The organism is Acidovorax sp. GW101-3H11 (assembly GCF_001633105.1).
Classification (GTDB): domain Bacteria; phylum Pseudomonadota; class Gammaproteobacteria; order Burkholderiales; family Burkholderiaceae_C; genus Acidovorax.
The window spans coordinates 1,059,887-1,171,024 of record NZ_LUKZ01000009.1 but is presented as its reverse complement, the minus strand read 5'-3'; the positions used below and the strand labels follow the sequence as shown (position 1 = coordinate 1,171,024).

Annotated in this window: 111 protein-coding genes and 1 tRNA gene (2 of these 112 only partly in view); 50 read left to right on the top strand and 62 right to left on the bottom strand. The window is 64.7% G+C overall.

From position 1 onward, the window contains the following. The 3 genes from typA to A1D30_RS11390 form a co-directional block, all read left to right on the top strand. Positions 1-1,772, top strand: partial view of a translational GTPase TypA gene (typA, locus tag A1D30_RS11400; protein WP_063460727.1) — the 3' portion only. The gene continues 52 nt to the left of window position 1, outside the view; only the last 1,772 of its 1,824 coding nucleotides appear in the window; its start codon lies beyond the left edge, outside the window; its stop codon occupies positions 1,770-1,772. A gap of 69 nt (positions 1,773-1,841) precedes the next feature. Further along, entirely contained in the window at positions 1,842-2,720 is an 879-nt protein-coding gene (locus A1D30_RS11395; protein ID WP_063460726.1) for a DMT family transporter, read from the top strand. Further along, positions 2,717-3,823, top strand: coding sequence for an enoyl-CoA hydratase/isomerase family protein (locus tag A1D30_RS11390; protein ID WP_199865953.1), 1,107 nt, complete (start codon positions 2,717-2,719; stop codon positions 3,821-3,823). The genes A1D30_RS11395 and A1D30_RS11390 overlap by 4 nt, the downstream gene beginning before the upstream one ends. A 158-nt stretch (positions 3,824-3,981) precedes the next feature. On the opposite strand, the gene smpB is transcribed toward A1D30_RS11390, so the two are convergent. Beyond that, positions 3,982-4,455, bottom strand: a complete 474-nt coding sequence (gene smpB, locus A1D30_RS11385) for an SsrA-binding protein SmpB (protein WP_063460725.1) — start codon at positions 4,453-4,455, stop codon at positions 3,982-3,984. A gap of 117 nt (positions 4,456-4,572) precedes the next feature. On the opposite strand from smpB, the gene A1D30_RS11380 reads away from it, so the two are divergent. Then, the gene (locus A1D30_RS11380) at positions 4,573-5,013 is read left to right on the top strand and encodes a type II toxin-antitoxin system RatA family toxin (protein WP_063460724.1); all 441 of its coding nucleotides are present in this window, start codon (positions 4,573-4,575) and stop codon (positions 5,011-5,013) included. Beyond that, entirely contained in the window at positions 5,006-5,398 is a 393-nt protein-coding gene (locus A1D30_RS11375) for an RnfH family protein (RefSeq protein ID WP_063460723.1), read from the top strand. Before A1D30_RS11380 ends, A1D30_RS11375 begins: the two co-directional genes overlap by 8 nt. A 25-nt stretch (positions 5,399-5,423) precedes the next feature. Here A1D30_RS11375 and A1D30_RS11370 read toward each other — a convergent pair whose 3' ends face one another. After that, entirely contained in the window at positions 5,424-5,966 is a 543-nt protein-coding gene (locus A1D30_RS11370; RefSeq protein WP_063460722.1) for a DUF4124 domain-containing protein, read from the bottom strand. Between the two features lie 210 nt (positions 5,967-6,176). Between A1D30_RS11370 and guaB the strand changes: the two genes are divergently transcribed. The 4 genes from guaB to guaA all read left to right on the top strand — a co-directional run bounded on the left by guaB (position 6,177) and on the right by guaA (position 10,229). Then, positions 6,177-7,652: an IMP dehydrogenase gene (guaB, locus tag A1D30_RS11365; RefSeq protein WP_010458065.1), complete on the top strand. Its 1,476-nt coding sequence runs from the start codon at positions 6,177-6,179 to the stop codon at positions 7,650-7,652. A 262-nt stretch (positions 7,653-7,914) separates the two neighbouring features. Then, complete coding sequence (locus A1D30_RS11360; RefSeq protein ID WP_063460721.1) at positions 7,915-8,169, top strand: type II toxin-antitoxin system prevent-host-death family antitoxin; 255 nt, start codon at positions 7,915-7,917, stop codon at positions 8,167-8,169. Further along, positions 8,166-8,600, top strand: a complete 435-nt coding sequence (locus tag A1D30_RS11355) for a type II toxin-antitoxin system VapC family toxin (protein WP_063460720.1) — start codon at positions 8,166-8,168, stop codon at positions 8,598-8,600. The genes A1D30_RS11360 and A1D30_RS11355 overlap by 4 nt, the downstream gene beginning before the upstream one ends. Positions 8,601-8,612: 12 nt before the next feature. Next, complete coding sequence (guaA, locus tag A1D30_RS11350; protein WP_063460719.1) at positions 8,613-10,229, top strand: glutamine-hydrolyzing GMP synthase; 1,617 nt, start codon at positions 8,613-8,615, stop codon at positions 10,227-10,229. Positions 10,230-10,387: 158 nt separating this feature from the next. Here guaA and A1D30_RS11345 read toward each other — a convergent pair whose 3' ends face one another. Further along, a complete protein-coding gene (locus tag A1D30_RS11345) occupies positions 10,388-11,296 on the bottom strand; it encodes a hypothetical protein (RefSeq protein ID WP_131798448.1) in 909 nt (302 codons plus the stop codon). A gap of 407 nt (positions 11,297-11,703) precedes the next feature. On the opposite strand from A1D30_RS11345, the gene A1D30_RS11340 reads away from it, so the two are divergent. Then, the gene (locus tag A1D30_RS11340; protein WP_063460717.1) at positions 11,704-12,777 is read left to right on the top strand and encodes a DUF6352 family protein; all 1,074 of its coding nucleotides are present in this window, start codon (positions 11,704-11,706) and stop codon (positions 12,775-12,777) included. Positions 12,778-12,879: 102 nt separating this feature from the next. On the opposite strand, the gene putA is transcribed toward A1D30_RS11340, so the two are convergent. Continuing rightward, complete coding sequence (putA, locus tag A1D30_RS11335; RefSeq protein ID WP_063460716.1) at positions 12,880-16,665, bottom strand: trifunctional transcriptional regulator/proline dehydrogenase/L-glutamate gamma-semialdehyde dehydrogenase; 3,786 nt, start codon at positions 16,663-16,665, stop codon at positions 12,880-12,882. Between the two features lie 138 nt (positions 16,666-16,803). Here putA and A1D30_RS11330 point away from each other — a divergent pair, with 138 nt between their 5' ends. From A1D30_RS11330 to rlmD, 3 genes are all read left to right on the top strand, one after another. Next, positions 16,804-17,277 (top strand): Lrp/AsnC ligand binding domain-containing protein, encoded by a 474-nt coding sequence (locus A1D30_RS11330; RefSeq protein WP_055398143.1) that lies wholly within the window; start codon positions 16,804-16,806, stop codon positions 17,275-17,277. Positions 17,278-17,378: 101 nt separating this feature from the next. After that, positions 17,379-17,675: a hypothetical protein gene (locus tag A1D30_RS11325; RefSeq protein ID WP_063460714.1), complete on the top strand. Its 297-nt coding sequence runs from the start codon at positions 17,379-17,381 to the stop codon at positions 17,673-17,675. A gap of 40 nt (positions 17,676-17,715) precedes the next feature. Then, positions 17,716-19,176, top strand: a complete 1,461-nt coding sequence (gene rlmD / locus A1D30_RS11320) for a 23S rRNA (uracil(1939)-C(5))-methyltransferase RlmD (protein WP_063460713.1) — start codon at positions 17,716-17,718, stop codon at positions 19,174-19,176. A gap of 124 nt (positions 19,177-19,300) precedes the next feature. Here rlmD and A1D30_RS11315 read toward each other — a convergent pair whose 3' ends face one another. After that, the gene (locus A1D30_RS11315; RefSeq protein ID WP_063460712.1) at positions 19,301-19,690 is read right to left on the bottom strand and encodes a hypothetical protein; all 390 of its coding nucleotides are present in this window, start codon (positions 19,688-19,690) and stop codon (positions 19,301-19,303) included. Positions 19,691-19,815: 125 nt separating this feature from the next. Continuing rightward, positions 19,816-20,511, bottom strand: coding sequence for a Bax inhibitor-1/YccA family protein (locus tag A1D30_RS11310; RefSeq protein ID WP_063460938.1), 696 nt, complete (start codon positions 20,509-20,511; stop codon positions 19,816-19,818). Between the two features lie 242 nt (positions 20,512-20,753). On the opposite strand from A1D30_RS11310, the gene A1D30_RS11305 reads away from it, so the two are divergent. Beyond that, positions 20,754-21,161: a heme-binding protein gene (locus A1D30_RS11305; RefSeq protein WP_063460711.1), complete on the top strand. Its 408-nt coding sequence runs from the start codon at positions 20,754-20,756 to the stop codon at positions 21,159-21,161. A gap of 288 nt (positions 21,162-21,449) precedes the next feature. On the opposite strand, the gene A1D30_RS11300 is transcribed toward A1D30_RS11305, so the two are convergent. The 9 genes from A1D30_RS11300 to A1D30_RS11260 all read right to left on the bottom strand — a co-directional run bounded on the left by A1D30_RS11300 (position 21,450) and on the right by A1D30_RS11260 (position 29,188). Continuing rightward, complete coding sequence (locus A1D30_RS11300; protein ID WP_063460937.1) at positions 21,450-21,671, bottom strand: hemin uptake protein HemP; 222 nt, start codon at positions 21,669-21,671, stop codon at positions 21,450-21,452. Positions 21,672-21,951: 280 nt separating this feature from the next. Beyond that, entirely contained in the window at positions 21,952-22,359 is a 408-nt protein-coding gene (locus A1D30_RS11295) for a biopolymer transporter ExbD (RefSeq protein WP_063460710.1), read from the bottom strand. A gap of 3 nt (positions 22,360-22,362) precedes the next feature. Further along, positions 22,363-23,082: a MotA/TolQ/ExbB proton channel family protein gene (locus A1D30_RS11290; protein ID WP_063460709.1), complete on the bottom strand. Its 720-nt coding sequence runs from the start codon at positions 23,080-23,082 to the stop codon at positions 22,363-22,365. A gap of 41 nt (positions 23,083-23,123) precedes the next feature. Next, positions 23,124-23,810 (bottom strand): energy transducer TonB, encoded by a 687-nt coding sequence (locus A1D30_RS11285; RefSeq protein ID WP_063460708.1) that lies wholly within the window; start codon positions 23,808-23,810, stop codon positions 23,124-23,126. 98 nt (positions 23,811-23,908) lie between these two features. Then, positions 23,909-24,181, bottom strand: a complete 273-nt coding sequence (locus A1D30_RS11280; RefSeq protein WP_063460707.1) for a (2Fe-2S)-binding protein — start codon at positions 24,179-24,181, stop codon at positions 23,909-23,911. Positions 24,182-24,336: 155 nt separating this feature from the next. After that, the gene (locus tag A1D30_RS11275) at positions 24,337-25,482 is read right to left on the bottom strand and encodes an alpha-hydroxy acid oxidase (RefSeq protein WP_063460706.1); all 1,146 of its coding nucleotides are present in this window, start codon (positions 25,480-25,482) and stop codon (positions 24,337-24,339) included. A 127-nt stretch (positions 25,483-25,609) separates the two neighbouring features. After that, on the bottom strand, positions 25,610-26,302 hold the full coding sequence (locus tag A1D30_RS11270; RefSeq protein WP_063460705.1) for a Fe2+-dependent dioxygenase: 693 nt from the start codon (positions 26,300-26,302) through the stop codon (positions 25,610-25,612). 85 nt (positions 26,303-26,387) lie between these two features. After that, positions 26,388-28,511, bottom strand: a complete 2,124-nt coding sequence (locus tag A1D30_RS11265; protein WP_242421872.1) for a TonB-dependent siderophore receptor — start codon at positions 28,509-28,511, stop codon at positions 26,388-26,390. Positions 28,512-28,867: 356 nt separating this feature from the next. Further along, positions 28,868-29,188, bottom strand: coding sequence for an SWIB/MDM2 domain-containing protein (locus A1D30_RS11260; protein ID WP_015014555.1), 321 nt, complete (start codon positions 29,186-29,188; stop codon positions 28,868-28,870). 322 nt (positions 29,189-29,510) lie between these two features. On the opposite strand from A1D30_RS11260, the gene rraA reads away from it, so the two are divergent. Next, entirely contained in the window at positions 29,511-30,023 is a 513-nt protein-coding gene (rraA, locus tag A1D30_RS11255) for a ribonuclease E activity regulator RraA (protein ID WP_063460704.1), read from the top strand. Positions 30,024-30,038: 15 nt separating this feature from the next. On the opposite strand, the gene A1D30_RS11250 is transcribed toward rraA, so the two are convergent. Beyond that, entirely contained in the window at positions 30,039-31,001 is a 963-nt protein-coding gene (locus A1D30_RS11250) for a DMT family transporter (RefSeq protein WP_063460703.1), read from the bottom strand. Between the two features lie 121 nt (positions 31,002-31,122). Here A1D30_RS11250 and A1D30_RS11245 point away from each other — a divergent pair, with 121 nt between their 5' ends. From A1D30_RS11245 to A1D30_RS11195, 11 genes are all read left to right on the top strand, one after another. Continuing rightward, positions 31,123-31,542, top strand: a complete 420-nt coding sequence (locus A1D30_RS11245) for a gamma-glutamylcyclotransferase family protein (RefSeq protein ID WP_063460935.1) — start codon at positions 31,123-31,125, stop codon at positions 31,540-31,542. A 254-nt stretch (positions 31,543-31,796) separates the two neighbouring features. Further along, the gene (aceA, locus tag A1D30_RS11240; RefSeq protein ID WP_063460702.1) at positions 31,797-33,128 is read left to right on the top strand and encodes an isocitrate lyase; all 1,332 of its coding nucleotides are present in this window, start codon (positions 31,797-31,799) and stop codon (positions 33,126-33,128) included. Between the two features lie 316 nt (positions 33,129-33,444). Beyond that, positions 33,445-35,364 carry a threonine--tRNA ligase gene (gene thrS, locus A1D30_RS11235; protein ID WP_063460701.1) on the top strand — a complete coding sequence of 640 codons (1,920 nt, stop codon included), beginning with the start codon at positions 33,445-33,447 and terminating at the stop codon, positions 35,362-35,364. Positions 35,365-35,445: 81 nt separating this feature from the next. Further along, entirely contained in the window at positions 35,446-36,051 is a 606-nt protein-coding gene (infC, locus tag A1D30_RS11230) for a translation initiation factor IF-3 (RefSeq protein ID WP_082836404.1), read from the top strand. A gap of 181 nt (positions 36,052-36,232) precedes the next feature. Then, a complete protein-coding gene (gene rpmI / locus A1D30_RS11225) occupies positions 36,233-36,436 on the top strand; it encodes a 50S ribosomal protein L35 (protein WP_008904041.1) in 204 nt (67 codons plus the stop codon). Positions 36,437-36,462: 26 nt separating this feature from the next. Next, on the top strand, positions 36,463-36,822 hold the full coding sequence (gene rplT, locus A1D30_RS11220; protein ID WP_005795139.1) for a 50S ribosomal protein L20: 360 nt from the start codon (positions 36,463-36,465) through the stop codon (positions 36,820-36,822). A gap of 101 nt (positions 36,823-36,923) precedes the next feature. Beyond that, entirely contained in the window at positions 36,924-37,976 is a 1,053-nt protein-coding gene (pheS, locus tag A1D30_RS11215; protein WP_063460699.1) for a phenylalanine--tRNA ligase subunit alpha, read from the top strand. A 75-nt stretch (positions 37,977-38,051) separates the two neighbouring features. Beyond that, complete coding sequence (pheT, locus tag A1D30_RS11210) at positions 38,052-40,499, top strand: phenylalanine--tRNA ligase subunit beta (protein ID WP_063460698.1); 2,448 nt, start codon at positions 38,052-38,054, stop codon at positions 40,497-40,499. Between the two features lie 2 nt (positions 40,500-40,501). After that, the gene (locus A1D30_RS11205; RefSeq protein ID WP_242421871.1) at positions 40,502-40,849 is read left to right on the top strand and encodes an integration host factor subunit alpha; all 348 of its coding nucleotides are present in this window, start codon (positions 40,502-40,504) and stop codon (positions 40,847-40,849) included. Between the two features lie 97 nt (positions 40,850-40,946). Next, positions 40,947-41,381 (top strand): MerR family transcriptional regulator, encoded by a 435-nt coding sequence (locus A1D30_RS11200; RefSeq protein WP_063460696.1) that lies wholly within the window; start codon positions 40,947-40,949, stop codon positions 41,379-41,381. 30 nt (positions 41,382-41,411) lie between these two features. Further along, positions 41,412-41,488 (top strand) — tRNA-Pro (locus tag A1D30_RS11195). A 261-nt stretch (positions 41,489-41,749) separates the two neighbouring features. Here the strand turns inward: A1D30_RS11195 and A1D30_RS11190 are convergent. Next, positions 41,750-42,607, bottom strand: a complete 858-nt coding sequence (locus tag A1D30_RS11190; RefSeq protein ID WP_016448312.1) for a serine protease — start codon at positions 42,605-42,607, stop codon at positions 41,750-41,752. Further along, on the bottom strand, positions 42,576-43,685 hold the full coding sequence (locus tag A1D30_RS11185) for a hypothetical protein (protein WP_063460934.1): 1,110 nt from the start codon (positions 43,683-43,685) through the stop codon (positions 42,576-42,578). The genes A1D30_RS11190 and A1D30_RS11185 overlap by 32 nt, the downstream gene beginning before the upstream one ends. A gap of 485 nt (positions 43,686-44,170) precedes the next feature. Here A1D30_RS11185 and A1D30_RS11180 point away from each other — a divergent pair, with 485 nt between their 5' ends. Then, positions 44,171-44,503: a hypothetical protein gene (locus A1D30_RS11180; protein WP_063460695.1), complete on the top strand. Its 333-nt coding sequence runs from the start codon at positions 44,171-44,173 to the stop codon at positions 44,501-44,503. A gap of 4 nt (positions 44,504-44,507) precedes the next feature. On the opposite strand, the gene A1D30_RS11175 is transcribed toward A1D30_RS11180, so the two are convergent. The 23 genes from A1D30_RS11175 to A1D30_RS11065 form a co-directional block, all read right to left on the bottom strand. Next, positions 44,508-47,282 carry a conjugal transfer protein TraG N-terminal domain-containing protein gene (locus A1D30_RS11175; protein WP_063460694.1) on the bottom strand — a complete coding sequence of 925 codons (2,775 nt, stop codon included), beginning with the start codon at positions 47,280-47,282 and terminating at the stop codon, positions 44,508-44,510. Positions 47,283-47,303: 21 nt separating this feature from the next. Then, positions 47,304-48,752 carry a conjugal transfer protein TraH gene (locus tag A1D30_RS11170; protein ID WP_063460693.1) on the bottom strand — a complete coding sequence of 483 codons (1,449 nt, stop codon included), beginning with the start codon at positions 48,750-48,752 and terminating at the stop codon, positions 47,304-47,306. 9 nt (positions 48,753-48,761) lie between these two features. Further along, positions 48,762-49,640, bottom strand: a complete 879-nt coding sequence (gene traF / locus A1D30_RS11165; protein ID WP_063460692.1) for a conjugal transfer protein TraF — start codon at positions 49,638-49,640, stop codon at positions 48,762-48,764. 7 nt (positions 49,641-49,647) lie between these two features. Further along, on the bottom strand, positions 49,648-50,043 hold the full coding sequence (locus A1D30_RS11160; protein WP_016448308.1) for a hypothetical protein: 396 nt from the start codon (positions 50,041-50,043) through the stop codon (positions 49,648-49,650). Then, positions 50,040-52,457, bottom strand: a complete 2,418-nt coding sequence (gene traN / locus A1D30_RS11155; protein WP_063460691.1) for a type-F conjugative transfer system mating-pair stabilization protein TraN — start codon at positions 52,455-52,457, stop codon at positions 50,040-50,042. Before traN ends, A1D30_RS11160 begins: the two co-directional genes overlap by 4 nt. A 9-nt stretch (positions 52,458-52,466) precedes the next feature. Then, positions 52,467-53,219: a type-F conjugative transfer system pilin assembly protein TrbC gene (gene trbC, locus A1D30_RS11150; RefSeq protein WP_016448306.1), complete on the bottom strand. Its 753-nt coding sequence runs from the start codon at positions 53,217-53,219 to the stop codon at positions 52,467-52,469. Continuing rightward, positions 53,206-54,225 (bottom strand): TraU family protein, encoded by a 1,020-nt coding sequence (locus A1D30_RS11145; RefSeq protein WP_063460690.1) that lies wholly within the window; start codon positions 54,223-54,225, stop codon positions 53,206-53,208. Before A1D30_RS11145 ends, trbC begins: the two co-directional genes overlap by 14 nt. Continuing rightward, positions 54,222-54,851, bottom strand: a complete 630-nt coding sequence (gene traW, locus A1D30_RS11140; RefSeq protein WP_013722358.1) for a type-F conjugative transfer system protein TraW — start codon at positions 54,849-54,851, stop codon at positions 54,222-54,224. Before traW ends, A1D30_RS11145 begins: the two co-directional genes overlap by 4 nt. After that, a complete protein-coding gene (locus tag A1D30_RS11135; protein WP_013722357.1) occupies positions 54,848-55,255 on the bottom strand; it encodes a hypothetical protein in 408 nt (135 codons plus the stop codon). Before A1D30_RS11135 ends, traW begins: the two co-directional genes overlap by 4 nt. A gap of 11 nt (positions 55,256-55,266) precedes the next feature. Further along, positions 55,267-55,854, bottom strand: a complete 588-nt coding sequence (traF, locus tag A1D30_RS11130; RefSeq protein ID WP_013722356.1) for a conjugative transfer signal peptidase TraF — start codon at positions 55,852-55,854, stop codon at positions 55,267-55,269. Continuing rightward, positions 55,851-56,204 (bottom strand): hypothetical protein, encoded by a 354-nt coding sequence (locus A1D30_RS11125; protein WP_063460689.1) that lies wholly within the window; start codon positions 56,202-56,204, stop codon positions 55,851-55,853. The genes traF (A1D30_RS11130) and A1D30_RS11125 overlap by 4 nt, the downstream gene beginning before the upstream one ends. Then, entirely contained in the window at positions 56,201-58,783 is a 2,583-nt protein-coding gene (traC, locus tag A1D30_RS11120; RefSeq protein ID WP_013722354.1) for a type IV secretion system protein TraC, read from the bottom strand. The genes A1D30_RS11125 and traC overlap by 4 nt, the downstream gene beginning before the upstream one ends. Positions 58,784-58,790: 7 nt before the next feature. Continuing rightward, positions 58,791-59,441 (bottom strand): TraV family lipoprotein, encoded by a 651-nt coding sequence (locus tag A1D30_RS11115; protein WP_016448301.1) that lies wholly within the window; start codon positions 59,439-59,441, stop codon positions 58,791-58,793. Further along, positions 59,438-60,283 carry a DsbC family protein gene (locus tag A1D30_RS11110; protein ID WP_016448300.1) on the bottom strand — a complete coding sequence of 282 codons (846 nt, stop codon included), beginning with the start codon at positions 60,281-60,283 and terminating at the stop codon, positions 59,438-59,440. Before A1D30_RS11110 ends, A1D30_RS11115 begins: the two co-directional genes overlap by 4 nt. Further along, positions 60,267-61,673 (bottom strand): TraB/VirB10 family protein, encoded by a 1,407-nt coding sequence (locus A1D30_RS11105; protein WP_016448299.1) that lies wholly within the window; start codon positions 61,671-61,673, stop codon positions 60,267-60,269. Before A1D30_RS11105 ends, A1D30_RS11110 begins: the two co-directional genes overlap by 17 nt. Next, positions 61,670-62,563: a type-F conjugative transfer system secretin TraK gene (locus tag A1D30_RS11100; protein WP_227468466.1), complete on the bottom strand. Its 894-nt coding sequence runs from the start codon at positions 62,561-62,563 to the stop codon at positions 61,670-61,672. The genes A1D30_RS11105 and A1D30_RS11100 overlap by 4 nt, the downstream gene beginning before the upstream one ends. Before the next feature lie 85 nt (positions 62,564-62,648). Then, positions 62,649-63,215 (bottom strand): type IV conjugative transfer system protein TraE, encoded by a 567-nt coding sequence (gene traE, locus A1D30_RS11095; protein ID WP_013722349.1) that lies wholly within the window; start codon positions 63,213-63,215, stop codon positions 62,649-62,651. Between the two features lie 14 nt (positions 63,216-63,229). Further along, positions 63,230-63,529, bottom strand: coding sequence for a type IV conjugative transfer system protein TraL (gene traL / locus A1D30_RS11090; RefSeq protein WP_013722348.1), 300 nt, complete (start codon positions 63,527-63,529; stop codon positions 63,230-63,232). Positions 63,530-63,560: 31 nt separating this feature from the next. Continuing rightward, positions 63,561-63,923 carry a hypothetical protein gene (locus tag A1D30_RS11085; RefSeq protein WP_016448297.1) on the bottom strand — a complete coding sequence of 121 codons (363 nt, stop codon included), beginning with the start codon at positions 63,921-63,923 and terminating at the stop codon, positions 63,561-63,563. Positions 63,924-64,037: 114 nt separating this feature from the next. Continuing rightward, complete coding sequence (locus A1D30_RS11080) at positions 64,038-64,511, bottom strand: OmpA family protein (protein ID WP_227468465.1); 474 nt, start codon at positions 64,509-64,511, stop codon at positions 64,038-64,040. 227 nt (positions 64,512-64,738) lie between these two features. After that, positions 64,739-65,275 carry a lytic transglycosylase domain-containing protein gene (locus tag A1D30_RS11075; RefSeq protein ID WP_034399492.1) on the bottom strand — a complete coding sequence of 179 codons (537 nt, stop codon included), beginning with the start codon at positions 65,273-65,275 and terminating at the stop codon, positions 64,739-64,741. Positions 65,276-65,449: 174 nt separating this feature from the next. After that, positions 65,450-65,947: a hypothetical protein gene (locus tag A1D30_RS11070; protein WP_063460933.1), complete on the bottom strand. Its 498-nt coding sequence runs from the start codon at positions 65,945-65,947 to the stop codon at positions 65,450-65,452. Between the two features lie 194 nt (positions 65,948-66,141). After that, a complete protein-coding gene (locus tag A1D30_RS11065) occupies positions 66,142-66,450 on the bottom strand; it encodes a hypothetical protein (RefSeq protein ID WP_016448293.1) in 309 nt (102 codons plus the stop codon). A 122-nt stretch (positions 66,451-66,572) separates the two neighbouring features. Here A1D30_RS11065 and A1D30_RS11060 point away from each other — a divergent pair, with 122 nt between their 5' ends. After that, complete coding sequence (locus A1D30_RS11060; RefSeq protein WP_013722342.1) at positions 66,573-66,818, top strand: helix-turn-helix transcriptional regulator; 246 nt, start codon at positions 66,573-66,575, stop codon at positions 66,816-66,818. A 14-nt stretch (positions 66,819-66,832) separates the two neighbouring features. Here the strand turns inward: A1D30_RS11060 and A1D30_RS11055 are convergent, their stop codons facing one another. From A1D30_RS11055 to A1D30_RS11035, 5 genes are read right to left on the bottom strand one after another with little or no spacing between them, the layout of a single operon-like run. Continuing rightward, positions 66,833-67,456, bottom strand: a complete 624-nt coding sequence (locus A1D30_RS11055; protein WP_016448292.1) for a DUF4400 domain-containing protein — start codon at positions 67,454-67,456, stop codon at positions 66,833-66,835. Further along, entirely contained in the window at positions 67,453-69,360 is a 1,908-nt protein-coding gene (traD, locus tag A1D30_RS11050) for a conjugative transfer system coupling protein TraD (protein WP_063460688.1), read from the bottom strand. The genes A1D30_RS11055 and traD overlap by 4 nt, the downstream gene beginning before the upstream one ends. 1 nt (position 69,361) lies before the next feature. Further along, positions 69,362-71,125, bottom strand: a complete 1,764-nt coding sequence (gene mobH, locus A1D30_RS11045) for a MobH family relaxase (protein ID WP_063460687.1) — start codon at positions 71,123-71,125, stop codon at positions 69,362-69,364. 53 nt (positions 71,126-71,178) lie between these two features. Beyond that, positions 71,179-71,829 (bottom strand): FlhC family transcriptional regulator, encoded by a 651-nt coding sequence (locus tag A1D30_RS11040; RefSeq protein WP_016448289.1) that lies wholly within the window; start codon positions 71,827-71,829, stop codon positions 71,179-71,181. After that, a complete protein-coding gene (locus A1D30_RS11035; RefSeq protein ID WP_016448288.1) occupies positions 71,830-72,144 on the bottom strand; it encodes a hypothetical protein in 315 nt (104 codons plus the stop codon). Between the two features lie 311 nt (positions 72,145-72,455). On the opposite strand from A1D30_RS11035, the gene A1D30_RS11030 reads away from it, so the two are divergent. Continuing rightward, entirely contained in the window at positions 72,456-73,142 is a 687-nt protein-coding gene (locus A1D30_RS11030; protein WP_227468464.1) for a S24 family peptidase, read from the top strand. 68 nt (positions 73,143-73,210) lie between these two features. On the opposite strand, the gene A1D30_RS11025 is transcribed toward A1D30_RS11030, so the two are convergent. The 6 genes from A1D30_RS11025 to A1D30_RS11000 all read right to left on the bottom strand — a co-directional run bounded on the left by A1D30_RS11025 (position 73,211) and on the right by A1D30_RS11000 (position 77,038). Further along, a complete protein-coding gene (locus A1D30_RS11025; protein WP_016448286.1) occupies positions 73,211-74,275 on the bottom strand; it encodes a DUF932 domain-containing protein in 1,065 nt (354 codons plus the stop codon). A 261-nt stretch (positions 74,276-74,536) separates the two neighbouring features. Further along, positions 74,537-75,541 carry a toprim domain-containing protein gene (locus A1D30_RS11020; protein WP_016448285.1) on the bottom strand — a complete coding sequence of 335 codons (1,005 nt, stop codon included), beginning with the start codon at positions 75,539-75,541 and terminating at the stop codon, positions 74,537-74,539. Continuing rightward, positions 75,528-75,713, bottom strand: a complete 186-nt coding sequence (locus tag A1D30_RS11015; protein WP_016448284.1) for a hypothetical protein — start codon at positions 75,711-75,713, stop codon at positions 75,528-75,530. Before A1D30_RS11015 ends, A1D30_RS11020 begins: the two co-directional genes overlap by 14 nt. Positions 75,714-75,775: 62 nt before the next feature. Beyond that, a complete protein-coding gene (locus A1D30_RS11010; RefSeq protein WP_016448283.1) occupies positions 75,776-76,105 on the bottom strand; it encodes a hypothetical protein in 330 nt (109 codons plus the stop codon). Between the two features lie 11 nt (positions 76,106-76,116). Beyond that, complete coding sequence (locus tag A1D30_RS11005; protein WP_016448282.1) at positions 76,117-76,365, bottom strand: hypothetical protein; 249 nt, start codon at positions 76,363-76,365, stop codon at positions 76,117-76,119. A 70-nt stretch (positions 76,366-76,435) separates the two neighbouring features. Next, complete coding sequence (locus A1D30_RS11000) at positions 76,436-77,038, bottom strand: hypothetical protein (protein ID WP_016448281.1); 603 nt, start codon at positions 77,036-77,038, stop codon at positions 76,436-76,438. Positions 77,039-77,531: 493 nt separating this feature from the next. On the opposite strand from A1D30_RS11000, the gene A1D30_RS10995 reads away from it, so the two are divergent. From A1D30_RS10995 to A1D30_RS10980, 4 genes are all read left to right on the top strand, one after another. Then, on the top strand, positions 77,532-78,311 hold the full coding sequence (locus tag A1D30_RS10995; protein WP_016448280.1) for a hypothetical protein: 780 nt from the start codon (positions 77,532-77,534) through the stop codon (positions 78,309-78,311). A 389-nt stretch (positions 78,312-78,700) separates the two neighbouring features. Further along, the gene (locus A1D30_RS10990) at positions 78,701-78,937 is read left to right on the top strand and encodes an AlpA family phage regulatory protein (protein ID WP_016448279.1); all 237 of its coding nucleotides are present in this window, start codon (positions 78,701-78,703) and stop codon (positions 78,935-78,937) included. Between the two features lie 498 nt (positions 78,938-79,435). Beyond that, a complete protein-coding gene (gene panC / locus A1D30_RS10985) occupies positions 79,436-80,278 on the top strand; it encodes a pantoate--beta-alanine ligase (protein ID WP_063460686.1) in 843 nt (280 codons plus the stop codon). A gap of 128 nt (positions 80,279-80,406) precedes the next feature. Next, positions 80,407-80,928 carry an N-acetyltransferase gene (locus A1D30_RS10980; protein ID WP_016448277.1) on the top strand — a complete coding sequence of 174 codons (522 nt, stop codon included), beginning with the start codon at positions 80,407-80,409 and terminating at the stop codon, positions 80,926-80,928. 427 nt (positions 80,929-81,355) lie between these two features. On the opposite strand, the gene A1D30_RS10975 is transcribed toward A1D30_RS10980, so the two are convergent. Next, positions 81,356-82,297, bottom strand: coding sequence for a LysR substrate-binding domain-containing protein (locus A1D30_RS10975; protein WP_199865952.1), 942 nt, complete (start codon positions 82,295-82,297; stop codon positions 81,356-81,358). Between the two features lie 86 nt (positions 82,298-82,383). On the opposite strand from A1D30_RS10975, the gene A1D30_RS10970 reads away from it, so the two are divergent. The 3 genes from A1D30_RS10970 to A1D30_RS10960 are packed head-to-tail and all read left to right on the top strand — an operon-like array spanning position 82,384 to position 85,343. Continuing rightward, a complete protein-coding gene (locus A1D30_RS10970; RefSeq protein WP_063460685.1) occupies positions 82,384-83,193 on the top strand; it encodes a citryl-CoA lyase in 810 nt (269 codons plus the stop codon). Continuing rightward, a complete protein-coding gene (locus A1D30_RS10965; RefSeq protein WP_063460684.1) occupies positions 83,190-84,326 on the top strand; it encodes a CoA transferase in 1,137 nt (378 codons plus the stop codon). The genes A1D30_RS10970 and A1D30_RS10965 overlap by 4 nt, the downstream gene beginning before the upstream one ends. Positions 84,327-84,347: 21 nt before the next feature. Further along, positions 84,348-85,343 (top strand): tripartite tricarboxylate transporter substrate binding protein, encoded by a 996-nt coding sequence (locus A1D30_RS10960; RefSeq protein ID WP_063460683.1) that lies wholly within the window; start codon positions 84,348-84,350, stop codon positions 85,341-85,343. 237 nt (positions 85,344-85,580) lie between these two features. On the opposite strand, the gene A1D30_RS10955 is transcribed toward A1D30_RS10960, so the two are convergent. Next, positions 85,581-86,120 (bottom strand): TetR/AcrR family transcriptional regulator, encoded by a 540-nt coding sequence (locus A1D30_RS10955; protein WP_199865951.1) that lies wholly within the window; start codon positions 86,118-86,120, stop codon positions 85,581-85,583. 382 nt (positions 86,121-86,502) lie between these two features. Here A1D30_RS10955 and A1D30_RS10950 point away from each other — a divergent pair, with 382 nt between their 5' ends. From A1D30_RS10950 to A1D30_RS26730, 9 genes are all read left to right on the top strand, one after another. Further along, a complete protein-coding gene (locus tag A1D30_RS10950) occupies positions 86,503-88,248 on the top strand; it encodes a DUF1302 family protein (protein WP_063460682.1) in 1,746 nt (581 codons plus the stop codon). Between the two features lie 18 nt (positions 88,249-88,266). After that, complete coding sequence (locus tag A1D30_RS10945) at positions 88,267-89,631, top strand: DUF1329 domain-containing protein (protein WP_063460681.1); 1,365 nt, start codon at positions 88,267-88,269, stop codon at positions 89,629-89,631. A gap of 38 nt (positions 89,632-89,669) precedes the next feature. Beyond that, positions 89,670-90,767: a YCF48-related protein gene (locus A1D30_RS10940; RefSeq protein WP_063460680.1), complete on the top strand. Its 1,098-nt coding sequence runs from the start codon at positions 89,670-89,672 to the stop codon at positions 90,765-90,767. Positions 90,768-90,832: 65 nt separating this feature from the next. Continuing rightward, positions 90,833-93,244 (top strand): MMPL family transporter, encoded by a 2,412-nt coding sequence (locus A1D30_RS10935; RefSeq protein ID WP_242421856.1) that lies wholly within the window; start codon positions 90,833-90,835, stop codon positions 93,242-93,244. 27 nt (positions 93,245-93,271) lie between these two features. Then, positions 93,272-94,237 carry a hypothetical protein gene (locus A1D30_RS10930; protein ID WP_063460678.1) on the top strand — a complete coding sequence of 322 codons (966 nt, stop codon included), beginning with the start codon at positions 93,272-93,274 and terminating at the stop codon, positions 94,235-94,237. A 4-nt stretch (positions 94,238-94,241) separates the two neighbouring features. Then, the gene (locus A1D30_RS10925; RefSeq protein WP_242421855.1) at positions 94,242-95,081 is read left to right on the top strand and encodes an enoyl-CoA hydratase/isomerase family protein; all 840 of its coding nucleotides are present in this window, start codon (positions 94,242-94,244) and stop codon (positions 95,079-95,081) included. Positions 95,082-95,111: 30 nt separating this feature from the next. Continuing rightward, a complete protein-coding gene (locus tag A1D30_RS10920) occupies positions 95,112-95,942 on the top strand; it encodes an SDR family oxidoreductase (protein WP_063460677.1) in 831 nt (276 codons plus the stop codon). 34 nt (positions 95,943-95,976) lie between these two features. Beyond that, on the top strand, positions 95,977-96,477 hold the full coding sequence (locus A1D30_RS10915) for a DUF1993 domain-containing protein (protein WP_060986285.1): 501 nt from the start codon (positions 95,977-95,979) through the stop codon (positions 96,475-96,477). A 435-nt stretch (positions 96,478-96,912) separates the two neighbouring features. Further along, complete coding sequence (locus A1D30_RS26730) at positions 96,913-97,359, top strand: transposase (protein WP_082753449.1); 447 nt, start codon at positions 96,913-96,915, stop codon at positions 97,357-97,359. Positions 97,360-97,372: 13 nt separating this feature from the next. Here the strand turns inward: A1D30_RS26730 and A1D30_RS10910 are convergent, their stop codons facing one another. The 5 genes from A1D30_RS10910 to A1D30_RS10890 form a co-directional block, all read right to left on the bottom strand. After that, on the bottom strand, positions 97,373-99,007 hold the full coding sequence (locus tag A1D30_RS10910) for a methyl-accepting chemotaxis protein (protein WP_109790919.1): 1,635 nt from the start codon (positions 99,005-99,007) through the stop codon (positions 97,373-97,375). A 96-nt stretch (positions 99,008-99,103) separates the two neighbouring features. Continuing rightward, the gene (locus A1D30_RS10905; protein ID WP_063460675.1) at positions 99,104-100,342 is read right to left on the bottom strand and encodes an FAD-dependent oxidoreductase; all 1,239 of its coding nucleotides are present in this window, start codon (positions 100,340-100,342) and stop codon (positions 99,104-99,106) included. An 11-nt stretch (positions 100,343-100,353) separates the two neighbouring features. Beyond that, complete coding sequence (locus A1D30_RS10900) at positions 100,354-101,571, bottom strand: MFS transporter (RefSeq protein ID WP_242421854.1); 1,218 nt, start codon at positions 101,569-101,571, stop codon at positions 100,354-100,356. A gap of 132 nt (positions 101,572-101,703) precedes the next feature. Beyond that, a complete protein-coding gene (locus A1D30_RS10895) occupies positions 101,704-102,897 on the bottom strand; it encodes a thiolase family protein (protein WP_199865950.1) in 1,194 nt (397 codons plus the stop codon). Then, positions 102,894-103,292 carry a Zn-ribbon domain-containing OB-fold protein gene (locus A1D30_RS10890; protein WP_063460673.1) on the bottom strand — a complete coding sequence of 133 codons (399 nt, stop codon included), beginning with the start codon at positions 103,290-103,292 and terminating at the stop codon, positions 102,894-102,896. Before A1D30_RS10890 ends, A1D30_RS10895 begins: the two co-directional genes overlap by 4 nt. A gap of 138 nt (positions 103,293-103,430) precedes the next feature. On the opposite strand from A1D30_RS10890, the gene A1D30_RS10885 reads away from it, so the two are divergent. From A1D30_RS10885 to A1D30_RS10865, 5 genes are all read left to right on the top strand, one after another. After that, complete coding sequence (locus A1D30_RS10885; protein WP_060987190.1) at positions 103,431-104,126, top strand: SDR family NAD(P)-dependent oxidoreductase; 696 nt, start codon at positions 103,431-103,433, stop codon at positions 104,124-104,126. A 2-nt stretch (positions 104,127-104,128) separates the two neighbouring features. Then, positions 104,129-104,650: a hemerythrin domain-containing protein gene (locus A1D30_RS10880; protein WP_082836403.1), complete on the top strand. Its 522-nt coding sequence runs from the start codon at positions 104,129-104,131 to the stop codon at positions 104,648-104,650. Positions 104,651-104,674: 24 nt separating this feature from the next. Continuing rightward, positions 104,675-105,703, top strand: a complete 1,029-nt coding sequence (locus A1D30_RS10875; protein ID WP_242421853.1) for a fumarylacetoacetate hydrolase family protein — start codon at positions 104,675-104,677, stop codon at positions 105,701-105,703. Between the two features lie 124 nt (positions 105,704-105,827). Further along, entirely contained in the window at positions 105,828-107,459 is a 1,632-nt protein-coding gene (locus A1D30_RS10870; protein WP_060987188.1) for an AMP-binding protein, read from the top strand. Positions 107,460-107,471: 12 nt separating this feature from the next. After that, positions 107,472-108,239 carry an SDR family oxidoreductase gene (locus A1D30_RS10865; RefSeq protein WP_063460671.1) on the top strand — a complete coding sequence of 256 codons (768 nt, stop codon included), beginning with the start codon at positions 107,472-107,474 and terminating at the stop codon, positions 108,237-108,239. Positions 108,240-108,247: 8 nt separating this feature from the next. Here the strand turns inward: A1D30_RS10865 and A1D30_RS10860 are convergent, their stop codons facing one another. From A1D30_RS10860 to A1D30_RS10850, 3 genes are all read right to left on the bottom strand, one after another. After that, on the bottom strand, positions 108,248-109,885 hold the full coding sequence (locus A1D30_RS10860) for an AMP-binding protein (RefSeq protein WP_109790918.1): 1,638 nt from the start codon (positions 109,883-109,885) through the stop codon (positions 108,248-108,250). Positions 109,886-109,888: 3 nt separating this feature from the next. Continuing rightward, complete coding sequence (locus tag A1D30_RS10855) at positions 109,889-110,872, bottom strand: tripartite tricarboxylate transporter substrate binding protein (RefSeq protein ID WP_063460669.1); 984 nt, start codon at positions 110,870-110,872, stop codon at positions 109,889-109,891. A 133-nt stretch (positions 110,873-111,005) separates the two neighbouring features. Further along, a protein-coding gene (locus A1D30_RS10850) for an aldo/keto reductase (protein ID WP_063460668.1) crosses the window boundary here: on the bottom strand, positions 111,006-111,138 show its final stretch. It continues 980 nt past the right edge of the window; 133 of the gene's 1,113 nt are visible here — the last part of the coding sequence; its start codon lies beyond the right edge, outside the window; it ends in the stop codon at positions 111,006-111,008.

The following is a 111,138-nucleotide window of genomic DNA, read 5'->3' as shown; positions in this document are numbered from 1 at the left end:
AAACCACCATGGTGGACCAGCTGCTGCGCCAGTCCGGCACCTTCGCCGACCACGAAAAGGTCGTCGATACGGTGATGGACAACAACGCGATCGAAAAAGAGCGGGGCATCACCATCCTGGCCAAGAACTGCGCCGTGAGCTGGAAGGGCACGCACATCAACATCGTGGACACCCCCGGCCACGCGGACTTCGGCGGCGAAGTGGAACGTGCCCTGTCCATGGTGGACAGCGTGGTGCTGCTGATCGACGCGCAAGAAGGCCCCATGCCCCAGACGCGTTTCGTGACCAAGAAGGCCCTGGCCCTGGGCCTGCGCCCGATCCTGGTGGTGAACAAGGTGGACAAGCCCGGTGCCAACCCCGACAAGGTCGTGAACGCCGCGTTTGACCTGTTCGACAAGCTCGGTGCTACCGACGAACAGCTCGACTTCCCAGTCGTGTACGCCTCGGGCATCAATGGCTGGTCGTCGCTGGAAGAAGGCGCCCCGGGTGAGCAGTGGGGCCCCGACATGTCGGCCCTGTTCGACACCATCCTCTCGCACGTGCCACCGAACACGGGTGATGCCAATGCACCGTTGCAGCTGCAAATCTCGGCGCTGGACTTCTCCACCTTTGTGGGCCGCATCGGCGTGGGCCGCATCAGTCAAGGCACGCTGAAGCCCATGATGGACGTGGTCGTCATGGAAGGCCCCGATGGCAAGGCCGTCAAGGGCCGTGTGAACCAGGTGCTGACGTTCCAGGGCCTGGACCGCATGCAGACGCCGCTGGCCGGCCCCGGCGACATCGTACTGATCAACGGCATTGAAGACATCGGCATCGGCGTGACCGTGACCGACCCCGCCAACCCCGCACCGCTGCCCATGCTGAAGGTGGACGAGCCCACGCTGACCATGAACTTCTGCGTGAACACCTCGCCCCTGGCAGGCCGCGAAGGCAAGTTCGTGACCAGCCGCCAGATCTGGGACCGCCTGCAAAAGGAACTCCAGCACAACGTGGCCCTGCGCGTGAAGGAAACCGACGAAGAAGGTATCTTTGAAGTGATGGGCCGGGGTGAGTTGCACCTGACCATCCTGCTGGAAAACATGCGCCGCGAAGGCTACGAGCTGGCCGTGTCCAAGCCCCGCGTTGTGTTCAAGGACATCAAGGGCGAAAAACACGAGCCTATCGAGCTGGTGACGGCCGACATTGAAGAAGGCCACCAAGGCGGCGTGATGCAAGCCCTGGGCGAGCGCAAAGGCGAGCTGGTGAACATGGAGCCGGACGGCCGTGGTCGCGTGCGCCTGGAGTACCGCATCCCGGCCCGTGGCCTGATCGGTTTCACCAACGAATTCCTGAACCTGACGCGTGGTTCTGGCCTGATCTCCAACATCTTCGACAGCTACGAGCCGCACAAGGGCGACATCGGCGGCCGCAAGAACGGTGTGCTGATCTCCATGGATGCCGGTGAAATTTTCACCTACGCCCTGGGCAAGCTGGACGACCGTGGCCGCATGTTCGTGAAGGCGAACGATCCGGTGTACGAGGGCATGATCGTCGGTATCCACAGCCGCGACAACGACCTGATCGTGAACGCCACGCGCACCAAGCAGCTGACCAACTTCCGCGTGTCCGGCAAGGAAGACGCGATCAAGATCACTCCGCCCATCGACGCTACGCTGGAATACGCCGTGGAATTCATCGAGGACGACGAACTGGTCGAGATCACGCCCAAGTCGATCCGCATCCGCAAGCGCTTCCTGACCGAAAACGAGCGCAAGCGCGCAGGCCGCTCTTGATAGGCTGAGCGTTCCCGGAAGGGCCACTGCTGCGCAGTGGCCTTTTTTCTGCCTGCAACCCCCCGATCCATGCTGTTGAAACTCACGCATTCCCGCGCCGTGCTGCTGATGGTGGCGGTCACCCTGATGTGGTCGATTGCCGGGGTGGTCACGCGCCACCTGGAGCACGCCGCGAGTTTTGAGGTGACCTTCTGGCGCAGCTTCTTCACGCTGGTGTCGCTGCTGGTCCTGTTGCCGTTGCTGCAGGGGCGGGCGGTGTTTGTGGCCATGCGCAAGGGTGGCAGCGCGTTGTGGATCTCGGGCATCTGCTGGAGCGTGATGTTCACCGCCTTCATGGTGGCCCTGGTGCTCATGCCGGTGGCCAATGTGCTGGTGACCATGGCGGTGGGGCCGCTGCTCACCGCGCTGTTTGCGCGCGTCTTCATTGGCCACCACATTGCTGCGCGCACCTGGGGCGCGATTGCGGTGGCAGGCCTGGGCATTGGCTGGATGTATGGCTCGCAGATGGCGGGCCTGCCGCTGGCGGGCACGCTGGTGGCCTTGTGTGTGCCGGTGGCGGCGGCGATCAACTGGACGGTGGTGCAGCACTCACAGCGCCATGGCCACGCGGTGGATCTGGTGCCAGCCGTGCTGGTGGGGGCCGTGATCTCGTCCCTGGTCACGCTGCCCCTGGCCCTGCCGTTTCAGGCGTCGGGGCATGACCTGGCCCTGCTGGCGCTGCTGGGCGTGGTGCAATTGGCGATTCCTTGCGTGCTGGCCGTGCGCTGCGGCAGGGTGCTCAAGGCGCCCGAGATGGCGCTGCTGGGTTTGCTGGAAGTGATTTTTGGCATTTTGCTGGCATGGCTGGGCGCGGGCGAAAAGCCTGCCGCAGCGGTGCTGACGGGAGGCGCGCTGGTGATCGGTGCGCTGGTGTTCAATGAACTCTTAGGTTGGAAGGAACAAAAATGACGGAGACGGTTGTGTCGGAAGTAGTGAGCGATGTGCTGAGCGAAGTGCGTGGACAGGTGGGCTTCATCACCCTGAACCGCCCGCGTGCACTCAATGCCTTGTCGCTCTCCATGGTGCGTGACCTGATGGCCATCCTGCTGGCCTGGCAGAACGATGCACGCGTGCTGGCCGTGGCGATCCGGGGCAGCAACAAGGAAGGCCCGTTTGGCGCTTTCTGCGCGGGCGGCGACATCCGCTTTCTGCACCAGGCGGGCAGCCAGGGCAACCCGCAGCTCGAAGACTTCTTCACCGAGGAGTACGCGCTCAACCACCTCATTCACAACTACGCCAAGCCCTACATCGCCTTCATGGACGGCATCGTGATGGGCGGCGGCATGGGCATCAGCCAGGGCGCCGCGCTGCGCGTGGTGACCGAGCGCACCAAGATGGCCATGCCCGAAACGGCGATTGGCCTGTTCCCCGACGTGGGGGGCGGCTACTTCCTCAGCCGCTGCCCGGGCCGCGTGGGCGAATGGCTGGCGCTGACCGGCGACACCATCGGTGCCGGTGATGCCATCGACAGCCAGCTGGCAGACGGTTGCCTGCCCGCCGACCAGCAGGCCGCCGTGTGGGAGGCCCTGGCCACACAGACCTTTGCGAGCGGCGCTGCCGTCAAAGACTATGTTGCTTCAAAATTTATAGCTATTGAGCCAATGCTGTCAGGCGCAAAGGGCCAAATTGACCAATATTTTGCGCTGCCCACCGTGGGTGAGATCGTGTCAGCCCTGGAGTCCGCCGACAGCGACTGGGCGCGTGCCACGGCAGCCACCTTGCGCAAGCGCTCGCCGCTGATGCTGAACGTGGTGCTGGAGCAGATCCGCCGCGCGCGCGGCATGGGCCTGGCCGACGACCTGCGCATGGAGCGCGACATGGTGCGCCACTGCTTTTACCTGCGCCCCGGCCAGAGCGAAACGGTGGAGGGCATCCGCGCCCTGGCGGTGGACAAGGACCACGCGCCGAAGTGGAACCCCGCACGCATCGAAGACGTGACGCCCGAGATGGTAGCGCCGTTTTTTGCCAGCCCCTGGCCGGCACATTCCCACCCGCTGGCAGCGCTGGTCTGAGGGCCTGAGGGCTTGGTAGCCCTGAGGGGGCGCGGTTGCTGATGCCCTCAGAGCCGCTGCTTGCAACAGGGCGGCCAAGCCATGGCCACATGGCCGGGGGCGAGAGATGACGGGCTGATGCTGCCGCGCTCGGCTACAGACCCGCCACGCTGCGCGGGTTACCGGTTGTGGCTTTTCATCGCGCGCTCGACCTCGCGCTTGCCTTCGCGGTCCTTGATGGTGTCGCGTTTGTCGTGCTCTGCCTTGCCCTTGGCCAGCGCGATCTCGCATTTCACGAAACCGTTCTTCCAGTGCAGGTTCAGTGGCACCAGGGTGAAGCCTTTTTGCTCGACCTTGCCGATCAGCCGCTTGATGTCGTCCTTCTTGAGCAGCAGCTTCTTGGTGCGTGCGGACTCGGGGTTCACATGCGTCGAGGCGGTTTTGAGCGGGTGGATCAGGCAGCCCAGCAGATACAGCTCGCCCTCGCGGATGAGCACATAGCCGTCGGTCAGCTGCACCTTGCCTTCGCGCAGCGCCTTCACCTCCCAGCCGTGCAGCACCATGCCCGCCTCGTGGCGCTCTTCAAAAAAATAGTTGTAGGCCGCTTTCTTGTTGTCAGCAATGCGGGACGTGGGATCAGGTTTCTTGGCCATTGGGTTTAGATGCGGCGCAAACGGGGAGATAAAAGGCCTCCCTACAATGTTGTCGTCTCGCGAGCCGCGATTCTAATTTCTCCCCCGCTTGCGTGGCCCCGCGCAAGCAGCGTCTGCATGAAAACCGTTCAAAAGTCCGTCCTCATCTGGTACAGCCCCGAAGAAATGTTTGCCCTGGTCACCGGGGTGGAGCACTACCCGCAGTTCTTGCCCTGGTGCGATCGCTCTGCCGTGCTGGAGCAGACCGAAGACGGCATGACCGCCGAGGTGGGCATTGCCCTCGGGGGCATTCGCCAGACGTTTGTGACGCGCAACACCCACGAGGCCGGGCGCCGGGTGCAGATGCACCTGGTCAAGGGCCCGTTCTCGCGCCTGGACGGAGACTGGCACTTCCACCCCGTGGGCGATGGCCAGCAGCGCGCCTGCAAGGTGGAACTGCTCCTGAACTATGGCTTTGACAGTGCAGCCCTGGCGGCGCTGGTGGGGCCGGTGTTTGACCGCATCGCGGGCAGCATGGTGGACGCTTTTGTGAAGCGGGCGGAGCAGGTGTATGGCTGAGGGGGGCGCCGGGAAACCGGGCGAGGGGAGCACCACGGTGCAGGTCACGGTGGTGGTGTGTGTGGCGCCCCGTGAGACACGGGAATGGACGCTGGATTTGCCCCAGGGGGCCTTGGTGACCGATGCCCTGCGGGCTTGTGGCGCCGTGCCGCTACCGACACCAGTGCAGGGGGAGGCAGCAGCCGACGCGGGCCCACCGCTTGTGGGAGTGTGGGGCCGGGCGGTGGCGCTGGATGCGCCCCTGCAGCACGGCGACCGTGTGGAGATCTACCGCCCTTTGAAGGTAGACCCCAAGGTGGCGCGCCGGGAGCGTTTCGCGCGCCAGGGCGCGCGCTCCACCGGTCTGTTCGCCCGCCAGCGCCCCGGGGGCAAGTCGGGATACTGAAACAGCGATGGCTGAGCGATGCGGCTCAGCGCGCGCAGTCCGAGGCGACGATGCCATCGATGCGCTTGGCCTCTGCCGCACGGGCGGTGCCGTCCAGGAAGATGCGCTCACCCTGGGCATTGGTCTGGGTGATGGGTTTGCCTGCATCGAATGCGGCTTTTGCGGCACGGGCGCGGGTGCAGTTCTCGGCCTTGGTTTTGGCGATTTTCTCGTCTTCCGCCTTTTTCTTGGCGGCTTCGGCAGCTTCGGCCTGGGCTTTTTTCTCTTCCAGCTCCTTGTCCTTGCCGCTGCCTGCGGCACTGGCTGCTGGCTTGGGGGCCGCTGCGGCTGCAGTGGCTGGCGCTGTGGCCGTGGGCGCATCGCCTGGCGCGGCGGCCGCCGCCGGGGCAGGGCGGGCGGGGAGGCTGCCCCCGGGTTGCTTCAGGATGTTTTTTTCCTGGATGTCGGCCGGAGGGGGGCGGTCGCTGAAGACCTTGCGCCCGTCCTTGTCGATCCACTGCCACTGCGCTGCCGCGCCCATGGCCCAGGTGCAGGCCACGGCCAGCAGAAGAATCTTGTGCATTTTCATGCGAACAAGTTTAGCCGTGTGGCCCGCCACCCGCCAGTGCGGCGGGATGGGCGGCCCTTTTGGGTTGCTGTGCTGCACGGCGGCACCATGCCTGCAGCGTACCCGCCGGGCCTTGTTGAGGCCCGGATGGAGAGGGTTGGGGGGGTGGATGGGCGTGTCGGCAGTGCGCCACACGCGGCACGGGTACAATCCGTTTTTTGGAGCTTTCTCATGCGCCTTCTTGGAAAAGCGCTCACCTTCGACGATGTGTTGCTGGTGCCAGCGTACTCCCAGGTCCTGCCCAAGGACACGTCCCTCGCGACGAAACTCTCCCGTAATATCCAGCTGAACCTGCCGCTCGTGTCCGCCGCCATGGACACCGTGACTGAAGCACGCCTGGCCATCGCCATCGCCCAGGAGGGTGGCATCGGCATCGTGCACAAGAACCTCACTGCGCAAGAGCAGGCCGCCCATGTGGCCAAGGTCAAGCGCTATGAATCTGGCGTGCTGCGCGACCCCGTGGTCATCACCCCCGAGCACACGGTGCTGCAGGTGCTGCAGCTGTCCGAGCAGCTGGGCATCTCGGGCTTCCCGGTGTGCGACGGTGGCAAGGTGGTCGGCATTGTCACGGGCCGTGACCTGCGCTTCGAGACCCGCTACGACGTCAAGGTCCACCAGATCATGACCCCGCGCGAGAAGCTCATCACGGTCAATGAAAAGGAAGGCACCACGCCCGCGCAGGCCAAGGCGCTGCTCAACAAGCACAAGTTGGAACGCATCCTGGTCGTGAACGACGCCTTTGAACTCAAGGGCCTGATCACGGTGAAGGACATCACCAAGCAGACCAGCTTCCCCAACGCAGCGCGCGACGCCGCAGGCCGCCTGCGCGTAGGCGCTGCGGTGGGCGTGGGCGAGGGCACCGAAGAACGCGTCGAAGCGCTGGTCAAGGCCGGTGTGGACGCCATCGTGGTGGACACCGCCCACGGCCACAGCAAGGGCGTGATCGACCGTGTGCGCTGGGTCAAGCAGAACTACCCGCAGATCGACGTGATCGGCGGCAACATCGCCACCGGCGCGGCTGCGCTGGCGCTGGTCGAGGCGGGTGCTGATGCGGTCAAGGTCGGTATCGGCCCCGGCTCCATCTGCACCACCCGCATCGTGGCTGGCGTGGGTGTGCCCCAGATCATGGCCATCGACAACGTGGCCACGGCGCTCAAGGGCACGGGCGTGCCGCTGATTGCTGATGGTGGCGTTCGCTACAGCGGTGACATCGCCAAGGCCCTGGCCGCTGGAGCTGGCACCGTGATGATGGGCGGCATGTTTGCGGGCACCGAAGAGGCACCTGGCGAAGTCATCCTGTTCCAGGGCCGCAGCTACAAGAGCTACCGTGGCATGGGCTCGATTGGCGCGATGCAGCAGGGCAGTGCGGACCGCTACTTCCAGGAGTCAAGCACCGGCAACCCCAATGCCGACAAGCTCGTGCCCGAAGGCATTGAAGGCCGCGTGCCCTACAAGGGCTCCATGGTCAGCATCGTCTACCAGATGGCAGGCGGTGTGCGTGCCTCCATGGGCTACTGCGGCTGCGCCACCATCGAAGAGATGAACAACAAGGCCGAGTTCGTTGAGATCACCACCGCCGGTATCCGCGAAAGCCACGTGCACGACGTGCAGATCACCAAGGAAGCGCCGAACTACCGCGCTGATTAACGGGCAACCCCCTGAGTCGCTTCGCGCCTTCCCCCTTCTCTCGAACGGCTGTGCCATTCGGGAAGGGGGACGCAGCCAGTGCGGCGGGGCGGCCCTTGCACGGCTGCCCTGGCTCGGGCTGTCGATGTTCGCAAGCCATGGGTCTGCTCTACCCTCAGAGATACTGAGTCTGGCCTGATTGAAAAAATCTGGTCAGACTGATATAGTCTGGTCTGAATTCAATATTCAGGCCAGACTTTTCTTTTTTGGGGTCCGCGTTTCCATGCAGTCCGTCGGTATCTACGAGGCCAAGAGCCGCTTTTCCGCCCTGATCGAGCTGGTCGAGCAGGGCGAGGAAGTGCGCATCACCCGCCACGGCAAAGAAGTGGTGCGCATGCTGCCGGTGCGCCGCCGCCCAGTCATCACGGACGAGCAGATTGCCCGTGAACTGGATCAGATGGATGCCTTGCACGCCACGGTTCGCCCCGCTGGCGATGCGGCCGGTGCCCTGCGCCGCGTTGGCCGGAGCGCCGCATGACCGCCTTTGTGCTCGACGCCTCTGTCACCGCCGCTTGGCTGTTGCCCGACGCGGCCAGTGAACAAACGCGCCGCCTCTACACCCTGATCCGCCGCGACGAGGTCGAACCCCAGGCTCCCAACCTCTGGCAGTGGGAGTGCAGCAACCTCATTTCCAGCGGCGTGCACAGCGGCCGCATACCCGCTGCCTCGGTGGAGGGTCTCTGGAGCGTGCTGGAGGCGATCCGCCACCGCGTGGAACTGCACGACCTGGCCCCCGCCCAGCACAAGGCCGTGATGGACGTGGCGCTCGACACCGGCCTGCCCACCTTTGATGCCGCCTATTTGTGGCTGGCGCGCTCGCTGCGCCTGCCGCTGGCCACTTTCGACCCCCAGCAGATCGCTGCCGCCCAGCGCAGCGGTGTCCCACTTCTCGACCTCTCCAGCCTCTGACGGACCACCACCATGCAACACCAGAAAATCCTCATCCTCGATTTCGGCTCGCAAGTCACCCAGCTCATCGCCCGCCGCGTGCGCGAGGCCCATGTGTACTGCGAGGTGCACCCCTGCGACGTGACCGACGAGTGGATCCGCGACTACGCCAAGGACGGCTCGCTCAAGGGCGTGATCCTGTCGGGCAGCCACGCCAGCGTGTACGAGGTGGATGACAAGGCGCCGGATGCGGTGTTTGAACTCGGCATCCCCGTGCTGGGCATCTGCTACGGCATGCAGACCATGGCCCAACAGCTGGGCGGCAAGGTCGAAGGCTCCAACACCCGCGAATTTGGCTACGCCGAAGTGCGCGCTCATGGCCACACCGAGCTGCTCAAGGGCATCGAAGATTTCGCCACGCCCGAAGGCCACGGCATGCTCAAGGTGTGGATGAGCCATGGCGACAAGGTCACGGCGCTGCCACCTGGCTTCAAGGTGATGTGCTCCACGCCCTCGTGCCCCATCGCTGGCATGGCCGACGAAAGCCGTCATTACTACGCCGTGCAGTTCCACCCCGAAGTCACACACACCCTGCAGGGCCGCGCCTTGCTGGAGCGTTTTGTGCTGGGCATCTGCGGCACCCGTGCCGACTGGGTCATGGGCGACTACATCGAAGAAGCCGTGCAGAAGATCCGCGAGCAAGTGGGCGATGAAGAGGTGATCCTCGGCCTGTCGGGTGGCGTGGATTCGTCCGTGGCTGCCGCGCTGATCCACCGCGCCATCGGCGACCAGCTCACCTGCGTGTTTGTGGACCACGGCCTGCTGCGCCTGAACGAGGGCGACATGGTCATGGACATGTTCGAAGGCAAGCTGCACGCCAAGGTCATTCGCGTGGACGCCAGCGATTTGTTCCTGGGCAAGCTGGCCGGGGTGAGCGAGCCTGAGCAGAAGCGCAAGATCATCGGCGGCCTGTTTGTGGACGTGTTCAAGGCCGAAGCTGCGAAGCTCAAGGCCGGCACCGGCGGCCACAAGGGCGCCACCTTTTTGGCCCAGGGCACGATCTACCCCGACGTGATCGAAAGCGGCGGCGCCAAGAGCAAGAAGGCCGTCACCATCAAGAGCCACCACAACGTGGGTGGCCTGCCCGAGCAACTGGGCCTCAAGCTGCTGGAACCCCTGCGCGATCTGTTCAAGGACGAAGTGCGCGAACTGGGCGTGGCCCTGGGCCTGCCGCCTGAGATGGTCTACCGCCACCCCTTCCCCGGCCCCGGCCTGGGGGTGCGCATTCTGGGCGAAGTGAAGAAGGAATACGCCGACCTGCTGCGCCGCGCCGACGCGATCTTCATCGAAGAACTGCGCAACTTCAAGGACGACGCCACCGGCAAGACTTGGTATGACCTCACCAGCCAGGCCTTCACCGTCTTCCTGCCCGTCAAGAGCGTGGGCGTGATGGGCGACGGCCGAACCTACGACTACGTGGTGGCCCTGCGCGCCGTGCAGACCAGCGACTTCATGACCGCCGACTGGGCTGAACTGCCCTACGCGTTGCTCAAGAAGGTATCGGGCCGGATCATCAACGAGGTGCGTGGCATCAACCGCGTGACCTACGACGTGAGCAGCAAGCCGCCAGCGACGATTGAGTGGGAGTGAGTGAGGGGGCGCACACGCCTTCTAAAAAGTGCCGTGCGCGCAGGACTGCTGGCTGAGCCATATGACGAAGCCAGCCAGCAGATTTTCTGGTCAGCGCTGCTGGCGCGTCAGGCCTTCGGCACGCATCGGGTGGTAGTTGGCGCGCCGACGCCAGTGCTTCAGGCTTTCACCTCGCCCGTCAGCGGGTCATAGACCCGTCCATCGTAGTTGATGATGTTGCCAGTCGCCGTGTCGAGTCGGCTCCGCTTGTAGGTCCCTGCGCCTTTGCCGTCCAGGCCGATGTAGTCGGCATTGGCATAGGCGAGCCGATTGTTCTCGGCCACGATGCCATCCTTGGTCCACTTGTTGCTCGTGAGCCATTCAGACACTTCGGTTCCTGTGGGCGCATTGATCTCTCCATTCATGCGCATTTTGGCCAGCGTGGGGTCCATGTTGAAGCCCTCGGCGGCCAGCAGGGCGCTGGGGTTCTTGCGGTAATGAGCCGCCGTTTCTGCGGACATCTTGGACAGATCGCTTTTGACCAAGGTTGATCCATCCGTTGGAAATTTGGACAACTTGCCGCTCCGGATGGACTCGTAGTCAGCGGCGAACTCCGGGTGGTTCTTGAAGAACATGTAGCGTCCAACGGCCGTATCGTCACCGCCGCTGAGCACCATGGCGTGCATCCTGATGTAGTCCGGCGGTTCGTAGTCCGCCGCAAAAGTGTCGCCCAGGCCTTTTTCCCACTGTTTGAACTCTGCCAGGTTCTTGAAAGGAACAGCGGCCGCTGCTTTGTCGGCTGTCGTCTTGGTGCTGGTGGCTGCCGTTGGAGAGGTGCCCTTGGCGTACAGGTCCGTGGTGGACGTGTAGGCCGCTTTGTCGGATGAAGCTGCGCCTGCCGCCGAGCCTGCGGCGGTAGAGGGGGCTTGTGCAGACAACTCCTCCAAGGTTGCTCTCAATTCTTTGAGAAAAGTGAGTGGGTCCGCGCCGGAGTGGTTTTGTGCCGTGCGCTCCGCAGCGCGTGTCGCCAGGGCGCTGGATACGCCCATGGAGGTCAGGAGATTGGCGGCTTGAGAAATATCGAGCATGTGGGACTCCATCGTCGGTTGGTCGCTCGCACTGGCTGTGGAGGCAGGAAGCTTGGCTGATCATCCTCCAACGGCTTGCGTCCAATCCCTGCGAAAGCAGCAGAAATCCCGGGCATTTCCCGCCGATGGAAGCATCGATCTGCTGGGCACGGATGTGCCCTGGGGCTGCGATCCTCAGCACGCATCGCGCTGGCCAGGTGTGCGCTGAAGACCGCCCCAGGCTGCAGCGGCACATAACGCTGATATGCGTGCACGGATTCCCCGGGGGTGCAGGTCCTTGCCCGATAAGATGGATGCAAACTCCGACCGATTCTTGCGGGTTCCGGGCAACCCGTTTGCTCTTCGTGCTGACCCCGCGATTGCCGATCTGTCTCCTGTTCGTCCTTTGGACTGGTTTGTAAATCTCCATGCCCACCCTTGTTCCTGATTTCTGGTCCCACAGTGGCCTGATGCACCTGGCGCGCGACGAGCGCGGGTGGCTGCGTCCCACGGATGCGTATGTTCGACACCTGCTGCGCCGCCCAGAGCTGGCGCTGGTGCCCGAGTCTTGTGCTGCAGAGGTGGTCTTGCATGAGGGCTTGCAGGTTGCGCCTCTCAAGCCCGTGGCTGCAGCCGAGCTGGCCGCCATGCAGGACGCCGATGCACGCGAAAACTACGCCGTGTTCCTGCGCTTCCGCGATGGCCTGCTGGCCGCGGGCACGCTGGAGGCGTATTACCTGCAGCTCATGCGAAGTGGAGTGGTGAACGTGCCCGCCGTGTTCATTGACGCCGTGGTGCAGGCGCTGCTGCGCAGCCTGCTGGACGACTGCAACGATGCCTTTGAAGCCCGCGCTGCCGAGATGCTGTTTCGGCCACAGCGCATCACCCTGCAGGAGGGGCAAATGCTGGCAGGCGACCGGGCGACGCTCGACATGCTCAACGAGACTGCGGGCCTGGGCGAGGTGGGGCGCTTGCTGCTGCAAAGCGGCGCACTGCAGCCCACGGCGCAGGTCAAGGTGCTGTCGGCGGACAATGCGGCGCAATATTGGCAAGAGAGTGACCGCCACCACTTTCTGCTCGACCTGACCCACGAGCTGACGCAGGACCTGAGCCATGGCCTGACCTTCAAGATGACCCGCGCCCGATCGGGTCTGAAGGCACTGGCCCGGGTGCTGGAGCGCTGGGTGGCGCACCTGCTGGGCGTGCAGGTGTTGATCGAGCCTGTGCACCAGGTCACCGACAGTGCCTGGCGCTGGCACATCGGGCTGGACGTGGAGTCCACCGCCATCCTCAACGACCTTTACGAGGACCGCCCGGTGGAGGCCGAGCGCATGCAGCGCCTGGTGAGCCTGTTCACATTGACCTTTGCCAACCCGGCGGAGATGCGCGCAGACGTGGCTGGCAAGCCGGTGTACCTGGGGTTGGCCACCAATGCCGAGGGCGTGGTGCGCATCAAGCCGCAGAACTTGCTGCTGAACCTGCCGCTGGCGTTGCAGACTTGATTTGCTATTAATTAAATAGCATTAAGTGCTTAACTAGTGCGCGGTAACGGCCAATTTTGCTTGGATTTTTGACCGCCCGACGTGCTGCATGGCATCGCGTGTCTATCCAATCGTCATCAGGCTCGCGTTGCCCCCGGCCGCTGCCGTGTTCACACTCAGGGCGCGTTCGATCAGCAGGCGCTCCAGCGGGATGTCCGCTGCGCCGGGCTGCAGCGCGGTCACGCCCACGATGGGCCCGGGGCGGCGGGCGAGGGTGGTGCACACCGCCTGCAGCGATGGGGCGTCGCCATGGTGCAGCACGGCGTCCAATGCCACGGAGCCATCGCTCAGGGTGTTGTCTTGCAGCATGACCTGGGCCTGCACGTGGGTGGGCAGCTTTGCGCGCAGCCCTGCATGGGCGTGGGGCCACAGGGCGGTGCCACCGCTGGCGAGTACCGCCGCCGTCTGCACCAGCAGGTCATCCACGCTGTGCGCCAGGCACAGCACGCGGGCCCGGGGTGCCAGGGTGTAGACGTTGCGCTCGCCCGTGGGGCCGGGCAGGGTGCGGGAGGTGCCGCTCTGCGTTTCTTGCGCAAAACGCTGGCAGTGGCCCGCCAGGGCCAGGTTGCCCTGGTTGTGCGCCCATTGCTGCAAGGTGGCCAGCGGGGCCAGATGACGTTCGCGCCGCTCGGTGTCGTGCGGGCTGGTGCGGTCGGCCTCGGCAAAAGTTCGGGCCAGCGCGTCGGCAGGGCGCTGCGACAGCAGGCGCAGCAGGTACAGCGGCCCGCCTGCCTTGGGCCCCGTGCCCGACAAGCCTTCGCCACCAAACGGCTGCACACCCACCACGGCGCCCACCATGTTGCGGTTCACGTACACGTTGCCTGCGTGGGCGCGGTTGACCACGCGGGCAATGGTTTCGTCGATGCGGGTGTGTACACCTTGTGTGAGGCCGTAGCCGGTGGCGTTGATCTGGTCGAGCAGCTGGTCCAGGTCGCTCCGCGCATAGCGCACCAGGTGCAGCACGGGGCCGAAGACTTCGCGTTGCAGCTCGCCGATGTGGTTCAGCTCGATCAGGGTAGGGGGTACAAAGGTGCCCGGTGCGCTGATGGCAGAAACGTGGTTCGGGTGCTGGAACACGCGGTGGCCTTGGGCCTTGAATTTTTCGATGTGCTGGGCGATGCCTGCCTGTGCCTCGGCATCAATCACGGGGCCCACGTCCACGCGCAACTCGCCGGGGTTGCCCACGCGCAGTTCGCCCATGGCGCCTTGCAGCATCTCGACCACGCGGTCGGCGGCTTCTTCCTGCACGCACAGCACGCGCAGCGCGGAGCAGCGCTGGCCTGCGCTGTCAAAGGCGGACGACACGGCATCGCCCACCACCTGCTCCACCAGCGCGGACGAGTCCACGATCATCGCGTTCTGCCCGCCCGTTTCGGCAATCAGCGGAATGGGGCGGCCTGCGGCATCCAGCCGCCCCGCCACGGTGCGCTGCAGGATGCGCGCCACTTCGGTGGAGCCGGTGAACATCACGCCCATCACGCGCGCATCGCCAATCAAACGCGCGCCCACGGTTTCGCCCTGGCCGGGCAGCAACTGCACGGCGGCGCGGGGCACACCCGCCTGCCACAGCAGGCGCACGGCCTCGGCTGCGATCAGCGGGGTTTGTTCGGCGGGCTTGGCCAGCACGGGGTTGCCTGCGGCCAGCGCGGCAGCGACCTGGCCCATGAAAATGGCGAGCGGGAAGTTCCAGGGGCTGATGCAGGCGACAGGGCCCAATGGGATGTGGGTGGCGTTGTCGAAGGTGCTTTGCACTTGCGCGGCGTAGTAGCGCAGAAAGTCCACGGCTTCGCGCACTTCGGCCACGGCATTGCTGGCGCTTTTGCCCGCTTCGCGCATCAGCAGGCCCATGAGGGGCTGGATGCGCTCTTCCAGCAAGTCGGCGGTGCGCAGCAGGGCTGCTGCGCGTTCTGCGGGTGGCGTGGCGGCCCAGGAGGTTGCAGCGGCCTGGGCGTGCACCAGGGCCTGGTCTACATCTGCGGTGGTGGCTTCTTGCACCTGGCCCACCACGTCGTTGTGGTCGGCGGGGTTGCGCACGGGTTGGGTAGTGCCTGCGGGCACATCAGCGGCCAGCAGGGGCGCTGCCGTCCAGGCGTGGCTTGCAGTGGCTTGCAGCGTGGCGGCCAGTTCGGTCAGCGTGTTTTCGTTCGACAAATCCAGCCCGCGTGAATTGCTGCGGTGGGCGCCGTACAGCGCGGCAGGCAGCGGAATGCGCGGGTGGGGCAGGCCAGCGGTGCCTTCGGTGGCAGCTTGCTGGTCCACTACCTGCACGGGGCTTTTCACCAGCTCGTCCAGCGCAATGGTTTCGTCGGCAATGCGGTTCACAAACGAGGTGTTGGCGCCGTTTTCGAGCAAGCGGCGCACCAGGTAGGCCAGCAGGGTTTCGTGCGTGCCCACGGGGGCGTAGATGCGGCACGGGCGGCCCAGGCCGCCCTTTCCTATTTCTCGGCCCAGCTTGCCCGCGGTGATGGCGCCCACCACCTGCTCATACAGCGGCTCGCCCATGCCGTGCAGACACTGGAACTCGTACTGCCCGGCGTAGTAGTTGCTGCCCGCCAGTTGGTAGATGGTGGCCACCGTTTCGGCGTTGTGCGTGGCGAACTGGGGGTACACGGCTTCGGGCGCGGCCAGCAGCTTCTTGGCGCAGGCGATGTAGGAGATGTCGGTGTGCACCTTGCGGGTGTAGACGGGGTAGTCCTTCAGGCCATCGACCTGGGCGCGCTTGATCTCGCTGTCCCAGTACGCGCCCTTGACCAGGCGCACCATCAGGCGCCGCTGGGTGCGGCGGGCCAAGTCCACAACGCAGTCGATGACGAAGGGGCAGCGCTTTTGGTAGGCCTGGATCACGAAGCCAATACCGTTCCAGCCCGCCAGCGTGGGCTCGTGGCACAGGCGCTCCAGCAGGTCCAGCGACAGTTCCAGGCGGTCGGTTTCTTCGGCGTCGATGTTCAGGCCGATGTCGTACTGCTTTGCCAGTGCAGTCAGGCGCAAAACGAGCGGGTACAGCTCGTCCATCACGCGGCCAAACTGTGCGCGGCTGTAGCGCGGGTGCAGGGCCGAGAGCTTGATGGAGATGCCCGGGCCTTCGTAGATGCCGCGCCCGGCAGAGGCCTTGCCAATGGCGTGGATGGCCTGCTCGTACGACGAGTAATAGCGCTTGGCGTCTTCGCTGGTCAGTGCCGCTTCGCCCAGCATGTCGTACGAATAGCGAAAGCCCTCGGCCTCCATCGTGCGGGCGTTGCGCAGGGCTTCGTCAATGGTTTCGCCGGTCACAAACTGCTCGCCCATCATGCGCATGGCCATGTCCACGCCCTTGCGGATCAGGGGCTCGCCGCCCTTGCCGATCAGTCGGCTGAGCGAGTTGCCCAGGCTGCCTTCGCTGTGCGTGGCCACCAGCTTGCCGGTGATGAGCAGGCCCCAGGTGGCGGCGTTGACGAACAGCGAGGGGCTCTTGCCCAGGTGGGCATCCCACTGGCCGTGGCTGATCTTGTCGCGGATCAGCGCGTCGCGCGTGGCTTTGTCGGGGATGCGCAGCAGCGCCTCGGCCAGGCACATCAGCGCCACGCCTTCTTGTGATGACAGCGAGAACTCTTGCAGCAGCCCTTGCACGATGCCCGCGCGCCCGGCGCTGGCCTTGCGTTCACGCAGCGCCTTGGCAATGCGCAGGGCCAGTTGCTCGGCCGCTGCCGCTTGATCGGCAGGCAGGCGGGCCTGGGCCAGCAGCGGGGCCAGGGCCTCGGGCTCGGGGTGGCGGGTGGCGGCGGTGATGGCGGCGGTGATGGCGGCGCGCAGCGGGTTGGCCAGCGGTGTGCGGGGCGCGAAGTCGGCAAACGGGGCGGTGGGCAGCGTCATGGCGGTGTCTTTCAGGGTTTTGCGGGGCCAACACCAAGCAAAGGTGTTGGTGGGGCGCGTTATTGGCGATGATCCTTGGGTTGGTGATGAATAAATGGTCGAAAATTGGCCTGTACACCGAATAAATAGCTAATCACAATGCAAACAGAACCCGATCTCGACCGGATTGACCGCAAGATTCTGTCAATCCTGCAGGAAGACGGCCGCATTGCCAACCTCAAGCTGGCCGAGGCGGTGGCCCTGTCGCCCACGGCCGTGCTGGCGCGCGTGCAGCGCCTCACGCGCGATGGCTTCATCCTGGGCTACGAGGCGCGCCTGAACCCGCTCAAGCTGGGTGCGGGCATGCTGGTGTTTGTGGAGGTGCTGCTGGACCGCACCACGCCCAATGTGTTCGACCAGTTCAAGGCCGCCGTGCAGGTACACCCCGAGATCATGGAATGCCACATGGTGGCGGGTGGGTTTGATTACCTGCTGAAAACCCGCTCGGCCGACATGAACGCCTATCGGGTGTTTGCGGGCAATGTGCTGTGGCAGTTGCCCGGCGTGCGCGAGACACGCACCTATGCGGTGATGGAAGAGGTCAAGCACACCAACCACCTGCACCTGCGCTGAGAGAGCGGGGGCGTGGCGGGCCGCCACCTGGGCCCGATTGGCTCTGCAGGGCAAAGCCCGCATAATGCGCTGCAGCAACCGTCAGACTGAGGAGAAGAACCATGCGAGCCCTTCCAACCGCTGCCGCCGCCCTGTTGGCCGCCCTGTTCAGCCAGTCGGCCGCCGCCGGGTGTTATGTGGTGTACGGCCCCGACAAGGACATCGTCTACCGCGCCCCCGAGCCGCCGGTCGATATGTCGCGCCAGATCCACGAAACCCTGCCCCGGGTCGCGCCTGGCGGCACGCTGGTTTTTTCCCCTGACGATTTTGGCTGCGAACTCACCATCAACAAGCTGCCGCTGGCCTCGGCTGCATCGGCGTCGGGCGGAATGCGCCCCGCGCGCGCAGACCGGGGCTGAGCCTTCGGGGCAGCAGTCCCGGGCCTGAGACAATCGGGGGATGAGCGAACCGAAAGAACTATCCCCCTCGTTTGAACCCGTGGCGCAGGACGCCGCCGACCTGCCCGAGGGCTGGCTGCAGGTGCAGTCCATGGACCTCGATGCCCAGGGCGTGGCCCGCAAGCCCGATGGCAAGGTCATCTTTATTGACGGTGCCCTCACGTCCGAGCTGGTCACCGCCAACACCCACCGCAAGAAGAACAACTGGGAGCAGGCCAGCCTGGTGGCGATTCACCGCGAATCGTCGCAGCGTGTGCGCCCTGGCTGCCCGCACTTTGGCCTGCATGCCGGTGCCTGCGGGGGCTGCAAGATGCAGCATCTGCATGTGGGCGCGCAGGTGGCCGTCAAGCAGCGGGTGCTGGAGGACAACCTCTGGCACCTGGGCAAGGTCAAGGCCGAAACCGTGCTGCGGCCCATCGAGGGGCCCGCCTGGGGCTACCGCTACCGCGCCCGGCTGTCCGTGCGCAACGTGATCAAGAAGGGCCAGGTGCTGATCGGCTTTCATGAGCGCAAGAGCCGTTACGTGGCCGACATGCAGACCTGCAAGGTATTGCCGCCGCACGTCGATGCGATGCTGATGCCGCTGCGCGCGCTGATCGCCGGCATGGACGCCCGCGACACCTGCCCCCAGATCGAGCTGGCCTGCGGCGACAACGTGACCGCCATGGTGCTGCGGCACCTGGAGCCGCTGAGCACTGATGATCTGGCGCGGCTGCGCACCTTCGCCGCCGAGCACCGCGTGCAATGGTGGCTGCAGCCCAAGGGGCCGGACACCGTCAAGCTGCTGGATGAGGGCGGCGAGCAGCTGTCGTATGCGCTGCCGGATTTCGGTATCACCATGCCCTTCAAGCCCACCGACTTCACCCAGGTGAACCCGCACATCAACCAGGTGCTGGTGACCCGGGCGCTGCGCCTGCTGGATGTGCAGCCGCACGAGCGGGTGATCGACTGGTTCTGCGGCCTGGGCAACTTCACGCTGCCCCTGGCCACGCAGGCCCGCGAGGTGCTGGGCATCGAGGGCAGCGAGGCCCTGGTGGCCCGCTCGCGCGAAAACTATGCATTGAATCAGGCCCTTGCGCGCGGCCATAAAGCGCTTTCAGCTACTGAATTTGTAGCGCGTAACCTGTTTGAGATGACCCCCGAGATGCTGGTGGCCGATGGCGCTGCCGACAAGTGGCTGGTGGACCCGCCGCGCGAAGGCGCCTTTGCACTGGCCAAGGCGCTGGCCGACATCGAGCAGTCGCGCATCGGCGCCGAAGGGGCGGGCCCGCTGCCTGCCGGGGCCGAGGGCTGGACGCCGCCAAAGCGCATCGTGTACGTGAGCTGCAACCCCGCCACCCTGGCGCGCGATGCGGGCCTGCTGGTGCATCTGGCGGGCTACAAGTGCACGGCAGCGGGCATGGTCAACATGTTCCCGCACACCGCGCACGTGGAGAGCATGGCGGTGTTCGAGCGGGTGTAGAGGCGGGGTGAGGCGCTTTCGGGGCGTGTGGCCCCGGTGCGCACGCCCGCAGGCAGCCAAGGGAAAAAGAGGGGAGAAGAGGGGGTGACCAGGGGCGAGCCTGGCCTCTGGTGACTCCGGCCGCTCAGCTGCGGCTGCGGCTGGCTGCGGGGTCGCGGGTTTCGGTTTCGATCTCGGTGTTGTTGCTGCTACCGCCCTTGCGCGGCTCGGGCTTCTCGGCCTTGGTCAATACCGAGGGGGTGCCCTCGATCTTGTTCTCGCGCATGTAGGCGTCCATCTCTTTCCAGCCTGCAAACACCGATGCCTTGGCGGCCTTGGGGTTGAGGGTGTAGCAGTCTTCCAGGCCGCGCAGTGCGTGGCGGCAGGCACCGCCGATGGCCTTGGCTTCGGCGTCGCGCTGCGCAACACGGGGGTCAGGGCCCAGGCCGGGGATCTTGTCGCAGCCGCTCAGCAGCAGCACGAGGGCTGTGGCAGCCAGCAGGCGCAGCGGGGTGGAGGGCTGGTGGAGATACATGTATTTGCATTATCGGCAGGACTGCGCCGCTATTGAGGCTTGACCTTGGTGTGGGCTCAACAAAAAAGCAAAAGGCTCCCGAGGGAGCCTTTTGTTCTTTGTGCGGGGCTGCAGCCCGGCGTGGCTTACTCGCGCTCGCCGCCCATGATGCCCAGCAGGGCCAGCAGGCTCTGGAACACGTTGAAGATGTCCAGGTACAGGGCCAGCGTGGCGCTGATGTAGTTGGTTTCGCCGCCGTCCAGGATCTGCTTGAGGTCATACAGCATGTAGGCGCTGAAGATGCCGATGGCCAGCATCGAGATCACCATCATGCCCACGGTGGAACCGACAAACACGTTGATGATGCCGCCGACCATGAGCACCAGCGCGCCCACCATCAGCCACTTGCCCATGCCCGAGAGGTCGCGCTTGATCACGCTGGCCAGGCTGGCCATCACGAAGAACACACCGGCGGTGCCGGCAAAGGCGGTCATGATCAGGTCGGTGCCATTCTTGAAGCCCAGCACCATGCCGATCAGGCGCGAGAGCATGAGGCCCATGAAGAAGGTGAAGGCGAGCAGCACGGGTACGCCAGCGGCCGAGCGCTTGGTCTTTTCGATCGCGAACATGAAGGCGAATGCGCCGCCCAGGAACACGATCAGGCCCAGGCCGCCTGTCAGCGAACGGGTGATGCCGGTGGCCACACCGATCCAGGCGCCCAGCACCGTGGGGATCATGCTCAGGGCCAGCAGCCAGTAGGTATTGCGCAGCACCTTGTGGCGCTCTTCCTGCGAGATGCCATAGCCCGCAGAGTGGCCCAGGGTGGTGACTTGGTCGTTCATCATCTTGTGTCTCTCCTTGTTGGCCTGCACAGCGCAGACGCCCCAAATTTTAGGCGTTGGCGGTTTTTGGCCGCGCAATAACCGCGTCCGGTCACCTACTTTTGGTAAGGGTACTTTCACCCTGCATGGGGGTGAGCACACCGCGTGATGCCGCTATGCTTGCGGCTCCCTCGGCCCGGGCGCTCCAACAGGGCGGGCCCGCGCGATTTTTTCCTTCCTCTTTTTCCTATCCGGATACCTCCATGAAAACCAAGCATGAACTCGAACTGGCCGACGTCAAGGCCATCGCCGCCGCCGCCGAAGCCGAGGCCCTCAAGAACAACTGGCCCGTGACCATCGCCATCGTGGACGACGGCGGCCACCTGCTGTGGCTGCAGCGCCTGGATGGCGCCGCTGCCGTGTCTTCGCACATTGCCCCCTCCAAGGCCCGCACGGCCGCGCTGGGCCGCCGCGAGAGCAAGGTGTACGAAGACGTCATCAACGGCGGCCGCACATCGTTCCTGAGCGCGCCCACCATCGACGGCCTGCTCGAAGGCGGCGTGCCGATCATGAAGGACGGCCAATGCCTGGGTGCCGTGGGCGTGAGCGGTGTGAAGTCCACCGAAGACGCGCAGATTGCCCGCGCCGGGATTGCGGCCCTGGGCCTGTAAAGGCGGCGTGGATGGATGGGCATATCCTGCCTGTCACGCACAAAAAAACCGGCTGGAGAGCCGGTTTTTTTATGGTGCGGCCGCTGCGGGTTCTGGCAGCGGCAGGTGAGGAACAGGATTCGCCATCGGGGAGAAAAAAAGCCTGGCTACGCGGGCGAACCCGTTGGCTGGCAAAAACGACCCTTGCGAGCTTGTTGCAAGCCCGGGAGTCGCCCCACGATGAAACTGTTGGGGGCTGGCAGCAGTCTGGCTGTGCTGCCGAAGGGAATGGGGGCAGGGCGGCTGCGCTTATTTGGTCAGGATCAGCTTGCCCAGCTTGGTGGCCTGCAGGCGGTACACCGAGCCGTTGTGGCTGATGGCCACGGCTTTCTGGCCTTGGAGCAGGGCGCTGCTGTCCACCGCCGCCGATACGGACTCTGCGCTGTGGGCGCCTTCCACCGGGGCGAGCGAAGCCGCCTTGTCGGATGCGGCGGAACGCAGGAGCGAGGCGGCGGTCAGGGTGGCTTGCATGGAGGTTTTTTCCTGTGTCATTGCATTGCGTTTTGCTAATGATAACGATTCGCAATTACGAGTCAAGCGAATTGCGTGTTTCTTTTTGTTCTTTTTTTGCCGGGTGGGCCAACGCTGATCTACCCTGCGCTGCCTCGTTGGAGCAGGCGCGGTGGGGTAGGGCGGCGGGACAGGGCGGCGGGCAGTAAAAAAGCCCGGCAAGCAAGGCTGGCCGGGCTGGGGCAACGAGAAACCCCGGGGCCAGGGGCTGCTACTGCTGCATGCCGCTATCTGCTGCTATCTACTGCGGGTCGGTCACAAACCCGATCTTGCGCACCCCGGCGCGCTGGGCGGCGGCCATGGCCTGGGCCACGTATTCGTAGCGCACGCTCTTGTCGCCCCGGATGTGCAGGTCCGGCTGGGGCTCCTTGGCGGCCTCGGCCTGCAGGCGGGGGAAGAGTTCTTCTTCCGTCACCTGCGATTCGTTCCAGTAGAACTTGCCATCGGCCGCCACCGACAGGCGCACGGTCTCGGGCTTGACGTTCTCGGGCTGGTTCGTGGCCCGGGGCAGGTCCACATTGACCGAGTGTTTCATCACCGGCACGGTGATGATGAAGATGATGAGCAGCACCAGCATGACGTCCACCAGGGGCGTCATGTTGATCTCGTTCATCACGTCATCGGCATCGTCTTGCGTTCCGAAAGCCATGGCTTAGTTGCCTTTCTTGATGGGCAGCACCTTGGCCTGTTCGCCACCGGCATTCACGCGGGCACCGGTCACGAAGTAGGCGTGCAGGTCGTGTGCAAAGCTGTTGAGGCCGCCCAGGATGGACTTGTTGCCGCGCACCAGCGCGTTGTAGCCCAGCACGGCGGGGATGGCCACGGCCAGGCCCAGGGCGGTCATGATCAGCGCCTCGCCGATGGGGCCGGCCACCTTGTCGATGGTGGACTGGCCCGACGTGCCAATGGCCACCAGCGCATGGTAGATGCCCCACACGGTGCCGAACAGGCCGATGAAGGGCGCGGTGGAGCCCACCGAGGCCAGGATGGCCAGGCCCGATTGCAGGCGGGCAGTGAATTCGTCGATGCAGTTGCGCAGGCAGCGGGTGACCCAGTCGCTCACGTCCAGGCTGTCGTGCAGGTGGGCCTTGGTGTTGCGGTGGTGGGCGGTGGCCTCACGGCCTTCCAGCGCCAGGTGGCGGAAGGGGTTGGTGGGGTCGGCGCCCAGCTTGGTCAGGCCTGCGGCAAAGTCTTCGCTGTGCCAGAAGTCCTGCGCGGCGCGGGTGTGCTTCTTGAACTTGATGATGTCCAGCGCCTTGATGAAGATGACGATCCACGAGGCCAGCGACATGGCCAGCAGGATGATGGCGACGGCGCGGGTGACAAAGTCGCCCTGAATCCATACGTTGGCGATGCCGAATTGCGATTCCATGAAAAAACTCCCTGAAGCGGTGATCTGAAACTGTGAACTGGTTATTCGAGAACGAAGTTGACCGGGACCAGATTCCACATGGTCTCGACCACTCCGTTGCGTTTGCCGGGCACAAAGCGCCAGCGCATGACGGCCTCCTGGGCCTGTTTGTCCAGGCGTTCGAAGCCGCTGGACTTGTTGACTTCCACCTTCTGCGGCGTGCCGTCGGTGCCGATGAGCACCCGCAGCACCACCTTGCCCTGCTCACCCATGCGTTTGCTGATGGCGGGGTAGCTGGGCTTGGGGTTGTTGAGGTAGGCGGCGTCGCTGGAGGGCAGCTCGATCTTGGGCGGCGCAGGCGGTGCCGGTGGGGCGGGCGGCGCCGGGGGGGCAACAGGCGCTTCGATGGGGGGCGCGGGCGGCTGGGGCGTGGTGATGCCCGTGGGCGCATTGGGCGCGGGTGTCGGGTCGGCAATCGCCACCGGCATGGGGGCCGGGCGCGGCGCGACCTTGGGGGCCGGGCGGGGCGGTGGTGGCGGTGCCGGGGGCGGCGGTGTGACCTTGGGGGGCGCGGGCGGGGCGATGAACTCGCTGAGCAGTTCGGCCGGCACGATGACCTCGGCCGCGCGGCGCAGCAGGCCCGACTGCAGGGCCCAGATGCCTGCCACATGCAGGGCGATCACGGAGCCCACGATCACGGTGTTGCGGCTGACACCCCCGGGGGTGGCAAAACGATCAGGGTGAGACATAAAAATGATAGCAACCAGCGCTTGTGTATCAGGCGCCAGGGGCTTAAAAGACCGATGTTACTTGCGGAAGATCCACCAGGCAGAGCCTGCGACGAGGATCAGGCTGCCAGCGAGTGTTGAGAGGAGTTCCATGACTTGCTTTCCAGGATGGAGCTGGCAAGCTGGATCGGCTGCGGTGCCACGTCATTGTGCAGGGCGGCCACAGGATTCGAAACACTGCACTGCGCCACCACGTCGCGGGCGCAGCTTTCGCAGCAACCGCATTGGGTGGCCACGCCCAGCTCGAACTGGATTTCATCGAAGCTCATGCCAGCACGCGCATGGCGGGCAATCTCACGGTCGGAAACCCGGCGGCAAACACAGACGATCATGGGGAGCAGGCGGTGTGGCTGGCTGTTGAAGGGATGGTTGCATTATAAATACGAATCTATCGCATTTGCAATAAATCATTCCTGCCGACAGGGGGAAGGGCTTTGATCGGCGTCAACACACCTCACCGGCCGCCACCTCCGGCCATCGTTGGCTGTCACCCGCCGGGGCGAAGGGCCGGGTCCTCTGCGGGGTCCAGCAACGCAGGGGTGGCGTCGGCCAGCGTGGCGCAGCCGGTGAGTGCCATGGCAACCTCCAGCTCGTCGCGCAGCAGGCGCAGCACATGGGCCACGCCTGTGGCCCCGGCATTGGCCAGGCCCCACACGGCGGGCCGCCCCACCAGCACGGCCGAGGCACCCAGCGCCATGGCCTTGAGCACATCGGTGCCGCGCCGGATGCCGCCGTCCACCAGCACCGGCACAGCCCCGCCCACGGCCTGCACCACGCGAGGCAGGGCGGTGGCGGTGGCAGGGGCGGTGTCCAGCGTGCGGCCGCCGTGGTTGGAGACGATCAGGCCTGCCGCACCCGCTGCCACGGCCTGGCGCGCGTCGGCTGGGTGCAGCACGCCCTTGAGCAGCACGGGCAGGCGGGTGATGGACTGCAGCCAGGCCACGTCGTCCCAGGTGGGCGCCTGGTGCAGCAGGCCGTCAAACAGCGCGCTCTGGCCGGGGCGCAGGTCGGGTGGTGGTGGCGGCGGCAGGCCCGCGAGGTTGACCGGGCCCACGCCGGGCGGCAGCCGGAAGCCCGCGCGCCGCTCGCGGTCGCGCACGCCGCTGGTGGGGGCATCCACCGTGAGCACCAGGGCTTCATAGCCCGCCGCCTCGGCCCGCTGCACCAGCGCCTGGGTAAAGCCCCGGTCGTGTTGCAGGTAGAGCTGGAACCACAGCGGGCCGCGCCCCGGGTCGGGCTGCACGGCCTCGGCGATGGCTTCAAGCGACACGCTGGCCTGGGTGCTGAGCACCACGCCCGCGCCCAGCGCCGCCGCCGCATAGGCCATGGCCAGTTCGCCATCGGCGTGGGCCAGGCGCTGGAAGGCGACCGGGGCTAGCAGGATGGGGTGGGCCAGCGTGCGCCCCAGCAGCTGCACCCGGGTGTGGCCGCCCGCCAGCGGCCGCAGCACGCGGGGCCACAGGGGCAGGGCGTCCCAGGCGCTGCGGTTGGCGCGCAGGGTGATCTCGTCGCCCGCGCCGCCGCTGAAGTAGGCCCAGGCGTTGTCGTCCAGCTGCTGGCGTGCCTGGAGTTCGTGGTCGGCCAGGTTGGCGATCTCGGGCGGCAGCCGGTGGCGGGCGGGGGTGTCAGTCATACCAATGAAAAAAGCACCTTGCGCGCTTTCAGTATGCGCGAGGTGCTATTGAAATAGGAGTAAATCTGGCAAGGCAGGGGTGCGCGGCGCGAAAGGGCCGTGGTGCCTGGCTGCCAGGGGAGGTGGCTCACACGTCGGCCCACATGCGCAGCAGGTTGTGGTACGTGCCCGAGAGCGCAATGACCGACGGCTCCGTCTCGCCCACGCTCTGGCGCAGCCGCAGCAGCGACATGTCCATGTCGAACAGCAGCTGCCGCTGCTCCAGCCCGCGCACCATGCTTTCGACCCAGAAGAAGCTGCTGATGCGCTGCCCGCGTGTGACGGGCGACACCTGGTGCACGGTGCTGCTGGGGTACAAAACCATGTCGCCTGCAGGCAGCTTGATGCGTTTTTCGCCCCAGGCTTCGGTGGCTACCAGTTCGCCGCCGTCGTATTCGTCCGGCGGGGTGAGGAACAGCGTGCACGACAGGTCGCTGCGCACCCAGCCGTTGTCGGCCTTGGAGTGCATGACGGCGCTATCGACATGGTTGCCGTAGGCGTTGGCGCCGCCGCCGTAGTGGTTGAACAGCGGGTTGTAGATGCGCCGGGGCAGGGCAGCCGAGAAAAACAGTGCGTTGCGGTGCAGTGCCGCCTTCACCAGGCCCTGCAACTGGGCCGACAGCTCGCTGTCCTGGGCCAGTTGCCGGTTGTTCTTCTGGTGCACGGCCTGGCCGCCTGCGCTGCGGGCGCCGTCCACCCAGGGGGTGTCGGGGGCCCAGAGCTGCTGTCGGAAGAAGGAGACTTCTTCGGCCGTGAGAACGTGGGGGATGTGCATAAACATGGGGGCCCATTGTGACTCCGCCCCAGTGAAGGGGCGGAGTCGTTTCGTCAAAACATCGGCACTTTCACAGTGCGTCAGGAGCGCATCAGAAGCGCGTCTTGATCGACAGCTGCACGGAACGCGCCGTGCCCGGCGTGTAGAAGCCACGGTACAGGCCGTCGGCGTAGGTGCGGTCGAACAGGTTGCTCACGTTCAGCTTGAGCGTGGTCTTGTCGTCAAACGCGTACTCGGCCATGGCGTCCATCACGGCAAAGCCGCTGGCGTACACCGCGCGCGAACCCTCGGGGTTCTGCTTGCTGCGGTAGGTCAGGCCAGCGCCCAGGCGCAGCTTGGAGGTGACGGCGTAGGTGCTCCACACGCTGCCGCTGTGCTTGGGCGTGAGGCCGGGGCGGTCGCCCTGCACCTGGGCACCGCCACCGTTGGCGGCGAGCGCCACGTTGCTCTTGTCGATCTTGGCCGAGGGGATCCAGGTGTGGTTGGCGAACACTTCCCACTGGGGCGTGAGGCGGCCGGCCAGGTTGAACTCCATGCCGGTGGCGTGGCGCTTGCCCGAGAGCAGTTCTTGCGCGGCTGCGGTGTCGGGGTCGGTGTTGCGCTCGTTGTACTTCTCGCTGCGGAACACGGCCACACCCAGCAGGGCGCGGCGCTCGAACAGCTCGAACTTGCTGCCGATCTCGAAGTTGCGGCTCTTCTCGGGGTCGGTGTTGGCCGTGCGGGACGTGTTGGCGCCGGGGTTGCCGAACTGGTAGGTGTCGCCCGAGGTGTTGTACGAGGTGCCGAACGACGCGTAGTAAGAGACCAGTTCGCTGGGCTGGAACAGCAGGCCTACGCGGGGGCTGACCAGGCTGTCGGAGCGGGAGTTGCTCAGTGCGCCGGTCGCGTTCTTGTAGGAGGCCTTGAAGTTGTCATAACGCAGGCCGCCCACCAGCTTCAGGGTGTCGTTCAGCGCCATCGTGTCCTGGAAGTACATGCCCAGGTTGCGCGACTTGAAGGTGTTCCACTGCACGGGCGTACGGCCATCGGCCACCCAGGCGCCATCGTTGGGCGAACCGACGGTGGTGGTGGGGCGGGTGGTGGTGTTGGGGTAGTTCTGGTTGCGCTTGGCATCGTCGTCGAAGTAATCGACGCCCGCCAGCACGGCGTGCTTCTTGCCGCCCCAGTTGAAGGTGTTGCTGTAGTCGCTTTGCACCTGCAGCACATCGCTTTCGCCCAGGCGGCCCTTGGAGCCACGCGTCAGCACGGTGTTGCCGTTGATCTGGTCGAGCGTGATGGCGCTGTTCTGAAAGCCGATGGTGCTGGCCAGCAGGTCGCGCTCGTAGGTGCCGTAGCGCAGGCGCGTGTTCAGCTCGCCATTGTTGTCAAAGCGGTGGATGTGGCCCAGCGTCACGTGCTGCGCCGAGGTGTTGTTGTGGTCGCTGGCCAGGCCGTAGTAGTTGCGGGCTTCGAGCGGCGTGTTGATCTTGCCGTCCACCACGCGCCAGGGGTGGTTGTACAGGGGGCGGCCCTTGGATTCGAGGTAGTACAGGCCGATGGAGAACTCATCTCGCGTGCCGATGCCCCAGGCGAAGGTGGGCGCAATGCCGCGCTTGTCCTGCTTGGCGCCGTAGTTGTCGAACTCCTGCACCATGGCGTTCAGGCGGAAGGCCGCGTTTTCGCCAGTCTTGAAGTTGAAGTCGCCCGTGGCGCGGTGGTATTGGCCGGTGCCGTAGGTGTACGAGGCTTCGTGCTGGTCGATCAGCAGGGGCGCCTTGTTGACCTGGTTGACCACGCCGCCCGTAGAGCCCTTGCCAAACAGCATGGATGCCGAGCCCTTGAGCACTTCGACGCGGTCCAGGTTGAAGGTGTCGCGCTCGATCAGCGGGGCGTCCTTCATGCCGTCCACATAGATATCGCCCGCCTGGCCCAGCGAGAAGCCGCGCAGGCGCACGTCTTCTTCACCCGTTTCGCCCGACTGGAAGGTCACGCCCGCAGTGTTGCGCAGCACCTCGCGGAAGTCGTCCATGTTGCGGTCGTTCATCTGCTTTTCGGTGAACACCGTCACGGACTGGGGGATGTCCTTGATGTCCTGGTTGCCCTTGCCGACCGTGGTCTTTTTGAGCAACAGGGTGTCCTTGCCTTGCACTTCGGCGGCTTCTTTCACCGTCACGGTGGACAGGGTGGTCTCTTTGGGGCTGGTCTGTGCCATGGCGCCCATGGAGGCGGCCAGCATCAGGGCGCCCAGGGGCAGCAGGGCCTTGTCGGACGAGGAGACGGGGGCGAAGGACGGGAGGGATGCGTTTTTACGCAGCGTGGGGCTGCGGCGCTGTGCGCGTGATTTTGCCAAGATGGCCTCCATCGATGGGGTGCAGGGGGGACGATGTGCGGATGGCGCGCGGAGCGCCAAATGCAGCGAGAGGCAGTGGCTAGATCAACATGGCTGTGCGTCGTCGTGCCGCTTTATGTTACATCAAATGCGGGTCATTCTCATTTGTGTTGATGTTCGCATGCCACACTTTCAGAGGGGCTGAAATGAAAAAAGCCGGCTGAGCCGGCTTTTTTCGGGTGCTGCGGGTGCAGTGCGTCGGTTTACTTGACGTGCTTGCCAATCAGGCCAGCCAGTTCAAACATGGACACTTGGGGCTTGCCGAACAGCTCCTTGAGCTTGGCATCGGCGTTGATGTTGCGCTTGTTGGTGGCGTCCTGCAGGTTGTTGGCCTTGATGTAGACCCACAGCTTGCTGATGATCTCCGTGCGTGGCAGCGGTGCCGAGCCCACCACGGCGGCCAGCGCGGGGCTGGGCGTGAGCGCCTTCATGAAGGCGGCGTTGGGGGTGCGCTTCTTGGCGGGGGCAGCGGCCTTCTTGGCTGCTGGGGCTGTGGTTGCCGGAGCTTTTTTTGCAGTTGCCATGTTGGGTTTTCCTTGTTGGAAGTAAATTTTCACCAGCGAAAACGACGCTTTCCCACTGGCAGAGCGATGCTAATGGGAAAAAAACGCGTTTCCAAGGGAGAAACGGCTTTTTTTGCCTCGATTTGTAGCGGTGGCGCCGCGCAGCGCGCAGCAATTCGCCGCAGGGCCGCGCCAGCCTTGACAAAAGCCCGGGGCTGGGTGGCCTGGCCTGGGCCTGCGTGGGGCGCGCTGATTCGTGCAGAGGGTCCCTGCGGCGTGCGTTGCGCAGACAATCCTGGCCTGGCCCGTTTCACTGACCTCCTCTTTGAAAGATTTTGTCTCTATGTCCGCAGCTTCCAACCCTCCCTTCTCCACCTGTGACTTCTGCGATGTGCACAAGGCCGATGTGAGTGGCGCGTTCCGCGTTTTGCCGCCCGTTTTTCAGAGCTATGGCGGCAAGCGGGTGTTTGCGGGCCCGGTCACCACCGTCAAATGCCACGAAGACAACTCCCTGGTCAAAGCCGCCGTGGAGTCGCCGGGCGAGGGCCGCGTGCTGGTGGTAGATGGCGGGGGCTCGCTGCGCCGCGCGCTGGTGGGCGGCAACCTGGCGGCTGCAGCGGCGCACAACGGCTGGGCGGGTGTGGTAGTGGATGGCTGCGTGCGCGATGTGGCCGAGCTGAACGCCGCCGCCGTGGGCATCCGGGCGCTGGCGCTCATACCGCTGCCCACCGAGCGCCGGGGCGAAGGCCAGCGCGATGTGGCGGTGCTGATGCAGGGCGTGTGGGTGCGGCCGGGCGACTGGCTGTATGCCGATGCCGACGGCATCGTGGTCAGCGCGCAGGCGTTGACTGCTTGACGGTCGTTGTGCGGGTCAGGATCGGTCGGGGCGGTCGCCCCGGCCCACGCGCAGTGCAGCGCGGGAGGGCAGGGTGGCCATCAGCACACTGGCCAGCGCAATCGCAAATGCGAGCAATTGCAGGCCTGTGAGCGACTCGCCCAGCACCAGCACGCCCACCAGCGCGGCACTGACCGGCAGCAGCACCGAGAACACACCGCCCTGCGCGGCGGGCACAACCTTGAGCCCTGTCATCCAGAGCCACACGGTCCACATGCAGGCCGCCAGGGCATAGAACAGCAGCAGCGCCCAGGTGCCCCAGCCGACGGCGCCGAAGTCGAAACCCAGTGCCAGGTACAGCCCGAACGGCGTGGTCAGCACAAAGCCCCACAGGTTGATGAGCGCGGTGATGCGTTTGGGCCCCAGGCTGCCCGTGAGCTTCTTGCCGATCACGGTGTACGCCGCCTCACAGACCACAGCCCCCACCAGCAGCAACTGCCCCAGCCAGGCCAGGTTCTGAGGGTTTTTGGCTGCTACCGCCTGACCAGCATGGGCTGAGTGCTCTGGTTTTGATAGTGAAAACAGCGCAATGCCTGCCACGGCGCAGACCACTGCCAGCCAGGTGCGTGGCGCCACCCGCTCGCGCAGGAACGCCCAGCCCATCAGCGCCACGGCGGCCGGGATGGCGGCCATGGTCACGCCTGCCGACACCGCATCGGTCAGGCTCACGCCGTAGATCATGCAGATGGTGAACAGAAAGTTGCCCAGGAACGACTCCAGGAACAGCAGCCGCCGGGTCTGCGGGGTGAGCGGGGGCTCGTCCGCCGGTTTCTTGAGCCAGTGCAGCATGGCCAGGCCGCCGATGCCAAAACGCATCCAGGCCAGCAGGAGCACCGGCAGCACGGCCGCCAGCGGCTTGGACAGGGCCACATAGCTGCCCACCAGCGACATGCTGAGTGCCAGGCACAGATAGGCAAAGGGGCGGTTGGGCGTGTTCACTAGACTGGGTGCTGTTCAACAAAAACGGCTTACGCAAATAGGTTCAAGCGCAGCGCTCGCCATAGGGCGAAGCCTGCTTTGCATCCTTGTTGGCGCAAGCCCTCAAAAAAGAGTGCGCATCATGCCCGACGAATCCGTGCCGCCTCGGCCACCCCGCTGCGTTTTTGTCTACGGCACGCTGCGCCTTGGCGGCAGCAACGACATCACGCGGCTGCAGCCCGCGCCCCGGTTTGTGGGGCCTGCGCAGGTGGCCGGTGTGCTGTACCACCTGGGGGCCTATCCGGGTTTGTTGCTGGGCGGCGATCAGTGGGTGGTGGGCGAGGTCTATGCCATCGAACCGGCGCTGGAAGCCATCCTGGATGCCATTGAGGGCGTGGTGGGCCAACCGGGCGATGAGTACATCCGGCGGGAGGTGGTGGTGCTGGTTGAGGGGCGGCCGCTGGCCTGTCTGCTGTACGAGATCAACCCACCGTACGTGGCGGCGGCCCCGGTGATTGCCTCGGGCGACTGGCTCCAGGCGGTGGCTCTCAAAAGTCATTGAATTTCCCGTAATGTGAAAGTTATTTTTCTCAATGCAAAACGCAATAGATGCTGCATTGCCGCAATTTTTCTCGATATGAGAAATCAATTTCTGTATTGAGAAATCCCGTGGTTAAGTGGTTGTTTTGAAAGAAGAAAATTTATCTCTTCTATAAGACATAAGAGCTTGCACAAGTCTTATAGAAGACTTAAAGTTGTCTTCAAGGGCAGCACACAGCAGCCCGGCGTTTTCAACCAACCCCCTGGAGTGATCTCATGCCCCAATCCCTCAATGAACAACTGAGCCGCGAACAGCAAATTGCCGCCCTGGAAAAAGACTGGGCGACCAACCCCCGCTGGAAGGGTGTGAAGCGCGGTTACTCCGCTGCCGACGTGGTGCGTCTGCGTGGTTCGCTGCCCATCGAGCACACGCTCGCCAAGCGCGGCGCTGAAAAGCTGTGGGACAAGATCAATGGCGGCGCCAAGAAGGGCTATGTGAACGCGTTCGGCGCGATCTCTGCCGGCCAGGCCATGCAGCAAGCCAAGGCGGGCCTGGAAGCCGTGTACCTGTCGGGCTGGCAAGTCGCCGCTGACGGCAACACCAGCGAAACCATGTACCCCGACCAGTCGCTGTACGCCTACGACTCGGTGCCCACCATGGTTCGCCGCATCAACAACACCTTCAAGCGCGCTGACGAAATCCAGTGGGGCCGTGGCATCAACCCCGGCGACAAGGAATTCATCGACTACTTCCTGCCCATCGTGGCCGATGCAGAAGCCGGCTTCGGCGGCGTGCTGAACGCCTTCGAACTGATGAAGAACATGATTCAAAGCGGCGCTGCTGGCGTTCACTTTGAAGACCAGCTGGCTGCCGTGAAGAAGTGCGGCCACATGGGCGGCAAGGTGCTGGTTCCTACGCAAGAAGCCTGCGAAAAGCTGATCTCTGCACGTTTTGCTGCAGACGTGATGGGCGTGTCCACCATCGTGCTGGCCCGCACCGACGCAGAAGCCGCCAACCTGATCACGTCCGACCACGACGCCAACGACAAGCCTTTCCTGACCGGCGAGCGCACGCAAGAAGGCTTCTACCGCGTCAAGAACGGCCTGGAACAAGCCATCAGCCGTGGCGTGGCCTACGCCCCCTACGCCGACCTGGTGTGGTGCGAAACCGGCGTGCCAGACATCGGCTTCGCCCGTGAGTTTGCGCAAGCCGTGCACGCCGCCTGCCCCGGCAAGCTGCTGTCGTACAACTGCTCGCCTTCCTTCAACTGGAAGAAGAACCTCAACGACAAGCAGATCGCTTCGTTCCAGGAAGACCTGTCGGCTCTGGGCTACAAGTACCAGTTCATCACGCTGGCTGGCATCCACATCAACTGGTTCAATACGTTCCAATTTGCCCACGCATACGCCAACGGCGAAGGCATGAAGCACTACGTGAACATGGTGCAAGAGCCAGAATTCGCAGCACGCGACAAGGGCTACACCTTCGTGTCGCACCAGCAAGAAGTGGGCGCAGGCTACTTCGACGACGTGACCACGGTGATCCAGGGCGGCTCGTCCTCCGTGAAGGCCCTGACGGGTTCGACCGAAGAAGAGCAGTTCCACTGATCTGAGGGGCTGATGCGCCGCCTGGGTGTGGCGCAAAATGCACCGGATGAAGGCCCGAAGCACCAGCTTCGGGCTTTTTTGTTGGCGGCAAGGTTAAAATGCCAGCACATTCACTGCACAAGAGCGAGAAAGGCAATCTGGTTATGACACCGCGAACTACATCGGAGATGTTGACCGGCCGCTAAGGCTGGCTGTTCGCGCCTGCACGAGATTGCACACCCCTCCAAAAGCGCGGACCTGTTCCGCGCTTTTTTGTTTTCTGGGCCTGGCGCGTGCCCGCACCCATTGCACTGATTGAAAAGAAAGAGTTACTCCCATGATTCACATCACGCTTCCTGATGGCTCGCAGCGCGAATTCCCGGGCCCTGTCACGGTGGCCGAAGTGGCCGCCTCTATCGGCGCTGGCCTGGCCAAGGCCGCCCTTGCGGGCAAGATCGACGGCAAGGTGGTGGACACCAGCCACCAGATCACGGCCGACAGCCCGCTGTCCATCATCACGGCCAAGGATGCCGATGGCCTGGAGGTCATTCGCCACTCTACAGCGCACTTGCTGGCCTATGCCGTCAAGGAGCTGTTTCCGGAGGCCCAGGTGACCATTGGCCCGGTGATCGAGAACGGCTTCTTCTACGACTTCTCATACAAGCGCCCCTTCACGCCTGAGGACCTGGTGGCCATCGAAAAGCGCATGACCGAACTCGCCGCCAAGGACGAGCCCGTGGTACGTCGCGTTCTGCCGCGCGACGAGGCCGTGGCCTACTTCAAGGGCCTGGGCGAGCGCTACAAGGCCGAGATCATTGCGAGCATCCCGAGCAACGAGGATGTGAGCCTGTACCGCGAAGGCAATTTTGAAGACCTGTGCCGTGGCCCCCATGTGCCCAGCACGGGCAAGCTGAAGTTCTTCAAGCTGATGAAGGTGGCGGGCGCCTACTGGCGCGGTGACCATCGCAACGAGATGCTGCAGCGTATCTATGGCACGGCCTGGACTTCCAAGGAGGAACTGCAGCAGTACCTGACGATGCTGGAAGAGGCCGAAAAGCGCGACCACCGCAAGCTGGGTCGTGAACTGGATCTGTTCCATATGGACGAGCATTCGCCCGGCACCGTGTTCTGGCACCCCAAGGGCTGGGCTTTGTGGCAGGAGGTGGAGCAGTACATGCGCCGCGTGTACCGCAACAACGGCTACCAGGAAGTGAAGGGCCCGCAGATCCTGGACAAGAGCCTGTGGGAGAAGACGGGCCACTGGGACAAGTACCGCGACAACATGTTCACGACCGAGTCGGAAAAGCGTGAGTACGCGCTCAAGCCGATGAATTGCCCCGGCCACATCCTGATCTACAAGCAGGGCATCAAGAGCTACCGCGACCTGCCATTGCGCTACGGCGAGTTCGGTGCCTGCCACCGCAATGAGCCCACGGGCGGCCTGCACGGCATCATGCGCGTGCGCGGCTTTACGCAGGACGATGGCCACATCTTCTGTACCGAGGAGCAGGTTTTGGAAGAGTGCGCCAACTACACGGCGCTGGTGCAGAAGGTCTACAAGGACTTCGGCTTCACGGACATCATCTACAAGGTGGCCACGCGCCCCGAGGCGCGCATCGGCTCGGATGAGTCGTGGGACCGCGCCGAAAAGGCGCTCATGGACGGCCTGCGCCATTCGGGCTGCGAGTTCGAGATCGCCGAAGGCGAGGGCGCGTTTTACGGCCCCAAGATCGAGTACACGCTCAAGGACGCCTTGGGCCGCCAGTGGCAGTGCGGCACGATGCAGATCGACCCGAACCTGCCTGAGCGCCTGGACGCCGAATACGTGGCCGAAGACGGCACCCGCAAACGCCCACTGATGCTGCACCGCGCGACGGTGGGCAGCATGGAGCGCTTCATCGGGATGCTGATTGAGCACTATGCTGGCGCCTTCCCTGTGTGGCTTGCGCCGGTGCAGGTTTCTGTGCTCAATATCACCGATGCGCAGGCCGATTACTGTCGCGAAATTGCAGCAAAACTGCAAAAAGCACTGCCGAATCAAGACCTTAGAGTGGCGGTCGATCTGCGCAATGAGAAGATTACGTATAAAATACGTGAGCATTCGTTGCAAAAGCTGCCGTACATCCTTGTCGCGGGCGACAAGGAGAAGGCCGCAGGAGCCGTCGCAGTGCGCGGCCGAGGCAATCGTGACCTCGGCGTGATGTCCGTTGAAGCGTTCGCTGAGCTGATCGCCCAAGACATCGCCACCAAAGCCTGATTTTTGCCTTAAAACATGCTTTGGCGCCTGCCAGTTGTGCGGTTGTTGCTACAAAAATTGTAGTGTTTTGATTCAAGGAAGATAGCCATCGCTACTGAATTTCGTGATCGTCGCCACCGGGAAGAGCGCAAGCACCGCCTGAACCGTGAAATCATGGCCCCGGAAGTCCGCCTGTCCGGGCCTGATAATGAGCCTTTGGGTGTTGTCAGCCTGATGGAAGCGCTGCGCATGGCCGGCGAGCTGGATGTGGATCTGGTGGAAATTGCCGCTACGGCAAATCCGCCAGTGTGCCGCCTCATGGACTACGGCAAGTTCAAGTACCAAGAGCAAAAGCGTGCGGCGGAAGCCAAAGCCAAGCAGACGGTCATTGAGATCAAGGAAGTCAAGTTCCGCCCCGGGACGGACGATGGCGACTACAACATCAAGATGCGCAATATCCGCCGTTTTCTGGCGGATGGCGACAAGTGCAAGATCACGCTGCGCTTCCGTGGCCGCGAGATCACGCACCAGGAATTGGGCCTTGCATTGCTCAACCGCATCCGCGACGAGCTGGCAGACACCATCATCATTGAACAGTTTCCCAAGTTGGAAGGCCGCCAGATGATCATGATGATTGCGCCAGGCCGCAAGAAGCCTGCTGCCAAGCCTGCTGCAGAAGGTGCTCCGGCGCCGGGTGCAGCCGCCTGAGTGGTGGTGGGGTGAATATCAAGATTTGAGCGCTGGGCCTGAAAGGGCGCGGTACTTGAAGGTGGTGTGCAAACACTGCCAAACGAGAGGCGAAAGCCTTTCGAAAAAGTGGCTCGGGGCCAACAAGTTTGCAGATCGGTTTGCAAACGCCTCACGAGCACAATGAAAAAGGAGCATTCATATGCCCAAAATGAAGACCAAGAGCAGCGCGAAAAAACGTTTCCGCGTTCGTCCCGGTGGCACCGTCAAGCGCGGTCAAGCCTTCAAGCGTCACATCTTGACCAAGAAGACCACCAAGAACAAGCGCCATCTGCGTGGTGCGGTTGCTGTGCACGAGACCAATATGGGCTCGATTTCACAGATGCTGCCCGGCATGGGCGTTTAATTTACTGACGAACAAGGAGTACATACATGCCTCGCGTCAAACGTGGTGTAACGGCCCGTGCCCGTCACAAGAAAGTTCTCGCCCTTGCTAAGGGTTTCCGTGGTCGCCGCGGTAACGTCTTCCGTATCGCCAAACAGGCGGTAATGAAGGCTGGGCAATATGCCTACCGTGACCGCCGCACCAAGAAGCGCGTGTTCCGCCAGTTGTGGATCGCCCGTATCAATGCCGCTGCGCGTGAACTGGGCCTGACCTACAGCCAGTTCGCCAACGGCCTGAAGAAGGCATCCATCGAGATCGACCGCAAGATGCTGGCCGACCTCGCAGTGCACGACAAGGCTGCCTTTGGCAGCATCGTGGAGCAAGTCAAGGCCAAGCTGGCTGCTTGAGTTCACGATGAGCGGCTATCGTTCTGATAGCTGCTTGCGCAATAACAGCAAGGGCTAGGGCTTGAAAAGGCACTAGCCCTTGTTCATTTTCAAGAGTCGATATGAACGAGTTGGATTCCCTGGTTGAAAGCGCGACGCAACTGTTTGCCCAAAGCGCCACTCCCGCTGATCTGGAAAACGCCAAGGCGCAGTTTCTTGGCAAGTCGGGCCGTGTGACCGAACTCATGAAGGGCATGGCGCAGCTTTCCGTCGAGGAAAAAAAGTCTCGTGGTGCAGCCATCAACGTGGCCAAGCAGGCCATTGAGGCAGCGCTGACCGCGCGCCGCCAGGCGCTGGCCGACGCAGAGTTGCAGGTGCAGCTCAAGGCCGAAGCACTGGACGTGAGCCTGCCAGGGCGCCAGCGTGGGCAGGGCGGCCTGCACCCCGTGTCGCTCACGCTCGAACGCATCGAGGGCATCTTCGGCTCCATGGGTTTCGACGTGGCCCAGGGCCCCGAGATCGAGACCGACTGGTTCAACTTCACTGCACTGAACACGCCGGAAGACCACCCCGCGCGTTCCATGCACGACACCTTCTACGTGGAAGGTGGCACCCCTGAGGCGCCCAACCTGCTGCGCACCCACACCAGCCCCATGCAGATCCGCCACGCGGTGCAGCATGTGAAAAAACACCGTGCGCTGCTCGATGCGGGCCAGACCATGCCCGAGATCCGGGTGATTGCCCCCGGCCGTACCTACCGTGTGGACAGCGACGCCACACACTCACCCATGTTCCACCAGTGCGAAGGCCTGTGGGTGGGCGAGAACGTGAGCTTCAAGGACCTGAAGGTGATCTTCACGGCGTTTTGCCGCACCTTCTTCGAGAGCGACGACCTGGTGCTGCGCTTCCGTCCTAGCTTCTTCCCCTTCACTGAGCCCAGCGCCGAGATCGACATTCAGTTCCAGACCGGCCCGCTGGCAGGCCGCTGGCTCGAAGTGGCGGGCTCCGGTCAGGTGCATCCCAACGTGGTGCGGAACATGGGCCTCGACCCTGAGAAGTACATCGGCTTCGCCTTCGGCATGGGCCCGGACCGCCTGACCATGCTGCGCTATGGCGTGAACGATCTGCGCCTGTTCTTTGACGGCGACATCCGTTTTCTCTCGCAGTTCCAGTAACACCAGCCGATTTCGTTCGCTGCGTGGCGGGCCTGGTGGCCTCACGCTGCACCTTCCGAACAAGAGTGTCCGACTATGCAATTTCCTGAATCCTGGTTGCGCGAGTTTTGCAACCCCCCTTTGACGACGGCTGAATTGGCCGAAACGCTGACCATGGCTGGCCTGGAGGTGGAAGAGCTGCGCCCTGTGGCGCCCCCTTTCACCAAGATCGTGGTGGGCGAGATCAAGGAGGCTGTGCAGCACCCTGATGCCGACCGCCTGCGCGTGTGCCAGGTGGACGTGGGGCAGGGCGCCCTGCTCAACATCGTGTGCGGCGCACCCAATGCACGCGTGGGCATCAAGGTGCCCTGCGCTATGGTGGGAGCCGAGTTGCCGCCTGGCGATGATGGCAAGCCCTTCCTCATCAAGGTGGGCAAGCTGCGTGGCGTGGAAAGCCAGGGCATGTTGTGCTCGGCGCGCGAACTCAAGCTGTCGGAAGACCATGGTGGCCTGCTGGAGCTGGATGCGTCGGCCCCCCTGGGCCAGGACATCCGTGAGCACCTGAACCTGGACGACACGTTGTTCACGCTCAAGCTCACGCCCAACTTGGCGCACTGCCTGAGCGTGTACGGTATTGCGCGCGAAGTCTCGGCGTTGACTGGCGTTCCGCTGAAGCAACAGGCCTTCCCAGCCGTGGCTGCGAAGACCGCCGACAAACTGGCTGTGAAGATCAGCGCGCCCGATCTGTGCGGCCGCTTCTCCGGCCGCATTGTGCGCAACGTGAACACGCGTGCGGCCACGCCCCAGTGGATGCTGGACCGCCTGGCCCGCTGTGGCCAGCGCGGTGTGTCGCCCCTGGTGGACATCTCCAACTATGTGATGTTCGAGCTGGGCCGTCCCTCGCACATTTTTGATCTGGACAAGATCCATGGTGGCCTGGATGTACGCTGGGGCAAACCGGGCGAACAGCTCAAGCTGCTCAATGGCAACACGATCACGGTAGATGACAAGGTCGGTGTGATTGCCGATGCCAACCAGGTTGAATCGCTGGCCGGCATCATGGGCGGCGATGCCACGGCGGTGTCCGACGACACGAAACACATCTACATTGAAGCCGCCTTCTGGTGGCCCAAGGCCGTGGCAGGGCGCTCGCGCCGCTTCAACTTCTCGACCGATGCTGGGCACCGCTTTGAGCGCGGTGTGGATCCGAGCCTCACGGTCGAGCACATCGAGCGCATCACCCAGCTGGTCATCGACATCTGTGGCACGCCCGATACGGCCTGCGGCCCCATGGACGACCAGTCTGTGAACCTGCCGGTGCCTCAGCCCGTTACGCTGCGCGTGGCGCGTGCGTCCAAGGTCATCGGCATGCCGCTGACCCAGGCGCAATGCGCTGACGTTTTGGTGCGCCTGGGCCTGCCGGTGGTGCAGGGCGACGGCACGCTCACCGTCACGCCGCCTGCGTATCGCTTCGACATCACCATCGAAGAAGACCTGATCGAAGAAGTGGCGCGCATGATGGGCTACAACAACCTGCCCACCACGCCGCCGCTGGCTCCCATCACGCCCAAGTTGCCGGCCGAAGCCACGCGGAGTCCGTTTGCTGTGCGCCGTTCTCTGGCAGGTTTGGGCTACCAGGAAACCATCAACTTCAGCTTCGTGGAAGAGCGTTGGGAGCATGAGCTGGTGGCCAATCCGCAGCCCATCAAGCTGCTCAACCCGATTGCCAGCCAGATGAGCGTGATGCGTTCGACCCTGCTGGGTTCTTTGCTGCAAGTTTTGAAATTCAACCTGGACCGCAAGGCCCAGCGTGTGCGTGTGTTCGAGCTGGGCCGCGTGTTCCTGCGCGATGCAACGGTGCACAACACCGACACGACGGTGGAAGGCTTCCATCAGCCCATGCGCGTCGCAGGGGTGGCCTATGGCCCCAATGACATGCTGCAGTGGGGGCGCAAGGAGCAGGGCATCGACTTCTTCGATGTGAAGGGCGATGTCGAGGCGCTACTGGCCCCGCTGCAGGCGACCTTTGAGCCCGGCACCCATCCTGCCATGCACCCGGGCCGTTGCGCCCGCGTGCTGGTGCAAGGACGTGCCATCGGTTATGTGGGCGAGTTGCATCCACAGTGGCGCCAGTCCTGGGATCTGCCCCAGGCCCCCGTGATGTTCGAGCTGGAGCTGGATGCCGTCTTGCAGCGCGTGGTGCCGCAGTTCAAGTCCGTGGCCAAGCACCAAGCTGTGGAGCGCGATCTGGCCGTGGTAGTGGCCGAGCGTGTGACGCATGCCGAGATCATGGCAGCAGTGCAGCAGGCCGTGCCCGGTGCCATGCTGCGCTCGGCGGTGCTGTTTGACGTATATCGCCCCAAGACACTGCGTGCGGGCGAAGAGGCCCCTGCGGGTGGGTTGGCGCAGGGCGAGAAGAGTCTGGCTGTGCGCTTGACGCTGGGCAGCGACGAAGCCACGCTGACCGAGGCCGAGATCGACGCTGCCGTGCAGTCCGTGGTGGCGCAGTTGGCCCAGCGCACGGGTGCAAAGCTGCGGGTTTGATGATGTTGAATGGGAGTGATGCCGTGATCGAATTTGCCGTCGAAAGCTTGGAAACCCCGGCGCTGACCAAGGCGCAGCTGGCGGATCTGTTGTTCGATCAGATCGGCCTGAACAAGCGTGAGTCCAAGGACATGATCGATGCGTTCTTCGACCTGATTGCGCAGAGCCTGGTCGAAGGCAAGGATGTCAAACTTTCGGGCTTTGGCAACTTTCAGATCCGCACCAAGGCACCCCGCCCGGGGCGCAATCCGCGTACCGGAGAGGCCATTCCCATCAAGGCGCGCCGGGTCGTGACCTTCCATGCCAGCAGCAAGCTCAAGGAGCAGATTCAGACGGCGGCTGCAGTGTGAGCTTGTGCCGATTTTGTTCTCAAGATGAGATTGGTGGCTGGCAGTATTGGCGCGTCTGCAGTACGCTTGTCGGCTTTCCGGTTTGAATCCGCATCCCATGGGCACCACCCTTCCTTCCATTCCTGCCAAGCGATACTTCACGATTGGTGAGGTTGCGGAGTTGTGCGGCGTCAAGCCCCATGTGCTGCGGTACTGGGAGCAAGAGTTCACGCAGCTGCGTCCCATGAAGCGGCGCGGCAATCGGCGCTACTACCAGCACCACGAGGTGCTCATGATCCGCCGTATCCGGGACCTGCTGTATGACCAGGGCTTCACCATCAGCGGGGCGCGCAATCGTCTCCAGGAGTTGGCTCACCCGGCGCGCGAAGAGTCTGGGGTGGATGGTGCATTGGAGCAGCTGGACAGTGAGTTGCCCAGCATGTTGATGGACAGCGCCACCGATCTGTCGATCCCGTCGGGAGGTTTCGCATTGGACTCCAATGCAGTGCGCAAAGAGTTATTTGAGATTCGTGCACTACTTTCTCTGAGCTAAGGTTTTTTGTGTATATAATCTAAGTCTTGTCGGCGTGTAGCGCAGCCTGGTAGCGCACTTGCATGGGGTGCAAGGGGTCGCGAGTTCGAATCCCGCCACGCCGACCAATAACGATAAGGGCTCCTAGCTATCAAGTTAGGAGCCCTTTTTCTTTGTTCGGCAGCCAGGGGTCCACCCAGGGGTCCACCAGTTCTGGGACGGGATGGGCTTCCCTTGCGACATAGATGGGTGCAGAAACCCGAAGCGCACACGTATTCCCTGCATGCTGTAGAGGGTTTTGCGCTGGATGGGCTGGTGAACTGGTTACGTGCCCCGTGTCCGGTTTCGTTCTTGCGCGTTGCATTGGCCTGGTAAGAAGCGTCTCACCTTTAGCGCTGCTCGATTTCTCCGGGATCGGCGTGCTTGGCGCGCATTGTGGAGATCCAAGTGCTCAGGGCGCGAACTCGCGTGTAGATGCCGGCTCCCTGATGCTTCGCGCAGTCGACGCCGCGGCTGACGATGCCGATCACGAACTGTCGGCCGCCCAGCTCAGCCACGAGCGGTCCCCCGCTGTCGCCGCTGCATGCGTCCTCGACGTTCCCCCCTGCACAGATCATCAGCGTGTCCGCCAGCGGAGGTATCCCAGGACCCGATGCTTGGCATGTCGCGCCGGGATGGATGGTGACGTTCGCTGCCAGCAAGTCGGTGGAAAACACCCCCGATTCCGTGATACCCCAGCCGAAGACCTGGGCCTTCGCTCCTACGGCGTCCAGCGACGCTTCGGCCGCGGAGGCGAGTTCCAGCGGTTTTGCCGCGATGGGCTGGTCGAGCTTGAGCAGCGCGGCGTCGAAGCGCCGGGACGAGGCGCTGTATTCCAGTCCCTGGTGGTAGTAGGTCTCGAGTTCGTTGACCCGGCGCACGGTTCGCGCCGGATCATTGAGATTCCGCGTATTGGCGATGACGCGGACGTCGGAGGCGTCGATGCCATCAAAGCAGTGGGCGGCGGTGAGAACCCAGCGCGATGCAATGACCGCGCCTCCGCAGCGGATTGCATCGGGGGTCTTGCGCAGCACGATTGCCACTTGCCAGGATAGCTCCAGCGATGGATCGGGCTTGAAGCCCTTGTAGATATAGGGCTTGGTGCCTTCCTGCCAAGCGGCCGCGAGGGCGAGGCCGCCGCAGCCCGCCACAGCGAGGCCGAGGAACAGCCGCCTCCTATTGGTTGCGGGCCTTGTCGAAGGAGCCATACAAACTGTCCAATGCGCTCAGATCCTTGGTGGCAGCGAACAGCGCGTCAACCAACTCGCTGGGGCTTGACGGACCGGCCTCGATAGCCCGCGTGTAGGTCCAGTACCAAGTGCGCAAGCTGGCTAGAGTCCGGTCGGCGATCGTGAGAGCGCCCAGCACCTTGGCGTGCGCTGCTGCGGTCTCGGCGAACGCGTCTGCGGCCTGCAGGTTGAGAGTGCGGGGCAAGGCCGGGTTTCGTGCATCGCGTAGCAGTAGCAAGGCCTTGCGCTCAAGGTATTGAAGGTGCTCGCGCAGCATACGGGAGTAGGCGCTGCGCGCACCCGGTGGTACTTTGGACTTGCGCAGCTCCGGATCGTTGGCGATGGCGCCTTGGCTCGTGCTGGAATCGAGTTGGTCCAAGGCGACAGCCACCTCTGCCTTGTAGATGGCGACGTACTGGCGTAGCGCGGCAGCGCGAAGCTCGCGGTCCGCGATCTGCTCGATCTTGAGGATGAGCGCGCCGACTGCTTGGATCACAGCTACCGAGCCCAACGCCTTGACATCCGTGCCGAAATCAGGCCCAGTGATCTCCGCAGCAAAGTTCTGTCGGATCACAGTGCCGCAGTCCAATTCGCGCTTCACGATATCGGCCTCCTGCTCGGCCGCGTCCTTCCGGCGTTGTATTTCCCGGGCCTGGTAGTCGCCCAGTGCAGTGAGGCTGTTGAGCGTCTTCTGTGTGGTGGCGATGCTCTGCTGATAGCCCGAAAAGCTGGCATCGGGTTCCTTGCTGAGCACGGTCAGCTGCCGCTGGAATGCGTCCAGCGCATCGAGCGCTTCTGCCGGAATCGGTGGAGGCGGCGCGCACAGCGCGCTGATCATGCCATTTAGTTCAGTGGCGTCCACCTGGCTGTTGAGAATGGGCGCGGCTGCGTAGAACGCCATCCGGGCAGCGTCCGCCTCGGCCTGACGTTGTCGCAGTTGTGAAATGACGGGGCTCACTTTCTCCGTGAGCGCCTTCTGCTGGCTGAATGTGGCACAGCCGCTCGCTAGCAGCGAGAGACCAGCCGCCGCCGCTGCCTTTGAGATCCGCTTCATCATCCGCCCCTCCGTTGGTTGCATTTCCGATACGAAGGGAATGTAAACGTCATTGCCAAAAGCGACAAAGAGGATTTGTCATCGGGAAATCCGCCCGTTCACGCTCGCGGCACCTGTGCCATTCGCGGCCCGCGCAAGTGCCTCAGTCGATTCAAGCGGTTCGGCAGCGCTCTCAAGCTGTGGGGCACGCGCGAGCCATCGCAGTGACACCGTGCTGGCGGTCATCTGCCTGGACAACGCCGAGGTGATCTCCATCAAAGAGCGCAAGCGTTAGCCGACCGTGTGCCGACGGTCGCTTTCGACGTGATCGAGGCTGCAGTCCGCGAGACGCAGACGGCAGTCTAGGATTCGCAGGGCTCCCAGGAAGATTGAGGAACTCGGACATTCGACGGCGCCAGCCGACCATATCGTGTGGTGAGAGGCTGGAAGGCCCTTGGAGGTCTTGACATGAAGGTCGCCGCTGATAGGGTAACTGTCAGGAGGTGCTCATGCGAAAAGCCATCTTCCTCTTCTTCCTGCTGCTGGGCGTCGGCGCTGGGTACCTGCCTGCACGCAACGACGACTGGGGCCTGCGCATCGTCATGATGGCCGTGGGCGCGCTGTTCGGCGGAGCAATCGGCGGTGGGTTGTCGCAGGTCGGGAAGCGGCGACGGCGCCTTCCACTCCATGCGGAAGAAGAACTTGAACCGATTCCTGGAATGGGCACGTCAGGTCGAGATCTCGCTGCCAATTACTGGCGCGATGAAGGCCATCCACAGTTCATGAAGCCACCTCGGCCCGAGTATGGGAACCACATGCTCGACGCGGACAAGAACCTCTGATCAGCTATTTTTTCAGGGCCTTCTTTACAGCTTCTTTCGCTTCATCGATCAACGGCGCGGCATCCTCTTTGACCTGTTTACCCGTTTGCATCATCAGGGAGCGCTCGGACGCCAGGGTGCCGTCGGGCGTCCTCGTGATCTGTGCCTTGCGGTCGAATGTTCCCTGATCGGCCGAAGTGGTTGCCCGGATACGTTTGCCTTCCTCCCGAACCGTGCTGCGCATTGATGAAGCCGAACCCGCCGTCGGCGTGGGTGGCGTGGCACCGCCACCGAACCGGCGCACGTCACCCTGATTTGATTGGTGGCGTCCTGTGAGGTCGGGTGCCAATGCCGGATCGCCGGAGTTCCGCAAGTGCTGGGCCTGAAGGTCCCCAAAGGCCATGGGCACCGCAGTGCCGTCCGAGAACACGCTATGGGGGCGCAGGGACTGCCGGGCCAGTTCCGCTTCCATAAGCACGCGCGCCGAGGCGCTGTTGCCGCCGTACTGCTCGGCGTAGCGGGTGAACATGGCGAGGTTGTGCGGGTCCTGGGCGATGTCGATGGCGATAGTCTCGCCCCGTTCGTAGGCGGTCGAGACGCGCTCCGCAAAGGCGCTTCGCTCCGCGAGGCTTGCGTCGGCACGCTCCGAACGTGCCGCAGTCGAGGAAAGGCGGGCGGAAAGATCCTGCGCTTCGCGCGCATCGCTGGCGATGATGTTCATGAAGCTCCTGTCCTGGGAGGCTCGGTCGCCGAACTGCTTGAACTCGGCGAGTTGCTCGCTGTTCATTGACGTGAGGACTTTCTGTTCGGCTGCTGACAGGCCCGACATGTAGTTCTTGTCGGCTGAGGCTGTGCCGTTGAGGCTGGCAATGGGGGTGTTGACGCCCAGGCGGCCCGATGCGCCAAGAGCAATCCGCGCAACCTGCGATTGCGTGAGGCCGGTGGTATCCGCCACGCTCTTGCTGATTTGGTCGAGCCGGTTGAGCGTCTCGCCGAACTGCTCGAAGCTACTTGACGTGGAGCCGTTGCTGCTACGCGATGACCGCAGCTTGGCCACGCCTTTCGTGAATGCCTCCGCCAGCACGGACGAGCGCTCGCTGCTGGCTGCCACAGCCTCGCTGCGCGCGGCATCCACCTGCCGACTGGCGTCCTGCACGTCCTGTTCGGACACCCGCATCGACACGACCCGCGAGGCGTAGCCCTGGTTGCGCAGCAGGCTCACCGCCGTCATGCCCGTGAGAGCGTTCGACGAGAAGGTGTTGCCGCTCAGGTCGTGTTGCCAACTGCCCATGAAGGCCGAGGTGCGGTTGGGCGCGAGCTGCATCTGGTCCATGGAGACGTTGCCGAGCGACGTGTTGCCCACCGTAGCTGCCGAGGTCGAACCCGACAGCGTGGCCTGCAGCCCCGACAGCCCGCCCACCAGCGCCGTGCCGAAGTTCTCCATCCTCTTCAAGGCGGCCCAGGCCACGAACGGGATGCTAATCGCCAGGTACCCGACGATGGCCTCTCCCGACAGCGCACGTGAGTAAATCACCGAGGCCGTTTGCAGCGCCAGCGCTTTCGCGCCGGTACCCAGGTCCGCCGCGGCTGCCAGGTCGTAGGCCGCGTAGATCGAGGCCATGTAGTTGAGGATGGCGTACAGCGGCGGCCAGAGCTGGATCCAGATCAGGATCGACGCATACCCCTTGAACGCCATCATCGTCTCGCGGCCGCTGGTGAGCAGCAGCAGGAGCACGAACAGCGGGAACATTGCGTAGGTGACCGCTTCGATCACGTTGCGGAAGACGGGCAGCGCCTGCTCGGCCACCTTGCCGTAGTTCAGCCATGAAGCGTTCATCTGAGCCACGGCCTGGGCCCGCCCCACGGCCAGCACCATGGAGGCCGGGTCGTTGATCTTCTGCCCGACGATCTTGCCGGTGTCCTCCAGCGCGTTGAGCATCGCGTTTTGCCGGATGATGTCCGCGGCAGTGGCCGATGCGTTGGCGATGCTGTTCTTGAGGTAGGCCTGCTGGATCTGGCCTGCGATCGCGGCTGCCGCCGCGGTGCCGGGCAGCGTCGGGTTAAGCTGGAAGGCCAGGCGCCTCTGGATGCGCTGCAACTGTGCCGGCAGCCGACCATTGAGGCTCTGGTACACGTTCGGGCAGGTGTCCACGCCCACGGCTCCGCCTGCGCCCGTGAGCGTGCTGAATCGCGCAGGGTTGGGTGAGGCCATCAGCGGCCAGACATCGTTGGAGGCGGAGAATGTGGCCGGATCGAGCGAGCCGTCGATCAGGTCGTACATCGCGCAGTTGTGAATGAAGTTCACGAGGTCCGTGCGGAAGGCGGGATCCTGGAACACCACGTTGCCGGTCTCCCTGACGAGGCGGTTGCCGAACATCAAACCGTTCTGCTGGTAGGAGAGCTCCGAAGGCAAGGCCCCCGCTCCAGGGATCACCTGGAAGGCGGTCTCGAATAGCCCGGTGAGCGTGTGTCCGATGGTGCTGGTCAGGCTGCCCAGCAGCGCCACCCCGAAGGGCACGTTGTCCACGACCTTGACCGGCGAGCCGCCGGTCTTGTCGACGATGCCCACGGTGACCTTGGGCACAATCAGGATGCCGAAGACCAGCACCACGGAGGCGAGCCACTTCCAGCCTTGGAGCTTTTCAGGGGCAAACGCGTAGGCGATGAGCGCGGCGACGAAGCCGCAGAAGGCCACCGCCGCGACGGCTGAGGCGTAGTCGCCGGAGGCGTGAATCGCGGCGGACGCGTTGAATACTCCGAACAGGCTGTCCGCGTTCTGGTAGGCGTAGATCTCCCACATGGTCGTGCCCTACCATCGGCGTCAACGCGACAGGTGGGCCGCCTGCTGGCCCAGCATGTCCATCACATGCTGGGGCATGCTCGAGCGCAACTGGCGCTCCAACTGCTCCAGGTGGCTGGCGACGGCGCGGTAGGAACCGACCTTCGCATACAGGAGGTTCTTCTCCTGGGAGATCTGCAGCAGGATGGCCTGGGCGCGCTGGCGGATCTGGTTGGCCTGGTCGCGCTGCGTCTGCTGCAGCGTGTAGTCCTTCGCCAGGGCCGCCATGCCCAGGCGCAGGTTCCTTTCGAGAAAGACGTGGGCGTAGTCCGCCGCGATCACGTCGCGGTACTGGCCGATCAGGCTGTCGGCCAGACCCGAGCCCGGGATGCTGGTGCCCACCGAGAGCATCTTGTAGACCGGCTCGGTGGTCTGGTTGACGAAGCCGACCTCGGCGGAATTGTTGGGGATGGCCGTGCGGGTGGCGATGCGGTCGGCGATCGAGCGCATCATGGTCTCCACGCGCGCCGTGAAGGGCACGTGGTCGTAGGCGGTGTTGGTCGAGACGACGTCGCAGGTCGAATAGTCGTTGCAGCGCAGCAGGTGCTGGATGACGTTGTTGCCCGATCCGGCGGCCTGGCCGTAGAGCAACTGGCTGATCGACGTCAGGGTCGGTGCGATCGGCTCCGGGTCGCGTCCCGATTCCTCGGGGTAATAGATGACGGTGCCGACCATGCTCATGATCAATTCACGCCCTGCGTCGTCGAGGGAGGAGCCGGTGTACTGCAGCGCCTTCCAGGTCAGGTTGCCCACGAAAGGCGCCTTGTTGCGCACATTGGCATCGCCCGATGAGCGGGCAGAAGACAGGATGCTGGGCCGGTCGGTCCAGCAACGGCGGCGGGCAGCGTCGCGGTCGCTCTCAAGGCCCATCTCCATCGCCAGGTCCGAGCAGGTTTCCTGCGAGCTGTAGCCCACAGCCTCGGCCGCGCTGCTGACGATCGCCTTCGCGGTCTCGCAAGAATTGATGCGGGCATTGTTGATCCAGGTCTCCAGCCCCTTCGCCCACTTGGTCAGGCCCCCGAGGAGTGGGGACACGGCCTCGAGCGCGAGCTGGAACGCAATGCCGGGCAGCGCGGCCGTGATGTTGCGCAAGAGGTTTTTGAACTCCTGTGCGGAGATGTGCGAGAACGAGCCGCCGAACACGTCGATCCCGCCGCAGCCCGCCTTCACGCTCGGAAACTGGATCGCCGCGAGCTGATAGACCTTGTTGGGCGATCGCATCATGAGCGAGCCGCCGGTGTAGGTGTTGTAGGTCTGCCCGCGAAATGCTCCCGGTGCGGTGTAGTTGCCGATGGCGCCCAGGTTGTTGAACATGTCATTGACCTCGCTGTTGAGGTCGGCGCGGGCGGGCAGCGTGGCGGATAGCACGACCAGGGCCGCGGCCAGCGCGACGGCCTTGCGAGCACGGACAGGGCGGGAGGGACGGGACATGGAAACCTCCTAGGGCAGGGCCAGGTGCTGGGTCGCGCCGGGCAGCATGGCCTCGCCGGTGGGCGAGGAGACGATGGCGATGCGCTCGAGCAGCTGCGACTCGGAGAGCACGCCGGATCCGATCGGGGTGATCTTTCCGGTGGTGGGCTGGGCCAGGAAAACGGCCGGCACCTGGGTCACCTGCAGAGCCGTGGCGATGCCGTTGTCGGGGCGGGCGCGCGGGAAGCCCGGCATCGGGCCGCCGTCCACGCTCACGGGTACGACCTGGATGCCGTGGCGCGCCTCGAATGCCTGCAGGGTGGGCGCGAAGGCGTGGCAGTAGGGGCAGTCGCTGCGATAGAAGAAGATGATCACGTGGTCGCGGCCCAGCTCGGCGACCGAGGCGGAGCGGTCGGTCCGCTGCTGGCGCTCGAAGACCTCCAGCGCCTGGGCGTTGACGGGCCGGCCCTGCAATGTCGGATCGAGCTCGGGCGTGGCCCAGGCCACGCGCTGCGCCACGTCGGCGAAGTAGGAGGCTCGGTTCACCACCTGCATCTCCAGCTCCATGTAGCGCCGCACGTTGGACTCGGTCGGTCGCATGATCGCGATGTTGCGCAGGTCTTCGAGGGACTTTTGCAGCCGCTCGAATTCCACCAGCTCGGGCGGGCGGGGCGGATCTGCCGGTTTGGTTGGCCTTGCCGGGACGGCCTGCGCGCGTGGCGGCGCGGGCTCCTCCAGCGGAGGGTCTTCGTAGAAGTGCCAGCCGCGCCAGCGGTCGGACCAGTAGGGGCGGGGCTCGACCTGCCCAGCGGCAGGGGCTGCTTCCTGGGCCGCGGCCGTGACCAGCGCCATTGCCAGTGCCAGGATCGGCAACAACCGCAGGTACGCGTAAGTGGGGCAGCTCATCATGGCGTCCTCACAGCAGCGACTTCGGCGGCAGGCCGTCGAGGCAGTAGTTGATACCGAATTCGATGGTCTGCTTGCGCGGCACCGCAACGTCGGGCAGCTTTAAGCCCGCCTGCCAGAAGAGCACCTTGAGTCGGCTGCAGCCCGTCTCCCGGTAGCGCTTCACGGTGGACACATCGATATAGATCGGCGAGGTGGCCTGGAAATGCCGGGTGATCGCATCCGCCACTTTGCCGATGAGTACGCCGTGGGCTGCCCCGTCCGTGGACTGCAAGGCCGCCAGCAGGACGGGCCGTGCATCGGTCACGGGCGTGCGGATCGGCTCGGCATGCGCTCGCGTGGCGAGAAGGAGGATCACGACGATACCTGCGAAGCGGGATCTGGCGCGGGTGGCGGTATTCTTCATTGGCATCTTCCTTCGCCGTAGTAGCAGTTGCTCGCGCGACCGACGGCGCCGCCTTGCATCGCTCCTGCGCTAGGCAGGTTTGGCACGATCGACGCGTAGAACTCGGTGAGATCCATCTGCGCGAAGTTCAGGCTCTGCAACTGCGCGATCGTGAAGCCCGAACAGTCCGGCGCTTCGGCCGTGCCCCACCACTTCGCGACCTGCAGCCGACCCTGCTCATTGATGATCCTGGCCAGGGCCGAGTTGAAGCAGCACTTGGTCGTGGTGTGCGTGATGCAGGAGACGCATTTGCCCAGGATGCGGATGCAGGATGAGCAGTAGGTGCCGACCGTATGGCACAGCCGTGCGCCTTCCTTCATCGCCAGCTTGCCTTCCTCTTCGTCGCAGGAGATCGCAGACATCACCACGTAGATGACGATCGCGATGACCAGGCTCCATGGGTCGAAGGCCACCACCACGCTCTCTCCGGCATAGAGCACCGACGAGCCGGCAGGCAGGGCCGTGCCATTGATAGCCACCGTGACGCCATAGGTGGTAAAGCTGCCTGAGAATCCGCCGCTCATCAGCAGCGCCTGCATTCCGTGGTAGAGGAAGTCGCGGTTGCCGGAATTCATCAACACATCGAAAACCAGTCGCGAACCCACCCCGAATAGACTCTGGTTGCTCATGCCCCGGCCCGAGGCGTCCGACATGCAGCAGTTGTTGAGCAGGCGGTCGCGGCAGCGGTTGGCTTCGCCCCGGAATACCTGGAGGTTGTCCGTATCGAGGTAGACCCCTGCCTCGCGTCCCGCTTCCAGGAAGGACATGGCCCTCGCGAAGTCGGCGTCGTTGGTGTACGTGGTATTGAAGCAGCTGCCCGCGATGCAGAAGACGTCGATCGGGCAGTTGCGCGCCGTCACCGCCGAGCCCGGGGCCACCGGGCAGCTGTAGGTGTTCTCCGCGATTTCGCAGGTGCCCGTGGCCGGGTCCATCTGGCGGCAGACGGTTCCCGATGGCGTGCAGCCTGCCGCGGCCAGTGGCGCGCACTCGTCGGTGGGCGTCCCGTACTGGCAGGAGAGCGAGGTCTCGTAGCGCCAGCACGCGCGTGTGACCGAAGCCCCGTCGATCACCTTGGTGGCCGGCCCGTCGGCGCAGCGCGCCGCGCCGGTGACGGCGCAGCGGCCGTCGCTGTCGAGTGCGGGGCACTGCTCATCCCATTGGTCCGACTCGGTCACCGTGGTGTGGGGCCGCTCGAAGCTCAGCGTCATCTGCGGGATCGGGCCGTACAACGCGTTCAGCCGGAAGCCCACGATGGGGCGGTTGCTGCCAAACCGCCAGTAAGAGGCCGAATAGGTGCCCGTGACGTCCTGGCCCGGCGCGTCGTTCGGGTCGGTGCTGGGGGCATAGCAGCGGCCCTCGTCGAGGTAGGTGGTCTGGATGTCGCCGGCATCACCGCCCGAGCCGGTCGTGTGCGCGATGCGGTCGCCGCTCTGCGTGCCCGAAGGGCAGGCGCCATACACCTCCAGGAACGGCCGCTCGTTGGTGCAATTCATGTCCCCCGAGTCGCCCCCGCCGCCCGTGCAGACCTGGCGGTACTCCTGCGCGATGAAGCCGGTCAGCCGGCAGGCATCGCCATCACAGCGGTTGTTGACGACCCAGACACCGTTCTGGCCGCCCGGCGGCCAGGCGGGGTTGGGCAAGGGGGCCACCATCTGCGGGAACACCAGTCCCGAGCCCACATCGACGTCGAAGAAGGCCACCGGCACACCGGCGTTGGTCACCCGGAAGCGCTGGCCCGAGGCCGGCTGGTCGGGCTTGCACTGCACGCCCAGTGCGACGCTGCCGGAGGCCGCCTGGGCGAACCACTCGCCCGGCGGGCAACTGCTGGTGCGCGAGATCGATACCGACAGCGTGCGGGCGCACGACTGGGCAGTCGCGCCGCTGTACTGCCGGCACACGCGGGTCTCCGTCGCGGGCGTGGCCACGGTCTCCACCTGGCAGCCGCTGTAGTAGCTCGCGATGTCCTCCAGGGCCGTCGAGGGGTTGGCCGCCACGCGGCGCGCGTCGAGGACAGCCGGGTCGTAGGGCGAGACGGGCTCGCGCGGTGTGTTGGCCGAGGCCCGCGCGCCCAGCAGCGCCTGGCACACAGGATCGTTCGGGGTGGTCGCGCAGGCCGCGAGCCGGGCGCTGGTCTGGCCCGAGAGGTTGGGCTGGCCGTAGTAGCCGCGCTCGGGCGGCGTCGTGGTGTAGCCCGGCACCACCGCCGATGCGTCGGGGGCGTTGATCGTACCGCGGATCACCGGGTTGGCGGCCTGGCCCGCGGCTGTGCCCTCGGCATGCGGACCGGTTTGCGCGACCGTCTGCGTCGTGACGAAGCAGGCCAGCGTGAGCCAGACCACGGCACGGCGCAGGAGGAGGACGAGGGCGGGGCGCATGGCGGGCTCCTACTCCTTCAGCCGTTGCAGGAAACCCGCGGCATCGCCCTGGAACGCCGGGGCGGTGCGCACCATGTGCTCCAGCGCGTAGTCCAGGCTCACGTCGCCCGCCGTGCGCAGGAAGGCCTCGGGTGGCGCGCAGGTACCGCTGGCGCAGGACACCGGCCGCGTGCCGTCGCGCACGAGCACGAAGCTGGGCACGCGCACGATGGAAAAACGGTCGAATGCCGGGGGGTCGATCTGCACCGCCACCTGGCGCGTACCGATGAGCGGCTGCAGTTGCGCCACGGTCTCGCGCAGCGATCCCTTGACGAGGCCGCGTAGGATGACCGAGGCGCGGGCGCGCGCGGCCTGATCGATCAGGCGCTGCAGGGCGGGCCGTGGCATCGACAGGCTCACGAAGACGAACAGGCCCGGCCCGCGCGCCAGCCCTTCGGCGGCCTGCATCGCGTCGACCTGCGAGGCGTAGCCTCGCGCCAGCGCTTCGAGGTCTATCGGCGTGCGCGTCGCCGGCTGGGGCAGGGCCTCGATGGCCGGCGCCGACGGCACGGGTGCCGCTTTCAGCTCGGCCTCGCCCGGCTCGCGATGCCTGCGCCGCGCCTGCTCGATGTCCTGCTCGGTGACGGTGGGCTGCTCGCGGCGCACGCGCTCGAGGTCGGCCTCGGTGATGTCGGGTCCGGCGGCCGTTGCCGCCGTCGCGTGCAGCGCCAGCGCCAAGGCCGAGGCGATCCGGTGTCGCGAGAGAAGGTCAGTAGCCCACACAGCAGTTCCTCTTTCTGAACAAGATGAAGCTGAAGTCCTCGCCTCGTACCGGGTACTCCTTGCCAGCGCTCCAGGTGACGGTCTGGCGGCCGAAAGGCTGGCAGCACTTGCCGGTTTCCTTTGACGTGGCCGGGATTGGATGGGTGAGCTGGGTCTTGTAGGCGGCCTTGTCCATGACGGGCAGGAAGTACGGTCCGCACAGGCCGGGTGTGCCGTGCCAGCCCCAGGCGATCAGCTCGCGGTGCATCTTGGCCGTCAGCCGCTGTGCCATCAGCGCGGCGGTGCGCACGCCGCCCAAGTGGTACGGAACATGGCCGTTCATGGGATAAAGGCCGCCCTGGCAGCCGGCGCACCAGAACATCTCCCGGATCCCGAAGCCAAGCGAGGCCGCCACGCAGTCGGCAGCGCAGGCCGCGATGGCCACCGGATTGGCGAACAGCACGGCGTCCGGGTTGATGATCAGCGTGAGTTCGTCGTCGGCCCAGAGCGGGTCGACCTCCGTGAGGTAGGCCAGGTCGAAGCTGCCCTTTTCCAGGCAGGGGAAATCGGTGACCACCTCCAGGTAGTAGAGGACGGGGTTCACGTAGAAATGGGCCTGGTAGAAACTGCCACCATCGCCATCGCCCTCGGACCGTGTGAATCGCGCGGCCTCGGGTGCCGGGATGCCGGGATTGAGGTCGATGCCGCCGAGCGAGGTCAGGCAGAAGGGCTTGCGCACGGCCTCGACGTGCCGGGCCGGCTCCCAGAAGCCGACCGACAGGCCGATCACCGGGTTGACGCCGCAGGTGCACAGCGGGCTGCCGGGGTTTTCGATGTCTTCCTGCGAACCGAAGTCGCCGATGCGGGCGCTGCCGATGCTCAGCGGCAGGATGCAGCTCCAGCAGATGTCCGTGATGGGGTTGGGGAACTTGCCGGTGCAGGTGGTCGCGCCTGCGGCAGCGCCGCCTGCAGCCAGGGCCAGTCCGGACAGCCATCGGAGCAAGGAGGTGAACCAGGGGCGCTTCATTGCGTCACCTCCATTTCGTCGATGCGCAGCCGCTTGCCCTCCTGCGAGACGAGGGCGGGCACCTGTGTGATGCCCAGGCGCCGCGTGAGCATCCCCTGCTGGTCGTAGTAGACGGGGACGCGCCAGGACTTCATGAGATCCAGGTAGGAGCCGCCGGTCAGGATCGGCTTCACCTTGCCCTGGTAGTGCGTCATCAGCTCGCGTGCGCGGCGGACTTGGCGGCTGTCGCGTGCGTCGAAGAACAGCAGGTGGCGCGAGAGGGACACGATGTCCAGCGGATTGGCCTTTGTGCCCGCGGCGAACAGCAGCTCGCCCTGGGCGCCCAGGAGGTTGCGGTCGAGCGTGTACGTGGGGTTGAAGTAGAAGGTGCGCGGCGTGGCGGTGGTCCGCACGCTGGCTACCGGCACGGGATTCCTGACGATGTCGGTGCCGCGGGCGCGCGCCTCTTGCTCGATGCGGGCCAGTTCGCCCGAGCGTTCCTTGTCCCGCAGGCGCTCCTCGATCATGCGAAGAAGGTGGGGCTCGGCGATCTCGTAGGTCGGCCCCAGGGTGCCGAGGTCGGTGGCGAGCGTGGGCAGGCCGGTCCCGGCCAGCAGGGCGATGGCGAAAGAGGCGGTGCGCTTCATCGCGCAGCTCCCCGCGGGCACGGGATCTGTGCGATCCACCGGTCCCGCGCCGCCTTGTTTTGCTGGTGGGCGGCGCGAATCAGCCCCATCAGCGCCGGGTGGCCGTCACCCTCGGACAGGGCCTGCCGCAGCTCGGTCGTGGTCGGCGCGCGGCCGCAGCGCAGTTGCGCGGCGGCGAGGTAGGTGCGGGCTCCCTGCTCGGCGGCCGGGGCGATCTGCCGCAGCAGGCCGAGGTAGTCGGCCAGCGGCATGTCATCGGCGGGCGCGGCCGTGGAAGGCGTGCTCACCGGACCGAAGGCCGGGCTGGTCTGCGCCCGCCCGGGATTCGAGGCCGCCGCCAGAATAGCCAGCAGGAGGCCGAGGCTGGCGCCCACGCGGGGGGCGATGCTGGATTTACGGGGCATGGTCCGACTCCTCAGAAGATCGGCTGGACGATGCCCAGCACCTGCCCATCGCGCACCAGTCCGCTCTCGGCATAGCGCGAGTCGAAGCTGTGGAGCCCGATGCCCTGGACGTAGTAGTGGCCCGGCGGGATCACCACCGGGGCGATGGGCGCGAGCGGATGGCCGTCGTAGGCGTGGGTCTTGGCCCGGCCCACGGCTTCGCCGTTGACGAAGACCGTGCGGTCCGAGACCGTGACCACATCGCCGGGAACGCCGCGCACCCGCTTGAAGAAAGGCTGGCCGCGCAGGCCGCGGTAGTGCGCCTGTGCCTCGCCAGCAAAGGCGAAGACGATCAGGTCGCCGCGCCGCACGGGCCTCTGCTGGAACTGCATCAGCGCCACGTGGTACGGCAGGCTTGGTGTCCAGTTCACGAGCAGCGGCACGCGCGGCGTTGGGTCGACGAACAGGCGCACGTAGGCGAAGCCCCAGATCGCGAGTACCGGCAGGTACAGGTACCAGCGCCGCCGCATGTGGCGCAGGAACTCCGCGAAGGATCGGACGTGGAGGCGCCACCAGCCAGACGCCTGGATGGCCGCATTGGTGGAGACGGGTTCGGTCATGGCTGGTCTACCTTTCTGCGTAGCACCGGCGTGAGATCGCGGCTGTTCGGCGCACCGGCGATCGCGCTCTTGATCACCACCAGGCAGCCGCACTCGCGCGGCAGTTCCTCCAGCGCCGCGGGCAGGCGCTGCGAGAAGCGGCGAGCCAGTGCGAGCGCCTGTTCGCGTTCGGCCTCGGTGCCGGTGCTTGTGAGCATCTGCGTGAACTCGGCTTCCTTGGCGCGGTAGACCTCCGACAGGTCCACCACGCCGACGACGAGCGTGGGCCGCAGCACCCAGCGGTCGTAGGCCGCGATGCCGGCAGCGGCGAGTAGCGCGGCGACGAGCGCATGCAGCAGGAGCGCCCTCATAGCGCGTACCCCCGCTGCCGCAGCAGCTCGGTGATGGCCTCGTCGATCGACAGGCCCTGGGCGCGCAGTTCGTCAATCGGGGCGTTGTCCTCCAGCTTGTTGGAGAACAGCAGATGGGTCGCCGGGTCGAGGATGTTGCGGGCGACACCCTCGCCGACGGGCGAGGAAATGTAGAGTTCGGAAAAAGCGCCGGCCTCGGTGCGCAGCGAGTTGAGCAGTCGCTTCTTCGGCTCGTCCATGGACAGGCGCCCCTTGCGGTCGAGCATCTCGATGGATTCGGGCTTCTGCCGCAGCAGGAACACCCAGTCGGAACAGTTGAACGCCGCTTCCATCTGGGCGCTGCCGTAGTAGTCGTCGGCGCTTTGGGTAGCAGTGCCGAGCGCGCCCCCGTACTTGCGCGCACGGCGTGCTGCCTCCTCCACCACGGCCGCCTTGACGGGATCGTCGGCGCCGATGTCCCCCAACTGCTGTTTCAGCTCGTCGATGAAAAGCACCTTGCGCCGGTTGCGCGTGAGGTACATCTCCCCGGTGATCTGGTGCAACAGAAGGATGTTGACCACCGCGTGCAGGTCGGGCCGGCGCTTGAGTTCCTCATTCTCGACGACTATGAAATCGTTGCTGAAATCGACGTTGGACCGGCCCTCGAAGAAGCGCTCGTACTGCCCACCCTTGGCGTAAGGGTTGAGCATGATCGCCAGGTCCCGTATGCGCTGGTCACCGTTGACGCCAAGTTCCTCGATGGTCCCGGTCTTGAAGGCGTCGCGCACGCCGGTGATCGTGAGGTCCGGGCCATGTTCGCGCCAGAGCTTGAGCACCATGGCGGAGATGGCCTTGTACTGCACCTCCTCCAGCGTATGCTGCATCGAGCACATCTTGGCGATGCCCGGCACGAGCATGTCGATGTCTTCGTTGATGTCGCGCACGATCGTGAACGGGTTCAGGCAGATGTTGGAATCCGCGCGGAACTCGATGTAGGTGCCCTGCGCTTTCCTGCAGAGCTTCTCGAAGCTGCGGCCCAGGTCCAGCATCCAGACCTTCGCGCCGATCGCGCGGTAGGACCAGGCCAGCTCGTTCATCAGCACCGATTTGCCGCTGCCGGGGGCGCCGATGATGGCGAAGTTGTAGTTCCCGAGATCGTTGTCGTAGAGGTCGAGCGTCATGACCTGGCCGCGACGGCCGCCGAAGACCAGCGCCGGCGTGCGCGTGCCGCGCCACTCCGCAATGAGCGGCGCCATGTGGATCGCGTTCGACATGGTCTTGCGCGTGACGCGGCGCATCTTGCCCAGGTCCTTGTGCATCCTCGGCGTCAGCGTCATGGGCAGGCTCGCGAGCAAGGCCTGCCTGTGCATGTAGGCGTCGGAATTGAGCTGAAAACCCCGTGCGCGCCAGATCGCGTTGGCGGCCTCGTGCGCCGAGGCGGACTTGTCCGGGTGGGTGAAGATCGCGAGCTGGTGGTACAGACTGACGAGGCTGCCGCCGGTGTCGATGGCGTTCGCCGCGGCGGACCAGTCGTCGAGCTTCTTCCTCACATCCGGCATCACATCCGCCATCTTGCTTTTGGCGTTCTGGGTGGCGCGCACGTGGTTCGCGGTGACGACGGACTTGGTGGCGTTGGGGTCCAGGATGTGCACGCCCAGCGTGATGAGGAAGGGCGCGCTGTACTGCAGCGCCGGCTGCATGAGGTCGCCGATCAGCGAGCCCATCTGCCATAACGCGAATTTCTCCGGGAAACTCTTGATCGAGTAGAAGCGCGCTTCCAGCACCTCGGCGCTGGTTTCCTTCCATAGGGTGATGCCGGAGGGATGCGGATCCTGGATGGTGTCGAAGTCCACGATCTGGTCCCGAATCTCCCGGCCATCGTCGTAGTGCAGCCACCGATCGTCATCGAACTGCAGGTCTTCCGCGTCCGAGTGCGCGATCCGGTCGGGGTTCGTGAAGAGGGCGCACCAGTTGATGAGGTCGGCCGCGTCGCACACGCGGTTGGGCAGCATGGCCGCGCGCAGCGTGGCGGCCATCGAGTCGCGCAGCGTCAGCAGCGCCTCGCGGCTGTTCAGATCCGCCGCATCGCCGGGGAAGGACACGCTCAGCATCAGCCGGAAGTCCCGCAAGGTGTAGTGGAAGCCCGCGGTGAGCGAGGTCTGCGTGCCGCGCAGCAGGTGCTGCACGCGCTGTCGAGCGAGCTTGCGGAACAGGTTCTCGTTGGGCACGGGCCGCCCGAAGGGGCGGGCCTTCTCGGCCTGGTCCTCGTCTTCCACGCGCAGGTTGGTGTACTGGCGCAACTGGTGGCGGATGTGCGGCGAGGCGAACAAGTGGAACTGCAGGCCGGTGTCCGGCGGGCAGTTGGCGTAGAGCGAGACCAGCACCTCGGCCATGCGCTCGTCGGCGCCCGACTGCGGCATCACTTCCAGAAGGAAGCCCATGCCGTCGCGGTTCACGAAGAGCTTCTCTTCGGCGAGGTAGGCCGAGTAGGGCAGCCAGCCAGCGAACTGTTCGGCCGGTGTGTCCGCTGGCAGTGCGAAGGGGAACAGCGGCGCCGCGCGGAACTCGCCGGACGGGGCTTCGGTGGAGGGTATGCGCATGGTGGCCTCACTGCGGATGGGTGCCCAGGCCCGCCGGGGGCCGACTGAGCGAAGGGAAGGGATTGAGGGACGTGGGCCGCTGCACCGCGCCCTCGGAGGGGGCGGGCGCGTCGGTCTCGGTGGGTGCCTGGCCGGACGAGGATGGGGCGGGGGAGGGGGCCGCGGGCGGTGGGCGCAGCGGCGCGTACTGGTCGCGGATGCGCTGGCGGACGTGGTCGATCTGCCAGCGCCCGGTGTCCACCTGGACGTAGACGTAGCCCTGGTCCCACAGGTCGCCGTCGGCGTCCTCCCAGGGCTTGGTCCACAGCCGCAGGACACGGGCCTGGGAGCGCAGCGCCAGGGCGGGCGCGTCGCCGGTGCCGGCCAACGCATTCGCGGCTGTGGGAGCCGCGAGCGGCTGACGGGCCGGGGCCGGTGCGACGGGCACCGCGCTCCTCGACGGCGCCGCTGCATCGCCCGCGGCGGTGCCCGACGTCCGCTGGCTGGGAAGGTTCTCGTGCAGCGCGTTGGCGTAGGTGCCCGACACCGAGTCGCAGGCCACGCCCTCGGGCGCCGCGCAGGCGTATTTGGACCCGCCGCTGAGCCCAGACATGTTGACGCAGGCGGCCAGCGGCAAGAGCAGGGCCATGGCGCAGAGGCGCAGCGTTGTCGTGCTCATGGCCGTTTCCCCGTGCTGGCCGGCTTGGATGCGGACTTGGCGGCTTCGGCGAGCCGGGCCTCCAGCACCTGGCGGCCGACGTAGCCGTCGGTGCGCGTGCCGTCGGCCCAGATCAGCGTGGGTGTTCCCTGCACCCCGAGCCTGCGTGCCAGTTCGAGGTTGCGCGCGATCGGGTGCTCGCAGCTTGCAGTCGGCTGCTGCAGACTCGCGTCCGCTTGCAGCATCCATTGCCGCCAGGCGCGCTCGCGGTCGGCGGAGCACCAGATCGCGACCGGCCGGGCCTCGCCCTGGAAGGGCACGAGGAAGGTGTAGACAGTGACGTTGTCGATGCCAGCGAGCTCGGGCTCCAGCTGCTTGCAGTAGATGCAGTTCGGATCGCTGAAGACCGCGACCTTGCGCTGGCCATTGCCGCGCACGGTCTTGATCGCGTCGTTCAGCGGCAACTGGTCGATCGAGACGGGTGCTGCCGACGTCGACTCCGACTGGAGTTGAGCACCTTGGGCAGCGCTGCGCTGTGCGATCCTGGGGCCCGTGATGTCGCGCATGCTGGCCGTGTCGAAGAGGCGGCCGAACACGAAGAAGCGCGGGTTGGCGGCCGTGACGTAGGCCACGTTGCCGTTCATCCAGACCTCGTAGAGGCCCTCGACCTCGGTGCGTGCCACCTCGGTGAACTGGGTGCCGGGATGGGCCATGCGCAGCGCGCCGAGCAGGCGGGTTTCGTCGGGCGTCGTGGCTTGGCCGGGGGTGGCGGCGGCCAGCAGCACCGCGCACAGCGCCGCAGGGAGAAGCCTTGCGGCGAAACGAGGGCGCCGCGCGCGCACGGGGTCAGTAGTTGCCATCATCGGTGGCCTCCAGGTAGCGGGTTTCGGGGGAAGGGGAGCGGCGGGTGGCCTGCCCGGCCATGGCGGTCATCGGCACGTCGATGCGCACGCCCTTGGTGATCACCACGTCGATCTGCCGGCCGGCGTCGACCTCGATGACCGGAAAGGTGTTCTCGGCCAGCTTGATGTAGTACTGGGCCAGGCGGTCCAGGGCCTTGCCCACGCCTTGCCCGAGGCCCGCCCGGTAGGCGTCGGCATTGCCGTCCGCGCTCGCGATGGTCCCGAGGGCCGAGGTGCTGTAGGTGGTGTTGGCGGTAGACAGACCCTGCCCGATGCCGCTGACCACCCCGGCCAGGAGCGCATTCGCCAGCATCTGCCCCTGTTTGGTCACCAGCCTGCCGCGCATCCCGACTTTGCCGTCCTCGCCGTAGACGCTGCCCTGGATGCGCACTTCGAGCGTCGCGCCGTCGGCGCGCACGCACGACAGGTTCTCGGTGCGCAGGTAGGCGCGCTCGGAGCTGATATCGCCGTAGCCGGCCGCGATGATGAAGCACTCGCGGTACTCGCCGCGGAACTGGTTGGGCAGGACGCTGTTGTCGGAGAGCCGGATCAGCACCGGGTGCGGATTCGATTGCGACTGCCCGCCAGTGGGGGCGTCCAGGCCGCCGAGCAGGATGCCGCGCGTGAAGCTGACGGGCAGGAAGGTCGAGACCGTCTTGGGCGTGGTGGCCGACGCAGGTGGGCCGTCTCGCGCGGCGGTGCCATCGCCACCGGCGGGCGGGCGGGCGCGCTCTGCCAGTGTTATCCGGGAGATCACGGGCGTCGGCGGTGCTGGCGGTGCGGGCGGCTGCAGGTGGGGCGGTCCGGCCGGTATCGCACCCAAGCCGCTGGCGGTGGGCGGCGGCGCTGGCGGCAGGCTGGCCGCGGGCGGCATGGCCGTGGGGCTCGGGTCCGGGGCTGTGGGGGTCGGTGGCGGCGGTGCGGCGGGCTTCGGCGCGGCTGCCTGCTGGCTCGCGGTCAGGCGTTGCTCCAGTTCGGCGAAACGCTGCATCGTTCTTCCCTCGAAGGCCTGCCGCTCCTTGTTGAGCCGGCTCTGTTCCTCGCGCTCGGTTTCGTACTGGGCCAGCTTTCGGCCCGCGGTACCGACCCACTGGTCCACCGGATTCACCTGGCCGCCGGGCGGCAGGACGCCGATGTTGGTGACGTCGCCGGGCTGCGTTGGGGCGGCCCGCCCGTGCGGCTGGTGGTTCGTGGCGGAGAAGCTGAAGATCAGCCACAGCAGGCCGATGCCGCCGCCCAGGATGGCGGCCAGCAGGGCGTACTGACGCTGGCGCGGCGAGAGGCGATCCAGCAGCCCGCGCACGGCATAGCCGGGCGGGCGCCCGCCCGGTGGCATGGAGGGCGTGCTCATCGCGTGCCTCCCCGCCGGATCACGTAGATGCTGGTGGTCTCGCCCGGACGCAGGTTGTGGTGCTCGATCGCGATACCGGCGACCGCGCCGCCGGCACGGCTGTCCGGACGGTCGAACTCCTGCTCGGCGAGCACCATCGGGGCCGTGCCGACGTTCTGCAGCGTGTATTTTTCGCCGGTGAGTCCGCGGCCCTCGTACAGGCGCAGCAGCGTGAAGCGCGCCTCGGCCCAAAGCTGGATGGAACGCGATGTTTCTTCGACCCGGACATCCGGCGGCACGCGATCCGAGGCCATCGCCACCAGCAGCGCCTTCATCGTGCGCACATGGCTGGGGGCCGGGCCGGAGGGCGCCGCGTCGGGCGTGGCCGGGCGTAGCGCGCGCGGCGTCTTGTCGCGGATGACGATGGTGTCGGCCGGCGTGTCGGAGCGCCGCAGCAGAAGCGTGTAGGTGGCGCTGGCCGAAGACACGAAAAGGTTGATCGGCCGCGTCGCATCGCCGACCGGGCGGATGTAGACCTCGCCCTTGTCGCGGTCGCACTCGACGATGACGTCGCCGGCCGGGTTGACCGCGGGGGACGTCAGGGCGGCCGGCGTGGCCGGGCCGGGCGTGGTGGAGGGCACCCCGGGGGATGCCGCAGCGGCCGGCAAGGGGGAGCCGCCGCAATGGCTCGAATAGATGTTGCCGAACACGTCCGTGATCGGCGTGCCCTCGATGCGGATGCGCGTGGGCTCTTTCAGGGAAGCGATGGCCTCGACGGCCACACCGTCACTGGCCTCCACGACCTGCAGCGCATGCGCCTGCAGGCCGAAGGACAGGGCCGTGACGGCGAGGATGCGGCGTGCCGCCGGGGACAGGCTATCCCAGCGCTGGCGCGACGGTGCGCTGTGCAAGGGAGGCAGTTTCGCGAGCCTGGTCGGGGCGGGCCGGGGTCCGGTGGGCGCGGGGCCGACCAGGCGTGGCGGCGTGCATGCGATGTCACTTGACCGCATAGGGCACCTCCTTGAATCCGATGACGTGCATGCGGGCTCCGGCGTGGCCGAAGTCGATGCGGTAGGCTTTGAGGTCGTTCGCGGTCTCGTAGCCGTTGACGAGGGTGCGCAGGCGTCCCCGCACGACCAGGGACTGCGTGTCCTCGCTGGACACGAGCTGCTGCGGCGCGAAGGCCGTGGTGGCGTTGATGCGCTTGAGGCGCTCGGCCTCTACTTCCTGGCGCGTCTTGAGCGCGCCGTACTGGGCCGGATCGACGTAGCCGAGCAGGATGTCCTTCTTCCAGTCGATCGTGCTGGGAGTGACATCCAGGATCAGCCAGGCAACGAAGCTGCCCATCTGCTCCAGGTACTCGCTCGATGCCTTGTCGCCGCTGACCCAGAAGGTCTTGTTGAGCGATGGCGGCACGATCACCGTGCGCACCGTGCCCAACAGGTTGAGGATGACGATGAGCGCGAGCACCACGCCCGTGGCCAGCGCCCCGACGGCCAGGGCAAGGCCGCGGTTGCGCCGGCGCAGGTCCTTGAGGTCGCCGCTGAGTCGGTCGAAGTCCATGGCGGTGCTCCGGCTCAGCCCACCATGCGGCGGATGTGCGACGGCGGCGTCGCGCGCATCGACGTCGCGGGGTTCGTCGGCAAATGCCAGTAGAGCCAGTGCAGCGCGAAGGCGGGGTGCTTGTCCGCCTTCAGGCGCGAGATCCAGCGCGAGACGGCGATGCCTGCGGCCATGCAGGCTGCGAATGCCGCCTTGCTCGAGGACAGGTAGCCGATGAAGAACGCCAGGACGATGGGCGCGGCGACGTCGACGTCCCAGAAGCCGATCTTCCATTGATCGTCCAGACGCCGCGGGATGTAGGTGTCCGCTTGCATGTGGGCCTCCGGGATTTCGACGCGCCGGGGCTCAGACGACCGCGCCCATGATCGCGCCGGCGATCACCAAGCCCACCGCCGCAAAAATGGCCAGGCCGACATAAAAAAGCACGGGCCCGAAATTGCGCAGCGCGGACAGCGAGATGAGCGCGACGACGAAGCCGACGAAGCCGACCAGGGCCTTGATGCCGGGCCCCAGATCGGCGATTTGCGTGAGTGCCGAGGTCAACGGACCGGTGATGCCCGTGAAGGCCACGAGGTCCAGTGCGTGGCTCGGGAAGGCGAGGGCCAGGCCAACGAAGGCGATGACCATCAGGCAGAGGAAGCCGGCGAGCTTGCGCGTGGGCGAGCGCAGAGCGGCCGGGATGGGAGTGGACAGGATGGCAGTGCTCATGAAAGTGCTCCAGCGAAAAGGACGAGACGACGGGTGGGATCGGGTGTCGGTACGGGTTGGCGCGTGGGCGGGGTGGCGGACCGGGGTCCAGTGCTGGTGAAGGCTGTCTGCCGCTCAGGGCGGGTCGTGGCCGTCGATGCGGTAGCGGATCTCGACGCGGCGGTTGTTCGCCCGGCCGGCCGGGCTGTCGTTGGATTCGGCGTAACAGCACGCGCCTTGCGCGTCGACGCTCACGCGCGGCGCGATGGCGGGCGACAGAGCCAGAAGTTGGCGCAGTACCGCCTGAGCGCGGGCCTTGGCGAGGCCGTCGTTCGTGGCCGCAGGGCCGGTGCTGTCGGTACGGCCGCTGAGCGTGATCTCGCTCGCCTGGGCCAGCCGCGGCGCTACCTCGCGCAGCGCCGCGCGGGCGCTCGGCCCCAGCTGCGCGCTTGCGAACGGGAAGTGCACGGAGACCTGCTCGAAGGCCGGCGGCTCTGGTGCCTTGGCGGGGACCGAAGCGATGGGCGGCGGAGTACTCTCTTCGAGCTCGACGTCGGCACTTCTCGGCAAGGCGGGCGTTGCCGACGCGGCCGGGGCTGTGGATTGCACAGCGGCCGGTGCCAGGGTCTTGGGCGTGCGCTGCGGGCAGGCGTCGCCGCGGCACAGTGCGAATGCCGCTCCGTCGCCATGTCCCCGCTGCGCCAGCTGTGCCCGTGCGATGGGCGTTGCCGGTGCGGGCGGAGCGACCGGCGCGGGCGGTGTCGCCGCGCACGCCGCGATGGCCAGGCATGACGCTGCGGCGCTGGGGCGCCACGCTGGCATGTGCGTCCTGCGCGTCATGGCGCGACCCTCACGTGCAGGTCGCGGCGCTGCGACGGAACCGTGGTGGCGGTCGGCCAGGCGGCCAGCGGCGTGCGGTTCTGACGTACCGCCGGCAGGTGCCGGTACACCTTCCAGGCGTAGGTGGCGCGCGCCTTGGTGCAGGCCTCGCCCTTGAGCTGGCTGCAAGCGGCGTTGTAGGCACCCACGGCATTCCAGGTGATGCCGTGGCGGGCGAAGCTGTCAGCCATGAGCCAGGCGCCCACCTGCAGGTTGATGCAGGGGTCGTAGAGATCGGCCTCGCGGATGCCGAAGCCGGCGAGCTTGGGCAGGTGCCGGCTGTTGATCTGCATCAGTCCGATGTCGTAGCTGCCGGTGCGTTGCGCATGTGCGCGGTTCACCGCCTTCGGGTTCAGGTTCGACTCGGTGCGTGCAATGGCATAGAGCAACTCCGGCGCCACGCCGTAGCGCTGGGCCGCGGTGTCCCAGCACGGTGTCGCCAGCACCGGCATGGCACACGTGATCGACCACACGAAAACGACAACCGGACGCATCGAAGCCCCCCGAAGGTGTTCAGGACCAATCCGCCACTGGACGAGCGCAGGGCGGGCGCGGGGTGGGGACCGGCAGTGCCGGTCAGGGTCTAGTGCGGGTGGGGCCGTGGAGGCGGCTGGCGGGAGCCGTGGCCCGTTCGGGTCGGTGCGGGTGGGCGGCGTGACGCCGCAGGGTCAGCGCCGCTGTTGCGGCGCGCGTTGGACCAGATGGCGCTCCACCATGTTGCGGCGCGCCTGGCCGAGTACGGCCGCGCCGGATGGATCGTCCTGCTGGCACAGGGCTACGCAGGCGGTGGTGATCTGGTCGAGTCCGAACTTGGGGTTCGGATGCCTGTTCACCGGGGAACATTGCAGGTTATGGAGCAACTCGTACTGGGATCGCCACAGTGATTCGCGTCGGCGCGGCGTGGTCGGCGAGCGCATGACCAGATCCGTTCCGAGAAATCCGAAAATGCGCTCGGCGGCGTCGCCGCGGGTGAAGACGATGGCCACGCAGGCACTGAGCAGATCCGGGATGCGGAACGTGGGCGATACGTTGTCGCCGCTGCGCAGCAGCGCATACAGCCAGTTGTGTTCTTCCGTCCACAGGCGGGTTTCGACCACGTCGGTGGCGTCAATCCCGCCCGCGGATGGCAGGTCTGGAAGGTGAATGTTCGGCATGGCAGTCAGCATGGCGTCGGTCCTCGTGTCCCGGAGTGCAATGAACACGCTCATGAGCGCATGGACGTAGGGTATGAGCGGGCGGCGCGAACGTCGCCTCGCAATGCCGCTCTTCTGAGGGGTGTTTCGCGATCAGCGTCCCAAGGCGCCCGGACAGGCCGGGGCGTGAAGGCGGATGGTGTCCGGCACGCGAGGCTCCGCGCGCGTCAGGCTTCGGGCAGTTGCGGCGCGTACAGCGGAAGCTCGTCGAGGGTTGGGGCCTCGGCATCGAAGAGCAGCCATTCGACTCCCGCCTGCGCCGCCAATTCGCTGATCAGGGCCAGGTCGTGCTCGACCGGCGCACGGTGCGGCGCAGTGCCTACATGGACCAGTCCGCCGAATTCGGTGGGATAGGCGTTCACGGAAAGCGCGTTGGTCTGCAGTTTCGCGCGTGTAGTGGGCAACAGGTGCGATAGCGAAACGACGGCAATGGTTTCGGCCAGTTCCCGTAGGCGGCCGATGCCGGCAGTGTTCATGCTTGGGCCTTCGCAAGGGTGGTGTGGTTCGAGGATGAAACCCATGCGCCAGGAAGATCTGCTGAAAATTCTGTGGGTGATCGTCCGTGGTGCGATTGCCATCATAAATCCACTATGCGGGAATGCCTATTTCCTCGCCACGGCACGCCCACGACCCTGTGCTCACTGCACTGGGCGATGCCATTCGCCGAAGCCGGCGCGCGCGAGGCATCTCCCAGGAGGATCTCGCGCACGTCAGCGCCGTGGACCGTTCCTACATGAGCAGCATCGAGCGCGGAGTCCAGAATCCCGGCCTCGTCTCCATCGTTCGCATTGCGCGCGCGATGGACATGACGGTCACCGAACTGATGGCAGAGGCGGAGTTGTAGCGGGTTCCCCCGGCTCAGGCGCGTCGGTGGAAATGAGCGATGGCGCGGCCGAGCAGCACGGCCATTGCGATGGGAAACCCGGCCAACGATGCCGGATGCAGGTGCACCGGCAACACGAAGGCGACGATGGTGGAGCAGGCGGTGATGATCAGCAGCGAGCACCACACGGCGAACATCTCGGGGTCGTGCTGCAGGAATTCCTTGGACCGGATGACGCGCACCAGCGCGCCGTCGGTGGCCGCGACCAGCACCAGGGGGAGCAGCCAGGGCAGCCATTCGAGCAGGCTCGACAGGCGATAGCTCGCGAGCATGAGCAGGGCGTCCACCGAACGGAAGTAAGGGTTGTCGAACAGGCGCTGGTTGACCGTGGCCATCTCGACCGCCACCGCGCCGTTGATGCCGGGCGTTCGGGGCATGTCGCGGGCCGCTGGCAGCGGACTGGCTTGCGCCGCATCCGACTGCAGGCGCATTGCGCGATCCAGCATCCGATGGGCCGGCTGCGGTCCCCAGAACGCGACGGCCGCTTCGTGCTCGCTGCGCAGCTGCCCCAGGAAGCGCACCGGCGGATGCGCCGAGGGTACGTAGAGCACCAGCACGAGCAGCATTACCAGGGAGACGACTGCGACGGCACGGATCATGCCGCGACCTCTTCAGTATGAACGTCGGCGTCAAGATCGGGGTCGATGATCGGGAAGCGGCCCTTGATGATGCGTCCGCCCGATACCGATGCGAAGTACTGCAGATTGGGCAGCTTGCCCAGTACCTCGGCGGGCACCACCTCCTCGAAGCTCTCTGTGAGTTGCGTCGAATAGCTCGATGAGAAGTCTCCCAGGTGCGCGTCGGCGCCGTGGCTCAGGCCGACGCGCACCGTATGGATGGCGGTCTTGCCGAAGGTCTCGGTGACGAAGTCCTGCGTCGGCCGGTCTTTGGTGCGCAGGGCGATCAGGTTGTTCAGGTTTCCGACCGCCATGCGCGCAGCGTCCTCGCTGCCGAGGCGCTTGGCCAGGTCGGCCAGGGTCTGCATCGCGCAGGTCGTGAAGATGCCGCCCTCGGCGCCCTTGTTGAGGATCTCGATCAGCGGCTGGTTGATGACGTTCGAGACTTCATCCACGAACAGCGAGATGCGCTGGTAGGTGCCGAGGTTGTAGCGCATGCCCGCGCGCGCGGCCTGGTCGGCCAGGGCCAGCGCGCCGATGGCGGAGGCCACCGAAGGATCCGGCAGCGAATCCAGACACATGTAGAGGACGTGGCCGCCGCGTTCGATCTTCTCGAAGTTCATGATCGGGCGTTCGTCGTCCGCATCGAACGGGTCGGGCGACAGGCTGCGGCCCAGGTCGCCCGAAGTGAGCATCGAGAGGATCGGCAGCAGATTGGCCGTGATCTTCTGGTAGTGTTCCCTGTTGTGCCGAAACGTGCGGACCTGGGCGTCGAGCGTCTTGTTGCGCTGGTTCTGGGCCACGTGGTGCTCGTAGTAGGCGACGAAGGCCATCAGGTCGGCGCTGGCCGCTTCCGAAGGGCGGCGCATGTTGCCCTTGTGTGCGTCATGCAGCAGCTTGCGCATCTCGGGCTGGTCGCGCCAGCCGTTGCCGAGCAACTGCTCGTAGAAGCGCCGCAGCGAGGCCTCGAGGACCGGCTCGATGCCGCCTTCGATGTACTTGGTGAGCTTGATGAGGTTGGGGCGCTCTTCGAGTTCGACGAGGCCCTGCACCACGACGTTCACCGCATCCCAGCCGAAGGCCGAGAAGGCGCCCGCAGTGTCGGGCGGCATGATCGACTGGATGCGCGACGCGATCTCGGTCGGCTTCTGCCAGTTGAACGTGAAGTCCAGCCGGACGCCTCGGTCGGGGAAGGCGGGGTGGAACTCCATGAAGGTGTCCGGCTCGCGGTAGTCCGCGCAGGCGCGCTCGACGATGCGCTTGAGCCGACGGCTGTTCTTTGGGTCGATCACGATCACGACGTCGCCGCGGCGCACGGCCTGGGTGATCAGGTTGGCCAGCGCCACGCCCTTGCCGGATTGCGTGGTGCCCACCAGCAAGGTTCCGCCTTCGAAGTTCTGCAGTGGCCGATGCAGCGGGTGCTCGACGGGCTCCACTCCGTGGATGTACGGCAGGCCGATCTCGGCGTCGGGCTGGGCGGCATGCCCCTGGCCGAGCAGGCGCTGCAGCCAATGCGGGACGGTGAACTCCCGGTAGTCCACTTTCGAGAGTTCGTACAGACGCTGCGCATGCACCGGACGCCATTCGAAGCCGAAGCCGAGGAACACCTGGGCGGCGTCCTCGCTCAGGCGGGCGAGCTGCCGCGGGCCGATGACCTGGATGCGACGGCCGCTCAGCGAACCGCGCAGGCGCAGCACGCGCACGGCCTGGCCGAAGCGGTGCAACGCCATGGTCGAGCAGGCGCCAGCGATCGCCAGAGACGGAAGCAGCGGCAGCGTTCCCGCAGCGGCCACGCACGTGAAGTAGCAGGCGGCGACCAGCCAGGACATGCCGGCGTGCGCCTCGAAGGCGGTGCGCCAGGGCATCTCGTAGCGACGGACAAGCATGTCATTGGCTCCTGCGCCCCGTGCGCAGGGCGGACGCCCCCGGGGCTTCGGACGCGCCCGAGAGGGCAAAGGCATGCGGGTCGAGGCCTTCGACGTGCGTGGACATGAGGACGATGCCATGCACCGTGGTATCGCGGATCTGGCGGGTTACCGCGGACGGGCCGCCCGAGGGCGGGCGAAGAATCATCCGGGCATCGTCGAGGGCGCGGATCGCGATGCCAGGCTGGACCCCGCGATGCTCGAATTGCGTCAGAGGAATGAAGAAGCCTTCGGCCTCGGTGATGATGTCCGGTGCTTCCGTGCCGTCGTCGAGGGCTGCCAGGATGTCGACAAGCGCTGTGCGAACGGCGGGGTTCAGCCTGAGCGGCGCCAGCAACTTGACAGAGGGGCGGGGGGCCAAGGGTTGGGCCGGCGCCGTGGAAGTCCCTGTTTCGTTCGGACCTGCGATCGTTGGAGGGGAATCATGTGCCGTGCTTTCGGCGGGGGGATCGATCAGCGACAACTGCATTGCCGATCCGCCCGATGCTGAAGATGGTGCAACCGTGGGCGCGGCCGGGGCCGCTGGCAAGGCCTTTGCAGCCGGCGGTGCGTTGTGCTGCGCCTTTGAGTCAGATGGTGTTGGAATAAGGTTGGCCTCCAGTGCACTAGGCGGCGGCTCAAGACCTGCTAGCAGGATGGCGGAGCTGGTGAGCTTGACGGCCTCCATGGGTGCCTTGGCACCTGGCGGCTGGATCGTCCAGGTTTGTCGCGCCGCTTCGGCTGCCACAAATACGCCTGCCTCCAGTAGCAGCTCCAACAGGGTCTGCGGAGATTTTGGGATACCGACGAGTTGGTCGTTCTCGAGAAGAGCCAGCACATCTTCGGCCGCGCCGGGCCAGACCAGGAAGAGCCCTTCCGGCCCCAGCCAGACGCGGCTTTTGTCACGGTTGGCCGTCCAGGCCGAGTGGCCGGCCGCGAGGCGGCGCAGCGCATCCACCAGGTAGCGCTCGAGGTGCGAGCCGTACTGAGGCTTGCCGTAGCGGTCGGCGCTGGCCAGCAGGTTGCGGTCGATCACCAGCGCCAGCGAGCGGCGCACAAGTTCGTCGAGCACGTTGTGTTCGCGGTACTGCGGGATACCGCCGATGCTGGCCATGAGTTGCGGCACGATGACGGCGTTGCTGCTGCCCAGCATCTGGAGCACCGTGGCCGGAACGACATGCGGCAGCGCGAAGAGTCCCAGGCCACGCGACTCGCGCGCGTTTGCGCGCCAACGCACGAAGTAGCGGTCCACGCCCCGGGATTCGAGCCACGGCGCCAATCCTCCCAGGAATGCCGGCCATTCCTCGCCGTCGGCGGTGGTCACGATCAGGTGCGACAGTACCCGATGCAGTTCGCAGCACAGGCCGCCGATGAAGGTTGCTATCCGCCAGCGCGGCTCCAGCTCGCGGCGCTCGGAGATCGTCGAGCGACCTGAGAAGATGTGCGCATCGGTTCCCTGCAGACTGAAAAAGGCGGTCTCCAGTCCCAGTTGCAGCAGGCCACCCGGCGTATGGAAGTAGTTGCCGGCGGTCGCAGGCAGCAGGTGCACGAAGCGCGCGTAGCCTTGGATCAGCGGCAGCAGATCGCGCTCGAAGGTGGCGCGGTCCGCGCCGAAGCACAGCTTGATGCGCGCCAGCAGTCCTTGGTGGAGCGCGAGAACGGGGACCAGCGGCAACGCCTCGAAGCCGGGATCCGAGGAAGAGAACGAATGTGCAGCGGTGCCTGGTGGCGAAGGGCTTGGAGCCATCGAAGAATCTCCGTGCCTGTGCGGTCGGATGGAGATCCATTGTTCAGGGTTGGCTATGGCTTGGCCGTTGGCAATGGGGCCGGAGTGACGGGGGTTTCGCCATCGGCACCCCGAATTGGAGCGAGGTGAACGATGATGTCCGCGGAGATTGGGGGTGGCACGACATAGGACGCGGTCAATCTCGGATCCCGACCATGCCGGTCCAGCAATTGGCAGAACGGGCAAGAGCGCGATGCCGTATCCATGCCGCCCAGCGTGTCGAGGAACTCGCTGCCGCAACGGGGGCACGATGCCAGCTGGAAACTCGCCGCCTTCGCTATCCATAGCCCTTCAGTATGGGCAGCAAGGTCGAAGGCGCGATCGAAGCTGATGCGCAACGGTTGCCGGTGCATCGACTGGTAATAGCGGTACGCCTCCACGAGGGCTTCGGCCGCAGGGCACCCCAGTTGGCGCAGCCGGCCGAAGTTGGCGACAATGACGGACGCTTCGATCCGGTGCGGCAGGTTCGCACCGTGATACCACTCACGGGAATCCGGTGCGCGGCCGCGTGGCGGGAGTGCCTGGCCGCTGAAAAGCAAGTGCAACAGTTCCCGCGGACGCAGGCCGGTGAGGTGATGAATGGTTCGGATGCGTGCTCCCAGCGTGGCGCAGTCTCGGGCCAAAGCCAGCATCCGCATGCGATGGCCGATTTTTGTTCCCGGCATTCAGCGGGTCACCTGGATGGGATCCAGCGACGGAGGGAAGGGCGGGCGCACCGCAGCGAGCGTGCCGACCAATGAGGGCGGCGAGTCGACCAATGCGAGAAAGTCGTTCCTGGGCACGAACAGCGATGTGTCGCCGACGGCATGCACGAGAGACCAGATCTCGGACGGCTGCATCGTACGCAGGCGCTCGGCCTGGGTGGCGTGCAGATGGAATTTGCGGCAGGTCTCCACCAGGTCTCGCTGCGCACCCACGAGGATCACGTGGAGCAATTGCAGGTTGGTGGATTGCACATCGGACAGATGCAGGTGGCGCATGATCGGTTCCTCATATCCCGGTTGTGTGGTTCAACGATGTTTCACGACGTCCTCGGAGCGAGTTGATGGGGGCTTTTGGGGATACAGCATATGCTGCGCTTTGCGCGAAATCCCGCATCCCAAGCTGCGCGCGGAGAGTCCGCAGGACTTGCCACCGACAAATGGCAGCTTTGGAGATTGATTTCGCATTCGCGCACATCCGGTAACAAAAGTAGCAGTACAACACGCGATTTGCGATCGGCAAGGAGACAAGCGTGACACCCATAACCACTGCAGCGCGCTGCCCCACGAGGCGCGCGCCTACCCCGCGAATGAAAGGGCTTGAAGGTGGCCTGCGTGCCAGGGCTGGGCACATAGGCCGCGAAGCCGCAGAGGTCGATCTCGACCTCGTTCCTGGTGTGCGTGATCGTCTGCATGCCAGACTGGTCGCCATGGGCATACCCGCCACGAAGGAGGTGTCCTATGTGGCCGGCATCACGCAGCGAGCCGCGCAAAGCGTGCGCCGCTGGTTTGATGCACGCGAGCCCGGGTTACCGGACCTCGAATCCTTTGCTCGGCTGTGCATCGGCCTGGGGTGCAGCGCGGACGAGATCATTGGGGCCCTTCATCGCGAAGGGCACGATCCGGCTCGCTGCGCTCACATGGTCCAGATGGCCAACTGCATTCGCGCGATCACCGATTCGCTGGCCCGCAGGGGCGAACTGGGAATTCCGGTCCGTGTGCCTGGCGACGAAATGGCACCACGCCTGAAGGCCGGGGACATCGTGTTCGTGAAAACGGCCATCACTCGTATCGAAGGCAATGGCATCTACGCATTCACCCGCGACGACGAACTTCTTATCCGCCGCGTGGAGCAGCGAATTGACAAGAGCATCGTGCTTCAGTGCGACAACAAGGCCTATCGGGATCATGAATGGAAAGGGGCGGCAGCAGCCGCGCGTTCCGGCGTCAAGCTGCTTGGCAAAGTCCATGGCGGGATCAGCGTGCAGGTGTTCTGAAGGAAGCCATTCTGTGCCAATGGCGGGCTGCAGGAGGGATTGACCCTCCTGCAGCCGCGACACGTTTCTCAGGCGGCTTCGGCCAGCGGCTTCCACTCGGATGCCGACAACTCGATGAGCTTGCCGCCCAGGACCTCGAACTCTGTGGCCCGGTCGTAGTCCTCGACTTCCTGGCTGAAATGCGTGACCGCGTTCACCAGGCCGTAGCCCGACAGATCGCCACCTGCCACCAGGTGGCGCAGCACCCCTGACCGTTCCGCTTCGTTGAGCGTATAGCGCTGGGCCAGCACCTCCACACTGTGCACCGGGTCGCCGACGAGCTTGATGCCCATGGTCCTTTGCATCTTGGCCGCAGCTTGATGGAAAGTCACTTCCGACACCGCTGCCTGCACGACGTCGCGGACCTTGAGGAAGAACGCTTTGTCGTCGGCCTGCAGGGTGTCGTCCTGGTAGACCGTCACGCCTTCATCGTCCTGTGCGAGAGAACGCCCGACGTGCGTCTTGCGCAGGGCGCGGTCGGCGACGATGAGGCCGTTGCGGCACACCAGGCGATAAAGCAGCGGCTGCACAGACAGCGTGCCCTGGCCCACCTCGGAATTCGAGATAGCGATGCCTGCCTGCACGATGTCGCCGGGCGCCATCTCGAACTTCAGCTGCGGCGTGACGCACTTGATGTACATGCGCGTCTCGGTCAGCTCCACGGACTCGAACCGGAGGTCGGGCAGGCCCTTGAGGATGGGCAGGACATGCACGGCCAGGTCGTAGTTGTCCAGACGCCGGTAGCGGTCGGACAGCACGGCGCGCACCTGTCCGTCGAGGGTGCGCAGCAGGCGCCGGTCGGGCTCGCTTTGCAGCCAGGTGTTGACGTTGCGGTCCAGCAGCGCCGGCTGGCTTTCGCGCATGCGTTCGAAATAGGCATACGGGATGTTCAGCTTGTCGGCGAGTTGTCGGCGCGCGAGCGATGTCACGCCATATGCCGCCGGTCCGCTTGCCTCCTCGACCACGAGGGTCGTTCCACCGCCTTCGCTAGTGCTGTGGCGCACGAGCGGCGAGGACACCACCAGATCCTTCTTGGTGTCGAGCTGGCGCTCCAGCTCCTGGGCCAGATTCAACAGGGTACGTCCACTTCTCATGACAATCTCCTTCGGAAAGAAAGAAGCGGGAACGGCAGAGCCCCGGCGGGGATGCGCATCCCCGCATGGGCTGATGAAGGACCGGCGTGAGCCGGCCCGCGATCGCGCAATCTGGTTGCGCGCAGAACTCCCAGGCTGCCTTCGCCGCGTGAACGGCCTGGTCTGGCAGCGACCAGGGGAGAAACCTTTTCAGCGCAGACGCGCGGGAGGCGAATCTGCGTTGAAAAGGCGGGATGGGCGAGATGCCCATCCCAGCAAGGGTCACGCGGCCTGCAACAGCAGGGCTTCCTGCCGCTGCCGCCAGACGTCGGCCCAGTCGGAGCCGATGCGCCGGGGCAGATGCGGGCGCACTTCGCGGCGACCGCGGTGACAGGGCTCCCTCATGAGCCGGCGGGCGAGCGCGTAGGTGCTGGCTTGGCCGGTGAAGTCGCCGTCGGCATCGTTGTCGCCGTAGATGCCCACGCTGACGACTGTCTCGGGGATCCAGATCTTTTCGAGGTTGCCTGCGCTGAGTGCGCACCACACGGGCCTGCCGGTCGCCAGGAACACCGCGATGCCGGTCTCGATACCTTCGCAGACCGCGAGGTCTTCGGTCGCTTCGGCCAGCCGCACGGCGGCACCAGCAAAGCCACTGCTCAGCACCTTCTTTGCATCCGGCGCATCGAGCTTTCGGCCATCGCGCAGATAGGTGCGGTGCAGCGTCACCGCGCCCTGCGCGTCCTGCACGCTGGCCAGCATGGCGGGGTATTCCGCGACCTTGCGGGACTTGGCTGCCCCCTCCTTCTGGTAGTAGCCCAGCGCGGGGTGGAAGCGCAGCGAGGGCGGATAGTTACGGAGCGCGAGTCCTCGGCCACGCAGGTAGCGGTCCACCTCGTCGCCGAGGGTGATGGGCCGCGCCTCGTTCCAGATGCGCTGCGCAAGCTTCTTCATCCGGTCCGGTGTCGGCTCATCGGCCGGCCTGGCCGGAGGCAGAACCCCCAGCAGTTTCTCGACGGCGCACAGCGCGGTGTGGAAGTCCATTCCCTTGCATGCCTGCAGCAGCTTGAAGCCGCCGCCTGGACCGCACTTGCGGCAGTGGTAGTTCCCTTCGCCGAATTTGTCGGTGTACTGGAACCGGTCCTCTCCGTCGCAGCACACGGGGCAGGCCATGGGCTTGCGTTTGAGCATGCGTTCGTCCAGCCCCATGGCACCGAGAATGTCGGTCCAGCGCCCGTGCGCACGGCGTTTGGTCGCGTCCACACGGGCGGCGTATTCAGCGTTCTGCATGGCGGTCTCCGTCCTGCTCCCGCTCTTCGGCCGGGTGCCCAGTCGCGATGTGATGCGCGCCTGCTAGCCGGGCGCTCTTCAGCACTTTGGTGGCCGGCGTGAACCGGTCGGCGAAGGCGCGGCGCTCGGGGCGCAGGGTGCCTTCTTGCTCGATGCGTACTTGGATCTTCATGGAGATCTCCTGTGAGGCCAGGACTCTGCCCCAGCGGGACGGTCCGCTGGCTGTGGCGAAAATCAGGCAGTGCCATCGATGTCGCGGGACACCGATGCAGTGAACAGCTGGCCGCAGGCCAGTGCCTGGGCCAGGCCGTGCTGCTCGAAACTCGAGGGAAGCAGGTGCCGGCTGTCCAGGATGTCGCCGTGCATGTCCAGGCGCTCGACCTTGAAGCCCAGCGGGTGCCAGTGCACGCGGTAGATCAGCCTGTCGGCACCGGCAATGACGAAGGCCCTGCCGGCCTGGCCGGTCACGACTTCGCTTTCCTTGACGAGGTATTCGATGTCGTCCAGCGCCCTGACGGGGAGCAAGGCCTCCGACGGCTTCGGGTGGCGTGCGGCGTAGTGCATGGTTTGACCCTTCATTCGTTGTCCGGCCCACAGGCCGGACGGGAAATCGCCGCCGTGGCGCCGAGGCGGACAGTCCGTGCATCGGCCGCAAGCGGCGGCTTGCCTTCCGCTGCCACGCCCGCAGGCGCGGAGCAGTGAGGTGGCGTGTCCTCGCGCATGGCTTCTTCCATCGCGATGGCATCCTGGTAGTCCAGGTGGCTGGCGAACCCATAGGCCACGAAGATCGCCAGGAGGCAGAGAACGTCCTTCCATTCGGTCATGGCGGACTCCTTTCAAGTTGCAGGGTGGGGCGGGGCGCGCCCCAGGGGTTGGGGCTTCAGGCCGGAGCAGTCAGGCGAAGAGATCGCCCTCGAGGGCGGTGCGCCGGATCGCTTCGTTGATCCACTGAGGGTTGCGGGCCAGACGGGACTCGATCCATTCGGGGTGGTCCACGATGGCCTCACGCACCCAGCTCGGGTAGCGCATCAGGGTTTGGCGAAGCCAGCTGCGCACGGCACAGCGGATGACGTCCCGGACTTCCTCGACGTCGACCAAGCCGCAATACGGCAGGGGCGACAAAGGGCTGCAGCCCACCACGCGAAGGCAGGAGACGAAGCTGAATGGCTTGCGATCCTTCTCGCGCTCGGTGAACACCCAGCGCAGCGTGTCGAACTTCTCTTCGAGCGGTGTCTCGGGATCTGCCAGTCGGCCGATCTCCTTGAGCAGCCGCCAGTGCAGCAGCACGATGTCTTCCTCGCTCCATTCGACGGGGGACCTGTCGTCCGGGTCATCGAGCATTGCCGCGGCAGTCGCGGGTGGAACGACGTGCGCATTTCCAGCCTGCAGCCGTTCAAGCAGGACCTGGAAGGCCGTCCGCTCGGCGTGCATGCCTTCGGGCAGGATCCCGATCGGCGGGCAAGTACGGATCTCGGATGAGATGCTGGGGCTCAGCATGGTTGGCTCCTTGGGATGACGGCAGGAGCCAACGCACCGATCTAGAGGCTGTTAGCCCCCAGGGGGTGGATGAATGAACGGATCCGTGTGGCGGATCAGGGATTCCAAGGCTGGCTTGGACACGGCGCGATGCGCCGTGGGGCCGGTGCGCCAGCGACCGGCAGGGAGAAAGCTTTCGGCACCAGGCCGAGGGCGTGGGAGCCCCCGGGGCTGGCCTCGAAAGCCGCCGGCGGGAAGCATGCGTAGAGACAGCGATCCCGAGCGTGCCGTGCTCAGACCGTGCCGACGGAACTCCAGGGCTTGCCAGGGGTGCAGGGCCAGCTACTGCATGGCTCCCACGGTAGGGGCCGAACCCTTATGCGTCAATGCCCGAAGCGCCATCAGTCCGCCCCGATGCCGAAAGCAGCCTGACTTCGTGGCCGTTTCGCGTGGCGATGCGCCAAGGTCTTGCCGATCATTTCTCCGAAGCTCGTTGCACCAGGAGAAGATGACTATGGCCGACCTCGATTTCGTCAAGCACGACCAGGGGGGTGTCAATGCCCGCATCCTTGCCCGAGAAACCAAGGCCGACTTCCGGCGAGTGGAGGCCGCGAGCCTGAAAATCAAGGCCAGTTTTGCGAGCGCCGAGGGCAAGCGCCTGTTCATCCGGTACTTCAATACCTTTCAGCTGGGCATCCATTTCATCTCGGTGATCTCACGAACCCGGCTCAATCATGAAGACGTCGCGAAGGTCGAGACGCTCATCCGAGAACAGGTGGACAAGGTTGCCGAGCAACTGAACCAAGCTATTGACGGGGCCGAGGCTCTGTTTAAAGCCAACGGCATCACGAGCGTCGCTACCTATGACACGGTTGCCCTGGAACTGGAGGTGGGCGTGCTGTCCTCCAGCAGTCGCAGGTATCTTGAGATCCTGGGCAAGTTGGATCAATTGATGCCTTTGCTGCAGACCCTGGAAATCCATGAGGTCATCACAGCGCAGGCAGTCGACATCGAGCGGGCTGCGCTCAAACGCAGGGTGCGCGACGTCGCGAACGGTGCCCGAAATCTGGCGTCGCGGTTGCGGCGCGAGATGAATGCACTAGATAGTCGTCGCCCAGCCAGCGACATGGAAACGATGGCAGATGCACAAGAGCCTAGCGGTGGAGCAGGACAGGGTGACGTCGGCAACCTGACTGAGTTTCCAAGGGAACACGAGGGTCTTGCCGGGGCTGGCGCTGCTACTGGGAGGTTGGAAGACCCAAAGCGCGATGAGCTCACAGCGGATCCCCAGTAGAGAGAAGGCATCGCCATGCACAAACGGAAGCGCTTGCGAGGGTTTTTCTCCGCACTGCTCATACTAGGGCGCCAGCAAGCACGTGAAGCTTGTAGAGTAGACGGCAGCAATGGAGATGCTCATCGGGCCTTCCATTGCCCGCCCAGCAAGATGGGCACGTCGCAGTCGTCACCTGCCTGCTGACAGCCTTGGGAGGCTTCCTGAAGTGTGCTGGCGATTCGTGCATGCGCGCGCGTCGTCCCACGTCTCCCCCTCTTTGCCCGACCGGACCGTCGGCAAAGATGCGTAAGTCCTGCGTTCCTTGGCAGCGGAACCCTTTCGACCAACACCGCTGCGACAGAGCTGGTTATCCCTCAGATCTCGGACATAGATCCGGGAAAGGAATGATCATGCAAGACACTTCTTCGCTTAAGCCCGTGCGCTCCGGCCAGCACACCGATCTCATGACGCTACCCCACACTGGCTTTGTGCGCCAGAGCCTGCTGCTCAGATTCGTACCATTTTCCAAATCAACGCTCTGGAGGCGGGTGAAGGCGGGTCTGTTCCCTGCGCCTGTCCGGATTTCCGTCGGCATAACGGCATGGCGGGCAGAAGATGTCCGTCACTGGATCGCGGAGCAGAAATAGCCGCGTATTGATAGCTTGGTAGGCAAGAGGTACATCCCCATTCTCCTGCAAGGTAAGTAGGGGAGGCGGGGCGATACAGCCTCGAATCTATTGCATGAAGGGGCGGAGTAAGACTTGGATCGCTGGCGGTGCAGGGCGAGCGCGAGGTGGAGCCAATCCTGAGAGTCTGCGCAAGATTTTGTTTGCAGCGCGAAGTAGAGGGAGAGATCGCTGAGCACACAGTCGGTTGCGTGTCAGCGTGCAAGCGGTCTGTCCGCCTCTGAGAGGAAGTCGGATGATTTCCTTGAAGAATTCCGAGAAAATTCCATATTTGCCAAACTCACGTGCAGGCCCTGCACCCGATCGAAGGCCCCATCGGCGACGAAACGCATGATGTCCCAGCTGCCGCGCAGGGCCGTCCAGCCCCCCGCCGTCCTCGTCGAACGCTAGTCCGTTGACGCGGCCTGAGCCCTTGGCCACCTTCCCCGACAATTAGCTCCGCGCCTGATGAATCCACCCATGCAAATCGTCCACACCATCTCTGACCTGCGCGACGCCCTGGCGGGTCGCGGCCGTCCCGCCTTCGTGCCCACCATGGGCAACTTGCACGACGGCCACTTGGCCCTGGTGCGCCAAGCCAAGCCGTTGGGCAGCGTCATGGTGGTCAGCATTTTTGTCAACAGGCTGCAGTTCCTGCCGCACGAGGACTTCGACAGCTACCCGCGAACGCTGGAAATAGACGCTGGCAAGCTGCACGCCGAGGGCTGCGACGTGCTGTTCGCGCCTGCCGAAAAAGACTTATACCCGCAGCCGCAAACCTTCAAAGTGCAGCCCGATCCGCGACTGGCTGACATCCTGGAGGGACACTTCCGTCCAGGCTTCTTCACCGGCGTGTGCACGGTAGTGATGAAACTGCTGGCCTGCGTGTTCAGCGGCGGCCCGGGCACGGCCGTGTTTGGGCGCAAGGACTACCAGCAGGTCCTGGTGATCCGCCGCATGGTGGAGCAGTTCGCGCTGCCCATCGACATCGTGACCGGCGACACCTGCCGCGCCGGCGACGGTCTGGCGCTGAGTTCGCGCAACGGCTATCTGGACGAAGCAGAACGTGCCCAGGCCGTGCAACTGAGCCAGGCGCTACGCGCGCTGGCCGATGCGGCGCTGCAGCTAGGCGCCAGCCTGCCCGCGCTGGAGGCCCAGGCGGTGGAGCGCCTGCGCAAGCAGGGCTGGCAGCCCGACTACCTAACCGTGCGCCAGCGCGCTGACTTGCTGCCGCCTGCAGAGGCTCCGCAGCCGGGCCAACTCGTGGTTCTGGGCGCGGCGCGCCTGGGCGGCACGCGGCTGATCGACAACTTGGAATTCTGAGCACCGCACCCCGGCCCGTCCTACTCGCGGTTCATACCTTTCCAGTTTGGAAAAGGACAGTTTTATGGAGCCGCACAGGGGGCGGCTGTGCACACGAACATGAGCAATCAACATACGATGGATACGCCGTGACCCTCAAGATCCGCAACGAAACAGCATCCGATGTAGCGGCCATCGAGGCCGTCACGATAGCGGCGTTCCATGATGCCGAGCACACCAGCCACACTGAGCACTTCATTGTGAACGCGCTGCGTCATGCGGGGCAACTCACGCTGTCGCTGGTGGCTGACGACGATGGAGCGGTGGTCGGCCATGTGGCGATCTCGCCGATACGGCTCTCCATTGGCCCTGCGGATTGGTTCGGCCTGGGGCCGTTGTCGGTCTTGCCGCAGCGGCAGAGGCAGGGGATCGGCGTGCAACTCATGAACCATGCCATAGCGCAACTGCGTTCGATGGGCGCGTCGGGCTGCGTGCTCCTGGGAGATCCGCACTACTACCAACGCTTTGGTTTCAAGGCCGAGAGCGCACTGGTGCTGCCCGATGTGCCGCCTGAGTACTTTTTGGCCATTGCCTTCGAAGGGGCAATTCCGGCGGCTGTGGTGGCCTACCACGATGCATTCAACTTAAAAGCCGCAGAAATGTGCCGCTGAGTCAGCACGGGCGCGGCCTTGAGCTGATTCGGCACACTCACCCTACGGATGAAGCAAAACGTAAGGTGCTGACAACGCGCGGGTCAATTGCCGAGACCCCACAGATGTAGGCGGTGGATACGCTGGGTGGGCGCGTGCGCGTCCAACGGAAGGGAAGCGGGGAGGCCACGCCGCAGGAGCTGCCGCGCGCCATCCATTCAGGGGAGGGAATCGCGCGCGGGCGGCGCAGGCAGCTCACAACTTGTTAGCGTTTCATTGCATGGAGGCTTCGTTTCCCGCACTCTTGAGGCTTACCCAGAGTCAACAACGCCAACAAATGCTCGACGTTTGCGACTGATCAACGGTATTCAGAATGAATCTCCCGTGAGTGCCAGATGAGCCTTCCCGGTGATAGCAGAGTGCATTCATGGGACGGGTCGCCGTGCCTCTAGCGATTGCGCTGCAGGGGCTGAAAATCGGCAGCCGTCGTGACCTCCCGGATGATGGAAGCGAGCGTGGCCTGGGCGGGGTCCACGGGTGCCCCCTTCAGCCGTACGAGACCAGGCGTGCGCATCGGCGTGGGGCTTTCAAGAGCAATGATCTTGAACCCACTGTCTCCCTGGACTGCATGGCGCGACACAATAGTTGCCAGATGACTCTGGCGTACCGTGCCGAGCATGGCTGTGATGGAGTCAGACTCAGCGCGCACAATGGGCGTCGCCCCCGCTGCAGCAAATGCCTCTTCAATCATGCGCCGCGTGGTGTAGCGCGATGATGGGAGGATCATCTCGCGCCGGTGCAACTCCACCATCCTCATGCGCTTGCGGCTGGCCAGGGGATGTTTCGCGCCCACCAGCAGCACCAGTTCTTCGTTGCACAACGGCTCGAAGCTGAGCTTGGGCTCATCGCCGGGGTGGTAGGAGATGGCGATGTCGAACTCGCGTTGCAAGACCTTGCGCGAGATGCTGGCGGCCGTATCTTCTTCCACCGTCAGCCGCACGGCCGGGTGCCGTGCAGTGAATGCTGTGATGGCGCGTGGAATCACATGGATGTCGAACGTCGGCGTCGTGCCCACGCGCAGTTGGCCGGTGAGTTCGGGCGAGGCCGGGCTCAGCAACGCTATGGCGATGTCCAGTTCTCCCAGCGCGTGCACCGCACGCGGCAGGAACAGCTCGCCCGCTGCGGTGAGGGCCACGCTGCGCTTCGTTCGCTGGAAGAGAGCCTGGCCCAGCTCCTCCTCGAGCTGGCGTATCTGGTGCGACAGCGTCGACTGCGTCACGTGCACTTGCGCGGCAGCGTGGGTGAAGTTCAGCCGCTCTGCCAGGGCGATGAAGTACCGCAGGTGTCTCAGTTCCATGGCCATCCCCAAATAATCGACAGCATCAATCATAGTCAGCGAAATAAGTCATTTGCCCGATTGCTCCGTGCGACCAAGAATGCGGCACGCCCACCGTTGCGGCGTCTGGAGACATCGACATGAAGATTGGCAAGCAGGAGCCGTTCAGCACCATCGCGACATCGGACGCAGACTCCATCACCATCCGCGGCAAGGATCTGTGCAGCGAGCTCATCGGCAAATTGAACTTTGCCGATTTCTATTTTTTCCTGCTGACCGGCGAGATGCCTACGCCGCAGCAAAGCTTCTTCGTCAACGCGACCCTTGTCACCATTGCCGAGCATGGACTGACGCCCACGGTCCAGGCTGCGCGCATGACCTACGACGCCGATCCAGCCGCCCTCCAGGGTGCTGTGGCTGCAGGCATTCTTGGCGCCGGCTCCGTGGTCATGGGCACATCCGAACTGTGCGGGCGTTTCCTGCACGAGATCATCACATTGGCCGAGACTGACAGTCGGCCGCTGAAAGACGCGGCGCTCGAGAAGGTCACGCAGTTACGCGAGGCCAGAAAGACCGTGCCGGGCTACGGCCACCCACTGCACACGCAGGGCGACCCGCGCACGCACCGGCTGCTGGCCCTCGCCAGGGAGCAAGGTGTGACGGGCAGATACATCGAGGCTCTGTGCACCGTCGAGCAACTGCTGCCCCAAGTCTATGGCCGTCCGCTGTTGGCCAATGCTTCCGGGTCGATCCCTGCTGTGCTGCTGGATGTAGGGTTTCCCGTCGGAGCGTTGAAGGGCATTCCCATCCTGGCGCGCACTGCCGGTCTGTTGGGCCACTTGCACGAGGAAGCCACGCGGCCTATCGGGTTCTACATGTACAACGTGGCAGACGAAAGCATCACCTATGACGGGCCGCCGCCCAGATCCCTACGGAAGGATCTGGCATGAGCGGGGTGCTGCACGGCTTGCGCGTGATCGAGATGGGGACTTTCATCACTGGCCCGGCTGCCGGAGTGCTGCTGGCCGACCAGGGGGCCGACGTTGTGAAGGTCGAGAAACCCGGCACAGGAGACCCGTTTCGGATGTCGGCAGACGGAAGCTTGTACGACACCAACTTCCAGGCCTTTAACCGCAATAAACGCAGCCTCGCGCTCGACACTGTCGATCCACAGGATCTTGCCGTGTTCGACGCATTGATTGCCGATGCAGACGTGTTCATTCAGAACTTTCGTCCAGGTGCGGCAGAGAAACTCAATGTGGGTGCGGAACGGCTGCGATTCATCAATCCACGATTGGTGTATTGCGCCATCAGCGGCTTCGGGCCTGACGGTCCAGGCGCCAACCAGCCTTGCTATGACACAGTGGCGCAGGCCGCCAGCGGCTATTTGGACCTGACGCTCAATCCCGGCAACCCGCGCGTGTGCGGTCCTGCGGTGGCCGATTCGATCACGGGGATGTACGCGGCCTACGGAATCCTGGGCGCGCTGCATGAGCGGCAACGCACTGGCCGGGGACGGCTGGTGGAGGTGGCCATGGTGGGTGCGATGGCGCATTTCAACATCGACGCCTTCACGCACTACTACGGTGACGGCGAGCTGATGACTCCATACAGTCGGCCGGGTGCGTCGCAGGCACACGTGCTCACCTGCAAGGATGGCAAGCGCGTGGCGCTGCACATGTCCTCACCGCTCAAGTTCTGGGAGAACCTGGTGCGCGCCACCGGCCATATGGAGCTGCTGGACGATCCGCGCTTCAAGCAGCGCGGCGAGCGCATACGTAATCACGGCGAAGTAATTCGCGTGCTGGATGGCTACTTCAAGGAGTACGACCGATCCGAGTGGTGCATCCGTCTGAAGGAACATGACGTGCCACATTCGCCGGTCTACGACGCGAGTGAGGCACTCAATGATCCGCAGGCGCTGCACATGCAGCTCAGGCAGGCCGCAGAACGACCTGGACGCGGGATCTTTACAGCCGTGAGAAATCCGGTGATCTACGACCGCTCGCCGCCCGCGAGACTCGTACCGCCGCCGGAGCTGGACGAGCATCGCAGCGAGTTGCTCGCGGGGCTCAAGTACTAGTCAAACAACAAAGGAGACAACATGTTCACGTACACCCATCGACTTCTTGCACGGGCGGCCATCACGCTGGCCTGCGGCCTCGCAGCCGTCCTTTCCGCCACCCAGGCACTGGCACAAGACTATCCAAACAAGCCTCTAAAGCTCATCGTGCCTGCGGGTGCTGGCACGTCCACCGACATCGTGGCACGCCTGATGGGCGAAGGTCTCGCGCGTGAGCTTGGTCAGCCCGTGGTGGTGGAGAACAAGACTGGAGCTAGCGGCAACATCGCGCACGAGTTGGTCGCGAAGTCACCTGCGGACGGCTACACCTTGATCCTGACCAACACTGGGCCGTTCTCCATCAACAAGGCCCTCTACAAGAAGATTAATTTCGATCCCATCAAGGACTTCACGCCCCTGACCATGATTGGCTACACGCCCACCTTGCTGCTGGTGCGGGCCAACGCCCCGTGGCACAGCGTGGCTGAACTGGTGCAATACGCCAAGGACAACCCCGACAAGGTGACCTACGCATCCGCAGGCAACGGCACCACCGGTCACTTGGCGGGAGAACTCGTCAAGGCCACGAGCAATACGAAGATGGTCCATGTGCCATATAAGGAGGGAGCACAGGCCGTCACGTCAGTTATCGGGGGGCAGACCGATTTCATGTTCTACCACCCGGCCGTGGCGATGCCGCAGATTCAAGCTGGCAAGCTGCGCGCGCTGGGTTTGAGTAGCGTTGCCAAATCACCGGCGGCGCCAGGCGTGAAGCCGCTGGACGAGCAAGGCTTTCCAGGATTCGACTTGACCGGATGGTGGGCCGTTGCCGGTCCGGCCAGCCTGCCACCTGCGGTCATGCAAAAGCTGGTGCAAGCTGGCGACAAAGTCGTCAAGTCGGGAGATTTCCAGACCAGGCTTGCAGCGGTGGGCATTGACCCTCTGGTCATGACACAGCCGGAGTTCGCGCGCTTCGCGGCAAGCGAACTCGAGAAGTGGGGCGGTGTCGTCAGGCTTTCGGGTGCCCAGGTCGATTGACCGCGAGAGCGGCGCGGCCTGATGCGTGCGCGCTCTGATGCGGAGCAGTGCAAGGGCATCGCCCCCCCGGGGCAACGTTGCTGCCCTATGTTGCTGACCGCATTGCGCTGCTCATCGGCCCCGTGCCACCCAGTGGGCAGTTTGTGGGCTCGGGGTCACTGCGGCTTTTGGGTTCAGTACGACGCAGCAGTCATCTCTGAAAGAGATGACTGCTGAATGAACGAAGCGGCCCGATTGTCAGTTTTCAGGCAACCCTACGATCCTGAAAAAGAGCTGCTGCAGGCGCTCGACAACTTGCATGCGGCTGGCGCTTGTTTCGCCAGTCAAGGCGTCACCGACAACACCACGGAGCCCTCCAAGCAGAAAGTCGGCGGTGACTCCTGGATCGACGACGAACCAGGCACCCGCTTCTGTGCCAGCCCCGAGCAATTCCTCGAGATGCTTGCCGATCGCGTTTGGCCTTTTGTCCGGAATGTGCGGGAGAGCATCGAAAAACATGCTAACCAACGGCCCATCGTCAAGAAATCCCGTTGCGGCAGCCTTGACCCAAGCTCCGAGCTTGCCGCCCCAATCTGTTCCAGGCCATTGCCCAGTCGCCCGATCCAGGTTGCCCACATGCAGGGCATGGAACCGCTCGGCCAATGCGATATGGATGTCTTCCTTGGATGAGAAGTACAGGTAGAACGAGCCCTTCGCCACTTTCGCGCTATCAGTGATCTCCCTGATCACGGTAGCGCCCACCCCCTTCTTCAGGAACAACGCCTGGGCGGCATTCATGAGTTCTTCTCGCCGTGCTTCCGGCGGTTTCGTTCGTGGACGTGGCTGAGCTTCTATCTGCATCAAAGGGTGCGTTTCGTGGACCGGCGACCGCAGCGGACTCCATCCCTGATGCTCGACGCTGGATAGCGGCTTCGCCGCCACGCTGGATGCCGACTGCACCGCCTCCATCGGTCTTATTTTAGACGATATGGATAAATTTGTTCAAATTAGGTGAAAACCCGGAATCGGGAAGAAAATTCTAAATGCAGAATCTAAGGCAGCATACAGAATGAAGGCGAGCTGCGCTGGCCAGCCCTGACACCTCAGGGGGACGCATGGGAGGGCTGACTGAAGCTTGTGCCAAGTAGCAGGTAAATCCCCAACTGATGGAGACAAACTCATGAAAAATCGACAAACGAGGACGGCTCCCTCCCGGGCCGCAGTGCACATGATTGCCGCTGCAGCGGCATTGGTCGCAACCAGTGGTGCACACGCACTGGAGCTTGACACTGGCAATCCCGACTTCAAGGTGCGTGCCGATGCGACGGTTCGATACAACTTGGGGGTTCGTACCGAGGCACAAGACCAGCGACTGTTGAATTTTGCCACTACCGACGAAGGCAACGCTAAGTTCGGCCGTGGAGATATCGTGTCCAATAGGCTCGATCTTTTGGGGGAGCTTGACCTTAACTACAAAGGGATCTTTGGTGCGCGGATCAGTGCGGCGAGTTGGTATGACCATGCGTACCGCGACAGATCGGTGTCATCGCCAGCGGGGCAGGCGACGTCATACAACAACAACCGGTTCAACGACGGCGTCAACCGCTTTATCCACGGCCCTTCCGGTGAAATCCTGGATGCTTTTGTCTGGTCCAATTTCGATCTGGGTTCTGTTCCTGTCAACGTGAAGTTGGGTCGGCACACAGTGCTTTGGGGTGAGGGCATGTTTATCGGTGCGCATGCCATTTCTTACGGGCAGTCGCCTGTGGATGGTGTGAAGGCTGTGTCCAGCCCGGGCATCGAGACCAAGGAAACTTTCCTGCCCATCAACCAGTTGACGTTCAAGGCGCAGGTCACCGATAAGCTGTCGCTTGCGGGTCAATATGCACTGGACTGGAAATCAACGCGCGTGCCGTATGCCGGCACCTACCTGATGGGGGCTGACAACGCGCCGGGCGTGGATCGATTTGCCCTGACACCCTGCAACCCCGCTCTGGGTCCTTATTCCTGCCTGGCCATGGCCAACACTGCGGCCAAGACATCCGGCGACAAGAATTGGGGGCTTTCCGCGCGTCTGGATGTGGATGCCATCGATTCCACACTGGGTGCCTACTACCGGCAGTTCAACGATACCAATCCGGAAACGGGCATTCAACTCACCAGTTTCGCTCCGGTGTCGGCACCCTACAACGCTATCCTGGGGGCGGCACTGCCGAGTACCTTCAGGTTTGTCTACCCGGCCGCTACCAAGCTCTGGGGCCTGAGTCTTTCCAAGTCTGTGGGCCCGGTGAGTGTTGGCTCCGAAGTGTCCTGGCGCAAGAATGCGCACCTCAACTCCGTTGCCAGCTACACCTCCACCAGCACGGGGGCGACGGGAGACACTTTCCATGCCGTGGTGAACGGCACCTACGGGCTGCCCAAGACACCCCTCTGGGATACCGGCACGCTGATCGGCGAACTCGCGTACAGCCGCCTGCTGAAGGTCACGGGTAACGAGCAGTTGTATCGCGGTGTCGGGTATGCCGGTTGCGTGCGGCTCGGAACGAGCGGTGCCACCGCCCAGCCGGGGGATGTGACCGATACCTGCTCGACCAAGAACTATTGGGAGCTTGCCATGCGCTTCACGCCCCAGTACCTGGGCGTGCTGCCGTCCCTGGATGTGTCCGTCCCGATGACAGTGAGCTACGGCATTAAGGGCTCGGCCGCCACCGGCGGTGGCGGGTTTGAAGGCCTCCTCAAGTGGTCGATCGGCATTGCTGCAACCTACGCAAGCAAGCATGAATTCAGCCTGACCTATGCGGACATGTCCGTGCCGACCAAATACAACGCTGCCGGTACGGCCGCCATTGGTGGCAACGCACTCAACAGCAGCGTGGGCGCAACCGATCGTGGTCGCCTGTTTTTCACCTATAAGACCTCTTTCTGATTCCCTGGAGCTGCAATCATGAAATTCCGCAACATCCTTTCGCTGGTTGCCATTGGCCTTGCCACGCCAGCTTTCGCGGCCGTGACAGCGGAGGAGGCCAAGCAACTGGGCACCACCCTGACCCCGTTCGGAGCGGTCAAGGCAGCCAATGCCGATGGCAGCATCCCGGCCTACACCGGGGGGTTGACCAAGGCTCCTGAGGGCTTCAAGCCGGATAGCGGCTTCTGGACCGATCCGTTCAAAGACGAAAAGCCCGTGCTGCGCATCGACAGCAAGAACATGGCACAGCACGCAGCCTTGCTGAGCGAAGGGCAGAAGCACCTGCTGTCCAAGTACCCAGGGTACTACCTCAATGTGTATCCCACGCACAGAACGGCGGCCTATCCCAAGAAGATTCTGGATGCGACCGTCCGCAATGCGACCACGTGCAAGGCAACCAAAGAGGGCCTTGCCATTGAAAACGCCTGCCGCGGTGGCATCCCGTTCCCCATTCCGAAGACCGGATACGAGGTGATGTGGAACCAAATCCTGCGTTACCAGGGAGAGACCGCGATCACCACTGCGGCCTCCCGCTCCTGGGTGATTGATACTTCGGGCAAGGCCGTGGTGACGGCGGAGCAAGCGACGTTCCAGGACTTTGTGTACTACCAGACCGACGTGGCAGATCGCGATCCGGACATGGCGTGGCGGGTGTATTCGATCAGCAAGGTGCCGGCACGGCGTGCAGGCGAAATGACAGGCTTGGCAGACTATCTCGATCCGGTGGCTCGTCCGCGCAAGGCTTGGAGCTATACCCCGGGCCTGCGCCGTGTGAAGCTCTCACCTGAGTTCGCCTATGACACGCCCGTGGCCAGCATGGGCGGCGTGACTTTGTTCGACGAACTGTTCGTATTCTCCGGCATCATGGATCGCTTCGACTTCAAGCTCATCGGCAAGAAGGAGATGTACATCCAGTACAACGCCTACAAGAATCTGTACGATTGCCCGACGGCCGAAAAGGCTTTGCTGCCGAACCACGTCAATCCGGAGTGCGAGCGCTGGGAAAAGCACCGTGTCTGGGCCGTGGAAGCCACGCTCAAGCCGGGCCAGCGTCATGCGTATTCCAAGCGCATCTACTACTTTGATGAAGATTTGACCGGCGCCGCCAACTACGATGCCTTTGACCAGAATGGTCAGTTGTACCGTAGCCTGTTTCAGGCTGCTTCGCCGATGTACGACAAGCAGATCCCCTTTGCTGCGAAGAACGTGGTGTACGACTTCAACAAGGGCATGTACGCCTATGTCAACGATGTGATGGTGGGAGGCTACAAGGTGCTTCCGTCCGCGCGCAGCGAGCGCGAGATGAATCCTGAAGCCATCGTGTCGCGTGAATCTGCTCGCTGAACCTCGTGCATGACGAACCTCGATCGGATCCCCGGGCCATGACTTTCCTGCATCCTTTCCTGCGGTTGCGTTGGGCTTCCGCCGCGCTCGTTGGCGTGTGTGTACTGCTGCCGGTGCCGTGGGTGATCGCAGCGCAAGGCGCAGCCCGCCTGGATCTGATCGATGCGCCATCACGAGCCCTTGTGGCGGCGCAGCGGGCGATGGTCAGCGGGGTGGCGAGCCAAGGCGGGCGCACCATTGCGGTGGGTCCGCGCGGTTTGATCCTGCTGTCCGAAGATGGTGGGGTATCGTGGCGCCAGGTCGGCAGCCCGGTCTCCACCGACCTCACCACGGTGCGCTTCGCCAGTTCCGGCGTGGCGTGGGCCGTGGGGCACGATGCCGTGGCCCTGAGGTCGCCCGATGGCGGCGCCTCGTGGACGCGGGTGCTGGACGGGCGTGCGGTATTGACGCTGCTGCGCGATTCCGCCAAAGGCTCCGAAGAGAGGGAGGCGGAGATCCAGCGGACAGTTGGGCAATCGGCCACGGCGGACGTCTGGCCCGCGCCGTTGCTCGACATTTGGTTCGCTCCCGATGGCCTCACCGGCTTTGCCGTGGGCGGTTTCGGCTTGATCCTGAAAACCAGCGATGCCGGCAACACGTGGCAACCCTGGCTCTGGAAAACCGACAACGACCAGCGGTACCACCTCTATGCACTGGCAGGTGGGGAAGGGGGCGTCTTCGTCGCGGGTGAGCAGGGCCTTGTGATGCATCTCGATGCAACGGCTCAACGCTTCAAGCGTGTGCAGACGCCTTACAACGGCAGTTTCTTCGGGATCGCGCAGTTCGGTGCCCGCTTGCTGGCCTACGGCCTGCGTGGCAATGCCTTTGTCAGCGAGGACGCTGGGCATGCGTGGAAAAAGATCGAGACCGGTCTTGATGCCAACCTTGTAAGTGCGGTCACCCTTGAGGATTCCGCTTTTCTAGTGTCGCAGCAAGGGAGTGTGCTCGCCGTGGATTTCGCTGCCGCTCGCGCCACGGTATATGACCAGGCACCAGGTGCTGAGGTCTATGACGCCGCGATGACCGACCCCCATCGTCTGGCTCTGGCACGCCTGAACGGTGTCGGAGTCATCGCGCTCCCCACGCAAGGTAAATGAAGGCCGCAGATCCCATGGATCTGCCTCGGAAAGTTTTGATGTCTGCTCATTCCCAGCAACCCGCCATGCCGGTCGTTCGCGATCCGGCACAGTTCGACCGCAAGTCAGGCAGCCGCCTGGAGCAACTGGTGTTCAACAACCGGCTGTTGGTGTTGCTCCTGTGCCTTGCGGCTACCGCAGTGCTGGGCTACTTCGCTCTGAAGCTGGAAGTCAATGCCAGCTTTGAGCGGATGATCCCATCCTCCAGCCCGTACATTCAGACCTACTTTGCCTATCGGGAGGAACTCCCCGGGTTGGGAAACACGGTGCGGGTCGTCGTGGAGAACAAGAGCGGTGATGTCTACGACGCAGCCTACCTGGAAAAACTGCGCAAGGTCAATGACGCTCTCTACCTGATTCCAGGGGTCGACCGCTCGTGGATGAAATCGCTCTGGATGCCCATCGTGCGCTGGCGGCAGGTGACGGAGGAGGGCGTGGTGGGGGGGCCTGTCATGCCGCCGGACTACAGCGGCAGCCAGGAATCGATCGGCAAGCTCAAGGAAAACGTTGGGCGGTCAGGCATTGTTGGAAGCCTGGTGGCCAATGACGCGCGCTCTACGATGATCATCGTGCCGTTGCTGGACCGGCATCCCAAGACGGGCGAGCCGTTGAACTATGGCGAGTTCTCCCGCATCCTGGAGAAGGAGATCCGGTCGTTCGAGGACGAGAGCACCGGCATTTACATGGTCGGGTTTGCAAAGATCGTCGGCGATCTGATCGCAGGGCTCCATGAGGTGATGCTCTTTTTCGGACTCTCGGTGGCGGTCGCCGCGCTGTTTGTCTACCTCTATACCCGGTGCATCCGCAGCACCGTGCTGCTGGTGAGCGTGGCCGTTGCCGGGGTGGTGTGGCTGCTGGGGTTGATGAACCTGCTGGGCTACGAGCTGGACCCCTACTCGATCCTGGTCCCATTCCTGATTTTCGCGATTGGGCTCTCGCACGGTGCCCAGAAGATGAACGGCATCCTGCAGGACGTGGGCCGTGGGACGCACAAATACGTTGCCGCGCGCTACACCTTCCGGCGCCTCTTCATGGCGGGCCTGACGGCGCTTTTGACGAACATTGTCGGCTTCGCCGTGCTGGTGATCATCGATATCCCGGTTATTCGCGATCTGGCCCTGACCACCAGCATCGGGATCACGGTGCTGGTCTTCACCAAGCTCGTGCTGATCCCGGTGACCTTGTCCTACATCGGCGTGAGCGAGGCTGCGGCGCGCCGCGCCCTCGCCGAGGACACGACGCGCAAGCAAGGATGGCTCGGACGCACCTGGAGTGCGCTGGATCGCCTGACGGAGCGTCGCGCGGCCACGGTGACGGTGGCGCTTGCCGCCGTGATGACCGCGGTCTGCACGGTCGTGATGTTCGACCTGCGCATCGGCGACCTGGATCCGGGGGCGCCCGAATTGAGGCAGGACTCGCGCTACAACCGCGACAGTGCCTATATCACGGCCCACTACGGGCTGTCGAATGATCAGTTCGTGGTCATCATGACCAATCCTGACGATGGCTGCCGGCTGTACGGCACCTTGCAGTTGATGGACCAACTGGCCCAGGCACTGCGCCAGACCGAGGGCGTGCAGGCCACCAGTTCGCTGGCGGAGTCCACGCGCTTCATCACTGCAGCCTTGAATGAGGGCAGTGGCAAGTGGCTCACCATCAGCCGGGACCAGGGCATCACGAATGCGGCGGTGGGGGCCGCCATGATTGCGAGTCCGGACATCACCAATACCTCGTGTTCCGTCTCGCCACTGATTGCCTACCTGGCCGATCACAAGGCGGACACGCTCAAGCGCGTGCTTCAGGTGAGTGAGGCCTTTGCCGCGGAGCACAACAGTGCTTCTGCCGACGGCGGGCCGCGCTTTTTGCTCGCGGCGGGTTCCGCGGGTATCGAGGCGGCGACCAACATTGAGGTCGAGCGCGGCATCTTGCTGATGTACCTGGCCGTGTATGGCGCCACGGCGCTGCTGTGCCTGCTGACCTTCCGCAGCCTGCGCGCCACCATCGTGGCGATGGTTCCCTTGGTGATCACCACCATCATCTGCAAGGCCTTGATGGTGTGGATGGGCATCGGGCTCAAGGTGGCCACGTTGCCAGTGATCGCGGTGGGTGTCGGCGTCGGGGTGGACTACGCCCTGTACCTGCTGAGTGTGCAGATTGCGATGCAGCGCCGTGGCTCGACGCTCGCCGAGGCATACCGGAGGTCGCTCGACTTCACGGGACGCGTGGTGGCGCTGGTGGGGCTGACCATGGCCGCAGGCGTGATCACCTGGGCGTTTTCGCCGATCAAGTTCCAGGCGGACATGGGCATTTTGCTGACCTTCATGTTCCTGTGGAACATGGTGGGTGCCCTGGTGCTGATTCCCGCCTTGTCCCATTTCCTGCTCAATCCACGGCAGACCAAGTCTGCACTGCCCGCGGATGGCGCACTTCCTCTTTGACTTTTTCCTTCTCTTGGAGCAACGCCTGTGTTTGATCTGTTGATGAGTGCCGACATGATGCTGTCCGACCCGGACGGCATGGCGCAACTGTTGGTGACGAAGCTGGGCCTCCACGGCCATCCCAACTGGCGCCAAGCGTTCGATGGCCATCCCTACATTGCCCATTTCCTGCGGGTTCACAAATCGTTGGCGGTCGCCCCCACCCGCATCGAGCCGCAGTGCCACTTGGACCAACCAAACCCGGGCGATCCGATGTTCCACGACTTCCTGGAGAGCCTCAAGGCTTACCAGGGCGCGCACCGGCCCATGGTGACCCACTCGATCGTGCTGGCCGCGCGCGGCGACAAGTTCGACCTGCTGGTCGAGAAGCTCATGCGCCGGCGCCTGCGGTTCCGCATGGCACAACGCACCCCCGACATGCCGTTCGACCGGCTCTGGCTGGGCGCGACGCCCGAGGATCCCCGCTACCACCCATCGGTGGACGGCGGTCTGTGCATCGAGGTCATGCCCCTGGAGCCGCTGCAGATGCCGGCCGACACCTTCAGCGTGCCCCCGCCCGAGCCGCGCGATCCCAAGCCGGGCGACATGGTGCGAGTCACCTCGCGCGGCTACATCGTCCGCAATCTGGACGAAACCCTGCGCACGGTATCGGCCAACCTCGATTGGGAGCCTGGCAGCCCTGTGGAGTCTCTGGACAAGGAGGGGTACCGTCGCGCCCGCATGGAATTCACGGTGCCGCACAGCGCTTCGCTGGACGTGATCGAGGCGACCCGCTGGAACGGTGATGCCGGCGTCTACCTGAATTCCTGGGGGCCCGGCCCCTACTACATCCGCATCGCGGTGAACGGTCTCCAGGCCAAGGCCGAGGACCTGAAGGCACGCGGTACCCGTTTCACCTGGATCGACGAATGCGAGGCCGTGGGTGGGAAGCCGCTGATCCGGGTCGATCCGGCCGACGTGCGGGGGCAACTGTTTGAGTTCGAGGAGTATTGAACCGATGATGGAAACCTCCTTTCACAAGCCGGCCACCCCGACGCGTGACGAAGCTGCGGCCCCCGGGAATGCCGTCGAGGTGGAGCGCCGGGGAGGCGTTGGTTGGATCGTGCTCAATCGCCCGGACCAGATCAATGCGATCAACGACGACATCCGCCGTGGTGTACCCGCGGCGCTGGCCGAGCTCGATAGCGATCCGTCCGTTCGGGTGATCGTGATACGCGGCGCGGGCGCGCGCGGGTTTTGCGCCGGAGCCGACATCAAGGAACGGCGGGCGGCGGAAACATCGGTGCAGGTGCGTCGGCGCATGCAGAAGTCGCGTTGGATCGAGGCGCTGGATCGCACCGAGAAACCTGTGATCGCCGCCATTCATGGCTATTGCATGGGCGGGGGCATGGAACTGGCCTTGGCTTGCGATCTGCGTTTCGCGGCCTCGGACGCCGTGTTTGCCCTTCCCGAAACGGGGCTGGGCCTGATCCCCGGAGGGGGAGGAACCCAGCGCCTTGGAGCCGTGGTCGGCCCGGGGCGTGCTCTGGACTTGCTCCTGACCGGTGATCGCGTTGACGCACGCCGGGCATTTGACATCGGCCTGATCACCCGCATGGCCGACAGCGCGGACTCGCTGCTCGCGGAGGTCACTGCCCTGGCCGAACGCATTGCCCAGAAGCCGCCCACGGCAACGCTGTTCGCCAAGCAGGCTGCACGCGCGGCCTGCCACCTTGACCTCAAGAGCGGCCTGGACCTGGAATTGGATCTGTTCGCCATGCTGGTTCCGATGAACGACGTCAAGGAAGCCGCGCTGGCGTTTCGCGAGAAACGGGCGCCCTGTTTTTCTGGTGAATGAATTTCAAAACATCGCTTTTCTGGAGATGCAATGAGCGAACGCAAACTGGATGGAAAGGTCGCCATCGTGACCGGTGCGGGGGCGGGTCTTGGGGCTGAATGTGCGCGTTCGCTGGCCCGGCATGGAGCCCGTGTCGCGGTGGTGGACATCAACTTGGAGGGCGCTCAGTCGGTGGCCGCCGAAATCAAGGCGGGGGGTGGCAAGGCTCTGGCCATCCAAACCGACCTGACTTCCGAGGAGGGGGTCGCGGCGATGGTTTCCGCCGTGCTCGACCACTTTGGGCGGATCGATGTCCTGCACAACAATGCGGCCGCGTTGGATCCGGCGCAGCGTGCCGGTGACCGCGATGTCTGCAACGTGGACCTTTCCGCATGGGACAGGGCCATGAACGTCAATGCGCGCGGCGCCATGCTGTGCTGCAAGCACGCCATCCCGCACATGCTCAAGGTCGGCGGTGGATCGATCATCTTTGCGACGTCGGGCTTCGGGCTGCTGGGTGATGCAACGCTGACCGCCTATGCCGCCTCCAAGGCGGCCCTGATGGCGCTGGCACGTTCCGTGGCCGCTCAGTACGGCAAGGAGGGTATCCGATCCAATGCCATCATGATTGGCTTTGTGCTCAACGAGCACGCGCAGAAGGGCGTTCCGCAGGAGATCAAGCAGATCCTCCTGGATCAGCACCTGACGCCCCAGCTCGGTTCGCCAAAGCAGATTGCCGACGTGGTGAGCTTCCTGGCCAGCGACGAGTCCTCATTCATCACGGGGGCGGTGATTCCAGTGGATGGCGGCTTCACCAGCCACGCTCCGTCCATGGTGCCCATGCGCGAGTTCTTCGCACGCATGGGATCCAACAAACTCTGAACCCAACCAACCATATCCGACCATGTCTTTATCCATGCATGCCGCCAGCGCGGAAATCTATGCCCGCATGCTGCGCAACCTGCTGACCTGGCTTGACAAAGCCGAAGGCCATGCCCAGGCCAGAAGTTTTGACAGCGCGGCCTTCCTGAATACGAAGCTGTCGCCCGACATGCTGACCTTTGGCAAGCAAGTTGCCATTGCCAGCGAGGTGGCGCGGCTCGCCGTCGCGCGCCTGGGTGCCGTGGAACTGCCTGCCGCTCAAGGCTCCGACGAGAGCTTCGAAGGGTTGCGTGTCCGCGTCCGGGACGCCATCGGCTTCGTGGAAGGCGTTTCGCCGCAGCAATTGGCCGGGAGCGCCGAGCGGCCCCTGGTCGTGCCGCAGCGGCAAGGCGATCCGCTGCACTTCACGGGGCAGACCTTCTTACAGCAGTGGTCGCTGCCGAATTTCTTCTTTCATGTGACCACGGCCTATGCGTTGCTCCGCCAGGCAGGCGTGGAGCTGGGCAAGGCTGACTTTCTGGGAGCCATGGCCTGACCGGGCCGGACCTGGACACGTTCTCCAAGGTGCAAGTACCGGAGGCAAGGCCGGTGATTGACACAGTACCCCGTGGAATCCGGGGTTTTGAACCCCCTGGCAGACCTTCACGGCTTGTACCAGGGGGTGTTTTTTTGCGGGTGGATGTCCACGCGCTCCGAGTGCGCGTGGCACGTTCGTCACCAGCGGTCCAGGTTGGCGCTGTGGCGGGGCTGATCTCATCTTCAGTGCAGGGCAATACTTTCGCAGGGGCCCGGACGCGTGCACGGAAGATACGGGCCAAATTGGCCTCAAGCGCCCATTCAAAACGCGCAAGCAGCTATCAAAACTTCATAGAGGACGTGTTCACCGCTCAGGCAGATCCCGCGCCAATGAACGGGGCATTCATTCGCGTGCTGATTTCCCGCCGAAGAGTCCAGACCGCCGGAAACTCAGATGCGCTTCCAATCGCCCCCACTGCCCATGGCGGGCGGCGCGCTTTCGTGTGAGACGGGCGCGGCATGGCGGCTGGGCCTTGCCGCTCTGATGCTTGCGGCCCTAGGCTTAATCGATATTCATTCTCTAAGCTCGGAGGATGGTCACCCAGACCCGCGCCCTGGTGGATGGGTTCAAGCCCAGCTACGTGCTGGCCGGCAAGGGCTACGACAGCCCGGAATTGATACAGGCCATCGAGCAGCAAGGGGCGCAGGCCGTGATCCCGCCTCGCAATTGCGAGCGGCCGCGCGCCCCTATGACAAGGCTCGCTACCGCCTGCGCAGTCGAATCGAGCGCTGCTTTGCCAAGCTCAAACAATGGCGGCGTGTGGCCACCCGCTACGACCGCAAGCCCGCCAACTTCATGGCAGCGGTCTTGGCTGCTTCAATCTGGCTATGGCTACAGTGAATGTCGATTCAGCCTAGTGCTCGCTGGCGAGCAGGATGGCTTTTATCGGCGCGCTTGCGTGGAGCGTGCGAGGCACGGGCACGGCACTGATGGTGCGCACGGCCTCTCCGTCCGACAGCTTGAATACCGCCACAGCTTCCACCAGCGCCTGGGACTGGCTGCTCAGGCTGCTGGCGGCCGCGGCCATTTCTTCGACCAGCGCGGCATTTCGCTGCGTGGTCTGGTCCATCTGCGCGACCGCTTCTCCGATTTGTCCCATGTCCTGGCTCTGTTCGCTGCTCGCGGCGCTGATTTCGCCCATGATGTCCGTTACACGGCGGATGGCGGTGACGACCTCCGTCATCGTGGCACCGGCCTTGCCCACGAGCTGCGACCCCTGCTCCACGCGCTCCACGCTGTCGGTGATAAGCCGCTTGATTTCCTTGGCTGCTTCGGCGCTGCGGCCTGCGAGGCTGCGCACCTCGCTGGCTACCACAGCAAAGCCGCGGCCTTGCTCGCCCGCGCGGGCGGCTTCCACTGCGGCGTTCAGGGCCAGGATGTTGGTCTGGAAAGCGATGCCGTCGATCACACTGATGATGTCGGCAATCTTGTGGCTGCTGTCGTCGATGCCCTTCATTGTTTTGACCACTTCGGCGACCACTTCGCCGCCTTGGGTGGCCACGGTGGAGGCACTCAGGGCGAGCTGGTTGGCCTGGCGCGCGTTGTCGGCGTTCTGCTTCACCGTGGAGCCCAGTTGTTCCATCGACGCGGCGGTTTGCTGCAGTGCGCTGGCCTGCTCTTCGGTGCGGCCCGACAGGTCATGGTTGCCCGCCGCGATCTCGGTGCTGGCCGAGGCGACGCCCTGTGCATTGCTGCGCACCGCCGTGACCGTCTGCGCCAGGCTGTGCTGCATGCGCTGCAGCGTCTCCAGCAGGTGGCCCATTTCGTCCTGGGACTGCACGGTGATGTGCCCGCTCAGATCGCCGCTGGCGACGCGGTCGGCCACTGAAACGGCCTGCATCAGCGGGCGAGTGATCGAGCGGATGATGGTGATAGCGAGGAACAGGGCCAGAGCAATGGTCACGGCGCTCGCGACCAGGAGCCCCCGCGTCAAATTGCGGGTGGCCGACTCGGCCCGATGGCCGGCTTCGGCCATGACCTGCGCCTGGAGTTCCGCTTGCTTGCGGGTCGCGTTCTGGTATTCGATCTGCGCGGGGCGCTGTTTGCTCTCCAGCAAGGCCAGCGCCTCCACCCATTGTTCCTTGGCAAACAGTTCAAGAAACTGATTGCCCAATGCAAGGTCCTTGGCACGCAGAGGCTTGATGCTCTGGTGCAAGGCCTTACCTTCGTCGGATTCGATGAGCTGATCCAGAATTTGCGTCTGTGCGGCGATGTTGCCGCGTTCGACCTTGATCTGGGCCAGCGCCGCCTGCTGAATGTCCGGGGACGAGAACAAGGCCAGATTGCGGAACTGGATGGTTTCCATGTTCGACCCGTCGATCACCGCACTCAATGCCTTGGTGATGGGGTTGCTCCTTTGAACGATGTCTTCCATCGCCTCACGCTGCGCGGCGGACAGGAACAGCACCATTGCGCCCTGCGCGACCAGCAGCAGCACCATGGTGGAGAACGAAATGGCAAGCCGGGTGGAGATTTTTAAGCGATTCATGGCGCGGGGTAGTTGGCAGTGGCGGGCGTGGGCGTGGGTGGGGTCGCCGCGCAGGGCCGCTGAAAGCCCGGCGGAAGCCGCTGGATCGGCGCGTTTTCAGGCGGTCTCGCGTGTCGAGACTTCGAACGCCTTGAGGTCGAAGCCTGGAGCGGCCGCCTCGGCAGGACTGAGCGGCGTGTTGCGTGCAATGAGCTTGCGCGCCGCCATGTGGTCGGCTGGCCGATTGCATGATTCCACTGCCACCAAACGGCCGGCGCGGAAGCAAAGGACGCTGATCTGGTGCTGCTCGACGGAGCCGAGCACGACGGTTTCATCGTGCCCGTCGGCGAGGCCGGCGATTTGCAGCTTGAGTTCTCCCTGGTCGGTCCAGAACCAGGGCAGGGCGGCATAGCCGGCGGGCTTGCCCATGAGCCGGGCCGCCACGGCCTTGGCCTGGTCCACGGCATTCTGAACCGACTCGAGCCGGATGGCCTGTGGTGACCAGGGGCTGGGAAAGCTGACCACGTCGCCGATGGCGGAAATGGCCGGGTCGCTGGTGAGCAGATGGGCGTCGACAACGATGCCGTTGTTGACGGTCAACTGTGCCTGAGCAGCGAGTTCCGCGTTGGGCAGCACGCCGATGCCATAGACCACCAGATCCGCCGGCAGGACTTCGCCGCTGGCCAGCTCCACGCTGCGCACCTGGCCGCCATCGCCGTGGATTGCGGCGAGGCTCTGGCCATAGTGGATTCGCACACCCCACCGGGCGTGGGCGTGATCGAATACCTGGGACGTGACCGCAGAGAGGGCTCGGGCCATTGGCCGCGTGCCCAGCTCCAGCACGTCCACCGCGATGCCGCGTGCGGCTGCGACGGCCGCGAACTCCAGGCCGATGAAGCCCGCGCCAATGACCACTGCGCGCTTCGCGCTGCCCAGGCGCTGTGACAGCCCGTCGGCATCTGCCAGGTTGCGCAAGCCGAATACGCCGCCGAGCTCGATGCCCGCGACCGCCGGCACACGGTTGCGCGCGCCGGTTGCCAGCACCAGGTGCTCGTAGGCGAGTCTTTCGCCGCTGGCGAGGACAAGCTCGCGGCGTTCCCGGTCGATGGCAGTGGCACTGCCCTGTATGCGCGTGATGCGGTGCTCGTCAAAGTACTCGGGGGGGCGAAAGCGCAGCGCCGCCACGCCGACCTTTCCTAGCAGATAGGCCTTGGACAGTGGTGGACGCTGGTAGGGAACGCCAGGTTCGTCGCCGATGAGGGTGACCGCGCCTTCAAATCCCTCCTGCCGCAGCGATGCTGCAACCTGATAGCCGGCTTGGCCGGCACCGACGATGACGATGGAATTGTGGGACATAGAGTTCTGCTTCAAAGAGTTTGGTCAGGGGCGGTCTTGCGCTCGAAGATCGGATAACGGCCCAACGAGAGCAACGCGAGGCCACCAAAGAGAAACATGGGCCCGCAGACCCACAGCGTCGCCTGGTACGAGCCGGTGCCCCGGTAGAGTTGCCCGAAGAGCCACGGGGCCAGCGTGGAAGCCAGCGTGATCAGCCCGAGGTGGATGCCGAACAGGCGGCCGTAGTCACGCATGCCGAAATACCGCGAGACGAGAAAGGCCGCCAGGTCGAACTCGGCACCCGCGCCGATGCCCACCAGCATGACACCCAGCACGAGCCAGCCGGTATCGTTCGCGCCGCTGATACCCAGGAGCAGGCACCCCAGAGCCGGCAGCCCCAGGGCGACGGCGGCCACGCCAGGCGCCCAGAGGCGGTCCACCAGGTAGCCCACGACGACCCGCCCCAATATCAGCGACAAGCCAAAGCTGCCGAAGATGCGCGCTGCATCCCCTGCCTCCAGGCCTTTGTCGCGCAACAGGGGGACACCATTCGTGACCAGCGTCACCACGCAGGCCACGACCATGGACAAGGCGATGTTCAGAAGCCAGAAGCGAGGATTGCGCACGCCTTCGCGCAGCGAGGCACCCGTGACCATGGCATCTGCTGACGATGCTGACTCGCTGTGCTTGCGGACCGGGGCGCGGGCAGGCTCTTTCATCCAGGCCAGCACCAGGGGCAGCACCAGCACTATTGGCAGGGCCGCCAGAAGCCAGAAGGCCGCCTGCCAGTTCCATTGCGAGATCACGGCGCTCACCGCCGAGGGAATGAGCATGGCGGCCAGACCGGTGCCGGAAAGAACCAGCGCGAGAGCCAGGCCGCGGTTGCGCTCGAACCACAGGTTCACCAGATGGGTCCAGGTGACGTGCATAGTGCCCATGCTGGCCATGGACATCAGGAAAAAGCCCAGGTAGAGCGTCACGATCGAAGGCCCCAAGCGCGTCATGGCGATGAAGGCCAGGGAAAGCATGCACAGCGAGATCACCGTGACGCGCTTCATGCCAAAGCGCAGATTGAGCCAGCCCACGATCTGGGATGCGACCACCGATCCCAGAAACATGAAGCTCACTGCGGACTGAAGATCCGCGCGGGCCCAGTCAAATGTCTGCTGCAGCGGAACCATCATCGCGCCGTAGGCATACAGCATGGATGAGTTGGAGTTGATCGCCAGTCCCAGCGTGGCCAGAATCACGATGCGCCACGCGCTCTTGAACTCAGTCAGATCGATGCCCAGGCCATGCGCGGTATGTGAAGAGGTGGGGAGAGGTTGTGTCATAGGGTGCCGGCAATGGGGAAGGGAAGGGCAGGTAGGGCCAGGGCCGGTTCACTCGCGCACGAGCAGAAGCGAGCCGGCCAGCGGGCCTCCGCCGGCCGCCGCGACCGCTACCTGGTGCGGCGCGATCTGGCGCTGTCCGGCGCGCTCCCAGAGTTGGGTGCAAGCCTCGTGCACATACCCAAGGCCGTGGGTTCTTCCCCCCGAGAGCTGGCCGCCGTTGGTGTTCACCGGCAGGGCGCCGTCGCGGGCGATCCGCGTGCCGCCTTCGACGAAGCGGCCGCTTTCGCCCACCGGGCACAGGCCCAAGGCCTCCAGCCAGAGCAGGGTCAGGATGGAAAAGCCGTCGTACAACTGGGCACTGCGGACATCAGCCGGCTTGAGATCGGTTCGCTGCCACATCATGCGTGCCGCGTCGATGCTGGCCCCGCCGGTCAGGGAAACCTGATCCCAGGACCAGGGCTGGTGCAGGGCCGAACCGATGGCCTCCAGGCGGATGGGGGGATTCGGTCCATGGCGCGCCGCATCCATGCGCGAGAGCACGATGGCCGTCGCCCCGTCGCAGTGCACGTCGCAATCGAACATGCGCAGGGGCGTCGAGATCATGCGGGAGGCCAAGTAGTCGTCCATGGTCATGGGCGTGCGGTACACAGCCTTGGGATTGAGCTCGGCGTTGGCACGGCAGGTCAGGGCGATTTGCGCCAACTGCTCGGGGGTGGTCCCGTATTCGTGGAAGTGCCGCTGCGCGTACATGGCCATCAGGTTGATGGCCGAGTGCACTTCATAGGGGGTGTACCACTGCCAGAAGAAGCTGCTGTCGCGCCCGGCGGTCTTGTTGCTCAAGGCGTTGGCATTCTTGTCGAGCCGCCGCGCGCTCGCTTCGGTGATCGTGCGGAACACCAGCACATGGCGGCACAGGCCCGCGGCGATGGCCATCGCGCCGTTGATCACGCCGGCCAGTGGCCCCGGCCCTTCGTAGCCGCCGCCATACCAGTTGACGTGGAGCCCCATCGTGCCGATCAGCGCATTGGGGCCCACCGGGGAAAAGCTGTTGCCATTGTTGTTGTCGCCTGGCCAGCAAGCCACGCCATCGATGTCCTTTCGCGTGAGCCCCGCATCGGCAATGGCCTCCAGGCATGCGTCCAGGGTCAGGCGCATAGCGGACTTGTCGGATGGGCGGGCCACTTCGGATTGGCCTACGCCGGCGATCGCCACGTTTTTTTCGTACAGATGGTCGAACATCATTCGGCTTTCTTGAACAGAGGGAGCCAGACGTCTTCGTGCTGCTCGAAAGTGACATGCACCGGCATGCCGATTCGCACCTGATCGGGCGCTAATTCCACTACGTTGCTGAGCAGGCGCAGGCCGGGCTGATCGTCGAGCTCGACGATGGCCACGACGTAGGGTGCGGCCAGCTCGGGCTTCCACGCCTGGTGGTTGATGGTGTAGGTGGCGATGCGGCCGCGGCCGCTCGTGGCCTGGGGCGCCACATCCAGCGAACCACAGGATGGGCAGATCGGAGCGGGTGGATGAAAGAACCGCCGGCAGGTGCTGCAGCGATGGATCATCAGTCGGCCCGATTCCCCTCCCTGCCAAAAGGCCGATGAGTCGCTGGTGATCTGGGGCAGTTTTCGTGGCATGAACGCGGGGTATGTCGGGCTGGCAGTGTGTTGAATCAGGGCCGCTACGAATTGACGCAGGCGGGTTGAGAGAGTTTAATATCTGAACAAATTGCGTCAATGTGTATAACTAATGGTTTCTACCAACCATCTGCATCTATGAGTGAACATTCTTTGGCGAACCGCCATATCGTTGTGACCGGCGGCCTGGGCGTGCTGGGCCGTGCCGTGGGGGCCGTGCTGGTCGAGCAGGGAGCCCGCGTTGTCCTGCTCGATCGTGTTGCGGCCCAGGATGTGCCTGGGATCACGGCGGTGATCGGCGGCATTGACCTGACCGACCCGGATGCCACACGGTCCGCATTCCAGCAGGCAAGCGAGCGGCTCCAGGGCTTCGATGGCCTGGTGAACGCCGCCGGGGGGTTCCGATGGGAAACGCTGGAGAGCGGAACCCTGGAGTCGTGGGATGCGCTCTATGCGATGAATCTGCGCAGTACCGTGGTGGCGTGCCGGGAGGCTCTGCCACGGCTGTTGGCGGCCGATGGCTCAGGCATCGTCAACGTGGGAGCGCTGGCTGCACAGAAGGCCGGAATGGGAATGGGGGCTTATGCGGCGTCCAAGGCTGGCGTCGCGCGGCTAACCGAAGCGCTTGCCGAGGAGGTCAAGGATCGTGGCGTGCGTGTGAACGCTGTGTGCCCCAGCATTCTGGACACGCCTGCCAACCGGGCCGATATGCCCGATGCCGACACCGCGCGCTGGGTATCGCCGCGCTCGCTGGCCGCCGTCATCGCGTTTCTGTTGTCGGACGATGCCAGCGCCGTCACAGGCGCGTGCATTCCGGTGGCCGGTCGGGTGTGATCATGGAAGACATGCGCTTGTCCCAGGAGCACTCGTCACCCGGGGCCGTTGGAGAGGGCGGCGGCAATGCCATGGCTTGGTCCGATCGCTACTTGCTTGGGCACGGTGACATGGATGGCACCCATCGCGAATTTGTCGCGTGCGTGGCGGCCCTTCAAACAGCGAAAGATGTCGATCTTGCGGGGTGCCTTGCCGCTTTCGAAGCACATGCCGTCGAGCATTTCGAGCAGGAGCGGCGCTGGATGGACTCCACCGGGTTTCCTGCCGCACAGTGCCATGTGGACGAACATACGGCGGTTCTGCGTTCCGTGCACGAGGTGCAGGAGATTCTGCGCAATGGCGGTCCAGGGCAGATAGCCCGCGATCTCGCCCATGCGCTCGCGAATTGGTTCCCAGGACACGCTGATTACATGGATGCTTCGCTTGCCCAATGGCTGGTCAAGCGCAGCCATGGTGGAGCGCCGGTGGTGCTTCGCCGCCGGCTGGAGCCCGCTGACGCGCCGCCTCTGCCGCCGGCCAACTGAGTCTTCGTTCCCGCTAGAGGCGCTTTGCCCCTGGTTTTCAATCCCCCCACAAGAGAAACGATCAATATGAGACTGGTGACATTTCAGGCTGCAGGCGAAGCCGCCCGCGCAGGCGCATTCATCGAGGGCGACCAAGCGGTGCTTGACTTGCGGCAGGCGGCGCAGACCGTGCATGGCGGCAGCGCGGACGCACTGGCGAGCATCCTCGCGCTGATCGAAGCGGGGCCCGCTGCCTCCGAGCTTGCGCGCGACCTGATCGCGCGTGCGCCCCGTGCGGCCGTCCGGGAGCGCAGCGCGGTCAGAATCCTGGCGCCCATCCAACCGCCACCGCAAATGCGCGATGCCTCTTGCTTCGAGCTGCATCTGCGCCAGAGCTATGCGGCAGCACGGCGGGCACGCGCGGCGCGCACACCGGATCCGGAGGCCACACTGAAGGCCATGAACACCCGCTCAGACGAGCGCGCGATCGAGACCTTCCTGCGCCAGCCCATCTACTACAAATGCAACCGTTTTGCGACCATCGGCGTGGACGACGATGTCGTGTGGCCCGGCTACAGCAAGGCGCTCGATTTTGAGCTCGAGTTCGGCTTCTACCTAGGCGCGCGGGCCAAGGACGTGCCCAAAGAGAAGGCGCGCGAGTACATCTTTGGCTACACGATCTTCAATGACATCAGCGCGCGTGATGCCCAGGCCGTGGAAATGGGCGGCATGCTGGGGCCGGCCAAGGGCAAAGACTTCGATACCAGCAACGTGATGGGGCCCTGCCTGGTCACTGCCGATGAGCTCCCCGATCCCTACAACCTGAACATGGTCGCCCGTGTCAATGGCGAGGAATGGGGGCGCGGCAATTCGCGCGACATGTATTGGAAGTTCGAGGATGTGATCGCGCATGTCTCGCGCTCCGAAACCCTGCATCCCGGTGAGTTCATCGGGTCGGGAACGGTGGGCAATGGCTGTGGCCTGGAGCAGATGCGCTACCTCAAGCCTGACGATGTCGTGGAACTAGAGGTGGAGGGCATCGGCCTGCTGCGTACGCGCATCACGCAGCCTTGATGGGCGTCCTCCACCCACGGGCGGGCGCCCTGGTTCCGTCGCCGCGGTGGCATGCAGCATGCTTCCGATCGGCGCCTTCACACAACGCAAAAAATCTGCCGCCGGTCGCGGCAGGGCACATCGAATGAGCAAAGACATTGATAGCGCACCTGGCTGGACGCCAGGACTGCGCGACACTCCCGTGGCGGCCTTGGCCCGCGCGGTTCTCGCGCATCCGGACAAAATCCTGTTCGATTTCAGTGGCGAGAAAACCACCTACGCCGAGTTCGACGCTCTCAGCAACCGCATGGCCCATGCGCTGCAGGCATTGGGGGTGAAGGCCGGCGCCACCGTCACTTCGCTGTTCGACAACCACCTCGACGCCGTGGTTCTCTGGATCGCGCTCAACAAGCTGTCCGCCGTGAGCGTTCCGTTGAACACGGCGCTCAAGGGCGAGTTCCTGCGCCACCAGGTGGCCGACTCGGGGGCCGAGATCGTGGTGTGCGATGCGGCCTACGCTCCGCGCCTGTTCGAGGTGGCCGGGCACCTTCAAGGCATTAGGCGCCTGTTGGTGCGCGGGGTTGTGGAAAATGGGTGTCCAGACGTTGGTTTTGCCATCGAAAGCCTTGACGATCACCGGGGGCACGACACCACGCCCCTGGCCGAGCTGCCCGATCCGGCCGCGCTCAACGCCCTGATCTACACGTCCGGGACAACAGGGCCTTCTAAGGGCTGCATGATCAGCGGCAACCAGATGTGCCATGTGGCGCGCCTGCTCCTGCGGGCTGCGCCGTTCGGCCCGAACGATGTGCTGTGGACCCCGTTGCCGCTGTTCCACATGAACGCGATCGCGACCGGCGTGGTGTCCACGCTGCTGGTGGGTGGAACGATCTCGATCGCTCCACGGTTCTCGGTCAGCGGCTTCTGGCCTGCCGTGGAGGCATCCGGGGCCACCGTGGTGTCCATCCTGGGCGCCCTGGGTACGCTGCTGGCCCAGGCACCGGACAATGACGCGATGAGGCGCTGCTTCGGCCAGATCCACACGGTCAAGGGCAATCCGTTCACGGAAGACATCAAGGCGATGTGGCGCACCCGCTTCGGCGCGCGCCACATCGGCTCCAACGCCTACGGCCTGACGGAGGCGCTGATCACGTCGGTGCCAGCCGGCGAGCCGGTTCCTCCAGGCTCGTCGGGACGGTGCGCTCCCGAGTTCGACGTGCGCATCTTCGACGACCAGGACAATCCGCTGCCGCCCGGGCAGGCCGGCGAGGTTGTGTGCCGGCCCCTGCATCCCGACATCATGTTCAAGGGCTACTGGCGCCGGGCCGAGGACACGCAGAAGGTGATGGGGAACATGTGGTTCCACACGGGAGACATTGGCAAGTTCGACGAGGCCGGGTTCTTCTACTTCGTGGACCGCAAGAAGGACTATCTGCGCCGGCGGGGGGAGAACATCTCCAGCTTCGAGATGGAATCGGCGATCCTGCAGCATCCCGACATCGAGCAGGTCGCGGTTCATGCCGTGCGGTCGAATCTGGGCGAGGACGACCTGAAGGTCACCGCCAAGCGGGTGGCGGGTGCCCAACTCACCGAAGAGGCCCTGTGCCGCTGGATGGTGGATCGGGTGCCTTATTACGCCGTGCCCCGTTACATCGAGTTCCGGGTCGAACTGCCGGTCAATCCGCAGGGGCGGGTTCTGAAGTACCAGCTGCGCGATGAAGGGGTGACGCCTGCCACCTGGGACATCGAGTCCTCCACCATCAAAGTGCAGCGCTAGAGGAGCACCACCATGTCCGTTTCAGAATTGGCCGGCCGCCGCATCCTCATCACCGGAGGGGCCAGTGGCATGGGCGAGGGCCTTGTGCGCTCGCTGACGGGCATGGGGGCGCTGGTCGTGTCCATGGACCTGAACCGCGAACGCGGCGAAGCCGTTGCCAAGGCGGCGGGAGCACGGGGCTTCATGGAGGTCGATGTGGCCGACGAGGGCTCGGTTGCGCGCGCGGTCGATGCCGCCTGCACCCGCCTGGGCGGCCTGGATGTGCTGATCCATGCCGCGGGCATCGCGCCGTCTTCGCCGGCGCAGGGGACCAGTCTGGCGTTGTGGGAAAAGGTCTTTGCTGTCAATGCCACGGGTACCTTCCTGATGAACCGGGCGGTGTTTCCCCATATGAGGGAGCAGGGCGGCAGCATCATAAACTTCGCTTCCGCAGCCGGCGCGCTGGGGCTCCCCAACAAGTCTGCCTATTCGGCCGCCAAAGGGGCTGTCCTGGCCTGGACCCGCACCGTGGCCCAGGAATGGGGGCCCTACAACATCCGCGTGAATGCGATCGCCCCGGCCATCTGGACGCCCATGTATGACCAGACCCGTTCCGAAATGAGCCCGGAGCAACTGAGCGCGCACGATGCGCTGATGGCCAGGGTGATCCCGCTGGGCGGCAAGCTGGGCGACATGGCGCAGGATCTGGTGCCGGTGCTCGCCTTCCTGGCATCTCCCGGCGCGCGTTTCATGACCGGCCAGATCTTTGCCGTCGATGGCGGGACGCTGATGGTGCGCTGAGCCGGTGGTCAGGCAGGAGCGGCACCTGCCAGCGGACGCAGTTCTCCCGCCAGCAGCGCTTGCCGGACTGCAGCGCGGCCGACTTTGCCGGCATCGGTGCGCGGGACGTGCGCGAGGAGGAGGTGCCTGGGCCGCTTGAAGGAAGCCAGGTGCTGCCCGCAGTACGCCGTCAGCTCGGCACGCAACGCCTCCAGCGCGTGCGATGGGGCCGGCTCGCGGGGTTGGACCAATGCGCAGACACTCTGGCCCCATTCGGGATCCGGCAGTCCCACGACGACTGCGTCGGATACCGAAGGATGCTGCATGAGAACGGCCTCGATCTCGGCAGGGTAGATGTTGACGCCGCCGGAAAGAATGAGATCGGAGCGGCGGTCGCAAAGGTAGAGCCAGCCTTCCTCATCGAGGTATCCATAGTCTCCCGCGGTGAACAGGTCACCGCGCTTGACGGAACGGGTCTTCTGTGGATCGTTGAAATACTCGAAATCGAAGCCATCATTCATGTAGATCAACCCGGGCTCGCCGGCAGGAAGCTCGGCTCCGCCCTCATCCAGGATAGCGAGCTTGCTGAACGGATACCTGCGGCCCACTGTCCCGGGGCGCCGCAGCCAGTCGTCGCTGCCGACATAGGTGCCCCCTCCCTCGCTGCACGCGTAGTACTCGTGCAGAACAGGGCCAAGCCACTCGATCATCCGGCGCTTGGTCTCCGGCGGGCATGGGGCAGCCGCGTGAATGACGGTTCTGAGGCTCGAAAGGTCGTAGCGCTGCCGGATAGCCTGCGGAAGTTGCAGCAGGCGGTGGAACAGGATCGGCACCAGCTGCACGCTGTCGATGCGTTCGCTTTCGATCAGGGCGAGCACGCGTTCGCTGTCCCATTTTTCCAGCAGCACGAGCCGATGCCCGAGATGCAGCATCTGGATGGCGCGGGAGCCGGGAGCCGCGTGGTAGAGCGGCGTGCAGACCAGGTGCGCCCCATTGCCCGCGCGCAGGCCGAACATGCCCGAATAGAGCGGAAGGGTGCGCGCCAATGCCCCTTCGGGGGGCAATCCTGTCAGCGGCCGCCGAATTCCCTTGGGGCGTCCCGTGGTGCCGGAGGAATAGAACATGGTGCTGCCTGCCAGCCGGTCGCCAAGAGGGGCATCGGGCTGCGCGTCCAGCAAGGATTGCAGATCGCGAAAACCCGGTATGTCTCCCGCAACCGCCAGGCGCCCTTGCTCGGGGAGTGCCGCCTGTCGGGCCGCCTGGCTGGCCGTGGAGGCAAAGCGATGATCGGCAATCAGCACGCGGCTCATGCTGTTGGACAACAGGTAGGCCAATTCTTCGGCCGTCAGGTGCCAATTCAAAGGCACCAGGTAGGCGCCTATTTGCGAGATGGCGAGCGCGCTCGCCAGCCAGTCGCTGGAGTTCGGCAACAAGACCGCGACGGCGTCGCCGGTCTTCGCACCGCAGCCGCGCAGCGCATGGGACAGGCGATCGACGCGGTCGCGCAGCTCGCCGAACGTGCTGCAGCCGCCATTGGATTCCGTGATCGCGATGCGGCTGGGCTGCCGCTCGGCAATTTGCCAGAAGCCCAACGCACCCTCGCAAAGGTAAACGGGATCGACCGCAGGCATAGGGTTGGCGTTGGCGGGGGACCTGATTTCAGGCATGGACTATTCGATCGTGATGCCTGCCGCCCGGATGGCCTGTGCCCAGGCCAGCGTATCGCGCTTTTGCAGGGCGGCAAGCTGGTCGGGCTTGCCAAGCAGTGGCTGCAGCCCGATGCTGGTAAGGAATGCTTGGCCCTCGGGCGCTTCCAGCACCTCGTTGATCAACTGGTTGAAGCGCTGGATTGCGAAGGCTGGCATCCCGGCCTTCCCGTAGAGAGCCAGCCACGCGGAGACGTCGAAATCAGCGACGCCCGACTCCGCGAGGGTAGGAATGTCGCTGGCGGCGGCGATGCGCGCGCGCGTCGTCACGGCAATTGCACGCAGGCGGCCGGAGTGCACATGTGGCAGGTAGCCCTGAGGGTCGCCAAAGGCGTAGTCAAGATGGCCGCCGATGATGTCGGAAACCACCTGGGCCAAGGTCTTGTACGGCACGAAGGTCGCCTGCAATCCCATGCGCTGCTTGAGAATCTCGCCAGCGAGCCTTCCGGTGATCGCCGAACTGGCGTAGCTCAACTGGCCCGGCCTGGATTTGACGAAGGCGACGAACTCCTGAAACGTGCTGACCGGCACGCGCGCGGGGTTGACCACCAGGATGTAAGGCACGGTGGCCATGGAGGCGATCGGCGCGAAATCCTTTTCCGGATCGAATGGGAGGGTTTTGTACAAGCTGACGTTGGCCGCCTGGGTCGAGGATCCTGTCATCAGGAACTGATGCCCATCGCCTTTCATGCGGGCGACAGCGTCCGCCGCAATGTTGCCGCCTGCGCCAGGCTTGTACTCGATGACGAACACGATCTCGGGATGGCGCTTTTGGATCTGCTCGGTGCAGTAGCGAATCAGCCCGTCGATGGCACCGCCACCGGCGTATGCCACCGTGATCGAGACTGGCTTGGTGGGCCAGGTGGTTTGGGCGTAGCCAGGAGCTGCCCATGTCGGGAGTGCACTGGCCGCGAGGCCAAGCATCCGACGCCGGGTCCAGCAAATCATGTGGATGTCTCCGTTTCGATTGGCCGGGAGGCCATGCCTGCCATTTTCACGGGTTCCTCCGAGGCTCTTTCGTGCGAGTTCCCCGGACATTTGCCAAGGATGGGCGGGTTCTCCAGGGGCGCTGTTCTGTCGCTCAGCGCCAGCCGCCACTGCGAGCCGCAGGAGGTTCGTCAAAGTGGGGAGGATGGGGCGACACGCTGGCTCCCCCGTGCATGCGCGGCTGAATGGCGCTCAGAAAGTTGTAGGGAAACAGCGGTGGCAACGCG

What these genes read in the sequence shown, in the direction of transcription:
- A1D30_RS11395 (WP_063460726.1), top strand. Translation starts at nt 1,842, where the DNA reads ATGCTGTTGAAACTCACGCATTCCCGCGCCGTGCTGCTGATGGTGGCG.
- A1D30_RS11390 (WP_199865953.1), top strand. Translation starts at nt 2,717, where the DNA reads ATGACGGAGACGGTTGTGTCGGAAGTAGTGAGCGATGTGCTGAGCGAA.
- smpB (WP_063460725.1), bottom strand. Translation starts at nt 4,455, where the DNA reads ATGGCCAAGAAACCTGATCCCACGTCCCGCATTGCTGACAACAAGAAA.
- A1D30_RS11380 (WP_063460724.1), top strand. Translation starts at nt 4,573, where the DNA reads ATGAAAACCGTTCAAAAGTCCGTCCTCATCTGGTACAGCCCCGAAGAA.
- A1D30_RS11375 (WP_063460723.1), top strand. Translation starts at nt 5,006, where the DNA reads ATGGCTGAGGGGGGCGCCGGGAAACCGGGCGAGGGGAGCACCACGGTG.
- A1D30_RS11370 (WP_063460722.1), bottom strand. Translation starts at nt 5,966, where the DNA reads ATGAAAATGCACAAGATTCTTCTGCTGGCCGTGGCCTGCACCTGGGCC.
- guaB (WP_010458065.1), top strand. Translation starts at nt 6,177, where the DNA reads ATGCGCCTTCTTGGAAAAGCGCTCACCTTCGACGATGTGTTGCTGGTG.
- A1D30_RS11360 (WP_063460721.1), top strand. Translation starts at nt 7,915, where the DNA reads ATGCAGTCCGTCGGTATCTACGAGGCCAAGAGCCGCTTTTCCGCCCTG.
- A1D30_RS11355 (WP_063460720.1), top strand. Translation starts at nt 8,166, where the DNA reads ATGACCGCCTTTGTGCTCGACGCCTCTGTCACCGCCGCTTGGCTGTTG.
- guaA (WP_063460719.1), top strand. Translation starts at nt 8,613, where the DNA reads ATGCAACACCAGAAAATCCTCATCCTCGATTTCGGCTCGCAAGTCACC.
- A1D30_RS11345 (WP_131798448.1), bottom strand. Translation starts at nt 11,296, where the DNA reads ATGCTCGATATTTCTCAAGCCGCCAATCTCCTGACCTCCATGGGCGTA.
- A1D30_RS11340 (WP_063460717.1), top strand. Translation starts at nt 11,704, where the DNA reads ATGCCCACCCTTGTTCCTGATTTCTGGTCCCACAGTGGCCTGATGCAC.
- putA (WP_063460716.1), bottom strand. Translation starts at nt 16,665, where the DNA reads ATGACGCTGCCCACCGCCCCGTTTGCCGACTTCGCGCCCCGCACACCG.
- A1D30_RS11330 (WP_055398143.1), top strand. Translation starts at nt 16,804, where the DNA reads ATGCAAACAGAACCCGATCTCGACCGGATTGACCGCAAGATTCTGTCA.
- A1D30_RS11325 (WP_063460714.1), top strand. Translation starts at nt 17,379, where the DNA reads ATGCGAGCCCTTCCAACCGCTGCCGCCGCCCTGTTGGCCGCCCTGTTC.
- rlmD (WP_063460713.1), top strand. Translation starts at nt 17,716, where the DNA reads ATGAGCGAACCGAAAGAACTATCCCCCTCGTTTGAACCCGTGGCGCAG.
- A1D30_RS11315 (WP_063460712.1), bottom strand. Translation starts at nt 19,690, where the DNA reads ATGTATCTCCACCAGCCCTCCACCCCGCTGCGCCTGCTGGCTGCCACA.
- A1D30_RS11310 (WP_063460938.1), bottom strand. Translation starts at nt 20,511, where the DNA reads ATGAACGACCAAGTCACCACCCTGGGCCACTCTGCGGGCTATGGCATC.
- A1D30_RS11305 (WP_063460711.1), top strand. Translation starts at nt 20,754, where the DNA reads ATGAAAACCAAGCATGAACTCGAACTGGCCGACGTCAAGGCCATCGCC.
- A1D30_RS11300 (WP_063460937.1), bottom strand. Translation starts at nt 21,671, where the DNA reads ATGCAAGCCACCCTGACCGCCGCCTCGCTCCTGCGTTCCGCCGCATCC.
- A1D30_RS11295 (WP_063460710.1), bottom strand. Translation starts at nt 22,359, where the DNA reads ATGGCTTTCGGAACGCAAGACGATGCCGATGACGTGATGAACGAGATC.
- A1D30_RS11290 (WP_063460709.1), bottom strand. Translation starts at nt 23,082, where the DNA reads ATGGAATCGCAATTCGGCATCGCCAACGTATGGATTCAGGGCGACTTT.
- A1D30_RS11285 (WP_063460708.1), bottom strand. Translation starts at nt 23,810, where the DNA reads ATGTCTCACCCTGATCGTTTTGCCACCCCCGGGGGTGTCAGCCGCAAC.
- A1D30_RS11280 (WP_063460707.1), bottom strand. Translation starts at nt 24,181, where the DNA reads ATGATCGTCTGTGTTTGCCGCCGGGTTTCCGACCGTGAGATTGCCCGC.
- A1D30_RS11275 (WP_063460706.1), bottom strand. Translation starts at nt 25,482, where the DNA reads ATGACTGACACCCCCGCCCGCCACCGGCTGCCGCCCGAGATCGCCAAC.
- A1D30_RS11270 (WP_063460705.1), bottom strand. Translation starts at nt 26,302, where the DNA reads ATGTTTATGCACATCCCCCACGTTCTCACGGCCGAAGAAGTCTCCTTC.
- A1D30_RS11265 (WP_242421872.1), bottom strand. Translation starts at nt 28,511, where the DNA reads ATGCTGGCCGCCTCCATGGGCGCCATGGCACAGACCAGCCCCAAAGAG.
- A1D30_RS11260 (WP_015014555.1), bottom strand. Translation starts at nt 29,188, where the DNA reads ATGGCAACTGCAAAAAAAGCTCCGGCAACCACAGCCCCAGCAGCCAAG.
- rraA (WP_063460704.1), top strand. Translation starts at nt 29,511, where the DNA reads ATGTCCGCAGCTTCCAACCCTCCCTTCTCCACCTGTGACTTCTGCGAT.
- A1D30_RS11245 (WP_063460935.1), top strand. Translation starts at nt 31,123, where the DNA reads ATGCCCGACGAATCCGTGCCGCCTCGGCCACCCCGCTGCGTTTTTGTC.
- aceA (WP_063460702.1), top strand. Translation starts at nt 31,797, where the DNA reads ATGCCCCAATCCCTCAATGAACAACTGAGCCGCGAACAGCAAATTGCC.
- thrS (WP_063460701.1), top strand. Translation starts at nt 33,445, where the DNA reads ATGATTCACATCACGCTTCCTGATGGCTCGCAGCGCGAATTCCCGGGC.
- rpmI (WP_008904041.1), top strand. Translation starts at nt 36,233, where the DNA reads ATGCCCAAAATGAAGACCAAGAGCAGCGCGAAAAAACGTTTCCGCGTT.
- rplT (WP_005795139.1), top strand. Translation starts at nt 36,463, where the DNA reads ATGCCTCGCGTCAAACGTGGTGTAACGGCCCGTGCCCGTCACAAGAAA.
- pheS (WP_063460699.1), top strand. Translation starts at nt 36,924, where the DNA reads ATGAACGAGTTGGATTCCCTGGTTGAAAGCGCGACGCAACTGTTTGCC.
- pheT (WP_063460698.1), top strand. Translation starts at nt 38,052, where the DNA reads ATGCAATTTCCTGAATCCTGGTTGCGCGAGTTTTGCAACCCCCCTTTG.
- A1D30_RS11205 (WP_242421871.1), top strand. Translation starts at nt 40,502, where the DNA reads ATGTTGAATGGGAGTGATGCCGTGATCGAATTTGCCGTCGAAAGCTTG.
- A1D30_RS11200 (WP_063460696.1), top strand. Translation starts at nt 40,947, where the DNA reads ATGGGCACCACCCTTCCTTCCATTCCTGCCAAGCGATACTTCACGATT.
- A1D30_RS11190 (WP_016448312.1), bottom strand. Translation starts at nt 42,607, where the DNA reads ATGGCTCCTTCGACAAGGCCCGCAACCAATAGGAGGCGGCTGTTCCTC.
- A1D30_RS11185 (WP_063460934.1), bottom strand. Translation starts at nt 43,685, where the DNA reads ATGATGAAGCGGATCTCAAAGGCAGCGGCGGCGGCTGGTCTCTCGCTG.
- A1D30_RS11180 (WP_063460695.1), top strand. Translation starts at nt 44,171, where the DNA reads ATGCGAAAAGCCATCTTCCTCTTCTTCCTGCTGCTGGGCGTCGGCGCT.
- A1D30_RS11175 (WP_063460694.1), bottom strand. Translation starts at nt 47,282, where the DNA reads ATGTGGGAGATCTACGCCTACCAGAACGCGGACAGCCTGTTCGGAGTA.
- A1D30_RS11170 (WP_063460693.1), bottom strand. Translation starts at nt 48,752, where the DNA reads ATGTCCCGTCCCTCCCGCCCTGTCCGTGCTCGCAAGGCCGTCGCGCTG.
- traF (WP_063460692.1), bottom strand. Translation starts at nt 49,640, where the DNA reads ATGATGAGCTGCCCCACTTACGCGTACCTGCGGTTGTTGCCGATCCTG.
- A1D30_RS11160 (WP_016448308.1), bottom strand. Translation starts at nt 50,043, where the DNA reads ATGAAGAATACCGCCACCCGCGCCAGATCCCGCTTCGCAGGTATCGTC.
- traN (WP_063460691.1), bottom strand. Translation starts at nt 52,457, where the DNA reads ATGCGCCCCGCCCTCGTCCTCCTCCTGCGCCGTGCCGTGGTCTGGCTC.
- A1D30_RS11145 (WP_063460690.1), bottom strand. Translation starts at nt 54,225, where the DNA reads ATGAAGCGCCCCTGGTTCACCTCCTTGCTCCGATGGCTGTCCGGACTG.
- traW (WP_013722358.1), bottom strand. Translation starts at nt 54,851, where the DNA reads ATGAAGCGCACCGCCTCTTTCGCCATCGCCCTGCTGGCCGGGACCGGC.
- A1D30_RS11135 (WP_013722357.1), bottom strand. Translation starts at nt 55,255, where the DNA reads ATGCCCCGTAAATCCAGCATCGCCCCCCGCGTGGGCGCCAGCCTCGGC.
- traF (WP_013722356.1), bottom strand. Translation starts at nt 55,854, where the DNA reads ATGACCGAACCCGTCTCCACCAATGCGGCCATCCAGGCGTCTGGCTGG.
- A1D30_RS11125 (WP_063460689.1), bottom strand. Translation starts at nt 56,204, where the DNA reads ATGAGGGCGCTCCTGCTGCATGCGCTCGTCGCCGCGCTACTCGCCGCT.
- traC (WP_013722354.1), bottom strand. Translation starts at nt 58,783, where the DNA reads ATGCGCATACCCTCCACCGAAGCCCCGTCCGGCGAGTTCCGCGCGGCG.
- A1D30_RS11115 (WP_016448301.1), bottom strand. Translation starts at nt 59,441, where the DNA reads ATGAGCACGACAACGCTGCGCCTCTGCGCCATGGCCCTGCTCTTGCCG.
- A1D30_RS11110 (WP_016448300.1), bottom strand. Translation starts at nt 60,283, where the DNA reads ATGATGGCAACTACTGACCCCGTGCGCGCGCGGCGCCCTCGTTTCGCC.
- A1D30_RS11105 (WP_016448299.1), bottom strand. Translation starts at nt 61,673, where the DNA reads ATGAGCACGCCCTCCATGCCACCGGGCGGGCGCCCGCCCGGCTATGCC.
- traE (WP_013722349.1), bottom strand. Translation starts at nt 63,215, where the DNA reads ATGGACTTCGACCGACTCAGCGGCGACCTCAAGGACCTGCGCCGGCGC.
- traL (WP_013722348.1), bottom strand. Translation starts at nt 63,529, where the DNA reads ATGCAAGCGGACACCTACATCCCGCGGCGTCTGGACGATCAATGGAAG.
- A1D30_RS11085 (WP_016448297.1), bottom strand. Translation starts at nt 63,923, where the DNA reads ATGAGCACTGCCATCCTGTCCACTCCCATCCCGGCCGCTCTGCGCTCG.
- A1D30_RS11075 (WP_034399492.1), bottom strand. Translation starts at nt 65,275, where the DNA reads ATGCGTCCGGTTGTCGTTTTCGTGTGGTCGATCACGTGTGCCATGCCG.
- A1D30_RS11070 (WP_063460933.1), bottom strand. Translation starts at nt 65,947, where the DNA reads ATGCTGACTGCCATGCCGAACATTCACCTTCCAGACCTGCCATCCGCG.
- A1D30_RS11065 (WP_016448293.1), bottom strand. Translation starts at nt 66,450, where the DNA reads ATGAACACTGCCGGCATCGGCCGCCTACGGGAACTGGCCGAAACCATT.
- A1D30_RS11060 (WP_013722342.1), top strand. Translation starts at nt 66,573, where the DNA reads ATGCCTATTTCCTCGCCACGGCACGCCCACGACCCTGTGCTCACTGCA.
- A1D30_RS11055 (WP_016448292.1), bottom strand. Translation starts at nt 67,456, where the DNA reads ATGATCCGTGCCGTCGCAGTCGTCTCCCTGGTAATGCTGCTCGTGCTG.
- traD (WP_063460688.1), bottom strand. Translation starts at nt 69,360, where the DNA reads ATGCTTGTCCGTCGCTACGAGATGCCCTGGCGCACCGCCTTCGAGGCG.
- mobH (WP_063460687.1), bottom strand. Translation starts at nt 71,125, where the DNA reads ATGGCTCCAAGCCCTTCGCCACCAGGCACCGCTGCACATTCGTTCTCT.
- A1D30_RS11040 (WP_016448289.1), bottom strand. Translation starts at nt 71,829, where the DNA reads ATGCCGGGAACAAAAATCGGCCATCGCATGCGGATGCTGGCTTTGGCC.
- A1D30_RS11035 (WP_016448288.1), bottom strand. Translation starts at nt 72,144, where the DNA reads ATGCGCCACCTGCATCTGTCCGATGTGCAATCCACCAACCTGCAATTG.
- A1D30_RS11030 (WP_227468464.1), top strand. Translation starts at nt 72,456, where the DNA reads ATGAAAGGGCTTGAAGGTGGCCTGCGTGCCAGGGCTGGGCACATAGGC.
- A1D30_RS11025 (WP_016448286.1), bottom strand. Translation starts at nt 74,275, where the DNA reads ATGAGAAGTGGACGTACCCTGTTGAATCTGGCCCAGGAGCTGGAGCGC.
- A1D30_RS11020 (WP_016448285.1), bottom strand. Translation starts at nt 75,541, where the DNA reads ATGCAGAACGCTGAATACGCCGCCCGTGTGGACGCGACCAAACGCCGT.
- A1D30_RS11015 (WP_016448284.1), bottom strand. Translation starts at nt 75,713, where the DNA reads ATGAAGATCCAAGTACGCATCGAGCAAGAAGGCACCCTGCGCCCCGAG.
- A1D30_RS11010 (WP_016448283.1), bottom strand. Translation starts at nt 76,105, where the DNA reads ATGCACTACGCCGCACGCCACCCGAAGCCGTCGGAGGCCTTGCTCCCC.
- A1D30_RS11005 (WP_016448282.1), bottom strand. Translation starts at nt 76,365, where the DNA reads ATGACCGAATGGAAGGACGTTCTCTGCCTCCTGGCGATCTTCGTGGCC.
- A1D30_RS11000 (WP_016448281.1), bottom strand. Translation starts at nt 77,038, where the DNA reads ATGCTGAGCCCCAGCATCTCATCCGAGATCCGTACTTGCCCGCCGATC.
- A1D30_RS10995 (WP_016448280.1), top strand. Translation starts at nt 77,532, where the DNA reads ATGGCCGACCTCGATTTCGTCAAGCACGACCAGGGGGGTGTCAATGCC.
- A1D30_RS10990 (WP_016448279.1), top strand. Translation starts at nt 78,701, where the DNA reads ATGCAAGACACTTCTTCGCTTAAGCCCGTGCGCTCCGGCCAGCACACC.
- panC (WP_063460686.1), top strand. Translation starts at nt 79,436, where the DNA reads ATGCAAATCGTCCACACCATCTCTGACCTGCGCGACGCCCTGGCGGGT.
- A1D30_RS10975 (WP_199865952.1), bottom strand. Translation starts at nt 82,297, where the DNA reads ATGATTGATGCTGTCGATTATTTGGGGATGGCCATGGAACTGAGACAC.
- A1D30_RS10970 (WP_063460685.1), top strand. Translation starts at nt 82,384, where the DNA reads ATGAAGATTGGCAAGCAGGAGCCGTTCAGCACCATCGCGACATCGGAC.
- A1D30_RS10965 (WP_063460684.1), top strand. Translation starts at nt 83,190, where the DNA reads ATGAGCGGGGTGCTGCACGGCTTGCGCGTGATCGAGATGGGGACTTTC.
- A1D30_RS10960 (WP_063460683.1), top strand. Translation starts at nt 84,348, where the DNA reads ATGTTCACGTACACCCATCGACTTCTTGCACGGGCGGCCATCACGCTG.
- A1D30_RS10955 (WP_199865951.1), bottom strand. Translation starts at nt 86,120, where the DNA reads ATGAATGCCGCCCAGGCGTTGTTCCTGAAGAAGGGGGTGGGCGCTACC.
- A1D30_RS10950 (WP_063460682.1), top strand. Translation starts at nt 86,503, where the DNA reads ATGAAAAATCGACAAACGAGGACGGCTCCCTCCCGGGCCGCAGTGCAC.
- A1D30_RS10945 (WP_063460681.1), top strand. Translation starts at nt 88,267, where the DNA reads ATGAAATTCCGCAACATCCTTTCGCTGGTTGCCATTGGCCTTGCCACG.
- A1D30_RS10940 (WP_063460680.1), top strand. Translation starts at nt 89,670, where the DNA reads ATGACTTTCCTGCATCCTTTCCTGCGGTTGCGTTGGGCTTCCGCCGCG.
- A1D30_RS10935 (WP_242421856.1), top strand. Translation starts at nt 90,833, where the DNA reads ATGCCGGTCGTTCGCGATCCGGCACAGTTCGACCGCAAGTCAGGCAGC.
- A1D30_RS10925 (WP_242421855.1), top strand. Translation starts at nt 94,242, where the DNA reads ATGATGGAAACCTCCTTTCACAAGCCGGCCACCCCGACGCGTGACGAA.
- A1D30_RS10920 (WP_063460677.1), top strand. Translation starts at nt 95,112, where the DNA reads ATGAGCGAACGCAAACTGGATGGAAAGGTCGCCATCGTGACCGGTGCG.
- A1D30_RS10915 (WP_060986285.1), top strand. Translation starts at nt 95,977, where the DNA reads ATGCATGCCGCCAGCGCGGAAATCTATGCCCGCATGCTGCGCAACCTG.
- A1D30_RS26730 (WP_082753449.1), top strand. Translation starts at nt 96,913, where the DNA reads ATGCGCTTCCAATCGCCCCCACTGCCCATGGCGGGCGGCGCGCTTTCG.
- A1D30_RS10910 (WP_109790919.1), bottom strand. Translation starts at nt 99,007, where the DNA reads ATGAATCGCTTAAAAATCTCCACCCGGCTTGCCATTTCGTTCTCCACC.
- A1D30_RS10905 (WP_063460675.1), bottom strand. Translation starts at nt 100,342, where the DNA reads ATGTCCCACAATTCCATCGTCATCGTCGGTGCCGGCCAAGCCGGCTAT.
- A1D30_RS10895 (WP_199865950.1), bottom strand. Translation starts at nt 102,897, where the DNA reads ATGATGTTCGACCATCTGTACGAAAAAAACGTGGCGATCGCCGGCGTA.
- A1D30_RS10890 (WP_063460673.1), bottom strand. Translation starts at nt 103,292, where the DNA reads ATGCCACGAAAACTGCCCCAGATCACCAGCGACTCATCGGCCTTTTGG.
- A1D30_RS10885 (WP_060987190.1), top strand. Translation starts at nt 103,431, where the DNA reads ATGAGTGAACATTCTTTGGCGAACCGCCATATCGTTGTGACCGGCGGC.
- A1D30_RS10880 (WP_082836403.1), top strand. Translation starts at nt 104,129, where the DNA reads ATGGAAGACATGCGCTTGTCCCAGGAGCACTCGTCACCCGGGGCCGTT.
- A1D30_RS10870 (WP_060987188.1), top strand. Translation starts at nt 105,828, where the DNA reads ATGAGCAAAGACATTGATAGCGCACCTGGCTGGACGCCAGGACTGCGC.
- A1D30_RS10865 (WP_063460671.1), top strand. Translation starts at nt 107,472, where the DNA reads ATGTCCGTTTCAGAATTGGCCGGCCGCCGCATCCTCATCACCGGAGGG.
- A1D30_RS10860 (WP_109790918.1), bottom strand. Translation starts at nt 109,885, where the DNA reads ATGCCTGAAATCAGGTCCCCCGCCAACGCCAACCCTATGCCTGCGGTC.
- A1D30_RS10855 (WP_063460669.1), bottom strand. Translation starts at nt 110,872, where the DNA reads ATGATTTGCTGGACCCGGCGTCGGATGCTTGGCCTCGCGGCCAGTGCA.